The sequence below is a fragment of the Pseudomonas anguilliseptica genome (genome assembly GCF_900105355.1).
Classification (GTDB): domain Bacteria; phylum Pseudomonadota; class Gammaproteobacteria; order Pseudomonadales; family Pseudomonadaceae; genus Aquipseudomonas; species Aquipseudomonas anguilliseptica.
On the sequence record NZ_FNSC01000001.1, the window covers coordinates 1 to 111911 of the forward strand.

Consider the following 111911-nt stretch of genomic DNA (forward strand, 5'->3'; position numbering starts at 1 on the left):
CGCCTTGCGACCGATGGCGATGCGCTCAGCCAGCGGAGTGGTCTTCCAGGCCTGCTGCGTCAACTCGGCCTTGGCCAAAGCCGCCTGAATTTCAGGGTTGGAAGCCAGATGGCGCTCGACATACACCGAGCCATCGATGGGGGAAATGCATTGGCAGTTTGCTCATTGCTTGCACCTTAAAATCCTGTCGCGAACAACAGGTAGGTCTGCTGTATATCTACAGGCCTGGACCTCGTAGGGTGGATGGCGCTTTACCCATCCACCTATACGCTGGTGGATGAAAACAGCGTCATCCACCCTACCCAGCGCCTCTAGCCCCTGTGTCTATTGCACCTGCGGCAAAGCAGGGCATCAGATAATTTCGAAGTAGCGATCCAGTTCCCAGTCGCTGACATGCCGGCGGTATTCGCGCTCTTCCCACTCGCGGCTGGCGGCAAAGTGCTCGACAAACTCGTCGCCAAACAGCTCCCGCGCTGCCGTCGAAGCCTTCAGCCGTTGCGCCGCATCCCACAGGGTACGCGGCAGGGCCAGCTCTTCCGGGTGCTTCATGGCGTAGGCGTTACCCACCACCGGCTCGGTCGGCTCCCACTGCTGCATCACCCCGTACAGGCCAGAGCAAGCGCCACCGAGAGGGCCAGAAACGGATTGCCGTCGGCGGCGCCGAGGCGATATTCCTGACGCTGGGACTTGTCACTGCCGGGAATGACCCGCAGCGCAGCGGTGCGGTTTTCCACGCCCCAGGTGGCATCGGTAGGCGCCCAGAACCCTGGGATCAGCCGCCGATAGCTGTTCAGCGTTGGCGCCACCATGCACAGGAATTCCGGCATCAGGCGCTGCTGACCGGCAAGGAAGTGGCGCTGAATCTTGCTCATATTGTGCGCCTGGCTCGGGTCATAGAACGCCGACTTGCCGCTGGCGAGATCGCGCAGGGACACATGGATATGCCCACTCTGCCCCGGATATTTGCCCGACCACTTGGCCATAAAGGTGGCCATCAGGCCGTTGCGCTGGGCCAATACCTTCATAAAGGTCTTGAACAGCGCGCCCTTGTCGGCGGCGGCTTCGGCGCGGTCATAGGCAATCGCCGCCTCAAGCACGCCGGGGCCGGTTTCGGTGTGCAGGCCTTCGATGGGAAAGTCCATGCGCTCGGCCATTTCGAGGATCTCGTGGTACAGCTCGGCGTGTACCGAGTTGCGAATCATCGAGTAGCCGAACCAATCCGGGGTGAAGGGCTTGAGGTTGCGAAAGCCTTTCTCGCGGGCCGACTCCGGGGTTTCATCGAACATAAAGAATTCGTATTCCAGCGCCGCGAACGCATCAAAGCCCATAGCCTTGCTGCGCTCGACCACCCGGCGCAGGGTGCCGCGCGGGCAGACCTTCTCGGCCGCCTCGGCAAACTCGCAGATAAACAGCAGCATGCCGTTTTCAAAGGGTAAATCGCGGCAGGTATGTGGCAGCACGCGCACCGGGGCATCGGGGTAACCGGTGTGCCAACCGGTGTACTGAGCGTTGTCGTAGAGCTGGTCCTTCACGTCCCAGCCGAGCACCACATCGCAGAAGGCAAAGCCGCTGTCGAGAGCAGAGAAGAACTTGCTGCGGCTGAGGTATTTGCCACGCATCACCCCATCGTTATCGAACACCCCGACCTTGATATGGCTAAGGCCGCGTTCTTCGACAATGCGCTTGGCATCCTGAACGGTTTTCACGTCTCGCGGATTGAGCATAAATGCACCTGTCTCTTGTTGTTATGGCTGACTTCCGGTGTCAATCCTGCAGGCAACAACAGCGTCTCAAGCGCATCCCCACAATCACCACACAACGCGCCCTGACACTACCCACGCCTGTTAGAACACCCGGCAAAAAGCTTCATCAGTGTGGTACAGGTTTGCCAAGTTGGCTGGGCAATTAAGCAAAACAAGCGGCAAGCGTTGCATCACAGGTGACGGCAGGTACTGCTCTGCTGTAAAAGCACAGATCATCACCAGTCGAACACCTGACTGCATGCGCCAAGTGGCCGCCAGAAGCCATACCGGAGACTGTTTGAACCCGATGCCCCGCACCCTGCCAGCGCCCGGCCAGACTCGGCATCGCGCAGTAATTACCGCCGCCTGGCACTGGCACTGACTGCCTGGCTTGCACCTACAACCTGCCTGGCGCGTGACTGGCTGATCTATACCCACAGCCTGGATAGCCAAGCCGTGCTGATCGACGGCCAGTTACGCGGACGCGAACATGCCGGCAAGCGGGCGTTCTTTCTGGAGCTGGTGCGCGAGCTGCTGGCCGATATGGCCGAGCCGCTGCCAATCCAGGAAGTGCCCTTGGCGCGTGGTCTGGCGCAACTGCAACAACGTGACGATGTGGTGCTCTTCAACCTTGGCAAAACTCCGGAGCGCCTGCCGCTGGCGCACTGGGTCGGGCCCATCTGGGAAGAGACCGACTGGTTCTACGAGAACAGCCAACGGCCCACCGGTATCCACAGGCTGGAGGATGCCAAGAACCTGCCGGTGTGCGTGCTCAACGGCAGCTCCCATGATGAACGTCTGACGGCAATGGGGTTCTCGCAGCTAAAGCGCAACAACGCTTACAGCACCTGCTTCGGCATGCTCGCAGCAGGCCGGATCGCGCTGGCTGCCTCGGCGGACTCAGGGCTGGCGCAGAGGCTGCGCGAGGCTGGAGTCGCGGCCGACAAGGTACGCCCAAGCGCCGTGCAGCTGGGCCGCGACGAAGGCTATATTGCCCTGTCACGCAGCATGCCTGAGCAGGACATCGCGCGCTGGCGCGCGGCTTTACAGCGCGTGCAGCAGGATGGCCGCATCCTGGCCCTGCAGAATCGCTACGCGCACTGACAGAGTCGCCTGCCCGCCGCGCAAAAAAACACGCCCGCATCTTGCGCTGCGGGCGTGAGGTGTAGCGACCCCAGGTGCTAGCCGCGATAGGGCGCGCCGGCCTTGGCCATGAGTGCGTTGTACTTCTTGAATATCTCCACCACGCGCGCGCAGCGCGGGCTGGTTTTGGCGATTTCATCCCAGAACTTCAGCGCCTCGGCCTCCACCGTGGCCCACTCCTCGGCCGGGATGGAGGTCAGTTGCAGCTTGCCGCCCTCGACCCGCAACTGCGCTTCACCGCCCCAGTACCAGTGCTGGCGGTAGTAGTTGGAGCTGTCCATGCACAGTTTGAACAGGGTTTTCAGATGCTCGGGCACTTCGGCCCATTTGTCCGAGTTGGCGAAGTAGGAGCCGCACCACGCACCGGAGATATTGTTGGTGAGGAAGTACTTGGTCACGTTGGCCCAGCCAACGGTGTAGTCCTCGGTAATACCGGACCAGGCGATGCCGTCCAGCTCGCCGGTCTGCATGGCCACCTCGACATCTTCCCAGGGCAGGGTCACCGGAATCACGCCGAAACGGGTAAGGAACTTGCCAGCCGTAGGAAAGGTGAAAATGCGCTTGCCCTTGAGCTGCTCAAGCTTGGTGATCGGCTCCACCGTGGCGAAGTGGCACGGGTCCCAGGCGCCAGCGCCGAGCCAGGTCACACCTTTGACTTCGCCATAGGCCTCGGCCCAGATTTCATTGAGCCCGTACTGGTTGAACAGCACCGGAATGTCCAGGCTGTAACGGGTGGCAAAGGGGAAGTAGCCGCCGAACACAGAGATATCCACGGGCGCGGCAATGGAGTCGTCATCGCTCTGCACGGCATCGATGGTGCCCTTCTGCATGGCGCGGAACAGCTCGCCGGTGGGCACCAGCTGGTCGGCGTAATACAGCTGGATTTCCATCTCGCCATTGGCTGCCTTGTTGAAGGCATCGATGGAGGGTTTGATCACATGTTCGCCCAGGGCGGCACCGGCATAGGTCTGCAGGCGCCAGACGATTTTCTTCGGCTCGGCGGCATAGATATGCGCCGAACCCAATGCCGTTGCCCCTGCTGCCCCGGTGGCCACCGCGGCGGTTTTCAGAAAACTGCGTCTCGTACTCATGCTGTTATCTCCAGGCTTGTCGATTCAGATGGCATACAACCGCACTGCCTGGCCCACGGGGCACTGGCAGGGTTTTCAGAGGGGCAACCTGCACCTGATGACTCAAAAGCCCTTGAGGATTGCGTGCGGCATAAGCGGCGCTGCGCCGCGGCAATCCTCACTGGCTTTATCGGTACGACTGCGCTGGCCTACAGCTGAAATTCATGTGCTCACCTGCCGTAATGCCACTGCGGCAGCCACAGGGCGATCTGCGGGAAAACCATGACCAGCACCAGCGCCAGGACCATGATCAGCACGAATGGGGTAACCGACACATAGATGTCGCGCAACGAGACTTCCGGCGGAGCCATGGCGCGCATCAGGAACAGGTTGTAGCCGAAGGGCGGGGTCATATAGGCGATCTGGCAGGTGATGGTGTAGAGCACGCCATACCAGACCAGATCGAAGCCCAGAGCACCGACCAGCGGAATATACAAAGGGGCGACGATCACCAGCATGGCGGAGTCATCGAGAAACATGCCCATGAGGATGAACGACAGCTGCATCAGGATCAGCACCTGCCAGGGCCCAAGACCAAGGCTCTAGAGAAAGAACGCCTCGATTGCCTTGACCGCGCCGAGGCCGTCAAACACCGCGCCGAAGCACAAGGCGGCGAGGATGATCCACATAAACATGCAGCTGATGCCGAGCGTCTTGCGCAGGGTTTCTTCCATCACACTGCGGGTCAAACGCCCCTTGACCAACGCCATCAGGGTGGCCGCCGCTGCACCCACCGCCGAGCTTTCCACCAGGCTGGTGATGCCCATCAGAAACAGGCCGGTCATGCAGAAGAAGATAAACAGCGGCGCAACCCCAGCCTTGAGCAGCAACAGCTTCTCGCGCCGGCTGATCTGCCCGCGCTCCTCTGCAGATAAGGCCGGCCCCAGTTCTGGCTGCAAACGGCAACGCACGGCGATATAGAGGATAAACAGCCCCGCCATCAGCAGACCGGGAAACACCCCTGCCAGCCACAGCTGGCCGACCGGCTGGCGGGCAATCATGCCGTACAGCACCAGCACCACACTGGGTGGAATCAGAATACCGAGGGAGCTGCCGGCCTGGATCACCCCGGTGACCATGATCTTGTCGTAGCCACGACGCAACAGCTCCGGCAAAGCAATGCTCGCACCGATGGCCATGCCGGCCACGCTGAGGCCATTCATCGCCGAGATCGCCACCATCAGGCCGATGGTGCCGATGGCCAGGCCACCATTGAGCGGCCCCATCCAGACGTGGAACATCTTGTAGAGGTCTTCGGCCAGCCCCGACTCGGAGAGCATATAGCCCATAAATACGAACAACGGCAGAGTCAGCAGCGGGTACCACTTCATCAATTTCATGGCCGCGCTGAAGGCCATTTCCGAACCGCCGTCGCCCCACAACAGCAGCGCCGCCACCACCGCGACAAAACCGATCGCGCCAAATACCCGCTTGCCGGTAAGCAGCAGCAACATCATCGAGGAGAACATCAGCACGGCTATCAACTCGTAATCCATTACAGCGGTTCCCCCCGCGCGGCGGCGATGTCCTTAAACAGGGTGGCAATGGCCTGCAGCAGCATCAGGGCGATGCCGATGCACATGATGATCTTGATCGGCGCCATGGGGGGCGACCAGGCCGAGTAGCTGGTTTCACTGTACTCAAGGGCGTACTGGGTTGAAGAAATACCGCCGAAGAGCAGGAACACCAGGTAGAAAATCAGAAAACCGATGGTGATCGCATCGATGATTGCCCGGGTCCGTGGCGACCAGCGGCTGTAGAACAGGTCCATGCGCACATGGGCATCCAGTTGCATGGAATAGGCGCCGCCAAGCAGGAAGTAGGCGACCATCAGAAACTGCGCCGACTCCAGCGTCCAAGCGGCCGGCATAAAGAAGGTCTTGCTGATTGAGGAGTACAGCAGCACGCCGAGAATGGCGAAGATCAGGTACATGGCGAAGCGCCCGACAACGCGGTTGAGCGCCTCCACTGCGTGCACAAACAGCCTGATGGCCTTGGGCATACTGCACCTGCCGAATAATTGTTATTCCGAGAGCCTAGACCAAGATGGCGCAAAGCCAACCAGCGCTGACAGCGTTAGCACAAAGCACGCCAGCTCTTTTGCGCAGGCAATCTCTCTCGAAATATCAGCAGCTTAGTGCGCAGGAAAAAGCTGCGGTAGACCCCTACTAGCCCTCTAGAAAGCCCATCAGCACCGCCACGGTGCGTGCTGGCTCCTCTTTCTTGGGGCACATGGCCGAGGTCGTCGAACAGCACCAGACGGCTGCCCTTGATGTCGCGTTTGAAGCGCTCGGCATTGACCGGTGGAATCAACTCATCGCGACCACCCCAAATAATCAGCGTCGGCACCTTGAGTTCGGCGATACGCGTGTAGCTCTGCCCCGCTTCGGCCTGGATAAAGCGCTGACGCAAGGCTTCACGATTGCCGGCGCGCAGGGTCAGCTCGTAGTAGCGATCAATCAGCTCATCGCTGACCTTGTCCGGATCGCCGTAGATGTTGCGGATGCTTGCCTCGATCATCTGCCGGGGCAGCAGATTGGCCATCAGTGGCGCCAGCGCGGGAATCTGCGCCAGACGAAAACCGATGGGCATGGAAGTGGCGTTGCGCGGATAACCGGCGGCATCCACCAGCACCAGCCGTTCAACACGCTGCGGATAGTTCAGGGCAAATTGCCAGGCCAGTTGCCCGCCACCACCGCACGCGGCACCTGCAACTGATCCAGCACATGGCCGAGAAAGGCGCTGTAGTGGGCCATGCGGTAATCACCATCGGGGAATGGCCCGGTCAAGCCAAAGCCCGGCAGATCGAGGCTGATCACCCGACGCTTGGCCTGCAACGCTGCCACCCAGCCTTCCCAGGTGTGCAGGCTGGCCGAGGTGCCGTGCAGCAACACGATCGGCGCGGGGTCATCGCGTGGGCCCTGATCGCGCAGGTACACCAGCATGCCGTCAACCGCGACAAACTGCGACGGTGGCAAAGCCCAGCGCGGCTTGAGGTCCGCCACGGGGCGATCCGGCGCCCAATTCCAGGCGACCGCAGCGGCCAGGCTGATCAGCACCAACAGGACAACGGATACGGATATCTGCACAGCACGCTTCATGGTCGATACCTGATGACGGGGCACTGGCAATACTAGCCAACGAGGCACAGCTTGCCTGCAGAGCGCCGGATATCAATCGACACAAGCGGCCGATACCGGACGAAAAAACTATGTAGCTATTGCGTGTTGTGAAGCGATAAGCCGTAGGTTGGTGTTGAGCACAGCGAAGCCCAACAGACCGCTGCATGGGTAGGTTGGGCTTCGTCGCGTTGCTCCTCAACCCAACCTACCCATGCACCCTGCGGACGAAAAAAAGCCCCGACGTGCCGGGGCTTGAGGAGTGTTGCGCCGTTTTGCGGCGCACACGATAAAACGGGTATCTAGAATCTGTTTCGGATCTCGCGAGCTAGAGCGATACAAGGCGCTACGTAGTAACAGCCTCCGGCTGATCAAAACGCGGCGAGGAAGCGGAGTGTACGAACTGTACATGAGCATTCCGAGCCTGTTTTTAACGCCGTATCGCCGACGCGCAGCAGATTCGAGATAGGTTCTTAGACCAGGCTGGTCAGCGCATCACGGCTGAACGGCAGAATATCCTGCTCGCGGCCATCGCGTACTTTTACCGCCCAATCCGGGTCGACCAGCAGTGCACGGCCTACGGCAACCAGGTCGAACTCCTGCTTGTTCAGACGCTCCAGCAGGTTTTCCAGACTGGCCGGCTGAGCCACCTTGTCGGTGTTGACCATAAACTGCAGGAACTCGCCGTCCAGGCCGACGCTGCCAACGGTGATGGTTGGCTTGCCGGTCAGCTTGCGCGTCCAGCCGGCCAGGTTCAACTCGGAGCCGTCGAACTCCGGCTCCCAGAAACGGCGGGTCGAGCAGTGGAAGATATCCACGCCGGCATCGGCCAGCGGCTTAAGGAAGGCCTCAAGCGCTTCAGGAGTCTCTACCAGGCGAGCGCTGTAATCCTGCTGCTTCCACTGCGAGAAGCGGAAGATGATTGGGAACTCAGGGCCGACGGCGGCACGCACAGCCTGGATCAGTTCGATGGCAAAGCGCGAACGCTGCGCCAGGTCACCACCGTATTCGTCGGTGCGCTGGTTGCTGCCGGCCCAGAAGAACTGGTCGACCAGATAGCCGTGGGCACCGTGAATTTCCACACCGTCCATGCCGATGGCCTTGGCATCTCTGGCGGCTTGGGCGAAGGCGGCGATCACGTCCTTGATATCGTCCTGGGTCATGCCGTGCACAACCACATTGCCCTCTTTAATCTTTTCGCTCGGGCCGTAGCCTGGGACGCTGGCGTCCGGCTCGGTGCCCAGCTTGCGCACATTGCCCACGTGCCACAGTTGCGGAACGATCTTGCCGCCTTCTGCGTGCACGGCCTCGACCACTTTCTTCCAGCCGGCCAGAGCATCTTCACCGTAGAAACGCGGCACATTCGGGTAACCGTTGGCGGCCTTGTGCCCAACCGTGGTGCCTTCGGTGACGATCAAACCAACGCCGGCAGCCGCGCGGCGACGGTAGTACTCGATGACCTTGCTATTCGGTACGCCGCCTGGGGAGAAGGAACGGGTCATCGGGGCCATGACCACACGGGTCGGCAGCTCCAGGTTGCCCAGGCTAAAGGGTTGGAACAGTGCTTTAACGGGATCGGTCATCATCATTCCTCGGGGCGGCCAGAGCGCCGCAACTGGTTAAAGGGGCTTGTATTCAGACCTGCAACAACAGCTGCAGGCGTTGGATAAAGTCAGTCAGGGCGCGGGTGTTGTTCGCCACCTTGAGTCGGGTCAGCGCGCCTTGCCAGGCATTGGCGATAAAGCTCGCCAGGTTGCGGCAATCTTCATCGGCTGCCAGCTCGCCTGCGGCCTGCGCCTGTTCCAGACAGGCCTGCAGAATGTCCGCCGAGGTTTGCAGAATTGCATCGACCTGGGTGCCAAGGGTCGGCGACAGCTCGGCCATCTCGAAGCTCAGGCTGCCGATAAAGCAGTGGTATTCCAGGCGCTCCTGGCGCGCGAAGTGTTCCACCAGCTCGGCGTAGTAACCGAGGATGCGTTCGCGCGGGCTCAACGCTGGGTCGCTCAGGGCTTCGGCATAACGCGCCAGGCGCGGCTGATAGACCTGCTGCAAGGCCTGCAAGGCAAAGTCTTCCTTGCTGGCGAAGTAGTGATAAAAGGAGCCTTTCGGCACCCCCGCCGCCTGGACGATTTCCTGCACACCGGCGCCGTGATAACCACGACAGGTCATCACCTCGGCGCCTTTGGCGAGGATCAGGTCACGCTTGTCGAGTCGAATGCTGGAGTTCATGCCGACAAGAATATGACCGGTCGTCTCGCTTCGCCCAGCACTATTGATTTGCGTGATTATCCGCAAGAAGCAACGCGGGTTTTAGACACGACAAAGCCGCGAACAGGTCGCGGCTTTGTGGGAGGGGAAGATGCAGAACCTGCTCAACGTCTCGCGAGCTAGGGATCCTCTGAAGTAGCCATGCGTTTCAGGCCGACTTCAGCCTCCGCTGATTTTGAAAGCGGAAAATCGATCAAAAACGATCATATCATCCGCTTATTTTTGTGTTTTTAGCCGCCGCGAGCACCTCGCGGCGGCTATTGCCCATATTACGGGCGCACCTCTCCTGCAGTTGCCAGTAAATGTCTGCGTGCCATCCACAGGTTCGACAGCGCAAACAGCGTGACCAACTGCGCCGTGTTCTTGGCCAGGCCGCGGAAGCGCGTCTTCACATAGCCGAACTGCCGCTTGATCACCCGAAACGGGTGCTCGACCTTGGCGCGCACCTGGGCTTTGGCCTTCTCGATCTTGCGCTTGGCTTTGTATAGCGCGCTGCGCTTATCGAGTTTCTTGTAGGTGCTGCGGCGTGCCGCCACCTGCCAGATAACCTTCCGACCCTCATGCTCCGGACGCTTTTCCACACCGGTGTAACCTGCGTCGGTACAAACCACGTTCTCGTCGCCATGCAGCAGCTTATCCACCTGGGTGACGTCCGCCACGTTGGCCGCCGTGCCCACCACGCTGTGCACCAGTCCAGACTTGTCATCCACACCGATGTGGGCCTTCATGCCGAAGTAGTACTGGTTGCCCTTCTTGGTCTGGTGCATCTCCGGGTCGCGTTTACCGTCTTTGTTTTTGGTCGAGCTGGGCGCATTGATCAACGTCGCATCGACGATGGTGCCCTGGCGCAGGGACAGGCCGCGATCCCCCAGGTAGCCGTTGATCACAGCCAAGATGCCAGCCGCCAGTTCGTTTTTTTCCAGTACGCGACGGAAGTTGAGGATGGTGGTTTCGTCAGGGATACGCTCCAGGCTCAACCCGGCGAACTGCCGCAGAATGGTCGTTTCGTACAGCGCCTCTTCCATCGCAGGATCGCTGTAACCGAGCCAGTTTTGCATCAGATGAACACGCAGCATCGCCATCAACGGGTACGCCGGGCGACCGCCTTCACCCTTGGGGTAATGTGGATCGATCAGGGCAATCAAGCCCTTCCACGGCACCACCCGATCCATCTCGATCAGGAACAACTCTTTGCGGGTCTGCTTGCGCTTGCCGGCGTACTCGGCATCGGCGAAGGTCATCTGCTTCATCGGAAAACTCGGTGGGTGGCGTCCGGGCATTTTGCCAAAATCAGGAAGACTTATTCAGAGTTTCCTTAGAAGCAAGTGACAGAGGCAGACAGCCATTTCAGAACCTGTTTTGGATTTCGCGAGCTAAAGCGAGACAAGGCAGGTTCTCAGTGGGTGTGGGGATGTTCGCGGGTGCAGGACGGCTCGTAATCGCACACATGGTGGTTAAACGGTGAGGTGGTGTGCGAACCCGGCGCGCCCGTCACCTGAAAGCAGCGGCTGGCGATAAACAGCTGCACCAGCTCGGCGTCAAGCAAACCGCTCTGCGCCTCACTCTTGAGAATATCCAGCGCCCGCTCCAGCGGCATTGCCGGTTTGTAGGGGCGATCCGCCGCAGTCAAGGCATCGTAGATGTCGCAGATGGTCATGATCCGCGAAGCGCAGGGAATCGCATCGCCAATCAAGCCTTTGGGGTAACCACTACCATCGAGTTTTTCGTGGTGCGCCCCGGCAATATGCGGCACGCCCTGCAGATCCGGAGTCCAGGGAATCAGGCTGAGAAACTGCTGGGTGTGTACCACGTGCCGCTCGATTTCTTCGCGCTCGGCCGTGGTCAGGCTGCCCTTACGCACGGCCAGGGCGCTGAACTCACCCTCGCTGAGCAGGCTGACCAGACAATTGCCAGGCGCCTTGACCAGCTCGCCTTGCACTTCCTGCAGATGCTGAAAATCCCCTTCACTGAGCATGCTCGGCTCGTTGGCCTGGATGATGTTGTTGAGGTAACGCTCCAGCCGCTCGCACTCATAGGCCAGCTCGGCTTCCATTTGCAGGCGCCGCTCATCACTCAGACCGCCTTTATGACGGTAAGCATGCAGCATCTTGCGCAGGGTCTGGTTGCGCAGATTTTCCTGGGCCAGGGCAACGCGATAGCGCAGGTTTTCCAGCACAGGCTCGGCGAGCTTCTTGGCTTTTACCAGTACATGTTCGCGAACCCCAACCTTGCCGAAGTCATGCAGTAAGGCGGCGTAGCGCAGCTCGCGCAAACCATCGACGCTTAGCGCCTGCTCGCGCAAACGGGCTTCTGGGGCATGGGGTAACTGGTTGGCCAGGGTCAGACACAGCTCAGCAACCCGGAAAGAATGACCACTGGTGGTCGGATCACGCTGCTCGATGGCAAACACCGAGGCCTGCACGAAGCCGTCGAACAACCGGCTGATGTCATCCAGCAACTGGCGATTCTCGATTGCCACTGCCGCCTGGCTGGCCAATGCACGCAAAGACACGGCGGTTTCTTCATCGAAGGCAATCAGCTCAGGCTCAAGCTGCTCGCTGCCCTTGCGCTGACGGTTGATAAACTCCAGCACGCCGACCACTTCATGGCGATGGTTGCGCATGGGAATCGCCAGGATCGACATGGTGCGATAGCCCATCTGCAGGTCAAAGGAGCGGTTGAAGCGATACGGCGCATCCCCGGCAATCGCGTACACGTCCTCGATATTCAGCTCGGTGCTGGTCAGCGCGACGTAGCCGGCAATCGAGGCCTTGCTCAGCGGCATGCGCTGGTCCTGAAAGCTGTTCTGGCTAAGCGTGCCGTTCTGGGTCAGCTTGAAGATCAACTGCGCCAGCGCATCCGGGCGGCGGCTGACCAGAAACAGCGAGGCGGCGTCGCTGTTGGACAAGCGCCGCCCTTCGATAAGAATTTTTTCCAGCAAGCGGTCCAGATCACGCTCGGCCGACAGCGCCAGACCCACGTCCACCAACTTGCTCAGATCATCATGCTTGCCCGCCAGGGCGGCGGCCAGTTGCTCGGTCTGATGGCGTAGGCTGTACTGCTCGCCGGCAAAACGCAGCAGCGCCGACAATTCCTCGGCACTGGCATGCGGCGGCAACGGCAATACGCCAGGTTGATCCATGCAGCCCATCAGAATCGCGCCGCAATCCAGCCAGTCGGTCAACGGCTGCAGCGCCAGTAACCGTTCGTCAAGCAGCACCAGCGCCAGGTCATCCGGCAACTCGTCAGGCACGTCAATCGCCTGCAAAGTCAGCGGGCACTGAGCCAATACGTTGCACAGGGGATGCGCGCCAAGCGCATTACTGTGGCCCAGCACAAGGCGGGAAGTGCCCATGGTGGTTGTCCTCAGTCGCAGTTGCGTGACAGCAGTGCGACAGAGTATTGCACAGGATCCAGCCGTTGCCCGGCCATCCGGCGCATGCCGAACGGCCGGGTAAAACGGCTTAGGTGGCGGGCTGCAACTGCATGCCCTGCTGCATTTTTGCGGCATCGACAACGAAGCAGCGCGAGGCCTGCAGCAGCGCCAGCATGGTCAGCATCAAGGCCACCGGGATCAGATACATGGCGTTATGCAGGCCGACAGCCTTGAAGGTTTCGTTCATTTCACTGGCCCCGGCGGCGAGCATTGCCGCGTGGGAGTAGTGATCCGACAGCATGCCCACCGCCAATGGGCCAAGGCCGCCGCCGAGCAGGTACAGACCAGCGAAGAACAACGCCATGGCGGTAGCACGCAGACGTGGCTCGATCACATCCTGAATCGCGGTATAGACGCAGGTGTAGAAGTTGTAGGCAAACAGCCAGCCGATGCTGAACAGCGCCACGAACACGGCGATTTCAATTCGTCCGGCCAGCAGGGCGTAGCCCGTGGCGACAGAAGCAATCAGCATGCTCAGTGCGGCAAACAGCAGGCGGCCGCTCTGCCAGCGTTGGTGGATCTTGTCCGCCAGCCACCCCCCCAGGGTCAGGCCGACCAGGCCGGTCAGGCCAACGATCACCCCGGTGGCCATAGCCGCCTGCTCCAGCGGCATCAGGAAGTAGCGCTGCAGCATCGGCACCATGAACGAATTGCAGGCATAGGTGGCGAAGTTGAAAGCCAGGCCAGCCATCACCAACCACCAGAAGGTGCGGATCGCCAGCACCTTGCGCAGCGGTTTATCCACTGGCGTGGCGCGCGATTGCACCAGTTCGGCCGCACCGCGCTTGGGCTCGTTGATAAAGAACATAAACAGCGCCAGGATCAGCCCCGGCACCGCGGCAATAAAGAACGGTGCGCGCCAGCTGTCGAACGCCTTGACCATCGCACCGATGGTGAAAAAGGCCAGCAGCAGACCAATCGGCAGGCCAAGCATAAAGATGCCCATGGCACGCGCGCGCTTGTGCGCCGGGAACAGATCACCGATCAGCGAGTTGGCCGCCGGCGCATAGCTGGCCTCGCCAATGCCGACGCCCATGCGAATCAGCAGGAAGCTCCAGAAGTTCCAGGCCAGGCCGTTGACCGCCGTCAGCCCGCTCCAGACTGCCAGCCCCCAGCCCATGATCTTGCGCCGCGCGCCGGTGTCAGCCATGCGCCCCAGTGGAATGCCGGCAATCGCATAGACAATGGTAAAGGCGGTACCGATCAAGCCCAGCTGCAGGTCACTGAGATCCCATTCCATGCGGATCGGCTCGATGATGATCGCCGGAATGGTGCGGTCGAAGAAGTTGAACAGGTTGGCGAGAAAAAGCAGGAACAGAATGCGCCAGGCATTCGCCGCTTGTAGGGACTGCTGCATGGAATCCATCTCTATTTGTTGTTATCGAAGCGGGTCGGAGGCGCATGGCCAACCGCCGTATCCAGCATGTGCAGGCGCAATCTAGAGCCTTGCGTCTATGCTGTCTGTGACTATTTGTTGTGTGTATGCCGGGTAATGGGCGTCCGAGCAAGCACCCAGGTCACAAAGCGCACCGGAAAAACTGCGGATATGCCTCAGTAAAACCGGGTGAAACAGCGAGATTTTCTATTTTTCATGCTACAAACAAGCCTGTTGAGCGAAACATGGCCATTTGCCGCTCCACCCTCGTTAGCAGCCGGAATGTCTCTAAATGAAAACAAAAAAAGACGCTGTGACCTCCCCCGCGACCGAAGCCACACTGGCTGACCTGGCTGATACCCTGCTCGCTCCAATCGAGCGACTGGCCCCTCTACCGCCGCCAATGCGCTTGGATAGCAGCGGCGAGCAGTACATGTATTTCACCGAGCGCGACATCGATCGCATCCTCGATAACCTCGACGGCCTGCGCAGCCTGGTGTTTCCCCCAGCCCCGCAGGATGACGACAACGAACGGCGGGTGCAGCACTTCCCCTCTGTTTGCCTGATCGGCCTTGGCCGATGCGGCTCGAACATCGCATTGGATGTTGCATCGCTGGTCTACAACGCCCGGCAGTTCTACCTGAGCGAATTCAACAACGAAGAAAAAACCGTTGCCGAACAGGATTTTCGCCCCACCCGTTGGATTCGCAGCAACCTGCTGCGTGCTCCGAGCAAAGACAGCAAACCGGTATTTCTGATCGAGCCACTGGTGATGCTCGGCGACCTGGACAAGGACATCGAGGGACGCATCCGCTTCTCGCGCAAGGGCGAAACCAGCGGGTTCCTCAGCGACTACAGCAAGATGAAAATCATGGACCTCTCCGAGGTGCATGCCGGCGGCGCCGGTAACGCGCCGATCCTCGGCCAATACCTGGCCAAGATCATCCTTAACAAGGACACCCAGCGCTTCACCAACGAAGACTGGAAATTCATTCACAGCTACCTGATCGATTCGTGCGGCATCAAGGCCAACCAGTCGCGCCTGTACTTCTACATCTTCAGCGCCGGTGGCGGCACTGGCTCGGGCATGGCTTCAGAGTTCGGCCTGGCGCAGCAGTTCGCCTACATGAGCAAGACCTTCGACACCAAGAACTTCGAGGAAAGCCCGGAGAACCGTGACCACAGCTTCGTCTTCGAGCCAATCTTCACCAGCGGCATCTGCATCCTGCCGAACATCTCCGACCAGCGCAGCGAGATGTCCGAAGCCCTGCATATCAACGCCGGCCGCCTGCTGTGCAAGTACCTCGCCGAGGAGTGGGACTTCTCCTACAACTTCGACAATGAAGAGAACAGCGAAGAAAGCGTGATGCGCCGCATCCGTCCATGGAACGCCATGATGCTGATCTCCAACGACATCATGCGTTACGCCGAAGAAAGCGATGACGGCAATATCCAGAACATCGACGTCAACGCCATGGAGCGTCACGCCAACCAGTACATCTCGCAGCAGATCTTCAACATTCTCACCGCCCAGGCAGTGACCACCGACTACGACCAGAACTACTTCCGCCGCGCCGGCATCGACATTGGTGAAACCATCCGCCTGGACGCCAACGACCTGTTTATGAGCCTGGCCGGTCCGGTGGCCGTGGCGTATGCCGAATCGGTGGTGCCGGAGCAGAGCGCCGCAGCGCTGGACAAGTTCCGCGTGCTGGACAAGGAACCGTCGCGGCTGAACATCGACGACCTGTTCTTCCGCTCCATCGACCTGCCGCACTTCAACAAGGTCACCCAGGCCATCGAAGGCATCAGCCTGCTGCCGATCGAGTCCAAGCGTTATCGCGAAGCGCTGGATGAGTACAAAAAGTCCGATTACAACGCCGCCAAACTCAGCGACCTGCACTTCTTCAAGAACTGCTCCTCGGTGGTATCGATCGTCTCGCTGCCGAAAGACTACAAGCTGTCCTATATGGATCTGAACCGGCTCAAGACCCACCTCAACAGCCTGTTCCCCAACACCACGCTGAAGCGCTATGCACTGGTGATTGGCGCCTCGGCCAACCTGTCACTGACCACCCTGATCGCCAAAAGCCCGTGCCTGTCGGATGACTTCCTGACCCTGATCGTGGCCTTTATCAAGCGCTGCTTTGCCCGCGACCCGCACCGCTTCGACGAAAGCCTGGACAACGCCATTCTCGATTTCATCATGAGCGATGAGTTCGATGAAGTGCGGGTCGACGCCATGCTCAACGAGTTTGAGAACCCGGCGAAGATCCTCGATACCAACTGGTACGCGATCAAGCCGATGTACGAGAAGAAGTACCGCGAGCTGATCCACGATCAGGACAAATTCGTCTCGATCAACGATATCCGTCTATCCCGTGAAAGCGTGAAAAAGGCGATCAAGTACCTGCGCGAGATCTACCGCCACCGTATCGGCAAGACCCGGGTTATCTCGCTCAACAAGTACCACGAAAGCCCGCAAGAATAAGGCCGTAGCGCCTGTTTTCCGCTGCAGTCGTTGCGAAAAACAGGCGCATCCTTTAGGCGAGCATTGCTCACCACTCACTCAACCAACTCAAACTGGCCAAGGTGCCCGCCTCTCCCGGTCGATATTCGGCCGCTACCCAGCCCTGATACCCACAGTCACGCAAAGCCTTGAGCAACGGCGCGAACTGCAATTCGCCACTGCCCGGCGCACCGCGCCCCGGATAATCGGCAAACTGCACATGACCAATACGCCCGGCCAGCAAAGTGATACCCGCCTGTATATCCAGACCCTGCCGCGCCATATGGTAGAGGTCGTACTGCGCAGTCAGATTGGGATGGGCCACCGCCTTGAGCAACTCATTCAGCTGCTCCGGGGTATTGATCATAAACCCTGGCATATCCAGCGGGTTGATCGCCTCCACCACCACACCAATACCCAACAACTGAAAGGCCTCGGCAGTCTTGCGCAGGTTGTCGATCAGACAGGCCAGCGCCTGTTCAGGCTCTACACCCTCGGCCAGGCGACCCGGCAGCACATTGACCAGCGCTGGCCGCACCATGGCGGCGTAGCTCAAGGCCTGCTGCAACGCCGCAGCAAACTCTGACTGACGTGCGGGGACCGCAGCCAAACCAGCACCACCACTCATCAGATCACCGGCTGGCAGGTTGATCAGGCGCAGCGGCATACCCGCAGCCTCCAGTGCCTCTTTCAGGGCAATGGCCGGCAGCTCGTAGGGAAACTGGATTTCCACACCATCAAAGCCGGCAGCGGCGGCAGCGGCGGCAGCGGCGGCAGCCACTATCCGCTCACGCAGCGGTAACTCGGTAAACAACAACGACAGGTTGGCCGCAATCTTCATGGCTGTGATTCTTGAGGCTGCGGCGCCCGATAGAGCTGAACCAGGGTCGCAGGGTCACGCTCCAGATTGCCCTGGCTGCCGTGCTGGCGCATCAGCTGCGCCGCCAGGCCGCTGACCGGCGTGGCCGAGCCGATCTACTGCGACAGCTTGACCGCCGTATCGAGATCCTTGAGCAAGGTGCGCACATGCCATTTGACCGGCTCGAACTGACTCTCGGCCATCTGTGGCGCAAGAATCTGCAGCGGCTTGGAGTCGGCAAAACCGCCGGCCAGCGCGGGTGCAATCAGGCTGGCATCGACCCCGGCCTGCTCGGCCAACGCCACCACCTCAGCGATCACCAACGCGTTACAGGCGACGATCATCTGGTTGCACACCTTGGTCACCTGGCCTGCGCCAACGTCACCCATGCGCGTCAGGCGTTGCCCCAGATGTGCAAGGATCGGCCTAACCCGTTCGATATCCTCAACCCGGCCACCGGCCATGATCGCCAGTGTGCCGTTGGCCGCGCCCGGTGTGCCGCCGGAAACCGGCGCATCTACCCAGCGCATGCCACAGCGAGCATGCAGTTCAGCAGCCATTTCACGGGTGGCGGCCGGCTCCAGGCTGGAGAAATCCACCAGTACCTGCCCCGGCTTGCCCATTTCCACAATGCCGCCGGGACCGAATACCACCTCGCGCACTACATCGGTGTTGGCCAGGCAAAGCATGACGACATCGGCCTGAGCACAGAGCTGCGCCGGGCTGGCCACCGCTTGCGCGCCCAACGCCTGCAATGGCGTGCACTTATCAGGGGAACGATTCCACACGCTCAGCGGATAGCCAGCGGCCAACAGGCGCTGGCTCATGGGCAGGCCCATAAGGCCAATACCAGCAAATGCCAAAGCAGGACGGGAGGTGGACATAGGCAGACTCCGACTCATTGATGGTCGCCATCTTAACCCAGCGGAGCCAGAACCTGTCCCGCCAGTCAACGCCCGTACAACACCTTACAGACCGTCCTTCTCCAGATGATCGAGATTGACCGGCTCGCCGCTGTGCGCACCAAGCTTGGCGCGAATGTCTTCGAACATCAGGTCGTACTCGGCGTGGCTGCGCATGATCAGGCTGCTGTTGGTCGGTAGCCCATGCTTGTGTGCCAGCCGCGTGGCCACACTGGCGAAGTTGTAGGCAGTATCGCGGTGCAGTTCGAAGACTTCTTCAAACGCCTTGCCGTTCACCTGGCCGTGCATGCGCATATGCAACATCGGGCCTTCGGCCGGGTCCTGGCGGACTTCGTAATGAAGGTCGACGCTAAACAGCGGCGTATCGGCGGAGGCCAAGGTATTGGCGCGATGCAAATGTCCGGGTTCAAACATGCTGGCAGCTCCTGCAATCAGTCCATGGTGCTGCCAGCATAGTTGCTCAAGATGACCGAGGTGCACGCGCCAGATCAGTGCAGCGGCGTGCGCGGAGTGCGTTCCTGAGCCAACACCCAGGGGGCTACAACCACCGCCCACAGCTCTGGATTACGGTTTAGCAGGTCTTCGGCGCGGCTGTCGTCAGCCTTGCTCAAGATCCCGGCAGCCAGGCGGCGACTTTTTCCTGGTCGTTCAGCGCCACAGCCTGCGCCACTTCGATCAGATCCTGAGTGCCGTCGACCAGCAGCAAGGCGCCACGGGCGAAGAAAGGTTGCAGCTCCTGCCAGGTAATAGCTGCAGTTTCACCAAGCAGCTTGGCATAGAGGGTGCTAGGTTGTTCTGTCATGGATTGCCCTGTCATTGGTGAGCGCTTTTTTAGTCGGCCGCCATGATAGCGTCGACCTGCCCGCTGGCAAATTCGCAACGCTGTTCGCGACGTTACCAACGGCGATCAAGACACGCCGTTTTTCTATACGTTTATTACGTTAAAGCGACACCCCAGGGTTTTGCCCCCAGCAAGCCGCTTTTCAAGCCGCAAAGCCGCGCTCTACACTGCACCGGTACAGTTGCCGGGGGGATGACCGGGGAAACAACCCGGTTCTGCAGCTTTGGCCGCCAGAACTACAACAATCAAAACCAATAAGAGCGGAGCACTATGAACAAGGCTACTAAGCAGATTTCCAAACTGTTTGCCGCCATGGCCATGGCTGGCGTTGCCAGCTACTCGGTAGCGGCTGACACCATCAAAATTGGCCTGGCAGGCCCAGTCACCGGCGCCGTCGCGCAATACGGTGAAATGCAGTTCATCGGTGCCAAGATGGCCATCGAGCAGATCAACAAGGCCGGCGGGGTGAACGGCGCAATGCTCGAAGGTGTGGTCTATGACGACGCCTGTGATCCGAAGCAAGCCGTTGCCGTAGCCAACAAGATCGTCAACGACGAAGTTAAATTCGTGGTTGGCCACCTCTGCTCCAGCTCCACTCAGCCAGCGTCCGACATCTACGAAGACGAAGGCATCCTGATGGTCACTGCCGCGTCCACCAGCCCGGACATCACCTCGCGCGGCTACGAGCTGGTGTTCCGCACCATCGGCCTGGACAGCCTGCAAGGCCCAACCGCGGGCAACTTCATCGCTGACCACGTCAAGCCAAAAGCCGTTGCAGTAATCCACGACAAGCAGCAGTACGGTGAAGGCATTGCCACCGCGGTCAAGCAGACCCTGGAAAGCAAAGGCACCAAGGTTGTTCTGTTCGAAGGCATCAACGCCGGCGACAAGGACTTCTCCGCAATGGTCGCCAAGCTCAAGCAAGCCGGCGTGGACTTCATCTACTACGGTGGCTACCACCCAGAACTGGGCCTGCTGCTGCGTCAGTCGGCTGAGAAAGGCCTGAGCGCCAAGTTCATGGGCCCAGAAGGCGTAGGCAACAAGGAAATCTCGGCCATCGCCGGCCCAGCTTCCGAAGGCCTGCTGGTTACCCTGCCGAAGTCGTTCGACCAGGACCCACGCAACCAGGCGCTGGTTGATGCGTTCAAAGCCAAAAATGAAGACTCCAGCGGTCCATTCGTGTTCCCGGCTTACGCCGCAGTACAAGTGATCGCCGAAGGCATCACCAAGGCTGGCGATACCGACACCGCTAAAGTGGCCGCAGCCCTGCGTGCCAGCAGCTTCGACACCCCAACTGGCACCCTGGCCTTCGACGAGAAGGGCGATCTGAAAGACTTCAGCTTCGTCGTCTACGAATGGCACCAGGACGGCACCAAGTCCGAAGCCAAGTAAGCTCTTAGCCTGAACCCAAAACCCACTGCTCCGGCAGTGGGTTTTGTTTATTAGAAGAATTCCGGTTGCATGCTGCGCCAAAAGCGCTGCCTTGCGTGACAACCCAGGAGTTAGGCAATGCCTGATCTTTATCACTACCTGCAACAGCTGGTTAACGGTCTGACCGTTGGCAGCACCTATGCCTTGATTGCCATCGGCTACACCATGGTTTACGGCATTATCGGCATGATCAACTTCGCCCATGGCGAGGTTTACATGATTGGCTCGTACGTAGCCTTCATTGTGGTCGCCGGCCTGGCCATGTATGGCCTGGACAGTTTACCCATCGTGATGATTGCGGCCTTCGCCGCCAGCATCATTGTCGCCAGCGCCTATGGCTACAGCATCGAACGGGTCGCCTACCGCCCTCTGCGCGGCGGCAACCGTCTGATTCCGCTGATTTCCGCCATCGGCATGTCGATCTTCCTGCAGAACCAGGTGCTTCTGGCGCAGGACTCCAAGGACAAATCGATCCCCAACCTGCTACCAGGCAACTTCGTCTTCGGCGAGAGCGCCATGAATGGCGTGGTGATTTCCTATATGCAGGTGCTGATTTTCGTCGTCACCTTCTTTGTCATGGTCGGGCTGACGCTGTTTATCTCCCGTTCACGCCTGGGCCGCGCCTGCCGCGCCTGTGCTGAAGACCTGAAGATGGCCAACCTGCTGGGCATCAACACCAACAACATCATCGCCCTGACCTTCGTCATCGGTGCCGCGCTGGCCGCGGTGGCCGCCGTGCTGCTAGGCATGCAATACGGCGTGATCAACCCGCACCTGGGCTTCCTCGCCGGCATCAAGGCCTTCACCGCTGCGGTACTCGGCGGTATCGGCAGCATTCCCGGAGCGGTACTCGGTGGTCTGCTGCTGGGGGTGGCCGAAGCCTTTGGCGCCGATATCTTCGGCGACCAGTACAAGGACGTGGTGGCGTTCAGCCTGCTCGTATTGGTGCTGCTGTTCCGTCCAACCGGTATTCTCGGCCGTCCGGAGGTTGAAAAAGTATGAGTACCTCCATTACCAAGAATCTCAGAACCGCGATCTTCAGTGCCCTGCTGGTGTTGGCCGTGGCCTACCCAGTTATCGGTCTAAAGCTCTCCACCGTCGGCATCAAGCTCGAAGTACAAGGCGCCAGCCCAGCCGTGCTGTGGACCATCTTCGGCTGCTCGATTGCCATGTTCTTCTGGCAGCTGTTCCGCAACCACCTGAGCGCCGCCTGGAGCCACGCGCCCAAGCTGCCCAGCATGCAGGGCAAAGCCAGCGAGTTCCTCACCCTGCCCTCGACCCAGCGCTGGATTGTGCTCGGCCTGATCGTCGTCGCCCTGGCCTGGCCGTTCTTCGGCTCGCGCGGGGCGGTGGATATCGCCACGCTGATCCTGATCTACGTGATGCTCGGCCTGGGCCTGAACATCGTGGTCGGTCTGGCGGGTCTGCTCGACCTCGGCTACGTCGCCTTCTACGCCGTAGGCGCCTACAGCTACGCGCTACTGTCGTTCTACTTCGGCCTGAGCTTCTGGATCTGTCTGCCGATTGCCGGCCTGATGGCGGCATTCTTCGGCTTTATCCTGGGCTTCCCGGTGCTGCGCCTGCGCGGCGACTATCTGGCCATCGTCACCCTGGGTTTTGGCGAGATCATCCGCATCCTGCTGAACAACATGACCTGGCTGACCGGTGGCCCCAACGGCATTGGTTCGATCCCCAAGCCAACGCTGTTCGGCCTGTCGTTCGACCGTAAGGCCGCCGAAGGTATGCAGACCTTCCACGAGTACTTCGGGGTGGCTTACAACTCGATCAACAAGGTGATCTTCCTCTACCTGATCGCCCTGCTGCTGGTGTTGTTGACCCTGTTCGTGATCAACCGCCTGCTGCGCATGCCGATCGGCCGTGCATGGGAAGCCCTGCGCGAAGACGAAATCGCCTGCCGCGCCCTGGGTATGAACCCCACCGCGATCAAGCTCTCGGCCTTCACCATTGGTGCCTGCTTCGCCGGGTTCGCCGGCAGCTTCTTTGCCGCGCGCCAAGGCCTGGTCAGCCCGCAGTCGTTCACCTTTATCGAGTCGGCGATCATCCTCGCCATCGTCGTATTGGGCGGCATGGGCTCGCAGCTCGGCATCATCCTCGCGGCCATCGTGATGATCCTGCTGCCGGAGCTGGCACGTGAATTCAACGAATACCGCATGCTGATGTTCGGCGCCCTGATGGTATTGATGATGATCTGGCGTCCGCAGGGCCTGCTGCCCATGCAACGTCCGCACCTGGAGCTGAAGCAATGAGCCGCCCGATCTTAGAAGTAAGCGGCCTGTCCATGCGCTTCGGCGGCCTGCTGGCCGTCAACGGGGTGAACCTGCAGGTCAAGGAAAAACAGGTTGTGTCGATGATCGGCCCGAACGGTGCCGGCAAGACCACCGTGTTCAACTGCCTAACTGGCTTCTATCAGCCTACCAGCGGCAGTATCCGCCTCAATGGCGAGCAGATCGAAGGCCTGCCTGGCCACAAAATTGCGCGCAAAGGCGTGGTGCGCACGTTCCAGAACGTGCGTCTGTTCAAGGACATGACGGCGGTGGAAAACCTGCTGATCGCTCAGCACCGCCACCTCAACACCAACTACCTGGCGGGCCTGCTGAAGACCCCGGCGTTTCGCAAGAGCGAACGCGAAGCCATGGAGTTCGCCGCGCACTGGCTGGAGCAGGTCAACCTGACCGAGTTTGCCAACCGCACGGCCGGCACCCTGGCCTACGGTCAGCAACGCCGCCTGGAAATCGCCCGCTGCATGATGACCCGCCCGAGCATCCTGATGCTCGACGAGCCAGCCGCCGGCCTCAACCCGCGCGAAACCGATGACCTCAAGGCGCTGATCCGCGTGCTCAGCGACCAGCACAATGTCACCGTGCTGCTGATTGAGCACGACATGAAGCTGGTCATGAGCATTTCCGACCATATCTATGTGATCAACCAGGGCACGCCCCTGGCGGACGGCACGCCGGAGCAGATCCGCGCCAACCCGGACGTGATCAAAGCCTACCTGGGGGAAGCGTGATGCTGTATTTCGAGAACGTTTCCACCTTCTACGGCAAGATCCAGGCGCTGCATGACGTCAACGTCGAAGTCCGTCAGGGTGAGATCGTCACCCTGATCGGTGCCAACGGTGCCGGCAAGTCGACGCTGCTGATGACCCTCTGCGGTTCGCCCCAGGCGAGCAGCGGCAGTATCCGCTACCAGGGTGAAGAGCTGATCGGCCAGGACACCCCGAGCATCATGCGCAAGAGCATTGCCGTGGTGCCGGAAGGTCGCCGGGTGTTCTCCCGCCTGACCGTAGAAGAAAACCTGGTGATGGGCGGTTTCTTCGGCAGCAAGGCTGACAATCAGGAGCAGCTGGACAAGGTCTTGCACCTGTTCCCGCGCCTGAAGGAACGCTTTGCCCAGCGCGCCGGTACCATGTCCGGCGGTGAGCAGCAGATGCTCGCCATCGGCCGTGCGCTGATGAGCAAGCCCAAGCTGCTGCTGCTCGACGAGCCGTCGCTGGGCCTGGCGCCGATCATCATCCAGCAGATCTTCGACATCATCGAACAACTGCGCAAGGACGGTGTAACGGTGTTCCTGGTCGAGCAGAACGCCAACCAGGCGCTCAAGCTGGCTGACCGCGGTTATGTACTGGAGAACGGTCGGATCGTCATGCAAGGCAGCGGCCACGACTTGCTGAACGATCCGAAGGTGCGCGACGCCTACCTGGGCGGCTAAGCACTCAAGGTAAGAAAAACCGCTCTTCGGAGCGGTTTTTTATTGCCGAAGAAAAAGACTCACCTGGCCCGTCTTCTGCGCACCGCTGCTGATAACAGCCTTTACCGCCGCCGTTCGCCCGATGTTCCGTGCACAGAGGGCCTGTCCGGTTACAATGGCGGCCCTTTTTTTGCCGATGACCGTTTTTATGACCGATCCCATTCGCCTGTCCAAACGCCTGATCGAAGTGATTGGCTGTTCGCGCCGCGAGGCCGAACTCTATATCGAGGGCGGCTGGGTCACGGTGGATGGTGTGGTCGTAGAAGAGCCCCAGCTCAAAGTCGCCGAACAGCGCGTGGAGCTGCTGCCCAATGCCGTCCTGGCGCCGATCGAGCCGGTCACGTTGCTCCTGAATGTGCCCAATGGGCATAACCAGGAACGCGCAGTGGAAGGTATCGGCGCAGCCAGCCACTGGACCGATGACGCTGCTGGCATCCGCCCGCTGAAAAGCCATTTCGCCCGCTTGGTCAGCTGTGCACCGCTGCAAGCCGGCGCCGACGGCCTGCATGTACTGACCCAGGACTGGCGCATCGAGCGCAAGCTCAAGGAAGACCTGAGCAAACTGGAGCAGGAATATGTGGTCGAAGTCGTCGGCACCTTGAGCGCCAGCCAACTCAAACGCCTGGCGCACGGCCTGACCTTCAACGGCGTGGCATTGCCACCCTGCAAGGTCAGCTGGCAGAACGAAACCCGCCTGCGCTTCGCCCTGAAGAACCCGCTGCCCGGACAGATCGTCTTTATGTGCAACAGCGTCGACCTCAAGGTGCTAGGCATGAAGCGCATCCGCATCGGCGGCGTGCCCATGGCCAAAGTACCCGCAGGCCAGTGGCGCTATCTGGCCGGCAAAGAACGCTTCTGATTTTTTCGCCGATGCAAAGAGGCATCGGCCCTTCCCAGGCCCCCCTCATGCTTAATAACGATGTACTGCGCAGCCTGCGCTACAGCCTCGACGTGACTGATACGCAGCTAGCCGAAATCATCCAACTCAGCGGCAAACAGGCCGCCCTCAACGACCTCGCAGCCATGCTCAAAAAGGACGACGAAGAAGGCTTCATGCCCTGCGACGATGAGCTGATGGCGCATTTTCTCGACGGCCTGGTGCACTTCAAACGCGGCAAGGACGACAGCCGCCCGGCTCAGCCGTTCGAGCTGCCGATCACCAACAACATGGTGCTGAAGAAACTGCGTGTGGCCTTCGAGCTGAAGGAAGACGATATGCACGCCATCATGCAGAGCGTCGATTGCCCGGTGTCCAAACCGGAGATGAGTGCGTTGTTTCGCAAGTTCGGCCACAGCAACTACCGCACCTGCGGCGATCAGTTTCTGCGCAACTTCCTCAAGGGCCTGACCCTGCGCGTACGCAGCTAACCCCCCAGCGCCGCGCTGCCATGCCTGCCCGCATGGCAGCGTATTTCCACGGGCAATGATGACTGCCATGGCGCAGCCAGATGATTAGGGTAGTGGCACTCATCCGTTAAAAGGATCCGCCATGCACCCTTACTTCTCCCTTCAAGGCCGCACCGCCCTGGTTACCGGCGGCACCCGCGGTATCGGCAAGATGATCGCCAAAGCCTTTGTCGAAGCTGGCGCCACGGTCTACGTTTGCGCCCGTGATGGCGAAGCCTGCGCGCAAACTGCGGCCGAGCTGTCAGCCTTCGGCACCTGCCACGGAATTGCCGCCAACCTGGCCAGCGAAGAAGGTGTGCAAGTACTGGTCGAACAGCTGACCGGGCAGATCGCCAGCCTGGATATTCTGGTGAACAACGCCGGCACCACCTGGGGTGCACCACTGGAAAGCTACCCGGCCAAGGGCTGGGAGAAGGTCATGCAGCTCAATGTGACCTCGGTGTTCAGCTGCATCCAGCAATTGCTACCGCTGCTGCGCAAGGCCGGCAGTACGGCGAATCCGGCGCGGGTGATCAATATCGGCTCGGTCGCCGGCATCACCTCGCATGGTGAAGACGCCTATGCCTATGGCCCGAGTAAAGCGGCGCTGCATCAGCTGTCGCGCATGCTTGCCCGCGAACTTGTCGGCCAACATATCAACGTCAACGTGATCGCCCCAGGGCGCTTCCCGAGCAAGATGACCCAGTTTATTGCCCAGGATGAGGCGGCCATGGCCGAGGACTGCGCGCTGATCCCAATGCAGCGCTGGGGCCGCGAGGAAGAAATGGCCGCCCTGGCCATCAGTCTGGCGAGCACCGCCGGGACCTATATGACCGGCGCGATCATCCCGATCGACGGCGGTTTTCACCTCTAGTCAGGTACTATGGCGGCGTTTTCACTCGATCATGTCGCCATGTCCTACTCGGTTTCTCCCATCGGCTTTGTCCGCTCCTGCTTCAAGGAGAAGTTCGCCATTCCCCGTCAGCCGCAACTGGCCCCAGCGGCCCGTGGCGTACTGGAGCTGGTTGCCCCGTTCGATAACGGCGATGCCGTGCAGGGGCTGGAGCAGGTCAGCCATGTCTGGCTGCTGTTTCTGTTTCACCAGGCACTGGAAGACAAGCCGCGCCTCAAGGTGCGCCCGCCGCGCCTGGGCGGTAATCAGTCGGTCGGCGTCTTCAGCACCCGCGCCACCCACCGGCCCAATGGCATCGGCCAATCGGTGGTCAAGCTGGACAAGGTTGAGCCCGGCAAACTGTGGCTGTCTGGCATCGACCTACTCGACGGCACCCCGGTGCTGGACATCAAACCCTACGTGCCCTATGCCGACAGCGTCGCCGGAGCCTACAACCGCATCGCCGAAAGCGCGCCGGCGCTGATCGACGTCAGCTGGCAAGACAGCGCGCTGATCCAGGCAAACCAACACGGGCAACGCCTGAATGAACCGCTGGTCGAGTTGATTGAGCAATGCCTGGCCCAGGACCCGCGCCCGGCCTACCAGCAACCCAGCCCGGAGCGCCGCTATGGCACGTGCTTCTGGGATGTCGATGTGCATTGGCACTACCCGCAGCCTGGCAGCATCTGCGTACTGGAAGTCGTGCCCGCCGGCGAACCAAGTTAGCGCCCCACATACGCACACATAGGCTGAGCAGTCATTTTGTCTTATATTTACCATGTAAATGTATACAAAACAGGATCCTCACCATGCTCCAACGCCCCGGTCGCCTCAATGGCTTGCGCCATATCGCCCTGCTGGTCCCTGACTTAGAAGCCTGCGAACGCTTCTACGTGGATATTCTCGGCATGCAGGTGCTGCACCGCGCCAATCCAGACCTGGTCTACCTGACCTGCGGTAACGACAATCTGTCCCTGGGTCGCGCCTCTGTGCCCAGCAGCGGCGAACAGGCGGTGGATCACTACGGCTTTATCGTCGACAGCATTGACGAGCTGCACGCCTGGTACGCCTACTTCAAGGCACAAGGCGTGACCCTGCTCGACCGCCCCTTTGCCCATGGCGACGGCGCGCATAGCTTCCACTTGCTCGACCCCGCCGGTAACAAGGTGCAGCCGATCTACCATCCGGCCGTCTCCGGGCAGCGCTTCAGCCACGTGCAATAGCCTGCGCAGCGCCCGACCGACACTGGGCATCTACACTGAGCAGATGCCGGGCGCAGCGACAACCGCATCAGCACTTGGCAAAACCCGCCGGCGGCAAACAGGCGTTCACTGTTCGGCGCCTTGCGGGTATGGTGAACACAAGGGTCATACTGCCAATTGGCCAGTAACCGACCCGATAAACCGTCAATCACCTATCGACATAATGTGAGCGCATGAAAGCCAGCACCTACATGCCGACCGAAAACCTTGTCGATCTGCTGCTCGACGCCATCTGCGTGGTCGACAGACGCGGTCGCTTCGTTTTTGTCAGCGCCGCCTGCCAGCGGATTTTCGGCTACAGCGCAGACGAGATGATCGGCCAGGTGATGATCGATATGGTGCATCCCGAAGACCGCGCAAAAACCCTGCAGGCCGCCAAGGAAATAATGGCCGGCGCGCATAAACCGAACTTCGAGAACCGTTACCTGCGCAAGGATGGCAGCACCGTCTACATCCTCTGGTCTGCACGCTGGTCAGAAGACGATCAGGTACGCATCGCTGTCGCCCATGACATCACCGAACGTAAGCGCAGCGAAGCCCTGCAGACCGCGCTGTACGGCATATCCGAAGCGGCCCATTCCGCCAAGGACCTACTCGGGCTGTTTCAGCAGGTGCACCAGATCGTTGGCGAACTGCTGCCAACCATCAGTTTTTCCGTGGCGCTGTACGATGAACAGAACGACGAGCTGAGCTTCCCCTACCCTGCCGAACAACCGCCAGCAACGGCCGCCGATACGCCGCTGAATGCTGCCACGCTGAGCGCCCAGGTGATTCGCAGCGGCAACACCCTGCTGCTGCCCAACGCCTGTCAAACACTGACCGATGTTTCACACAGCTGGCTCGGCGTTCCGCTGCGCTCACACCGTGGGATTATCGGCGCACTGCTGGTGCAGAGCAGTGCTTCTACGCGCTACAGCGAACGTGATCAGGAACTGCTGCAATTTGTCTCGACCCAGGTGGCCACGGCCATCGAGCGCCAGCAGATGCTCAGCCATCTGCAGTTTATGGCGCAGTACGACCAGCTCACCCAACTGCCCAACCGCGCACTACTGCGCGACCGTTTGCATACGGCCCTGGCCCGCGCGCGCCGCGAGCAGTCGCAAGTGGCGCTGCTGTTTCTCGATCTGGACAAGTTCAAGCTGGTCAACGACAGCCTCGGCCATGCTGCTGGCGATCAGTTGCTGCAAGGCGTCGCACAGCGTATCCAGCTGTGTCTACGTGAGGTCGATACCGTGGCGCGCTTTGCCGGAGATGAATTCGTCGTGCTGCTGGAAGACTTCCACTCAGCCGATCACGCCAATGTGGTGGCGGAGAAAATCCGCCAGAGTCTTAATCAGCCCTTTGAGCTGTGCGGACGCAGCCAGACCATTCTGCCGAGCATTGGCATCGCCCTGTATCCGCAACACGCCCAGGATGAACAGCAACTGCTGCAACACGCTGACAACGCCATGTATCGGGCCAAGCAGAAAGGCGGTAACCGTGCGCACAGCGCCCTTGAGCTGAAATAGGCGCGCATAAAAAAGCCCGCCAATTGGCGGGCTTATAATGACGGCAGGCTTACTTCTCGACGAAGGCGCGCTCGATCAGGTAATCACCCGGCTCGCGCATGCGCGGCGAGACCTGCAGGCCGAACTCGTTGAGCACCTCGCTGGTTTCATCAAGCATGCTCGGGCTACCGCAGATCATTGCACGGTCGTCCTGCGGATTGATCGGCGGCAGGCCGATGTCCTTGAACAACTTGCCGCTGCGCATCAGGTCAGTCAGGCGACCCTGATTCTCGAATGGCTCGCGGGTCACGGTCGGGTAGTAGATCAGTTTGTCCTTCAGCGCATCGCCAAAGAACTCGTTCTGCGGCAGGTGCTCGGTGATGAATTCGCGGTAGGCCACTTCGTTCACATAACGCACGCCGTGAACCAGAATCACCTTCTCAAAGCGCTCGTAGGTTTCCGGGTCCTGAATCACGCTCATAAACGGCGCCAGCCCAGTACCGGTGCTAAGCAGGTACAGGTGCTTGCCGGGTTTGAGGTCATCGAGCACCAGGGTGCCGGTGGGCTTCTTGCTGATGATCACCTCATCGCCTTCCTTGAGGTGCTGCAACTGCGAGGTCAGCGGACCATCCGGCACCTTGATGCTGAAGAACTCCAGATGCTCTTCCCAGTTCGGGCTGGCGATCGAGTAGGCACGCATCAGTGGACGGCCGTTGTCCTGCTGCAAGCCGATCATCACAAACTGGCCATTCTCGAAGCGCAAACCTGGATCACGGGTGCACTTGAAGCTGAACAGCGTGTCGTTCCAGTGATGAACGCTGAGAATGCGCTCGGAGTTAAGGTTGCTCATGTGCCGGGGCTCCGAAGAATAGATGATGCCTGCGCGCCTGTGCGCAATTGCACGGCATTGTAATGAGCGGCAGAATATCTGTTAACTTGATTATCAAGATATAGGTTATCGGTTATATAGATATGCGATTTACTCTCAGACAGCTGCAAGTCTTCGTCGCCGTGGCCCAGCATGAAAGCGTGTCGCGCGCGGCCGATTCCCTGGCCCTGTCGCAATCGGCCACCAGTACTTCGCTCAGCGAACTGGAGCGGCAGTCCGACTGCCAGCTGTTCGACCGCGCCGGTAAACGCCTGTGCCTTAACGCCCTCGGCCTGCAGCTGTTGCCGCAAGCGGTGGCGCTGCTCGACCAGGCGAAGGAAATCGAGCGCCTGCTGGGCGGCAAGAGTGGCTACGGCTCGCTAAATGTCGGCGCCACCCTGACGGTCGGCAACTACCTGACGACCCTGCTGATCGGCAGTTTTATGCAGCGCCACCCGGAATGCCGGGTCAAATTGCAGGTGCACAACACCGCCTACGTGGTACAGCAGATCGCCCATTACGAGCTGGACATGGGCATGATCGAAGGTGACTGCCAGCACCCGGATATCGAGGTGCAGCCCTGGGTTGAAGATGAGCTGGTGGTGTTCTGCGCGCCGCAGCATGCCCTGGCGCAGCGTGGTGAGGCGAGCCTGGAAGAGCTGACGCGCGAGGCCTGGATTCTGCGTGAACAAGGCTCCGGCACACGCCTGACCTTCGACCAGGCCATGCGCCATCACCCCAGCAGCCTGAATATCCGCCTGGAGCTGGAACACACCGAGGCGATCAAACGTGCCGTGGAATCAGGCCTGGGGATAGGCTGTATTTCCCGCCTGGCATTGCGCGATGCGTTTCGCCGCGGCAGCCTGGTGGCGGTGGAAACTCCCGAGCTGGATCTACGCCGGCAGTTCTACTTTATCTGGCACAAACAGAAGTACCAGACCGCCGCCATGCGTGAATTTATCGAACTGTGCCGCGCACTGACCGCCGGCGTGACGCGCAGCGATCAGATTGTGCTGCCTACTATCGCCTGAGGACGGCGGAGTTAGCCAAGCAGGATAATCGCCCACACCAGGGCAATCAGGCTGAGAGCAGTGAACTGGGCGGCGCTGCCCATGTCCTTGGCATTCTTTGACAGCGGGTGCAGCTCCAGCGAGATGCGGTCAATGGCCGCCTCCACCGCCGAGTTGAGCAGCTCGACGATCAGCGCCAGCAGACACACCGCAACCATCAAGGCGCGCTCGACGCGGCTGACATCCAGATAGAACGCCAAAGGCACCAGAATCAGGTTGATCAGCAGCAGCTGTCGAAAGGCGGCTTCACCGGTAAAGGCGGCGCGCAGGCCGGCCAGGGAATAACCGGTGGCATTGAGAACACGTTTAAGGCCGGTCTGGCCTTTGAATGGCGACATCATCACAACCATCTCGAGAAAGCCCGGCAGGCTACGCCAAGCCCGGGAGAAAAGCACTTCAGTCAGATGGAATCGATTCCAGCTGCTGCAACAGCAACGCCGCCTGTGTGCGAGTACGAACCCCGAGCTTGCGGAAAATCGCCGTGACATGGGCCTTAACTGTGGCCTCGGAGACGCTCAGCTCATAGGCAATCTGCTTGTTCAGCAAGCCGTCACAGACCATGGTCAGCACACGGAATTGCTGCGGCGTCAGGCTGGCCAGGCCGGCGCTGGCGGCCTTGGCCTCAGCCGACAGGGCAATCGCCTCCTGAGTCTGCTGTGGCCACCAGACTTCGCCATCAAGCACCAGACGCACGGCCTGCTGGATGGTTTCCAATGGGCTGGATTTGGGGATAAAGCCGCTGGCACCAAACTCTCGCGAGCGCGCGACGATGGACGGCTCTTCCTGAGCGGAGATCATCACCACCGGAATATGCGGGTATTGCCCGCGCAGCAGCACCAGGCCAGAGAAGCCGTAGACACCGGGCATATTGAGGTCAAGCAGCACCAGATCCCAATCGGTCTTCTGCGCCAGGCAGGCTTCCAGCTCAGCAATACTGGCCGCTTCAACCAGCCGCACATCCGGCCCTAGACCCAGTGTCAGCGCCTGTTGCAAGGCACTGCGAAACAAGGGGTGATCATCGGCAATAAGGATTTCAAAAGCGGCCATGGTGAATCCTGTTTTTGTTATGTGGATACCCGCCAGGGGTACTGCCCAGGGCACGGTGAACAATGCGTGCAGGCCGCAGGGTTGCAGTGCAACCAGACCTGAAAACGCAGAAAAGCGACCAAGCATGCCCAGCGCTGACGGGGTGGTCAAGCACGACGCTTTGCGGCACAGTTCGCAACTTTGCCGACGAGAGCCTGAAATGCGAAGCCACGCCCTGCGCGCCGACCTGTTAATGCTGCTTACCGCGATGATCTGGGGCTCCTCATTTGTCGCCCAGCGCCTGGGCATGGATTCCATCGGCCCATTCCTCTACAGCGGCCTGCGCTTTGCCTTGGCGGCGCTGATTCTGCTACCCGTGCTGCGTCTACTGGAAGGTCGCAGCAGCAGCAGCGCGGCGGTAGCGCCACTGAACAGCCAACTGCTGCGTGGCGGTGTGCTGATGGGCCTGGCGCTGGCCCTGGGGATCAACCTGCAGCAAGTTGGCCTGCTGTTTACCAGCGTCACCAACTCCGGCTTTATCACCGGGCTGTACGTGATCATCGTGCCGCTGCTGGGGCTGTTTATCGGCCATAAGACCGGCCTGGGCATCTGGTTGGGGGCCTGCCTGGCGGTGGTCGGCATGTTCCTGCTCAGCGTTGGCGAGGGCTTTACCGTGGCCTCTGGTGACTGGCTGCAACTGGCCGGGGCCTTCGTCTGGGGCGTGCATGTGCTGCTGGTAGGTTTCTTTGCCGGCCGCCATGACCCGCTGCGCCTGGCCCTGGTGCAGTTCATCACCTGCGCGGTAATCAGCCTGGTGCTGGCGGTGATCTTCGAGGAAATCCAGCTGCAATCGATCATCGCCGCCGGCCCGGCGATTCTCTTTGGCGGCATCTTCGGTGTGGCCGTCGGTTTTACCCTGCAGGTGGTGGCGCAGAAAGACGCTATCGCTTCCCACGCTGCGATCATCCTCTCGCTAGAAGCGGTTTTCGCTGCCATCGCCGGGGCCTGGCTACTGGGTGAATCGCTGGAGCTGCGCGGCTACTTTGGCTGTGCGCTGATGTTTGCCGGCATGCTGCTGGCGCAGTTGTGGCCAAAGAAATTGGCCCCAAACCAGGTCGTTTAAAAACGTAGGCGAGGCAGCCGAGACAAGGCGAAAACAGGCGAGGAAGCGGAGTTTGCGAGCTGTAAATGAGCATTCCGAGCCTGCTTTCAACGCCGTATCGGCAACGCAGGTAGTTTTTCAACGACCTGCTAAAGAAACTCGCGCAGACGATCATGCATTGGATCATCCAACGGCACCGTGCGCGGCGCCTTGGCTGCCAGGTAGTGCTGACTGAAGACATCCAGATAGGCATTCAAACCATCTGCAGCACGCTGGTCGCCGGCCAGTTCCAGGCACAGGGCGGCGACCTCAGCGGTGCAGAAATGATCGTCGCGCTTGGAGCGGCGCAGTTTGTAGCGCGACAGCTGCTCGGCCTGCAGGCTGAGCACCGGCAGGCTGTCGAGGTAGGGGCTTTTGCGAAACATTTTGCGCGCCTCGCTCCAGGTAGCATCCAGCAGCACGAACAACGGCCGCTTGCCAGGCGCTGGCTGCACTTCGCTGACCACCCGCTCGGCGGCGACATATTCGCCCGGAAACACCAGATAAGGTTGCCACTGCGGATCGCGCAGCAACGCCGGCAACTCGGCATCCACGGCAACCCGCGACCAGCCAAACGCCGAGGTATCGGCCAGCACATCGGCAATCAGCCAGCCAGTATTGCTCGGCTTGAGCGCCTCGACATCGTGCATCAGCAGACACACCGCAGACGTTGCGGCAATACGCGGGCGCCAGGCACACAGGCAGTGAGTCATCGCCAGACGGCAAGCATCACAACGCACCGAGCGGCTGCCACGGGCAAGAAATGGTTTGGCACTGCGGGCAATCCGCGCAGCCCGCAAACGCGCGACGGCGTGGCTCATCAGGCGAGTACCTGACAGAAGAGAAGAAACGGCATGAGTCATCCAGGGGTCAGCAAGCGCGGCAGTCTAGCAAAGCCCGCTACAGCTTATTCAACCGTGCGTCTTGCTCCACCTGCCGTAGCAACTGCGCAAGTGTCGGCAGGCGAGTAAGATAACCGGCACTGAACCTCTACCCGGCACTGCCGGTCAGAAGGTGCGACTCGACTTTGGAGAACCCCATGCTGCGTTTGACCAGCCTGACCCTGGCCTTGAGCCTGCCCCTGCTTGCCCATGCCGCCACCCTGAAAGACTTTGAACTGAGCAAGACCCTGGAAAAAGTTGCGCGCGAAAGCAGCGTGGGCACGCCACGAGCGATCAATGAAGACATTCTTGATCAGGGCTACACCGTTGACGGCAGCGAGCTGGTCAATCACCTCAGCGTACGCAGCGAGCATGCAGCGCAGATGCGCGGCAACCCGGACGTGGTCCGCGCACAACTGGCCAACAGCGTGTGCCGCAATGCCGGTTATCGCCAGTTGCTGGCACGCGGCGCGGCGCTGCGTTATGAATTCAGCGAATACAAGAGCAACCGCCCGGTGACCAGCGAGCGTTTCAGCAAAGCAGATTGCGGCCTGTAAGGCTCAACCACCACCCTGTTGCGCACGCCGTTGCTCATCATCGGCGCGCAGATCTGCGAGCAACGCGTGCATGTAACGCGAACGCCTCGCCGCACCTTCAAGCCGCTGCAAACACTCTTCTTCCAGGCTTATCTGGTTATTGCGCGCGGCCTGCTGCAACAGGCGGTACAAATCCACATAAAGGTCCAAGGTCAACTTAGGCATACCTGCCCCTCCATTTCCCGCACCCACTGGCCTCGCTAACGCAGACAGCGTGGTTCTCCCCGCCCTTGCACGGCAGCCTGCTCCTCGGCACTGAGCAAATCGCCAAGCGGTTTTTCCAGCAATTCGGCAGCGGCCTCCAGTACATGCGCCCAGCTCGCCTGATTGGCGAACAGCATGCCGGCTTCATCCAGGGTGCCACCTCGATTACGGTAGCCCAGCACCCGACTGTGTCGAGCATCACCGAGCAGCGGCCACAGATGCCCACGGGCAACTTCCGGACGCATATGGGTCAGCAGCACACGCTTTATGCTGGCAGCCGGGAATAACCGTTCAACCCGCTCGGCATCGACAATCACCGCCTGTTCCCAGGTATCGCGGGCCGCACGAAAACGCCCCGGCTCTTGCAAGTAAACCAGACGCCAGGCACATCCGGCCGCGCTCAGACGAACGGCCGCGCGCTGCATTTCTACCAACTGATAACTGCCGGTGGCGATCAGCAGCAAAGGCTGCTGGCCTTGCTGTTCGGCCACTACAACGGCGCCATCCTGCGCCAGCTGCTCGGCCTGTCTGCGGGTGAATACGCAAGGCCGCTCGCGTTTGGCAATCACCATGCAAGCGATCTGGCCGCGCGCCTGATAAATACCCGGCAACAACGCCAATACCGAATTGTGATCGGCTGGAAACACCACCCGCACCATGTCGCTCATCTCACCGAGCAAAGCCTCACAGAAGGTGGTGTCCTGGTGCGATTGCTGATTCTTGCCGTTTTCCCAGGTGTGCGATGTAACCACCAGCGGCCAGCCAAGCCAGCCTGCCGGGCGTCCAGACTCTTTCTGCTGACGGGCAAAGATGACCCGCTGGCGCACTGCACCGAGCATCTTCACGCAGAAGGCCTCGTAGCTGGCCACCAGATTCAGGCCGCCCTGGTTGGCCAGGCAGGCAGACACCACGGCCTCTTCATTGAGCGCGGTGATGATGGCGCCATCCAGCGCTTCCAGCTCGCTCTCCGGCGCGGTCACCCGGTGCTTGAGCGCCTTGAGCACGCCGCCCAGACGATTGCTGGCCAGCTCATCGGGGTTACCGACACGCGGACGCAACTGCGGATTAACCTGCACCAGATCGACAAAGAACCGATCCAGAGCCAGCATCGGTGAGCACGCGCCGTCCTGGTACTGCAACTCGGGCAGTTTAGGCAGCGCTGGATGGCGCTGCGCTAGCGGGTTATCACGCTCCAGTGCACGAGAACCTCGAGCCGCAAATAACGCGCAGGCTTCACTCAGCTCATCCGGTGCAACCCAGAGCTGCGCCGCATGCTGATTGAACAGTTCACGGGCGCCGCTATCGGTATGCGGATTGGCCGGTAATGGCAGGTTGTGCGCCGCATTGCTGCCAGCGCCATAGAAGCCGAAGCCCTTGAGCGTTTCAGCAATGCCATAGGGCATCGGCAGCGGATAGTTCAACACGCCACCGTGCAACTCCTGCACGCGCCGACCCAGGCGCTGCTCCATGTCCCACAGCGCGCAGACAAAAGCAGCCGGGTCGCGGCCATCGAAACTCACCGATTCAAAGCCACAATGGCGTAGGTGCTCGCGGAAGTTGTCCTGTCCGGCGGACGTCGCCAGTTCGGTACGCTGCTCGATGCGCCGGCCGTTGGCGATCATCAGCGGCAACGCCACGCCGCAGTCCTCGGCGCGCCACCAACGCGGCATCCAGTCACTGCCGCGCTGCTCTTCGGCCGCGCCATCGGAGAGAAACGCCACCAGCTTCTCACCGGGTAACGGCAGATGGGCGTACTGCAGCTCGGCAAAGCCTAGGTATCCGCCCTCGGCAATCCCGCCAGCCGTGTGCGGATTAATATGGCTGCCCAGCGGCGCGCTGACCTGGCCGGCCGCGTTCTGCACATAGCTGTAGAAGTCCGCCACCAGCTGGCTCATCCCCGTCTCATTACAGGGGTAACGCTCGGCCTGCTCCGGATGCTGATTGGCTGTCAGCAGGTTGAGCGCCTCGATGGCCGCCACACAGTGACCCTGGCCCATCAACCAACCGCGGGTTTCTCTGCTCAGGTTATTCAGCGCCAGGTAGCCGGCATAGGCCGGCACCATATTCAGGGCGCCGCCGATGTGCCCTTCGGGCGAGACCTTGAAGTCTTCTGCGGCCAACGCCACACCATCGAGGCGCACCCGCTGGGCATAGGTCATATGCACCACCAGCCACATCCCGGCAGCTGTCAGCCGATCCAGCGCGCGGAAGTGGCGGTAGACACTCGGCAGATCCGTCTGCACTCCCGCCTGCACCAGCTGGTGGGCCATACGGTAGACCGCAGCGCAGGTCTGCGGACTATGCTGCAAAGGTCCATAACCACGCTGCCAAGCGGCAAAGGCTGGCTCAAGGCGGGCATGCTCGGCCAACTCGCTGGCGCTGGGAAATAGCTGGGTCATATGCGGCTCCGATAGTTTTAGTCAGCTTAGAACGCGAGATACAGGCAGATGCTGACCTGTATCAAAACCCCCGGTTACCTGATGGGACAGCCTTAAGCGCCACCCACTCAACGTGTTCAAGGATTAGCCATGGCCCTGCTCAACTTCCTCGGCGCAATTCAACAAGTCACCGGCTCCTGTTACTTGATCGAAAGCCGTGACGGCGCACGGGTGCTGCTCGACTGCGGCATGCGCCAGGGCCGCCGCGAAGAGGAAGACGGCAACCGCGCACCGTTTGCCTTTGACCCGCAGAGCCTGGATGCCGTGGTGATTTCCCACGCGCACATCGACCACACAGGCCTGCTACCGAAACTCACAGCCGCCGGCTATCGCGGGCCAATATTCGCCACCGACGCGACCTGTGAACTGATGGAATTGATGCTGCTCGACGCCGCGTTTATTCAGGAGAAAGACGCCGAGTGGGAAAACAAATGGCGTGCACGGATAGGCAAAGCGCCAATCAGCCCGCTGTACACCACCGCCGATGCCGAGCAGGCGCTGAGCCAGCGCCGGCCGCTGCTGTATGGCGAAAGCCGCGAAGTGGCCGAGGGCGTGCAAGTCACCTTTCACGACGCCGGGCATATCCTCGGCTCGGCGATTGTCGAACTCGAAGTGCAAGACCATCACCTGACCCGCCGCCTGGTGTTCTCCGGCGACCTGGGCAATACCTGTTCACCCTTGATGCAAGACCCCAGCACGCTGAGCAAAGCCGATGTGGTGCTGCTGGAGTCGACCTATGGCGACCGCGACCACCGCTGCAGTGAGGACACCCTGGAGGAACTGGTGGAGATTCTGCAGCAGGCTCATCGCGACGGCGGCAACGTGCTGATCCCTGCCTTCGCCGTCGGCCGCACCCAGGACCTGATCTACTACCTCGGGCGCTTCTATCAGCAAGGCCGCTTGCCGCAACAGGCGGTGTTTCTCGACAGTCCGATGGCCATAAGGGCCAACGCCATCTATTCACGTTTTCAGGACCAGTTCGCCGCCGAAGACCGTGCGGCGCTGGCGGCCAAAAAGGTCAAGCGCATTGAAGACTGGCTACCCATCCTGCATTGCACACCCAGCGTGGAAGAGTCGATGGCCATCAACCGGATCAAGAGCGGTGCGATCATCATCGCCGGCAGCGGTATGTGTACCGGCGGACGTATCGTCCATCACTTCAAGCACAACCTCTGGCGCGACGACTGCCATCTGATCTTCCCCGGCTTTCAGGCCAAGGGTACCCTCGGTCGCGCGCTGGTGGATGGTGCGGTAAACGTAAAAATCCTCCACCAGCGCATCGCGGTTAAAGCCAAGGTACATACCCTCGGCGGCTTCTCCGCGCATGCCGGGCAATCACAGCTGCTCGACTGGGTCAGCCACTTCGAGCACCACCCCGAGCTGTACCTGGTACATGGTGAGCTGGAGAAGATGCAGACCCTGCAACTGGCTTTGCGCGAACGCCTGAACTGGATCGCCAACATCCCTGATCCTGGCGAGCAAATCGCCCTCTGATGCAGTCCTGGCATGGGCTGTCGGTTGTCACGCATAGGCATGCGCCGCACAATTCATCAGCCAGCAGCCATACTCAGGACAAGGCCGGCGCGGCAATAGCCTGCTCGGCCAGTCAGCAGAAGGAGAAGTTGTATGCCCGATGAATCGGACGATTTTCTGTCTCGGCATTTTCAAACCAGCGGAGTCGACCTGACCACCAGGGTGGAAGAACTGGGCATCCTTGCCGCGCCGCCCGATAGTCCCAATACCAAGCTCTACCAGGCCATGCTCGGCACAGTTGTGCGCATGGCACAGGCCGACCGCAACCGCTGGGACGCGAAGATCATGCTGCAGACCCTGCGCGAAATGGAGCATGCCTTCAGTGCGCTGGAACAGTTCAAACGGCGGCGCAAGGTCACCGTCTTCGGCTCGGCACGCACCCCGCCCGACCATCCGGTTTACCACCTGGCCCGCGATCTCGGCGCGACCCTGGCCAAACACAACCTGATGGTCATTACCGGCGCCGGTGGCGGCATCATGGCGGCTGCCCACGAAGGGGCCGGCCTGGAAAACAGCCTGGGGTTCAATATCACCCTGCCCTTCGAGCAGGGTGCCAATGCCACCGTACAAGGCAGCAACAACCTGCTGTCATTTCACTTCTTCTTTCTGCGCAAGCTGTTCTTCGTCAAGGAAGCCGACGGCCTGGTGCTCTGCCCAGGTGGTTTTGGCACCCTGGACGAAGCGCTGGAAGTACTGACCCTGATCCAGACCGGCAAAAGCCCACTGGTACCCGTAGTGCTGCTCGACCAGCCGGGCGGCACCTTCTGGACCAGCGCCCTGAGCTTTCTGCAGGAACAACTGCAGGACAACGGCTATATCCTGCCCAGCGATATGCGCCTGATGCGCCTGGTGCACAGCGCTGAAGAAGCAACCGAGGAAATCGCTCAGTTCTACCGCAACTACCACTCAAGTCGCTGGCTCAAGGAGCGCTACGTGATCCGCCTCAACCATGCGCTGAACCAGGCAGCCATGCAGCAGCTGAACAATGAGTTCCGCGACCTGTGCACGCACAGCGACTTCCAGCAACAAGCTCACTGGGACTCCGAGCAGGATGAACCGGAGCTGTGCCATATGACGCGCTTGGCTTTCGCCTTTAACGGCCGCAACCACGGCCGCTTGCGCGAACTACTCGACCTGGTCAATCAGCCGCACAACTGGGCAGAAAACGCCTGACCTGCCGCCCAGCCGATAGCCTGCCTGCGGGCTATCGGCAATCGCACTTCAGCTAGCCAAGCAAGACAAGAAAAACCACACGCATTTCAGTCCAGAAAGCTTTTGCCTCCAGTACTGCGACATCATCGGCGTGTAGGAGTAGGTAAGAGGGAAACAGAGAGCGTTGATGCAAGCTGGTCGGCGAACAGCGGGCTTCGGCTTAATCGTCCAGCGCGCCGCGTAGCAAGCGCCCGATTAGCTCAGGCGGATAACCCCGATAACTGAGAAAACGCGCCTGCTGGGCACGCTCGCGCGCATCAAGGGGCAGCTCACCGGCAAACTTGCGTTGCCAGGTTTCCTGCAGATGCTCACGCCAGTCAATACCACTGTCGCGCAGGGCCTGCTCGACATCACTGCGGGCCAGGCCGCGCTGGGTAAGCTCTTCACGAATGCGCAACGGACCATAGCCGGCACGCGCGCGGTAGCTGACAAAGGCCTCCAAATAACGCGTTTCAGACAGCAAACCTTCTTCAGCCAAGCGATCGAGAGCGGCTTCGATCAACTCATCAGCCGCCCCGCGACTGCGTAGCTTGCGGGTCAACTCGACCCGGCCATGCTCACGCCGTGCCAGCAAATCCATGGCCGCCCGCCGCACCGCGACGGGGTTATCCAGAGCAATGGACATAGACAGGCAGATCAGGCGTCGGCGTCAGCCAGGTCATCGGCCGTGGAGTTGGCCTTGACCGTCGGGCTTACCACCAGCAGTTTTTCGCGAATCAGCCCTTCGACGGTGCGTGCCACTTCCGGGTTGTCTTCTAGGTACTTGGCCGAGTTGGCCTTACCCTGACCGATCTTGTTGCCCTGGTAGCTGTACCAGGCGCCGGACTTCTCCAGCAGACCGAGCTGTACGCCGAGGTCAATGATCTCACCGTTGCGGTAGATACCCTTGCCGTAAAGAATCTGGAATTCAGCCTGACGGAACGGCGGAGCCACCTTGTTCTTCACTACCTTGACGCGGGTTTCGCTACCCACCACTTCGTCACCTTCCTTCACTGCGCCGGTGCGGCGGATATCCAGACGTACCGAGGCGTAGAACTTCAGCGCGTTACCACCAGTGGTGGTTTCCGGACTGCCGAACATCACGCCGATCTTCATGCGGATCTGGTTGATAAAGATCACCAGACAGTTGGCGTTCTTGATATTGCCGGTAATCTTGCGCAGCGCCTGGCTCATCAGGCGGGCCTGGAGCGGAAGCAGTACGGGCAGGGGTTCACATAGGCTGGTGCCTGAGAAACCAACGCGCTGCAAAGCCATACTGTTCATACCTTTCACCCTTACGGAAGCACTATCCCTGTCTACACTGTCTATCTGAACCAATTTCAGGTAGGAAAGCGATGAGCAGGATGCGGGAAAATTTTGTCGATAGTATCAGGACCTGCTGCCCTGAGGACATCCTAACCTGGGTAGAGAAGCATCCTCCCAAGCGCAGCCCCCCCTCATCCGCGTTTTTTTCATGATCGCTCACGAGCTTAATCCAGAGTGGTATCGGAAGCCTGTGGCAATCACCAATGCCTGCCGTCAATTTCTCTCTCATCGACGCAGTGCAATATCCAAAATTACAGGCAAGCCAGTCAAAGAAGTCACCGTCATCTCTGACTACACCGTCGTTCGTTATTACTTGAACAGGCTTCAAAAAGCCAAAAAGCTGCCTAGCAATGCGCTGATCCTACCAGTCCCGAATTCGACAGGGATCCTCTGAAGTAGCCATGCATTTCTGGCTGACGTCAGCCTCTGCTGATTTCGAAAGTGATAAATCGATCAAAAACGATCAGATTACCGGCTCATTTCTGTGTTTTTAGCCGCCGCGAGCACCTCGCGGCAGCCATTTCCAGCATTACGGGCGCACCTCTCCTGCATTCGTCAGTAAATGTCGGCGCGCCATCCACAGATTTGACAGCGCGAATAAAGTCACCAGTTGCGCCGTGTTTTTGACCAGGCCACGGAAGCGCGTCTTCACATAACCGAACTGACGCTTGATCACCCGAAACGGATGCTCGACCTTGGCTCGCACTTGGGCCTTGGCCTTCTCGATTTTGCGCTTGGCTTTGTACAGCGCGCTGCGCTTACCGAGTTTCTTGTAAGTGCTACGCCGTGCTGCAACCTGCCAGATCACTTGACGGCCCTCATGCTCGGGGCGCTTCTCGACACCGGTATATCCGGCATCGCCCCCCACCATGTTTTCCTCGCCGTGCAGCAGCTTATCGACCTGGGTGACATCCGCCACGTTGGCGGCAGTACCCACCACGCTGTGCACCAAGCCAGACTCGTCATCCACCCCGATGTGCGCCTTCATGCCGAAGTAATACTGATTGCCTTTCTTGGTTGAGTGCATCTCAGGGTCACGCTTACCGTTCTTGTTCTTGGTTGAACTCGGCGCGTTGATCAGCGTGGCATCGACGATGGTGCCTTGGCGCAGCGACAAACCACGGTCACCCAGGTAGCCATTGATCACGGCCAGGATGCCGGCAGCCAGTTCGTGTTTTTCCAGCAAGCGGCGGAAGTTGAGGATGGTGGTTTCGTCAGGAATGCGCTCCAGAGTCAGCCCGGCAAACTGGCGTAGGATGGTGGTCTCGTACAGCGCCTCTTCCATCGCCGGATCGCTGTAACCGAACCAGTTTTGCATCAGATGCACTCGCAGCATCGCCATCAGCGGATAGGACGGTCGGCCGCCTTCACCCTTTGGATAATGCGGCTCGATCAAAGCGATCAACCCTTTCCATGGCACTACCCGATCCATCTCGATCAGGAACAATTCTTTGCGGGTCTGCTTGCGCTTGCCGGCGTACTCGGCGTCGGCGAAGGTCATCTGCTTCATCGGAAAACTCGGCGGGTGGAGTGCGGATATTTTGCCAAAATCAGGAAGTCTTTTTCAGACCATCCACAGACGTATTCTCAGAAAAAGAATGCAACATTCTTGGCTATCTGACCTTGGAACATGCCGTTCAAGCGACTTCAATGGAAGACGCTCTAAACGAGATTGCGCAACAAATCAAAAAACATAGGGCTGTCATTCTCTCCAAATGCAAACGCATTGTGGCAGAGGGTTATGCCAGGTTTTTGAAAGCTCCAGACATGATTCACAGAAGCGATGTGGCTGCCATCCGACTCACAAAGGATAACCTAGGGATGGTCTGAAGTAGCCCTGTATTTCCGGTCAACTTCAGCCTCCGCTGATTTTGAAAGCGGAAAACTGATCAAAAACGATCAAGTCATCCGCTCATTTCGGTGTTTCTGGCCGCCGCGAGCACCTCGCAGCGGTCATTTCCCACATTACAGGCGCACCTCTCCTGCATTCGTCAGCAAATGTCGACGGGCCATCCACAGGTTCGACAGGGCGAACAGCGTTACCAGTTGTGCGGTGTTTTTGGCCAGGCCACGGAAGCGCGTCTTCACATAACCGAACTGGCGCTTGATCACGCGAAACGGATGCTCGACCTTGGCGCGCACTTGGGCTTTGGCCTTCTCGATCTTGCGCTTGGCTTTGTATAACCCGCTGCGCTTATCGAGCTTCCTGTAAGTGCTGCGGCGGGCAGCAACCTGCCAGATCACCTCGCGCCCATCATGTTCGGGGCGCTTTTCGACACCGGTATAACCCGCATCGGCGCACACCACGTTTTCCTCGCCGTGCAGCAACTTGTCGACCTGAGTGACATCCGCCACGTTGGCCGCCGTGCCTACCACGCTGTGTACCAGCCCCGACTCGTCATCCACGCCAATGTGCGCCTTCATGCCGAAGTAGTATTGGTTGCCCTTCTTGGCCTGGTGCATCTCTGGGTCGCGTTTGCCGTCCTTGTTCTTGGTCGAACTCGGCGCATTGATCAGCGTGGCATCGACGATGGTGCCTTGGCGCAACGACAGGCCACGGTCGCCAAGATAGCCATTGATGACGGCCAGGATGCCGGCAGCCAACTCATGTTTCTCCAGCAGACGACGGAAGTTGAGGATGGTGGTTTCGTCGGGGATACGTTCCAGACTCAGCCCGGCGAACTGCCGCAGGATAGTGGTCTCGTACAGCGCTTCTTCCATCGCCGGGTCGCTGTAGCCGAACCAGTTCTGCATCAGGTGCACACGTAGCATCGCCATCAGCGGATAGGCCGGCCGACCGCCTTCACCCTTGGGGTAATACGGTTCGATCAGTGCGATCAAACCCTTCCACGGCACCACCCGATCCATCTCGATCAGGAACAACTCTTTGCGGGTCTGCTTGCGTTTGCCGGCGTACTCGGCATCGGCGAAGGTCATTTGCTTCATCGGAAAACTCGGCGGGTGGCGTCCGGGCATTTTGCCAAAATCAGGAAGTCTTATTCAGGATTTCCTTAGACGTAGATACTGACGCCGCCTCTGGCCTGCAACCAGTCGCGGTAGGTGGTCAGCGAGTCGGTCTGCTGGTCGCCGTTGTAGCCAACAAAGCTGTCGGTCTTGTCCAGGCCTGCATCGACCAACTTATTGATCTGCGCCAGCAGCTTGGCGGCGTCCTCGCGATCCAGTTCGGCGACATCCGGCAGGGCAATTTTCGAGGTATCGCTCTCAGGCTCGGCCACCGGGCGAAAGCGATCACTGGCAATCGCGTTGCTCGCGCCGCTGCTCTCGGCGTGCATCGCGCGCAGCAGGCCACCACGGCTGTTGGCCACCATACCGCTGGCAAAGCGGCGAATCTCCGCAAGCGGGTCTGGCGCGCTGGTACTCGGTTTATCCGTACTGTTGCCACTGCCGGCAGCAGCGGTGCTGGGTTTGACGGTGTTGGCAAAGTAGCTCGCCAGCGGCGAATTGTTGGAAATACTGGTCATGGCGAATCCCTGCATAGGTCAGCTGGCAGGCATTTCTGCAGAATATGGGCCAACCACCTGCAGGCCAGTAAATATGCGGCTTACCACCCATTCCGTCATACGCGAGGAGGCAGCGCGTTGCCGCTCCAGGCCGGCTATTGCCGCCGCAGGCATACAGCCTGGCCCCTGAAACGACAGCGCCCCCGCAGAAAACTGCGGGGGCGCGTGTAGTGGGTCGATGAGCAGCCAGTCTGGCCGGCTGCCCTTGGCGTTTATTTAGACGGCGCGCAGACGTTCCTCGGCGAGGAAGTCCTCTTGCAACAGAGCGTCCCGACCAGGGATATCGTTCGCCTCGTCGGCGTGCAGTGGCGTGACGCGCTTGCTGCGCAGCTTGCCGAATTGATGCTCAAGGGCGTGGTGCAGTTTTTCGATGGAGCCGTCGATGGCCTGTTCCAGTGACTCGGCCTTGTGGGTGACGGAAATAGGTTGCAGGCCCTTTGGCCGCGCTTCGATCTGGCAGCGCTTGTCGTGCGCGCCGGCTTTGGCGCCGTTGTCGTCATGCAGATGGACAACGATGCGGGTCAACTCGTCATCGAAGCGCTCCAGCTTGCTGGCAACACTGGCACTCACCCACTCAACCAGACGAGCACTGCCTTCGATGTGGTTATCGCTGTGAACTTGGATTTGCATAAAGCTTTCCTTCTTCAACTGTTCGCGAAAGCGTCGCCTACCAAGGCGACAACTCCAGCCTACGCCACTACGCCCCCCTTTAGGCAAGCACTAAGACGTTGGTCGTAGCCACAAATCTGCAACGCGCCCTCCTGCAATTCGCTACACCCCTTGTGCCCCGTGAGTTGCAAGGCTAGGGCTGCAAATCAAACAAAACTTTTCCGCTTTCCATATCGCACGGCATGGAGAAATGCTCGTGGGCGATCAGCCATTGCCCGCCCTGCAGGCGGAAACACTGGCTGACGCGCATCCAGCTGCTGTGCATTTCGCCCTTGTCATCACTGCCGCCACAGTGGAACAGGTAGTGCACCACGGCCAACTCATCACTAAGCAGAAAGCTCGGCTGATGGATCTCGAACAAGCCCGGGCCGGGACACATTTCCATGCAGGCCTGCCAATGCGCCTGATAGGCGGCGCGGCCCTGAAACCGCAGCGGGCCGATGGCGTCGTAGGCCACCACATCTTCGGCGTAGTGGCTCATGATACTGCTGACATCCTTGCTGCGGCAGGCGGCGGACCAGGAGTCCAGTTGCTGTTGAATCTGCGCTTGGGCGTTGCTCATGGTCGTGCTCCTTGTGCTTATTTCTGGGTCGAGGCGCAGCAGGCATGCGCCGCTGCCGGTTGCTGGTATTCGTCGTGCAGGCGGGTCCAGTGCATGCCCTTGCCCTCCAGATCGGGCATACCGTCCCAGCCTTCACCGCGACCGAAGGGCGTGAGGTCGAGGTAGTGAAAGCTGCTCATCAGTATTTCCAGACCACGGCCGTAACTGGAGTAGCAGTGATAGACCTGCGCGCCATCACGCAGAAATACGCTGACGCCAGGCTGCTCGCCCTGCACGTGGTAGTTCAGGCCCAGGCGCTCCAACTCAGCCTTGTCACGGTAGTTGTACTCGACCGGAGCGACCTGCTCGTCAGTCGTGGCGTGGTAGTCGTAGTTGAACGCGCTACCCAGCGAGGAATACCAGGGCAGGCTCCAGCCCATGCGCCGCTGAAACGCCTGCAGATCGGCCAATGGCGCGCGGGAAACCAGCACCAGGGTGGTATCGCGGGCATGCAGGTGAGCTTGATGGCCGATATTGTCGACCAGGCAGGAACAACCGTCACAGCCCTCACCGCGCTCCATGTGGTACATGAAGTGGTAGACGATCAGCTGACTGCGCCCGGCGAACAGCTCGACCAGGCCCACTTCACCCTCGGCCCCCTGAAAACGGTAATCGGCCTCGACCTTGACCATCGGCAGCTGGCGGCGCTCGACGTTGAGCGCATCACGCTGCTGGGTCAACGCCTTCTCTTTGGCCAGCAAGGCCTTGCGGGCAAGCAGCCACTGCTCACGGCTGGCAATCTTGGGGTATTCAGGACGACTCATGGGCAGTGCTCCTTTACCGTTGCTTGATCAACGCGGGCAGCGTGCGCTCTAGACCTGCAGCTCGCGTACCGGGCGGACTTCCACACAACCGACGCGCGCCGCCGGAATATGCCCGGCCAGCTGGATGGCTTCATTCAGGTCGCGGGCTTCCACCAGATAGAAACCCGCCAACTGCTCCTTGGTTTCGGCAAACGGGCCGTCGATGATCGACAGCTTGCCGCCGCGCATGCGCTGCGCCAGGGTGGCGGGCGTGGTGAGAAAGGCGCGGGCAATGTCCTCGGTACCCAGATCGCAGACTTCGCGCAGGGTCAGGGCCACCTGGGCATCGCTGGCCAGCGCCGGGTGACAACAGGTGAAGATCAGGCGCAGGCGGTCGTCTTCAAGCAACTCGCCTTCGTCCAGCGGCGCGTCATCGGCCAACTCAAGGTGGTCATCCAGCGGCTGGAAACGCCGCTGCCGGCGCAGGTTGTCGATGGTCTTGAAGCGCCCCGCCGATACCAGCCAGGCACGCGGATTGGCCGGCACACCGCTCTGCGGCCACTGCTCCATGGCCGCGCGAAAGGCTTCGTGCAACGCCTCCTCGGCCAAGTCGAAATCGCCCAACAAGCGAATCAGGGTGGCCAGCACACGGCGCGACTCATCGCGGTAAAGTTGCGCGAGCTGGGCCTGCAATGCAGTTGGAAACTCCATTCCAGTGTTCTCCGTAAAGCGCCTGACGACGACGCGACCCACCACCGCGCCGCCTAGACCGTTCCCACACTAGCGCATCACGAACGCTTCAGCTTTTCAGCCGATAACCGGTTTTGAAGATAAAGCCCACAGCCAGGATGCACAGCAGCAGAAAGCCGAGAATCATCGCCAGACTCAGACCGACATTAACGTCAGAAACGCCGTAGAAGCTCCAGCGGAACGCGCTGATCAGGTACACCACCGGGTTGAACAGGGTCACCGTCTGCCAGGCCGGTGGCAGCATGCTGATTGAGTAGAACGCGCCGCCCAAAAAGGTCAGCGGCGTGACGATCAGCGCCGGCACCACCTGCAGCTTCTCCCAGCCGTCGGCCCAGACGCCGATGATGAAGCCAAACAGGCTGAAGGTCAGCGCGGTCAGCACCAGAAACGCCAACATCCACAACGGGTGAAGAATCTCGAAGTCGACAAACAGCCGCGCGGTAATCAGGATCACCAGGCCGAGAATGATCGATTTGGTGGCCGCCGCGCCGACATAGCCGATGAGGATTTCCAGGTAGGACACTGGCGCCGACAACAGCTCATAGATGCTCCCCGAATACTTGGGCATGTAGATGCCAAACGAGGCGTTGGAAATGCTCTCGGTGAGCAGCGCCAGCATGATCAGCCCCGGCACGATAAAGGCGCCGTAGCTCACCCCCTGCACCTGGGTCATGCTCGAACCGATGGCCGAACCGAACACCACGAAGTACAGCGAAGTGCTGATTACCGGGGTGGCGATACTCTGCAGCAGGGTGCGCCAGGTGCGCGCCAGCTCAAACAGGTAAATGGCACGGATTGCATAGAAATTCATGCGCGCGACTCCTTGACCAAAGACACAAAGATTTCTTCCAGCGAACTCTGACTGGACTGCAGATCCTTGAAGTCGATGCCGTGCTGGGCCAGGTCCTTAAGCAGTTCGGCAATGCCGGTGTGTTCGCTCTGGGTGTCGAAGGTGAACACCAGGGCGTGGCCCTCATCAATCAGCTCAAGCCGGTAGCGCGCCAGCTCGGCGGGAATGCTCGCCAGTGGCTGTTGCAACTGCAGCGTCAGCTGTTTCTTGCCGAGTTTGTGCATCAGCGCCTGCTTGTCTTCCACCAGAATGATCCGGCCCTTGCTGATCACGCCGATGCGATCGGCCATCTCCTCGGCTTCTTCGATGTAGTGGGTGGTGAGGATAATGGTCACGCCGCGCTCACGCAGACGCCGCACCATGTTCCACATGTCGCGGCGCAGCTCGACATCGACGCCGGCGGTAGGCTCGTCGAGAAACATAATCTGCGGCTCGTGGGAGAGCGCCTTGGCGATCATCACCCGGCGCTTCATGCCGCCGGACAGCTCGAAAATCTTCGCGTCGCGTTTTTCCCACAGCGACAGGTCCTTGAGCAGTTGCTCCAGATAGGCCGGATCGGGCTTCTTGCCGAACAGGCCACGGCTGAATTTCACCGTCGCCCAGACGGTTTCGAACACATCGCTGACCAGCTCCTGCGGCACCAGGCCGATCTGCGAGCGCGACGCGCGGTAGTCCTTGATGATGTCCTTGCCGCCCACCAGCACCCGCCCGCCGCCTGGGTTGACGATGCCGCAGATAATGCTGATCAGGGTGGTCTTGCCCGCGCCGTTCGGGCCGAGCAAGGCAAAGATTTCTCCGGGGCGAATGTCCAGATTGATGTCTTGCAGCGCCGGATGGCCGCTGGCGTAGGTCTTGCTCAGCTGTTGAATCGAGATCACCGCTTGCACAGAACCTCCTGCTCTGGGAAAAGCGCAATTGTAGGGAAGTTGGCCGGGCTTGCGGAAATGCTGATACACGAACCTGGACTGATTGAGCCGCCCAACGTTGAGCTACAACGGATGCGGCTGCTAGGCTGACCCGAGATTTACCCAGACAAGGAAATAGACCATGGCTCTTCGTCACGCCCTCGCCAGCCTTAGCCTCCTCACCCTGTTGGCCGGTTGCAGCTCACAGCAACCAGCCCAGCAAGCTGCCGAAATCAGCGGCGACTGCAATGTCGAGCAGGTGCACGGCGTACTCGGCCAGACCGCCAGCAGCGAGCTGATCGAGCAGGTGCAACAGCAGGCCAACGCCAAAACCCTGCGTGTGCTCGCCCCCGGCGACGCCGCGACCATGGATTACAACCCGCAGCGCCTGAACATCGATATTGATGAAAGCGAAGTGATCATCCGCCTGACCTGCGGTTAAACGCCCCTGACACGCGAAAGCGCGTGCCAGGGTATTGAGCCTCAGTATCGATAGTTACCGGCGGCGATGGCCATCTGTAACCCGCGGGTCAGCGGTACGTAGCGATCAGTACCTGGCATCCAGGCATACAGCGGATCGCTGCAGCGGTCGAGGTCGTAGGCCTGCTCCTTTAGCGGCGCTTTCTTGTGCTTGAAGGTGCCAGTGGTTTCCATTTCGGCACTCAAACGCAAGAACAGCGGCACGGCGTAGGCCGGCAGTTCCTGGCGCAAGTGCGTAAGCAGGGCCTGAAAGTCAAAATCCGCCGGCGCACAGGCCAGACGGATGCAGGCCATGCCGGCGCGGCCGTTGGTGTTGGCCACCTCGACACCATAGACCACGGTTTCACTGACCTCAGCCACGCCATCGAGCACCGCCTCGACCTGGGTGGTGGAGACGTTCTCGCCCTTCCAGCGGAAGGTATCTCCTAGGCGGTCGACAAACTGCGCGTGGCGAAAGCCCATGTCGCGCATCAGGTCGCCAGTATTGAACCAGGCGTCGCCCGGCTCGAACACATCGCGCAGGATGCAACGCTCGGTGTCACGGGTATTGGTGTACCCATGGAACGGCGACTTGTCGGTGATCTTGCCCAGCAGCAGGCCCGCCTCGCCCTTGGCCACCCGCTGCAGGTGGCCGTTCTCGCGCAGCGGCGCCTCGCGCTCCTGATCGTAGCGAACGATGGCGTAGGGATAGGGTGAGAAGCCCACGGTGTTGTCGAGATTGAGCAGATTGGTAAAACCGATATTGCCCTCGCTGGAGGCATACAGCTCGACCACCCGCTCGACCGCGAAGCGCTGCTTGAACGCCTGCCAGATGCTCGGGCGCAGGCCATTGCCGACCATCACGCGGATCGGGCTGGCAGCGTCGCCGGGACGTACCGGCTGGTCGAGCAGGTAGCGGCACAGCTCACCGACATAACCGAAGGCGGTCGCCCGATGCCGCTGCACCTCATCCCAGAAACGGCTGGCGCTGAACTTGCGCACCATAATCAGCGCCGCCTGGCCGGCCAGTACCGAGCCCCAGCACACCACCATGGCGGTGCCGTGATAGAACGGCAGGCTGACGTACATGCGGTCCTCGCGGCCCAGGCGCACGGCTGCGAAACCGAAGGCCCCATAGCCCTTCATAAAACGCCCATGGTTGAACACCACGGCTTTCGGCAGGCCGGTGGTGCCGGAGGTGTAGATATAGAAACAGGGATCGTCGGCACGCACCGGGCGCTCCAGCAGCGGCGCATCGACGGGATAGTCCTGCAGCACGGCCGCCGGGTGCTGCCAGCCTGCGGGCGCCTCGCCCGGGTCGCGCCAGGTTGGCCGGTCGGCGAAGTAGTGCCAGGCATCGGCGGGCAGCGCCACCTCGGCGGCGATTTCCGTGAAGGCGTCTTGCAGCTCCTCACCCACCAGCACCATACGCGGCGTTGCCAGGCTGATGCTGTGGGCCAGCACGCGGCCGCGCTGGCTACTGTTGATCAACGCGCTGACCGCGCCGAGCTTGGCGCAGGCGACCACCCCGGCGAGCAGCTCGAAGCGGTTCTCGAACATCAGCGCCACGCTGTCGCCCTGGCGCAGGCCGTGAGCACGCAGGTAGTGCGCCAGCTGGTTGGCCCAGCGGTCGAACTCGGCGTAACTGAGCTGTTCGTCACCCTGAATCAAAGCCACACCCTGTGGATTGTCACGGGCCGCCGACTCGATACAACTGGCCAGGCTGACGGGGTAATCGCCACGGCTGCGGTTGCCAATATGCAGCCCCTTGACGATAGCGGGCAGGTCGACCAGCAGACGGGGCAAGCGTGACAGCAGGCGTGGCAAGGTGATCAGGTCAGCATGACTCATGGTGCAGGACTCCAGGCGGTGCGAAGCACTCGATGTTGTTTGCCGGTCAATCTAGCCGCTCGCCGCTGTGCGTTTAATAGCCAGAGGTTGCATCGCAGTGGCAATTTGTCTCACCGGCGGCGCACAATCGAGCGACCCTGGTTGGAAAAGGACGCCCCATGCCACTGGCCCATACACCTAGCGCAACCGCTTCACAGTTGCTTGATCTGTACCTGTCACTGCAGGGCTTCGGCCTGGCCGGCCCGGATGATCTGGACGAATTGGGCGTCGAGCTGGAGCAGTTGAAAAAACTGGAGATACGCGTGCCGGTGCGCTGGGCCTTGCACCTCTGGCAACGCGCGGCCAGCCGTGGCGCGCGTGCGGAAATCGGCCTGCTGGTCGGCCAGCAGCATGGCCTGCACACCCGCGGGCCGGTTGCCCATCTGGCCGCGCAGAGCGCCACCCTGGGTGAGGCCATCGAACTGTTTCGCCGCTATATCCCGGTGATGAGCGAGGGCGAAAGCCTACGAGTTGAATCCTTTGCCGGGCGGGTGCGTATCCACTTTCTGTTCAATGCGCCGCTGCTCGGCCACCCCGTCGTCAGCGAGCACAGCCTCAGTTCCGCACTGTGCTGGGCCCGTCAGCTCACGGGGGTGCGATTGATGCCGCAGGCTGTGGGGTTTCGTCATGCGCCACTGGCGCCCCCAGCGATCTATCGCCAGGTGTTCGGGGTGTCGCCACGTTTTGCCGAGGCCTTCGATTACCTCGACCTGCTGGAGGCTGATCTACAGCTCGCGGTGCTGGGGGCCAATGCCTATCTCAAGGACCTGATGCAGCAACGCGTGAGTGCCATGCGGGCCCAGCTGCCAACGCAGCGCAGCACCCGCTTGCAGGTGCTGCAGCTGATCGAGCAGAACCTGCTCAGCGGCGATCTGTCGGCAGACGGTGTAGCGCGGCACCTGGCCATCAGCCGGCAAACCCTGCACCGCCACCTGCGTGAAGAGGGCTGCTGCTTCTCTGAACTGTTGGCCCTGGTGCGCCGCCAACACGCGCTGCAACGCCTGCAGCAGCCCGGTTGCCGGGTCGAGGCGCTGAGCCGCGAACTGGGTTTCAGCGAACCCAGTGCCTTCTACAAAGCCTTCAAAAGCTGGTTTGGCCTGTCGCCGAAAGCCTACCGACAACAGGCTACTGGCGACTCGACAGATTTAACTAAGGCAGACAGACCGGGCATACTGGCGCACCTGTAAACCAGTCGGCCGCCCGTTTCCATGCGTATTCACGTCACCTTTATCGACCGCGTTGGCATCACCCAGGAAGTGCTGGCCCTGCTCGGTGGGCGCAATCTCAACCTGGATGCGGTGGAGATGGTGCCGCCGAACGTGTATATCGACGCGCCGACCCTGAGCCCTGCAGTGCTCGACGAACTGCGCGAGGCGCTGTTCAAGGTGCACGGTGTGCAAGCTGTGACCATTGTCGACATCCTCCCTGGCCAGCGCCGCCATCTGCAGCTCGACGCCCTGCTTGCAGCGATGACCGATCCGGTACTGGCGGTCGACAGCCAGGGCCGCGTACTGCTGGCCAACCCGGCGCTGATTGAACTGTGTGGCCAACAGCCCGAGGGTCTGGGCATTGGCGAGCTGTTCGCCGACAGCCAGCTGGAAGTGGAACTGCTCGACCAGGGCTTTCGTCTGCCGATGCGTGAAGTCACCCTCAAGGGCCAGGCATTGCTGCTGGATGCGCAGCCCATTACCGAGGGCGTCGACGGTAGCGCCCGGCACCTGGCCGGCGGTCTGCTCAGCCTCTACGCACCGAGCCGCATCGGCGAACGCCTGGCGGCGCTGCACCACGATCACGCCGAGGGCTTTGATTCGTTGCTCGGTGACTCGGCGCCGATCCGCAGCCTGAAAACCCGTGCCCAGCGCGTCGCCACCCTGGATGCGCCGCTGCTGATCCAGGGCGAAACCGGCACCGGCAAAGAGCTGGTGGCGCGCGCCTGCCACGCCATCAGCACGCGGCGCACCGCGCCGTTTCTTGCGCTCAACTGTGCGGCATTGCCGGAGAACCTCGCCGAAAGCGAGCTGTTCGGCTACGCCCCTGGCGCCTTTACCGGCGCCCAGCGCGGCGGCAAGCCGGGGCTGCTGGAGCTGGCCAACCAGGGCACAGTGTTTCTCGATGAAATCGGCGAGATGTCGCCCTACCTGCAGGCCAAGCTGCTGCGCTTTCTCAGCGACGGCAGCTTTCGCCGGGTCGGCGGGCAGAGCGAGGTCAGGGTCAATGTGCGCATCCTCAGCGCCACCCACCGCAACCTGGAAAAGATGGTCAGCGAAGGTGCGTTCCGCGAAGACCTGTTCTATCGCCTCAACGTACTCAACCTCGAAGTACCGCCGTTACGCGAGCGCGGCCAGGACATTCTGTTGCTGGCGCGACACTTTATGCAGCAGGCCTGCGCGCAGATCCAGCGCCTGCCCTGCCGCCTGACACCGGACACCTACCCGGCGCTGCTGGGCAACCGCTGGCCGGGTAATGTACGTCAGTTGCAGAACGTGATCTTTCGCGCGGCGGCCATCTGCGAAAGCAATCTGGTGCAGATCGATGATCTGGATATCGCCGGCACCGCCGTAGCCGCGCAACAGGCCGACGGCGAAGTCAGCAGCCTGGAAGCCGCCGTGGCCGAGTTCGAAAAAGCCCTACTGGAAAAGCTCTACCCTAGCCACCCCTCGACCCGGCAACTGGCGACCCGCCTACACACCTCACACAGCGCCATCGCCACACGCCTGCGCAAGTACGGTATTCCGAGCAAGAACTGATACGCGGTTTATTGGCGGGCCGTAAGTCAGCCCTTTGCGAACGGCTGCTTTCATTCCAAAGCGAAACCAACACCGGTGATAGCTCGCGGGCATGGACTTATTGTGAGAGCCAACTTAGAGCACGATGAGAAGCGAACCTGTTAGCCACATCATGGATTTACAGGCGAGGTTGCCGGGCAGTATGAAGGGGCACTAGTAATTCGGTTGTTTTAAGCGGCCCACTGGATATTTGATGTTGAGAAGCATTACCATTGCCGTCCTCTGTTGGAAGATGCCAGTGAGTTTTCGCAATGTCGGTGGTGGAGTTAGCTTCCCAGCAGTCAATACAACGTCTCTACAGCGATCATCATGGTTGGCTGAACGGCTGGCTGAGACAGCGTCTAGGGTGTGCCGATCACGCTGCAGACCTGGCCCAAGATACTTTTTTGCGGCTACTCAAAACACCGGGAATTCTGGCGGATATTCGCCAACCGCGTGCCTACTTATCAACCGTTGCCCACGGTTTGGTTGTCAATTTTTGGCGGCGCCAGTCAGTTGAGAGGGCCTATCTCGAAGCGCTCGCTGTTCAGCCTGAGGCGCTAGCGCCATCGCCAGAAGAACGCGAACTCATTCTCGAGACACTGCTGGCGATTGACGCCATGCTCCTGCGTTTACCGGGCAAGGTCCGCCAGGCGTTCCTGTTGTCACAACTGGAAGGACTGACCTACAGCGTTATTGCCGAACGTTTAGGGGTGTCTGAGCGCATGGTTAAAAAGTACATGGCGCAGGCCATGCTGCACTGCTTGATGCTAAAGGAGCAGTGATATGGCCGCTCAACTTGATTATCAGGTGCTTGAGCAGGCGGCTGAGTGGTTTGCGGTGCTTGCGAGTGAGCAGGTCAGCGATAAGCAGCGTCATGCGTGGCAATTGTGGCTAGCAAGCAATCCGGCGCATGAAGCCGCCTGGCAGAACGTGCAGCGTATCAGTGGTCAATTTCACGCGTTGCCAGTTGCTCAACGCCCGCTTGCGCGCAAGGCTTTGCAGGGCGTTGGGAGCACGCGGCGACAGGTTCTGGCCAGCCTACTGCTACTGGGCAGTGGTGCAGTATTAGGGCTGGCGGTTTCGCGTAAACCGATGCAGGCCTGGGTGGCGGACCAGACCAGTGCGACCGGTGAGATCAAAGAGTTGACACTCGCAGATGGCGGGCAATTGTGGCTCAACAGTAATAGCTCAGTTGATATTACCTACGGCCCACAGCATCGCCTGATGCACTTATGGCAGGGTGAGTTATTGCTCGACAGCGCCCCAGACACACAATCACCTGCCCGGCCGTTGTACGTTGAAACGGCCGATGGGCGCCTGCATGCTTTGGATGCGCGCTGCAGTGTGCGCAAACAGGCGCAAGGCACGCTGCTCAATGTGTTTGCAGGTGCCGTGCGTGTCACCTGTAAAAGTGGCGTCAGTAACGTCGTGCAGGGCGGCCAGCAGGTGTTGTTTGATCATCAGCAAATCAGCGTGACAAGCATGGCATCTAGCGGGCGTGATAGTTGGCGACGTGGGATTTTGCTAGCTGATAATCGCTCTCTCGGCTCGTTCATCAACGAACTCTCTGAGCATGTACCCGGGCATTTGGCGGTGGATCCACGGATTGCTGATTTGCTGATTGTTGGCGCATTTCCGCTACAAGACCCAGAGCGCATTTACGCGGCGCTCGAGTCGAGCCTGCCGATCCGGGTTAACCGGCGCTGGTCGTGGTGGGTGACCCTGGAGCCGATAGCGAGCTAAAACGCGGCTTTTGGGTTTTTAGCGCGAATGACAATTATTTCTGAGTTCCCCTTTTCACGACTCGCTTGGCCTATTCGTTATAACCATCTGCCAAAGGGTCACCCGATGTGCTCTACCGATTGTTTGCCATCTCGTCCATCCAGCCTGCGTCAGGCTATTCGTTGCGCTGCCTTGCTGCTGCCCTTGGCATTAGTCCCGCAGATGTCGTTCGCTGCAGAGGCGCAAACCAGCAGCCAGCAAGTGCGTCAATACAGCATCGCGCCCGGTAACTTGTCATCTGCCTTAAGCCGCTTTGCCGGTGAGGCAGGAGTGATGCTAGCGATCGACGCGCGGCTTACAGAAGGAAAGCAGACATCAGGGCTCAATGGGACGTACGGGGTTACGGAGGGCTTTTCGCGCTTGCTAGAAGGCAGCGGTTTGAGCGTGAGCCAGACTGAGCAAGGTGCTTACACCTTGCTCAGGCAAGACAATGCCGGGGTCACGCAGTTACCGGCTACCATGGTTAAAGGTTTTGCCCTGGGCAACGCGCTCGGCAGCATGCAAGGCTACAACGCCACGCATAGCAGCATTGCCACTAAGACCAGCCAGCCACTGCTAGAAACCTCACAATCAGTATCGGTTGTAACCCGCGAGCAGATGGATGATCAAGGTTCGCAAACCGTGGCCGAAGCCATGCGCTATACGCCCGGTGTCATGACCAGCCCTTATGGCGCAACTCACCGCTATGACTATGTGGCGATGCGCGGCTTTAATGATGGCTCGGTGGACAATCTGTTCCTCGATGGCCTGAAAATGATGGGCGACAGCGGCACCTACAGCACACTACAAATTGACCCCTACTTTCTCGAGCGTATCGATATTCTCAAAGGGCCGTCATCCGTGCTTTATGGCCGTAGCCTGCCGGGTGGTTTGGCAGCAATGACCACCAAAAAGCCTGAGTTTCAGTCATCCGGTCAGATTCAAGCGAGCGTAGGCAGCAACAACAAGAAGGGCGTCGGGTTTGATTTTACTGGGCCGCTGGACGATCAGCAGCGCATTGCTTATCGCTTGACCGGGCTGGTCGACAGTGCCGACACCCAGTTCGACTATGCCGATGAAGAGCGCTACGCGCTGGCGCCAAGCGTGTCCATCGACTTCAGCGAAGACACCAGCTTGACCTTGCAGGCTTATCTGCAGAAAGACCCAAACAGTGGCTATCACGGTGGTTTACCAGCTGATGGCACGATCAATCGCCATGCTGGACGTTATATCTCTGAGCATTTCTTCGAAGGCGAGCCCGATCAAGACAGCTTTGAGCGTGAACAACAGATGATTGGCTATCAATTTGAGCATCGCTTTAACGATACCTGGTCTGGGCGCCAGAATTTCCGCTATCAGACTTCAGATGTCAGTTCTGAACAGCTCTATGCAGCGGGTTGGGCGAGCGATACCGAACTGTTCCGGGCTTACACTGGTGCAGATGAAAAGCTCCACGCGTGGACTGTCGACAACATGCTTCAAGCCGAATTTGACACCGGCGCTGCGCAGCACACATTGGTTGGTGGTTTTGATTATCAGCGGCGCAAAACCCGTGTGGATTACACCGCTGGTACCGCCAGTAATATTGATGCGTTCAATCCGGTGTACGGCGGCACTGTCACCCTGAATCCCGCCTGGGCCAGCAGTGCCACTCGGCGCCTTGAGCAAACCGGCGTTTACCTGCAAGACCTGATCGCACTGGATAAATGGCGCTTCTCGCTAGGGGCTCGTCAGGACTGGGTCGAGGTTGAGTCAGAAGATGAAATCTACGGTGGCACTAGCGAAGATGATCCAAGCCAGTTCACCGGGCGCGCAGGTGTGTTGTACCTGTTTGATAGCGGCGTGGCGCCGTACATGAGTTACTCCGAGTCGTTCAACCCTAACGCCTATGCTGACCAAGACGGCAACCCGCTGGCACCGACTGAAGGCAAACAGTGGGAGTTCGGCTTGAAGTTCCAGCCTACTGGCAGGGATGACCTGTACACCGCATCACTGTTTCATATCGAACAAGAAAACTTGGCGTCTAAAGCAGCGGATGAACACTTCTATCGTCCAGTTGGTGCCGTACGCTCACAAGGCCTCGAACTTGAGGCGCGTATGCAACTGACAGAGGCTGTGCGCCTGCTGAGTAGCTATACCTTCACCGATATTGAATATTCAAAATCGATCACCAGTACGGTTGATCCTGCATTGGACAACGAGGGCAACTCTCCGACGCAGGCGGCTGAGCATATGGCATCGCTTTGGCTCGATTACAGCTTCCTCGGTGGCAGCCTGGACGGTTTGAAAGCGGGCGCCGGTGTGCGCTATGTCGGCGCAAGCTGGGCGGATGCGGAGAACACCCTTGAAGTCCCGTCCTACACCCTGATTGATGCATCTATGAGCTATGACCTCGGCCAGTTGGGTTTGACCGGGTTAGACGTGCGCCTGAATGCCAACAACCTAACCAACGAGCGTTATGTAGCCTCGTGCGGCAGCCTCAATTACTGCTACTTCGGTGAAGAGCGCAACGTCACCGCGACGGTTAGCTACAACTTCTGATTTTGTCTCTTCAACGCCGGGATTTAACGTCCCCGGCGTTCGTTTGCCTGGATAAACGTCATGCGTTCATTGCTGGTTTATTTTCATCGCTACGTCGGCCTGGCGACTGCATTGTTTCTTGCTTTGGCCGGCATAACCGGAAGCATTTTGGCTTTTCATCACGAGCTTGATGAGTGGCTGAATCCGGGTTTCTACAACACTCATGGCAGCGGCAAACCGATGTTGCCCGGAGACCTGGTTGACCGCCTGCAAACAGCACACCCGCAGTTGCAGGTTTGGTACATGGAGTACCCGGATGAGGCTGAGCACCCCGCCTTAATGGCCATGGTGCCGCGAACTGACCCCACCACTCAGAAACCCTATGCGAATGCGCGTGCGGTGGTTTATTACGTTGATGCGAGTAATGGTCAAACCCTCGGTCAGCGGTATTGGGGCGACTGCTGTTTTTCCCGAGAGAACTTCGTGCCGTTCATTCTCGAGTTCCACTACAACCTGACATTACCGGGTAACTGGGGAATTTTGTTGATGGGGTTGGTTGCGATTTTTTGGAGCTTGGATTGTTTGATCGCGCTGCTATTAACCCTGCCAAGAAAACTGCCGTTTTGGTCCAAGTGGTCAATCGCGTGGAAAATCAAACCCAAGCGCTTAAATTACGATGTGCACCGTGCCGGCGGACTGTGGCTTTGGTTATTGCTGACGCCGGTCGCGGTCAGCAGTATTGCCATGAACCTGCCCGCAGAAGTCTTTAAACCAGTGGTATCAATTTTTTCACCAGTGCCTCTGAGCGTGCACGAGGCCCGCGGGCGCATGCCAGCGGAGCAGCTCGGCACAACCCATCTGGATTACCACCAGCTTTATCAGCGAGCGCTTGAGGAAGGGGCGCGATTAGGCTTAAACGAACCCGTGGGCGAGTTGTATTACAGCTTTGAGTACAACTTTTTTGGGGCGGGCTTTGGCGCCCACGGCAGTGATGAAGGCAATGCATGGCTGTATTTTCATGGCAGCGATGGTCACTTCCTGGGCCAGGATATTCCGGGGCAAGGCAGCTTGGACGAGCGTTTTTACCAACTGCAGTTACCTATTCACGGCGGGCGAATTTTAGGCTTGCCTGGACGCATATTGATTGCCGTACTCGGACTGGCCATTGCCGTCTTGAGTGTTACCGGCGTGGTGATCTGGTGGCGTAAGTTGCTTGCGCGGCGCCGCACTGCTTAGGTGTTCAGACTGAGTTGACCCAGCTTTTCTAGGCACTCAATAAATGCCGCTGACCGACTGGCGGCCCGTCACACCATCACTGCGAACGAGCCATTTACCCCGTTCGCTAAAAAGCCAAAGGCCGGCAATTTAGCCGGCCTTTGCGTTGCAGAGCGATACGCGAGGCATCAGCCTAGTGACTGAGCGCCCGGCGATTGTCGAGATCAGAGGGCGAACTTCTGCAGGTTGGCCATCATCTCTTTCATCGCTTCGATATTGTCCTTCGGATGGGCCGCGCCCTCGAAGTCGCAGATCTGCGCGAAATTGGCAGCCACGTCTTCCGGGCTGTAGCCAACCCGCGGATCGAAGCCGGCACCCAAGCTGCGCTCCCAACGGACCTTGCCCATCCAGCCACCGCCGACTTCGAACAGGCCGGAGGTTTCTTCGCAGGCATTGCTCGCCAGGTACACCACCAACGGGCTGACCAGCTCAGGCTTGAGCTGCTCGAACACCTGCGGCGGGATCAGGCCTTCGGTCATACGCGTGCCGCCGGTAGGGGCAATGGCGTTGACCAGGATGTTGTTCTTGCGTCCTTCGAGAGCCAGGGTACGGGTCAGGCCGTACAGGCCGAGCTTGGCCATGCCGTAGTTGGACTGGCCGAAGTTGCCGTAGATGCCCGAGGTGGACGCAGTGAAGATAACCCGACCATAGCCCTGCTCACGCATATGCGGCCAGGCGGCGCGGGTGACCTTGTAGGCGCCCTCGACGTGGACTTTGTAAACCAGGTCCCAGTCGGCGTCTTCCATCTTGTGGAAGGTCTTGTCGCGCAGGATGCCGGCGTTATTCACCACCACATCGATGCGACCGAAGGTGTCCAGGGCGCACTGCACGATCTTCTCGCCGTCGGTCACCGAGTCGTGGTTAGCCACGGCCGTGCCACCCGCTGCACGGATTTCCTCGACCACCTTGTCCGCCGCCGAGGCGTTGGCACCTTCACCGTGGGTGCTGCCGCCCAGATCGTTGACCACCACCTTGGCGCCGTGCTTTGCGAACAGCAGCGCATGGGCGCGGCCCAGGCCGCCGCCAGCCCCGGTGACGATTACAACCTGATCTTGAAAACGGATGTCGTCGCTCATGCAGCATTCCTCGGCAGATTAACAATGCGCCGAGTGTCCAGCAGGCGCACTCCGGTCACAATAGATACAAGTCGCGCTGAATGGTGCGCAATAAAGCAGCGGGATAGTTAGGCCGGGTGGATCAGGCTCAAGTGGTTATACAGATGCAACACATGAGCCTGGGCGTAATCGGCATAGCTAAGCGCGCCATAGGCAAAATGCGGCTGCAACTCGCCCTGATACGCGGCGAAGTCGGCAAACGCCTGCTGCAAACGCTGCAGCGCCTGAGCCTGGGTCGCGGGTGTATTCAGCGCAGCCGCACCGGGAATGGCTTCATCCAGCGGATGGCGCATGGCCCCGCTCGCGGCAAAGACGCTGAACGCCAGCGGGCCGACTCTGCTGCGAAACCAGGCGGGCTTGAGCTCGGGATACCCACTGATGGAGTACTCGATGCTCTGCGCGCAATGGTTGAACACTTCGGCCGGGCTCCAGCCTTTAAGGCTCAACAGCGGTTGATCGACCAAGCCGGCCAGCACCTGCTGCGCGCCCTCCAGGCTCAAGGCAGCGGGAGCCTCGCCGCTGGGCAATGCCCAGAAACCGGCACCCAGAGCCACCACACCACCGAGGGCGGCACCTTTCAGGACTGTGCGTCGTTGCATCGTTTGGCCTCCAGCCGTTGACGAAATTGCAGGTAATGCGTCAGCACCTGATCCGGTGCCTCGGTCTGCGGATAATGGCCAATGCCCTCCAGCAGCACAGTGTCTGGCTTGGCAATCAGCTCACGGTAACGCGCCACCATATGCGCCCCGGAAATTGGGTCGACTGCACCGTCGATCACTCGCATCGGCACCGCCGTAGCCTGCATCGCCGCCACCCAACGGTCACGGTTGACCCGGCGCTCGGGCATATAGCGGATCAAGCGATGCATCACCGCCGGACCGTTATTCGCGGCAATCAGGCTCCAGAAGTCATCCAGCTCACCGGCGCTCGGTTGAGTGTGCGGGCCAAACACCTTGGCAAAACTCTGCGCCAGCTTCTGCCGGCTGAACAACCGGCCAACCAGCGGGCCGATGGGGCTGAGCAGCAGCTTCTGCACCAATACCGGATGGTGCGTTTCCGGAAACAGCCCGCCATTGAGAAACACGCAACTGGCGAGCTGCACGCGTCCGTCCTGATGCCGCGCCAGCAGCTCTTGCGCCACGCTGTCGCCATAGTCATGGGCCAGTACATGCAGCGGTTTATCCACGCCCAGGTGCGCCAGCAGCGCCTGTTGCAGATCGGCCTGCTCCAGCAGGCTGTAGGCATGCCCACGCGGTTTGGCCGAGTCGCCAAAGCCGAGCATGTCACAGGCTATCACCTGATAGCGCTCCGCCAGCGCGGCCCACAGGTAGTGCCAATCCCAACTGGCGGTGGGAAAACCATGAATCAGCAACAGCGGCTCGCCCTGCCCGGCCGTCCAGTAGCGGATGGCATGGCCGTTAAAGCTGAAGGTCTGCCCCGCGCTGCGCCAATCCGCCAGGGCAACCCCTGGCAGCGCCGTCATGCTGCGTAACCTGGCATCTGTTGATCCAGTTTGCGCAGCAGTGCCGGCCACGGCAGTGCGCCGCCCATGCCCTGCGGGCTTTTCATCACGCCGGCGATCATCGCCCGGGCGCCATCAAGAATCTGTTGCGGGATATGGATCAGCTCTGCCCCGCCGCTCTGCGCCATCACCTGAATCTCGCAGGCGCGCTGCAGGGTGAACATGCCGAGGAAGGCATCGGCGATGCTGCCGAAGGCGGTGAGCAGGCCGTGGTTAGGCAGGATCATGAAATTCTTGTCGCCCAGATCCGCCTGCAGGCGCGACTTCTCGTCATGGTTCAGCGCCACGCCTTCATAGCCGTGGTAGGCCAGGCTGGCGAGAACGAACAGCGACTGCTGCGACAGCGGCAACAAACCCTGCTTCTGCGCCGATACAGCGATCCCCGCTGGGGTGTGGATATGCAACACGCAACCAACGTCGTGACGCACTTCGTGCACGGCACTGTGGATGGTGTAGCCGGCCGGGTTGATATCGAACGGGCTGTCCATCAGCTTTTTACCGGAGAGGTCGATCTTCACCAGGCTGGAGGCGGTGATCTCATGGAACATCAGGCCATAGGGGTTGATCAGGAAATCTTCAGTGCCGGGAATCTTCGCCGAGATATGGGTGAAGATCAGATCATCCCAGCCATACAGGGCAATCAGTCGGTAGCAGGCGGCCAGGTCCACCCGCGTCTGCCATTCGGCAGCGGAAACCTGATCCTTGAGGCTGACAACAGGCAGTGCGTGGGCAACGGTCATGGTGGACTCCTCGGCTTTTGTTATTAAAGTGCCCAGGAGTCTAGCGAGGGATGCCGCAAAGGTGAGTCGCTCTGGCGGCCAGCGTGGTGGCCTTGCAGGTCAAACCAGCTCGGGATGCAGCTGCGCCAGCAGGGGCCAGTCGCGCTGGGCCTCAAGTTCATCACTGAGCAGCGGGAAGCCGGCAAAGTCGAAACCCGGCGTAACCGTGCAACCCACCAGGGTAAACGCCCCGGTGCTGCGTGCCGCCTGCCAGGCATGCGCCGGCGCCAGGCGCTGCGGTAGCTGCCCAATCGCCACCGGCCCCAGGCGCGCGCAACGCACCGCATCGGGCTGCTCGGCGATCAGCAGCTCCAGCGGCGCGCCCTCATAGAAGTGCCAAAGCTCGTCGGCATCCACCCGGTGCCAGCGGCTGACCGCGCCAGCTGGGAGCAGAAAGATAATCGCCGTACCGCACAGGCGGCCGCCGTCCAGCTGCGCTGACGACTCATACAGACGACGGTAATAACCACCTTCCGGATGCGTCTGCAGTTGCAGCGCCGTGATCAGCTCCTGCGCGCGCGGGTGCATCAGCCTTGCAACGCCACGATAAAGTCCGCCAGCCAGGGCTCGGCGTCGGTTTCCGGGGTCACGCTTTCGCTGCTGTCCAGGCGCAGCATCGGCTGCACTTCACGAATGCCCAGCTCGGCATACAGCTCGCGCACCAGCTCGCCGCCGCCGCAGAAGGTATCGCCGTAGCTGGAGTCGCCGAGGGCAATCACCCCACCCGGCAAGCCGTTCCAGGCCGGCAGATGATCACGGATGGCGTAGTACAGTGGCTGCAGGTTATCCGGCAATTCGCCCATGCCGGTGGTCGAGGTCACCGCCAGAAAGGCTTCGGGCGCAAAGGCCTGAATATCTGCCAGGCTGGCGCGCGGGTTGTGCCAGGCCTCATGGCCGGCGGCCTTGAGCAGACGCTCGGCGTGGCGGGCAACTTCCTCGGCGGTGCCGTACACCGAGCCGGAAAGAATGGCGATTTTCATGCAGAACTCCGAAACAGTCAGAACCAAATCGATAAGCCCGGCATTATGCCGCAAGTAGACAGCCCGCCCGGATGTTTTAGAATGCAGCCGACATAGCCTGGGAAATCGCCTCATGATCAACGCCAAACTGCTGCAACTGGTGATCAACGCCTCCAACGACGGCATCGTGGTGGCCGAACAGGAAGGCGACGACAACATCCTGATCTATGCCAATCCCGCCTTCGAAAAGCTCACCGGCTACACCAGTGAAGACATCCTCTATCAGGATTGCCGCTTCCTCCAGGCCGACGACCGCGACCAGCCGGGCCTGGCCGCCATCCGCGAAGCGGTGAAGAACCATCGCCCGTGCCGGCAGATCATCCGCAACTACCGCAAGGACGGCAGCCCGTTCTGGAACGAGCTGTCGATCACCCCGGTGGTCAATGACGCCGACCAGCTGACCTACTACATCGGCATCCAGAAGAACGTCACCGAGCAAGTCGAAGCGCAGGAGCGGGTCAAGCAACTGGAAGCCGAACTGGCCACCCTCAAGGCTGAACTCGCACGCTTGCAGGCGACGACCGGCAGTAACTAATCCTCAAAGCAGCGGTCACAACAGCTCCAGAGCCCGATGTAGACCGCTTCCATGCAAGAACAGGCACTTCTGACCCAGGCAGAACTGGCGTTTATCCGCCAGCTGCATCAGCCCGGCCCAACCGAACAGCGCAGCCAACCGCACCTGTCGATGGACATTGCCAAGCAGCTCAGCGAACTGCTCTCGCACTACACCGCCAATGAGCCGCTGAGCCTGCACGCGCATATCGCCAATCAGCACCTGACCTTCGACCTGCACCTCAGCCAGGATGAGCAGAACACGCCCTATTTGCAGCTCAGCGCCCCGCAGATTTTCGATGAAGGCGAGATCAACCGCGCCTGGCGCTCGCCCCTGCCTGAGCCGTTACCGCTGCACACGCCAAGTGCGCAGCCGAGCGATCTGTGGATTCATCAGCTGTCGATGAATGGTGCGTTGATCGAACATCGGGCACGGCGCAAAGCCCCCAAGGATGGTCTGAAAAAGACTTCCTGATTTTGGCAAAATATCCGCACTCCACCCGCCGAGTTTTCCGATGAAGCAGATGACCTTCGCCGACGCCGAGTATGCCGGCAAGCGCAAGCAGACCCGCAAAGAATTGTTCCTGATCGAGATGGATCGGGTAGTGCCATGGAAAGGGTTGATCGCTTTGATCGAGCCGCATTATCCAAAGGGTGAAGGCGGCCGACCGTCCTATCCGCTGATGGCGATGCTGCGAGTGCATCTGATGCAAAACTGGTTCGGTTACAGCGATCCGGCGATGGAAGAGGCGCTGTACGAGACCACCATCCTACGCCAGTTTGCCGGGCTGACTCTGGAGCGCATTCCTGACGAAACCACCATCCTCAACTTCCGCCGCTTGCTGGAAAAACACGAACTGGCTGCCGGCATCCTGGCCGTGATCAATGGCTACCTGGGTGACCGTGGTTTGTCGCTGCGCCAAGGCACCATCGTCGATGCCACGCTGATCAACGCGCCGAGTTCAACCAAGAACAAGAACGGTAAGCGTGACCCTGAGATGCACTCAACCAAGAAAGGCAATCAGTATTACTTCGGCATGAAGGCGCACATCGGGGTGGATGACGAGTCTGGCTTGGTGCACAGCGTGGTGGGTACTGCCGCCAACGTGGCGGATGTCACCCAGGTCGATAAGCTGCTGCACGGCGAGGAAAACATGGTGGGGGCCGATGCCGGATATACCGGTGTCGAGAAGCGCCCCGAGCATGAGGGCCGTCAAGTGATCTGGCAGGTTGCAGCACGGCGTAGCACTTACAAGAAACTCGGTAAGCGCAGCGCGCTGTACAAAGCCAAGCGCAAAATCGAGAAGGCCAAGGCCCAAGTGCGAGCCAAGGTCGAGCATCCGTTTCGGGTGATCAAGCGTCAGTTCGGTTATGTGAAGACGCGCTTCCGTGGCCTGGTCAAAAACACGGCGCAACTGGTGACTTTATTCGCGCTGTCAAATCTGTGGATGGCGCGCCGACATTTACTGACGAATGCAGGAGAGGTGCGCCCGTAATGCTGGAAATGGCTGCCGCGAGGTGCTCGCGGCGGCTAAAAACACAGAAATGAGCCGGTAATCTGATCGTTTTTGATCGATTTATCACTTTCGAAATCAGCAGAGGCTGACGTCAGCCAGAAATGCATGGCTACTTCAGAGGATCCCCAAGCGCTTTCATCTGGTATTGCCAGTAGACGAGCACACGCCGATTGCCTTGACCGGGGTTTTCGTCCGTAAAACCGAAGGCGGCCTGCTGGCCTACCAGCTGCACACCCTCGACCGGCGTAGCGACGAGCAGTAGCGCCAGTTCATCTACCAGCAACACCTGCAGCAGGAACAACGACTGCATGCTGGACGCCGCTAAGGCCAGCGACAGACGCCTAGTAAATCCCGGTCAAAAAAAGACCCGCATTCAGGCGGGCCTAAAGTGCAGGCAAAACGCCTGCAGCAGGGATAAAAAATCCGATAACCGAAAATGGGCGAAACTTGTGGCTATCGGATTGCGCAGTCGTTTTAGGCAGCAAATTCCTCATCACTGAAAGCCATCAGGGTGGCTTTGCCGGCCTTGACCTCAGCCAGCAGGCTGTCGGTTTCAGTCAGAATGCGCGCCATAAAGAAGTCGGCAGACTTCAGCTTGGCGCCGTAGAACAGGGTTTCCGTGCTGCCGGCCGCCAACTTGGCCTTGGCTACCGCAGCCATGCGCGCCCACATCCAGGCCAGACTGGCCAGGGCAAACAGGCGCAGATACGGCGTTGCAGCCGCACCGGCCTGCTCGGGGTCTTTCATCCCCTCGCTAGCGATCCACAGCGTGGCCTGCTGCAACTGCTTGAGCGCAGCAGCTACTGCAGCCACATGCTCAGCCTCGGCGCTGGCCTTGAGCCAATCTTCAATCAGGGCAAAGTAACTACGCACTGCACGTCCGCCACCCAGACCCAGCTTGCGGCCGACTAGGTCAAGCGCCTGAATACCATTAGTGCCTTCGTAGATACGGGTAATCCGTGAATCACGTACCAGCTGCTCAATGCCCCAGTCTTCGGTGAAGCCGGAACCGCCGAGCACCTGCAAACCTTCATTGGCGCAGTTGAAGCCTTAGTCAGTGAGGAACGACTTCACCACTGGCGTCAGCAACTGCACCAGATCATCCGCTTGCTCGCGTACCGCAGGGTCTTCGTGATCATGGGCAACGTCCTCATGCAGACCGGTGAAATAGGCCAGCGCGCGGCAACCTTCGATCATCACCTTCTGCCGTAGCAACATGCGCCGTACATCCGGGTGCACGATGATCGGATCAGCCGGCTTGTCCGCCGCTTTCGGGCCGGACAGCGAGCGGCTTTGCAGCCGCTCTTTGGCGAATCCCAGGCTGACCTGATAAGCGCTTTCGGCAATACCGAGGCCCTGCATGCCAACCATCAGGCGCGCCGAGTTCATCATGGTGAACATGCACTTGAGGCCTTTGTTCGGCTCACCAATCAGCCAGCCCTGGGCGCCTTCGAAATTCATCACACAGGTGGCCGACCCCTTGATGCCCATCTTGTGCTCCAGGCCGCCGCAGAACGCAGGGTTACGACTGCCGCCTGCAAGGAACTTGGGCACCAGGAACAGCGAAATACCTTTTACGCTGTCCGGTGCATCGGGCAGCTTGGCCAGTACCAGATGCAGGATGTTGTCAGCCAGGTCATGCTCACCACCGGTAATCCAGATTTTGGTACCGCTGATGGCATAACTACCGTCAGCCTGCGCTACGGCACGGGTGCGGATCAGGCCCAGGTCGGTGCCACACTGCGGCTCGGTCAGGCACATGGTGCCTGTCCATTCACCACCGATCAGTTTCGGCAGATAGCGCTCTTGCAACTCACGAGCACCGTGAGCGGTCAACGCGTTGATCGCGCCGTGGGTCAGCCCCGGATACATGCCCAGCGACAGGTTCGCCGAGCAAACCATCTCCTCAACCATCATGTTCAGCACATGAGGCAAGCCCTGACCGCCGAACTCAGGCGAGCACGCCAGTGCGGTCCAGCCGCCTTCGGCGAATTGCTGATAGGCAGCACGAAACCCATCAGGGGTTTTTACCGACTTGCTCTGCGGGTCATACGCGCAGCCTTGCTTGTCGCCTGACCCATTCAACGGGGCTAGCACGTTTTCCGCCAGCTTGGCGGCTTCTTCCAGAATGGCGCCACCGAGGTCGTCTCCGAACTCGCGCTGACTAGGCAGCGACTGCAGGGTGGCATAAGCGTCGAGCACCTCGTCAAAAACGAAACGCATGTCACGAAGGGGTGCGCGGTATTGGGTCATATTGCTCAGTCCTCAAGCTGTACAAGCGAATTAAAGCTATACACAAACAATCAATATATAGGTTTTGTATAGCCTAAACATCCAGATAGCAAGCAATTTTCTGTACAAGCTGTACAACTAATCGGAATCAGCAACAAATTGCAGGCAGGCGAAAGCGCAGTTGCCATGACGGCGACTGCGCTTATTCAGGCGTGCTTAATAGAAGAAATCAGGTATCCAGGTGACCCGCCAGAAACTGCTGCAGACGGCGCTGCATCAGGCGACCTTCGTTGCCCAGGCAGGCAATCGGCGAACCGCTGAGGCTTTCCTCGGCCAGATCGGCACCATCGCCAGCCATCACCAGCGGGCAATCCAGCGCTAGCGCCAGACGCGAGAGCACCTTGGGCAAGTCATCGCTGGGCGGCTGATTGGAGAACAGCACCAGTGCCTGGGGCTGCATTTTTTCACAGATCAGGGTCAGCTCTTCCAGTGGCTGGCCTAGCCCGAGCACGCTGACAGCGGTGTCGGCACTGCTCAGCAGCAATCCGGCAACCAGCAGTTCCAGTTCGCGGCAATGACCCGGCAAGGCCGCCAGTAGTACACGTTCCTCAACCTGGGCGCGCAGCACCTGCAGGCGCTGCAAGGTACGAGCACGCAGAAAGGTATCGAGAAACAGCCACTCGCTAGCCTGGCCGTATTCGTCCTGACGCAGCAGCAGTTCCTGCCACAGCGGCATGAGGATGTCCTGGAACACCACCGGCAGCGGGTAGCTGGAGAAAATCTGGCCGTACAGACGATCCAGGCGCAACTCGTCGAAGGCACCGATGGCGCGGCGCAGCTGGGCTTGCCACTCGCCCCACTCGCTGGCGCTGACCTCTTCATAAACCGGTGAACTGGCAGATTTGATCGAGCTGCTTTTGGCCAGAATCTTGCCAACCTTGCTCACGGCCACACCACGCTCGATCCACGCCAGAATGCTGCGCACCGACTCGATATCCACCTGCGAATACAGGCGATGACCGCTGTCAGTGCGGGTTGGCTGGATCAGCCCATAGCGCCGTTCCCAGGCCCGCAGGGTGACTGGATTGACGCCGGTCAGGCGCGCCACTTCACGAATAGGAAAGAGCTCTTCCTGCTTGAGGGCACTCGAAACGAGGGACGCAGTACCAACGTGATCGGACATGGGCGCAGGTATCACAGAAAAAATGTTGCCCGCATTGTAACTCAGCTATTTTTGGCATACTTTGTACAAAACCTATACAAAGAGTTAGACCATGAACAAGCAACCGCACTGGCTTACCCTCTACTACGATGGCGATTGCCCACTGTGTGCGCGCGAAATCCAACTGCTGCGCCAGCGTGCCGATGTGCAGCGTCTGTGCCTGGTCGATATCGGCCTCGATGACTTTCATCCCGAATCCGTCGGCCACAGCCGAGAAACCCTGCAGAACCGCCTGCATGCACGCTTCGCCGATGGCCAATGGGTGACCGGCCTGGATGCCACGCTATGGAGCTGGCGCGCAGCCGGCCTTGAGCGCTGGGCCACACCACTGACCTGGCCGGCACTACGACCGCTGCTGGAACTGGGTTACCGACTGTTCTGCCGGCTCCGCCCGCACCTCGACTGGCTACCTCATCCGGACGCCAGCCGGCGCTGCAGAAACGCCGCCTGCACTGCCAGCAGAAAGTCTGCGATAAGCCATCAGTACAGCTTGATCCACAGCCCCGGATCAGGCTCAAGCAACGCGGGGCGAGCAATAATTTCATCGTGGCTTTCCGGCTGCAGCACCAACATCTGCCGCACTCCGCAACGGCGCAGGCGCGCCTTGAGTAATGCCAATCCAGGCCACAGCGCACGCCCCGACGCATGCTCCAGCGTGCGCACGTCGCCAGCCTTGCTGACCACCTGCACCTTGTAGCCACTGCAGCGCAGGGTGAGCACCTCAACATGGCGCACCTGCCCACACAGCACTGCAATGCTCAACTGCCAAGGCTTCATAACGGCACACTTGTACAATAAAACCAATTTCGTACATGATAAAAACAATTTTATTAAGCCCGCCTGTAGAAAAAATACCGATACAGCTCAATGAAATAGGCTAAATGACATGAAACAGACCAGTACCCTCACGGGGCGCATGGTTGTACAAAAATTGTTGCTGGTATAACTTTACCCCTGATTCAGTCGAGGTCACGCCCTACTGGTCACGTAACCCGGCGCAGCGTCGCTGAACCCACCCTTTTCTTTCTGCCGAGTCGAGTATGAGCGCTAGCGCCGCCCCCATCCTGATAACCGGAGCCAGCCAGCGCATTGGCCTGTACTGCGCCGAACGCCTGCTAGATGACGGTCATGCAGTGATCATCACCTACCGCAGCGAGCGCGATGGCATCGAGGCACTCAGGCAACGCGGCGCGCTGGCCCTACAGGCGGACTTTGCCAGCGAAGCCGGCATTCTGGCGTTTATCGAGCAACTCAAAGCACACACCGACTGCCTGCGCGCCATCGTGCACAACGCCTCCGACTGGCTGGTGGAAACACCTGGCGAGGAAGCCGCAGCCTTTCAACAGCTGTTCAGCGTGCACATGCTCGCGCCTTACCTGATCAACCTGCATTGCCAGCCGCTGCTGGCGCGCTCAATCCCAGCCGATATCGTGCATATCAGCGATGACGTGGCGCGTAAAGGCAGTGCCAACCGGCCGGCCTACTGTGCCAGCAAGGCCGGGCTGGACAGTTTGACGCTGTCGTTTGCCGCGCGTTTCGCCCCACAGATCAAGGTCAACGGTATCGCCCCGGCGCTGATCCTGTTCAACCCGGACGACGACGCCGACTACCGTAATAAAACCCTGAATAAATCGGCACTGGGCATTGAGCCCGGGCCCCAAGTGATCTACCAGAGCTTGCGCTATCTGCTCGACAACCCTTACGTCACCGGTACCACACTGACCGTCAACGGCGGCCGCCACCTCAAATGAGCCTGGCCGCGAGGACCTTGCAATGACTCCAGAACTGCCCAACCACTACCGCGAGATCCTGCTCGGCGTTGGTGAAAACCCCGAACGCGAAGGCCTGCTGGACACACCAAAGCGTGCTGCCAAGGCCATGCAGTACCTGTGCAACGGCTACCACAAGAGCCTGGAAGACGTGGTCAACGGCGCGCTGTTCGAGTCGGATAACGACGAGATGGTGATCGTCCGTGATATCGAGCTGTACTCACTGTGCGAACACCACATGCTGCCGTTTATCGGCAAGGCTCATGTGGCCTATATCCCCACCGGCAAGGTACTCGGCCTGTCGAAGGTCGCGCGCATCGTCGACATGTTCGCCCGGCGCCTGCAGATCCAGGAAAACCTCACCAAGCAGATCGCCGACGCGATCCAGCAGGTTACCAACGCCGCTGGCGTGGCCGTGGTGATCGAAGCCAAGCATATGTGCATGATGATGCGCGGCGTGGAGAAGCAGAACTCGGTAATGACCTCTTCGGTGATGCTTGGAGCCTTCCGTGAATCCTGCAACACTCGCCACGAATTCCTGCAACTGATCGGACGGAGCAAGTAATGCCGCGACTGGAACCTGGGATGGCGCGCATCCGCGTCAAAGACCTGCGCCTGCGCACCTACATCGGCATCAAGGAAGAGGAGATCAACAACAAGCAGGATGTGTTGATCAACCTGACCATCCTCTATCCCGCAGTGGAAGCGGTGCGTGATAACGATATCGACCACGCCCTCAACTACCGCACCATCACCAAGGCAGTGATTCGCCACGTCGAAGAAAACCGCTTCGCCCTGCTGGAACGCATGACCCAGGAGATTCTCGACCTGGTAATGGCCAACCCGGACGTGCGCTACGCCGAAGTTGAAGTCGACAAACTGCACGCCCTGCGCTTTGCCGAGTCGGTCTCGATCACCCTCGCCGGGCACCGTTAGTCGATTCCCGGTGTGCCCTGCGCCGGGTCGTTGCCGCCAGACGGGCATGCTCTTATCATCGCCGCCACGCACTCCCGCCTGCCTTTAGAGAGCATTGCCATGACCGAGCAAGAACGCCTCGAACTTGAAGCCGCCGCCTTTCGCAGCCTGGTGCAACACCTGCGTTCGCGCCCCGATGTGCAGAACATCGACATGATGAATCTCGCCGGTTTCTGCCATAACTGCCTGTCCAAATGGTTCAAAGCCGCCGCCGACGATATCGGTGTGGCCATCACCCCGGATGAGGCCCGCGAAGAGGTCTACGGCATGCCGTATGCCGAGTGGAAAGCCAAATACCAGAAGGAAGCCAGCGCCGAGCAGCAGGCAGCCTTCAGCAAAGGGAAAAAGTAATGAGCGACCTCAACGACTTTCGCGCCAAGCTGCGCAGCGAACACTTCACCTTCGCCGAAACCCTGGCGTTTATCGCCGAGCACTACCAGTACCAGCCCAGCGCCTTCAGCAATGGCACCGTGCACAACCCTACTGGGCAGAACGAAGGCTCATGCAAAACCCTCGGCCTGGCCCTGCTCGAAGGTCTAAGCCTGGAAGAAACCCTGCTGTGCTTTGGCGAGCACTATCGCAGCGTATTGGCCACCCCGAGCGGCAGTGATCACGGCAATATCCGCGCACTGATGGACACCGGCCTGGCTGGCGTACGTTTCGAGCAGCCGTCGCTGCAGCGCAACAACCTGTAATCACACGCTTGAGCTAACGAGCAAGAACTTGCGCAACTGTCGGCAAAAGCTGACAGACATCACATTTAAATCCCCCTATGCTGCGCGCCATTACTTGAACGAGAACACTAGGGAAGGTGCTCCGTGCTGCGTCATAGCCGCGCTTCCCCGGTTTCTCCAACCTTACCTGGCTTGGAGTCGCTTAGATGCAGCAGACCTTGGTCTGGAAACCATGGCACAACCCCGGCGTGGAAAACCTGCGCCTGAACATCGATGAACACGGCATCAACGCCACCAGTCATCTGATGCAGAGTCTGCAGGGCCACAGCATCGCCGCCACCTACGTGCTCAACTGCGACCCACGCTGGCGCTTTCGCCGCCTATGGCTGAAGGTCGACAACCATGGCCAACGCAGCCTCAACCTCAAGCGCGATATCCGTGGCAACTGGTTCCACAACGGCGAACCACGCCCGGACCTCAGCGAATGCCAGCAGGTGATGCTCTCCGAATCGCCCTTCACCCACACTCCTGCTCTGCAGCGTTGCGCCCTGGAAACCGGGCAGAGCGAACTGCTGCAAGTCGCCTATGTCGACCTGCTGACGCTCAAGGTGGAAGCACGCAGCCAGCGCTACCAGCGCCTGCGCGAAGAAGGCGGCAGAACCCTGTACCGCAGCGAAGCGCAAGGCAAAAAGAGCAGCGAACTGACCGTCGATGAACACGCTCTGCTGGTCAAAGCCAGCGATCAGTTTCTGCGCATGAGTTCGCGGGATTTGAAGTTGAATACCTGGGTCTAAGCAGACCGCAGAATGCAAAAAGCCTCGATTCAATCGAGGCTTTTTGCATTCTCAGGCTTATTGACCGTCGAGATAACGCTCAATATCCAGCGCCGCCATGCACCCGGCACCGGCCGAGGTGATCGCCTGGCGGTAAACGTGGTCGGCTACATCGCCGGCAGCAAACACGCCGGGAATACTGGTGGCCATAGCATTGCCCTCGCGGCCACCGTTGACCACCAGATAGCCATCTTTGAGCGCCAGCTGCCCCTCGAACAACGAGGTGTTCGGCGTATGGCCGATGGCGACGAACAGACCGTCAACGCTCAGCTCGTCAAAGCTGCCATCGTTGTTCTTCACCCGCACGCCGGTCACGCCCATATTGTCTCCGAGCACCTCATCCACCTCGGCGTGCAGCTTGAGCACGATCTTGCCTTCGGCCACGCGCGCCTGCAGTTTGTTCTGCAAAATCTTCTCCGCACGGAAGCTGCCACGGCGGTGCACCAGGGTCACCTTGCTGGCGATATTGGCCAGGTACAGCGCCTCTTCCACCGCCGTATTGCCGCCACCGACCACCGCGACCTCGCGGTTGCGGTAGAAGAAGCCATCGCAGGTGGCACACGCGGAAACACCCTTGCCCATAAAACTTTCTTCGCTGGGCAAACCCAGGTAACGGGCGCTGGCACCGGTGGCGATGATCAATGCATCACAGCTGTAAGTGCCGCTGTCACCGACCAGGGTGAACGGTTTGCCGGCCAGGTCCACAGCATTGATATGGTCGTAGACGATTTCCGTCTCGAAGCGCTCGGCATGTTCCTGCATGCGCTGCATCAGCGCCGGCCCCGTCAAACCATGTACATCGCCTGGCCAGTTATCCACCTCGGTGGTGGTGGTCAGTTGGCCACCAGCCTGCAGGCCGGTGATAAGCAGTGGCTTGAGATTGGCCCGCGCGGCGTAGACCGCAGCGCTATAGCCGGCAGGGCCGGAGCCCAGAATGATCACACGAGCATGACGATTGGCAGACATCAGCAACTCCACCCGGCAGCGCCGGCAGCAATAAAAAGGGACTTCCGGGAGTACCTAGGGGAAGGCAGTAAGGTCAGAAGCCCCGCAAAGGGATGACGCGCAGCCTATGCCCGCCCCGTGCATGGCGGAAATATGCTTTGCCAATGCCTTGGGATGGTCTGAAAAAGACTTCCTGATTTTGGCAAAATATCCGCACTCCACCCGCCGAGTTTTCCGATGAAGCAGATGACCTTCGCCGACGCCGAGTATGCCGGCAAGCGCAAGCAGACCCGCAAAGAATTGTTCCTGATCGAGATGGATCGGGTAGTGCCATGGAAAGGGTTGATCGCTTTGATCGAGCCGCATTATCCAAAGGGTGAAGGCGGCCGACCGTCCTATCCGCTGATGGCGATGCTGCGAGTGCATCTGATGCAAAACTGGTTCGGTTACAGCGATCCGGCGATGGAAGAGGCGCTGTACGAGACCACCATCCTACGCCAGTTTGCCGGGCTGACTCTGGAGCGCATTCCTGACGAAACCACCATCCTCAACTTCCGCCGCTTGCTGGAAACACACGAACTGGCTGCCGGCATCCTGGCCGTGATCAATGGCTACCTGGGTGACCGTGGTTTGTCGCTGCGCCAAGGCACCATCGTCGATGCCACGCTGATCAACGCGCCGAGTTCAACCAAGAACAAGAACGGTAAGCGTGACCCTGAGATGCACTCAACCAAGAAAGGCAATCAGTATTACTTCGGCATGAAGGCGCACATCGGGGTGGATGACGAGTCTGGCTTGGTGCACAGCGTGGTGGGTACTGCCGCCAACGTGGCGGATGTCACCCAGGTCGATAAGCTGCTGCACGGCGAGGAAAACATGGTGGGGGCCGATGCCGGATATACCGGTGTCGAGAAGCGCCCCGAGCATGAGGGCCGTCAAGTGATCTGGCAGGTTGCAGCACGGCGTAGCACTTACAAGAAACTCGGTAAGCGCAGCGCGCTGTACAAAGCCAAGCGCAAAATCGAGAAGGCCAAGGCCCAAGTGCGAGCCAAGGTCGAGCATCCGTTTCGGGTGATCAAGCGTCAGTTCGGTTATGTGAAGACGCGCTTCCGTGGCCTGGTCAAAAACACGGCGCAACTGGTGACTTTATTCGCGCTGTCAAATCTGTGGATGGCGCGCCGACATTTACTGACGAATGCAGGAGAGGTGCGCCCGTAATGCTGGAAATGGCTGCCGCGAGGTGCTCGCGGCGGCTAAAAACACAGAAATGAGCCGGTAATCTGATCGTTTTTGATCGATTTATCACTTTCGAAATCAGCAGAGGCTGACGTCAGCCAGAAATGCATGGCTACTTCAGAGGATCCCTTGCATAGGCAAGCGCTATAACACCGACCGACAATCGTTAGCGCCCGTTGCAGAGGCTTTCACCTGCCACACAAAGCCGGTAAGGTCGGCGCGACTTCAACCTCGCGGAGACTCCCACCCATGCCTGCTCCCGTACTGACCGGCCCGCAATACCTCAGCGAAGGCCTGAAACTGGTCCTGAGCCCCGGCCTGCGGCTGTTTGTGCTGCTGCCCCTGACGATCAATTTGATCCTTTTCATTGGCCTGATTTACCTGGCCATGCAGCAGTTCGGCGGCTGGGTCGACACCTTTATGCCCAGCCTGCCGAGCTGGCTGGGCTTTCTTGAATACGTACTGTGGCCACTGTTTGTAGTGCTGGTACTGCTGATGGTGTTCTTCACCTTCACCCTGCTGGCCAATATCATCGCGGCGCCGTTTAACGGCTTTCTCGCGGAGAAGGTCGAAGTGGTGGTACGCGGGCAGGATGATTTTCCGCCGTTCAGCTGGGCCAAGCTGATGGCCATGGTGCCGCGCACCATGGGCCGCGAGCTGCGCAAGCTGGGCTACTTTCTGCCGCGCGCCATTGGCCTGCTGATCCTCAGTTTTATCCCGGTAGTCAATCTGATCGCCGCACCGCTGTGGTTGCTGTTTGGCGTGTGGATGATGGCGATTCAGTACATCGACTACCCGGCGGACAACAACAAGATGAGCTGGCAGGACATGCTCGCCTGGCTGCGTGAAAAGCGCTGGCAGAGCCTGGGCTTTGGCGGTATCACCTACGCGGCCTTGCTGGTGCCGGGGCTGAATATCCTGATGATGCCGGCAGCCGTGGCCGGCGCCACGGTGTTCTGGGTGCGTGAACGCCAGGAGCAGGTGCTCACGTCCACGTCCTAAGTCATCACCCCGCAGGCTGGCTGCACTCAAGCACCGCGCGCAGCGCCTGCATCGAGGCCAGGGATTCGCGCTCGATGCGCCGGCTTAGCAGCAGGCGGTTGGCCAGACGCATCAGCACACCGTCGAAACCGTATTCCAGGGTGCGGACAAACTCGCAACCGCCCTCCACTTCCAGGCACTCGTAGGCCAGCAGCAGCCCCAGGCCGTGATCGCCACGGGCGCTGGCTTGCCAGCGGCGTGCCGGTTGATAGTCGAGCACATCCCAGCGCAGATGGCCGGCGCGGCCACCAGCGTGGATATCTTCCTCAAACACGTCACCCGCAAGCAGTACACCATCGCGGCCGTAGATATGTAACGACGACGGATGCCACTCGGGCCAATGCGCCGGGGCGGCGGCATAACTCAGCACCTCGTCCGCAGGGCGGGCGATATGCACGCGATGCTGCTGGCGGTTCTGCTGACAGGTCGGCTCAGGTTCCCAGTGCAGGGTGCCGTACAGCCAGTCCATCAGCGGATGAACGATGCCGAAGTTGCGCGAATGCATCAGCTCACGGCGATGGTGCAGCGCATGCAAACGGCGCATCTGACGAATCCACGGCAGGCGCGAAACCGGGTGTTTATCTGGCAGATGCTCGCACGCGTGCACCACCTCGTAACTCATATACCCCAGCAGCATGCTGCCGGCGAATAGCGCGGCGAGGTTGCCGTCGAGGTGTGCCAGCACCCACCAGATGCCCAGCAGCGGCACGCTGTAGAGCACGATCAGCCAGGCCGGAAAGAGGATCACCCGCCAGTCACGCGGCGTCTCGTAACGCATCTGACCTTCGACGAAAAAGCTGTGGTGATCACCTGTGTGGCGCTTGTAGAACAGCTGGCCAAAGCGCGTCTTGTTGTGCCCCAGGCGCTTGTGCACCTGGTACTCGCCCCAGCTGAAGAACACCAGAGTCAGCGGTACCAGCAACCACTGCCAGAGTGCCACCGCATCCAGGGTGCGCCACAGCAGGCTGATGCAGGTCAGGCCGTAGGCCAGCACAAAGCCGGCATGCAGCCAGGGGTTGTACAGCGGGTGGATGGCATCCCGATAACGTGTGCGGAAAGCCTGGGCATTGTCGTTTTTATAGGCCACGGCATGACTCCTGTGCGGATTGACAGCAGTCTAGGCGCGGCCAGATCATTCGAATAATGGATATTTGAAAAGAGCATTATTCTTGATTACGAATTTGCGCCAACTCGACCTCAACCTGCTGCTGGTCTTCGATGCGCTGATGCAGGAGGGCAACCTGACCCGCGCCGCCGAGCGCCTGCACCTGAGCCAGTCGACGGTGAGCAACGCCCTGGCCCGCCTGCGCCAGCAACTGGGCGAAGAGCTGTTCCTGCGTACCGCCCGCGGCATGACGCCCACCGCCCGCGCCCAGGCCCTGTATGTGCCAGTACGTCAGGCGCTGCGCCTGCTGCAGACCGGCCTGGGCCCGGCCGAGCCGTTTGATCCGCAAACCCCGTACGCCTTCAGCCTGTCGCTTAACGACTACGCGCAAGCCGCGCTGCTGCCCATGTTGCAGGCGCATCTGGCGCGCAGCGCCGCGCAGGTCGAGTTGCTGGTGCAAGCCGATGATGCCGACAGCCTGGTGCAGCGCCTGGAAAGCGGTGCGCTGGATCTGGCCATCGATTACCTGCACTTCGACTCACCCGACCTGCATTACGCGCCGCTGCGCGAAGAGCCGCTGGTGGCCATCGGCCGCGCCGGACACCCGGCCTTCGCCGGCGGGCTGAGCCTGGAGGGTTACCAACAGGCGCGGCATATCACGGTAACGCCGCGCGCCGGGCGTGGTTCGCCACTGGAAATCGTCCTCGGCTCGGCCAGGGTGCGCCGGCAGGCAGCGCTGCATCTGCCCAACTACCTGCCGATCCCGGCCATCGTTGCTCAGACCGACCTGCTCGGCACCGTGCCCGCGCGCCTGGCCGAAGCCTTCGCTCCGGTGCATGCGCTGGAAATCGCGCCGCTGCCCTTCGACATGCCGCCGGTGCAGGTCAGCCTGATCTGGCATCAGCAGCAGCACCTCGACCCGGCGCATGCCTGGCTGCGTCAGCAGTTGATCGAACTGCTCGACTGAAATACACACGCAATCAAAGCGTCACAGTCATTACATAGCGGCAGCGGACACTGCTGCCATGAGCACAGCTTCCCTGCATATCGCGCTGATCAGCGAAACCTTCGCGCCGGAAATCAACGGCGTGGCCAATACCCTCGGGCGCATGGTCGACGGCTTGCGCGGCCGTGGCCATCGCGTGCAACTGGTGCGCCCGCGACAAAACGTCGACCCGCGCGGCGCGGTCGATCAGGATTTATTGCTGACCCGCGGCTGGCCGCTGCCCGGTTACCCCGGTTTGCAGTGGGGTCAGTCGTCGATGCACAAACTGCTGCGCAACTGGCAACGGCAGCGCCCGGATGTGTTGTATATCGCCACCGAAGGCCCGCTGGGCCTGTCCGCCCTGCGCGCCGCGCGCCGTTTGCAGATCCCGGTGGTCAGCGGTTTTCACACCAACTTCCAGCAATACACCGGGCATTACGGCTTTGGCCTGCTAACCCGCCTGCTGACCAATTACCTGCGCTGGTTCCATAACCGCTCGCAGATGACCCTGGTGCCCAGCGTCAGCCAGCAGATCGAACTGCAACGCCGTGGCTTCGACAATCTGGAACTGCTCTCGCGGGGCGTCGACAGCCAGCTGTTCCACCCAGCCAAACGCAGCGCGGCTTTGCGCGAGCGCTGGGGCCTGGCGGAACAGGACATCGCCATCCTGCATGTCGGCCGCCTGGCCGCAGAAAAGAACCTGGCCCTACTTAGCAAGAGCTTTCAGGCGCTGCAACAGGCGCACCCGCAACGGCGGCTGAAACTGATTCTGGTCGGCGATGGCCCGCAGCGCGCCAACCTCCAGCAGCAACTGCCGGAGGCGGTGTTCTGCGGCCTGCAGCGCGGTGAAGAACTGGCCGCGCATTACGCTTCGGGCGACCTGTTTGTGTTTCCCAGCCTGTCGGAAACCTTCGGCAATGTGGTGCTCGAAGCCCTGGCCTCAGGGCTTGGCGTGGTGGCGTTTGATCAAGCGGCAGCGGCGCAGCATATCCGCCACGGGCATAACGGCGCGTTGGCGGTGGCTGAGGACGAACAAGGCTTTATCGACGCCGCCAGTTGGCTGCTCACCGACCACGAGGGCCTGCGCCGGGTGCGCCTGAATGCCCGGTTGCATGCTTCACGCCAAGGCTGGCCGGCGATTGTCGAGCTGTTTGAGCAGCACCTGCGCAACGCCATGCAGCCCGCAGCGGAGTTACCGGCCGGCAGAACCCAGCATTGAGCGAACCGTTGCGGGAGGCGTTTTAGCGGCGAGCTTTACCGCTAGTGTCGCGACTGCGACTGCATGGAGGCCAGAGCGTAGGTTGGGTCGGGCGGCGCTCCGTTGAGGAGCAACGCGACAAAGCCCAACGCAGCCTGCCTGCACCTGTTGGGCTTCGCTACGCTCAACACCAACCTACCTAACATGCACTTGGTCATCTGGAACAATCGCGGGATTACTCTCCGCCCCTGCAACACATTATTGAAGCAAAGCCTACAGCAGCACCTCCAAACGCTTGACCAGCTGTACGCCCTGCGCGCTGATGGCTGCGCCATAGGCCAACACTTCAACACCCGCGCTCACCGCCTCACGCAACGCAGCGGCGTAGGCCGGGTCGATTTCTTCGGCCGGGCGCACGGCATCAATGTCCGTCAGGTTCACGCAGTAAAGCTGCACCGCGCGAATGCCCTCACGGGCCAGTGCCGCCAGTTCACGCAGGTGTTTGCTGCCACGCTCGGTGCGCGCATCGGGAAAGGCAGCGACACGGCTATCGGCAAACCCCAGGGTTACGCTCTTGACCTCGACAAACGCCACGCCTGTGAGGTAGTCCAGACGGAAATCGATCCGGCTGCGCTCCTGGCCGTACGGCACTTCGCGCTTGAGGCTGGTAAAACCGTTCAGCTCACTGATCAGCCCGGCGCGCAACGCTTCCTCCACCAGGACATTGGCGCGCCCTGTGTTGATCACCGCCAGACGGCCGTGTGGCGTTTCGCCGATCTCCCAGCTGCCCGGCAGCTTGCGCTTGGGGTCGTTACTGCGACTGAACCAGATGCGCGCACCCTCGCTCATGCAGTTGAGCATCGAGCCGGTATTGGCGCAGTGGATGGTCAGCCGCTCGCCGCTGGCCGTCTCGATATCGGCGAGAAAGCGCTTGTAGCGACGCAGCAGACGCCCTTCTTCCAGCGGCGGCTCAAACTGCATGGAACTGCCAGCTGATCAGGCCACGCTTGATCCGCTCCACCGCCTGCTGCAAACGCGGCAAGTCCTGGGTGTAGGCAAAGCGCACATGCTGCGCGGCCTGGTAGCGGCCGAAATCCAGGCCGGGAGTAAAGGCCACATGCTCGGTTTCCAGAAAGTGCTGGCAAAAGGCAAAGGCATCACCGCCGAAGGCGCTGATATCGGCATATAAATAGAAGGCGCCTTCCGGCTCCACAGCGATCTTGAAGCCCAGCTCACGCAGCGCCGGCAGGAGGAAGTCGCGGCGGCGCTGAAACGCGTGGCGGCGCTGTTCGAGAACCTCCAGGGTCTGCGGCTGAAAACAGGCCAGCGCGGCATGCTGAGCCATGCTCGGCGCGCTGATATAGAGATTCTGCGCCAGCTTCTCCAACTCCGGCACCGCAGCCGGTGGCGCCACCAGCCAGCCCAGACGCCAGCCAGTCATGCCGAAATACTTGGAAAAACTGTTGAGCACGAAAGCCTCGTCGTCCACTTCCAGCACGCTGGCAGCGTCCACGCCATAGGTCAGGCCGTGGTAGATCTCATCCACCACCAGATGCCCGCCGCGCGCTTTCAGCGCCTGGGACAGCCCGCCCAGCTCGTCGCGGCTGAGCAAGGTGCCGGTCGGGTTGGCCGGGGATGCCACCAACGCACCAACGCTATCCTGGTCCCAATAGCGCTCTATCAGCTCGGGCGTCAGCTGATAACGCACATCCGGGCCAACCGGAACCAGCTGCGCCGCGCCTTCGACCAGGCGCAAAAAGTGGCGATTGCAAGGGTAGCCGGGGTCGGCCAGCAGCCAGTGTTTGCCGGGGTCGACCAACAGGCTGGTGGCCAGCAGCAAGGCGCCCGAGCCGCCCGGGGTGATCAGAATGCGCTGCGGGTCGATATCAAGACCGTAACGCTGGCCATAAAAGCTGGAAATCGCCTCACGCAGGGCCGGCAGGCCGCGTGCGGCGGTGTAGCGGGTGTGACCATCGGCCAGGGCCGCCTGCCCGGCGGCGACAATCGGCGCGGCAGTGGTGAAGTCCGGCTCGCCGATTTCCAGGTGGATCACATCATGGCCGTCAGCCTGCAGCTGATTGGCGCGGGCCAGCAGAGCCATCACGTGAAAAGGTTCTATGGCGCGGCTGCGCGCACTGTAGGACTGGGCCATGGGACTGCCTTGGTCTGGATTAAGCCGCGGATTCTAAAGCATACCCGGCGCAGCTTCGACAACCGGGAGTGGCGCAGGCCGAGTTGTTCTGGTAAGTTCGCCCGCTTGCAGCCGCAGGGCCGCTTCTACCCAAGGTAGGATCGGCAAGGGACACCGTCCTGCGCAGTGGATTAGAGAGAGTGAGAGGCGGTCATCCATGCCCACCAAAGCAAAAGCAAAAAGCAGCCAACTGACTCGTGGTTTTGAGCCCTATAAAGAAACAAAGGGCGAGGAATACATGGGTGAGCCGATGCGCGCCCACTTCACCGGCATCCTCAACAAGTGGAAGCTGGAATTGATGCAGGAAGTTGATCGTACTGTGCACCACATGCAGGACGAAGCAGCCAACTTCCCCGATCCAGCGGACCGCGCCAGCCAGGAAGAAGAGTTCAGCCTGGAACTGCGTGCCCGTGATCGCGAGCGCAAGCTGATCAAGAAGATCGACAAAACCCTGCAACTGATCGAAGACAACGACTACGGCTGGTGCGATTCCTGTGGCGTCGAAATCGGCATCCGCCGACTGGAAGCCCGCCCAACCGCCACCCTGTGCATCGATTGCAAGACGCTGGCGGAAATCAAGGAAAAGCAGATCGGTTCCTGATCTGACCCAGAGGGTGCTTCGGCACCCTCTGTTGTTTCTGTCTCTGCATATGTATCCGCAACAGGTTTTGAAAACGTAGGCGAGGCAGGCGAGACAAGGCAGAAATGACCGAGAAAGCGGAGTTTACTGGTGTAAATGAGCATTACTCGTTTCACTCGCCCTTCGGGCCGCGCTTAAGCGCGTTAGCCGCAAGCGGCTTGTTGAGGTCATTTCTAACGCAGTATCGACCACGCAGGTAGTTTTCAAAGCCTGTTGACCCGCACGTATGAACACACCCGCCTACATCGGCCGCTTCGCCCCCACCCCTAGCGGTTATCTGCACTTCGGCTCACTGGTCGCCGCCCTGGCGTCGTATCTGGACGCGCGCGCGGTAAACGGCCGCTGGCTGCTGCGTATGGAAGACCTCGACCCACCACGCGAAGTCGCCGGCGCCCAGGCCGGGATTCTCAGCACCCTGGAAAGCTATGGCTTCGAATGGGATGGCGAGCTGGTACGCCAGAGTGAGCGTCACGGCGAGTACGCCGCCCTGGTCGAACGCCTGCTCAGCCAGGGCCTGGCCTACGCCTGCACCTGCTCACGCAAGCAGCTGGAAGGCACTCAAGGCATCTACCCCGGCACCTGCCGCAATGCCGGCCACGGCTTTACAGATGCCGCCATTCGCCTGCGCGTGCCGGAGCTGAGCTACCACTTTGTCGACCGCGTGCAGGGTGATTACCGCCAGCACCTGGGCCGCGAGGTCGGCGACTTTGTGATTCGCCGCCGCGATGGCCTGTATGCCTACCAACTGACGGTGGTGCTCGACGATGCCTGGCAGGGCGTGACCGATGTGGTACGTGGCGCCGACCTGCTCGACTCCACCCCGCGCCAGCTGTATCTGCAGGAGCTGCTCGGCCTCTCGCAACCGCGCTACCTGCATGTGCCGCTGATCATCCAGCCGGATGGTCACAAGCTGGGCAAATCCTACCGCTCGCCACCGCTACCAGCCGACCAGGCCACTCCACTGCTGATTCGCGCCCTGCGTGCGCTTGGCCAGCAGTTGCCGGACGGCGCCAGCCATGGCCAGCCTGCTGAACTGCTGCGCTGGGCCAGTCAGCACTGGGACGCTACACGTATTCCGCACAGCCTGACCCTGGCCGAAGCGCAATTGCGCTGATCAGCCAGTACTCGATAATCACCGTGATCGGGTTCAGCTGTCAGTTGGCGGGGCATCAGCCAAAAAATCGGCCAACTCATCGCAACCACCCTGCACCGCCGCCAGCGCCTGCGCGCAGAGCGCCCGATAGCGCTGCAGAACCTGTTCACCGGTTTCAGTCAATTGCGTGCCGCCACCGTGTTTGCCGCCGGCCAGTGTGCTGACCAGCGGCTGACGGAAACTGCGGTTCATGGTTTCCACCAAGAGCCATGCGCGCCGATAGGACATGCCCATGGCGCGCGCAGCGCCGCTAATCGAGCCGTGCAGAGCAATCGCCTCAAGCAGATCCGCCTTGCCAGGCCCAAGCGCGATGTCAGTGCCGTTATGCAGCCGAATTTTCAGATCGAGGCGATACATAGGCATGCTCACGGGGTTATGGCGCAACCAAGGCCGCATCGACGATCTGCTGCGCCTCACTGAAGATGCGCTGCAGATGTACCTCATCACGGTAGCTCTCGGCGTAGATCTTGTAGATATCCTCGGTGCCGGATGGCCGCGCGGCGAACCAGCCGCCTTCGCTGATCACCTTGATGCCGCCAATCGCCGAGCCATTGCCAGGGGCCTTGTCGAGCACCTGAGTGATGGCGTCGCCAGCCAGTTCACGGTTACTGATCTGTGCAGGAGACAGTTTGCCTAAGGCCTTCTTCTGCGCCGCTGTAGCCGGCGCATCGACGCGGTCGGCATAGATGGCGCCGAACTCGTTGCTCAGGCCCTGATACAGCTCGCCGGGATCACGCCCGCTTACGGCGGTCATCTCTGCGGCCAGGAGGGCCAGGGCGACACCGTCCTTATCGGTGGTCCAAACTCGGCCATCACGGCGCAGAAAGGTCGCCCCAGCGCTCTCCTCGCCGCCGAAACCCAGAGAGCCGTCGAACAGGCCGCCAGCAAACCATTTGAAGCCCACCGGCACTTCCTGCAACGGCCGGCCCAGGCGCGCGGCGACGCGATCAATCATTGCGCTGCTGACCAGGGTTTTGCCCACCGCTGCTGTGGCGCTCCACTGCGGGCGATGCTGGAACAGGTAATCGATGGCCACACTGAGGAAGTGGTTGGCCGGCAGCAGGCCGACGCTTGGCGCGACGACGCCGTGGCGGTCGTAGTCGGTGTCGCAGGCAAAGGCGATGTCGTAGCCGTTCTTCAGGCCGATCAGGCGCTGCATGGCATGACTGGAGGACGGATCCATGCGGATCTGCCCGTCCCAGTCCAGGCTCATAAAGGCGAACTGCGGGTCGATGACCTGGCTCACCACGTCCAGATTGAGGCCGTACTGCTCGGCGATGCGCCCCCAGTAATGCACCCCGGCTCCGCCCAACGGATCGACGCCCAGGCGCAGTCCAGCGGCGCGGATCGGCGCGAAGTCGATGACATTGTCCAGGTCATTCACATAGCTGACGAGGTAATCGTATGCCTGCACATTGGCCGCCTGCCGCGCCTGCGCCAGAGGCATGCGCTTGACCTCACGCAGGCCGCCTTCGAGCAGCGCATTGGCGCGGTTCTGCACCCAGGTGGTGATATCGCTGTCGGCCGGGCCGCCGTTGCTGGGGTTGTACTTGAAGCCGCCGCAGTCCGGCGGGTTGTGCGACGGGGTGATGACGATGCCGTCGGCCAGACCCGAACTGCGGCCCTGGTTGTGCACCAGAATGGCCTGACTGACCGCCGGCGTCGGGGTGAATTCGCCGCCCGCGGAGATCAGAGTCTGCACGCCATTGGCCGCCAGCACATCAATCGCGCTGTCCAGCGCCGGCGCCGACAACGCATGGGTATCGGCACCGATAAACAGTGGGCCGCTGATGCCTTGACTGCTGCGGTAATCACAGATCGCCTGGCTGATCGCCAGCACATGAGCCTGGTTGAAGCTGTGCGCCAGGGAACTGCCACGGTGCCCGGAGGTGCCGAACGCCACCCGCTGGCTGGCTACGCGGGGATCCGGCTGCAGGTCGTAATAGGCCGCCAGCAGCGCGGCGATGTCGGTCAACTGGGAAACAGGAGCCGACTGACCGGCCAGGGGGTGGACATGTGCGCTCACAAAAACTCCTGGAAGATGGAACCCAGTAAAAGTGCGCAAGCTTAACAGGCCATGCCGCGTAAACGCAGCGCGACACGGCCATTTCCGGCTATCCTTGCCGGCCTCTTTTATGCCGCAGGATGACCCCAATGAAAGCCCAGCTCGAAGAATTGATCAGCAAAATAAGCTCGGGCTGCATGCTGCCGGAAGAGGTCGCGCGCATCGCCGATGAGGCCGCCCAGGCCTACGCCGACCCGCAGGCGTTTCTCGTAGCCAACCCGGACATCAATTTCGACGACAGTTTCCCGATTCCGCTGGGCGAATGGGTGGTGATCGGCAGCCTGCCGGAAACCGTGCTGTTCCAGGCAGACAGCTATGACGAACTGTTCCAGCAGATCACCGAGTCGTTTGGCCCTGAGGTGAGCTTTGTGCTCAAACCCAAGCAACTGGTGAAAGTCGAGCCACTGAAAGCGCTGAACCGCATACAGGTGCAACTGTCCAGCCTGTCACCGGAAACCAAGGGTTATGTCTTGCTGGATTTCAGCGAGCCGCTGGATGACGAGCTGCAAGCCGTGCTGGTGTACAGCACTGACCTGCCACGCGTGATGGAGTTGGCAGTGGAAGTCGGCATCTACGCGGCCCCAGCTTATGAAACCCTGAAAGCCGCGCAAAGCGAATAGAGGTAATCAGACAGCAGTAGATTCAGTGCTGCTGCCGTCGCAATTCGGCAAGTTTGCTCGCCAGCTCATCAAGCTCTGGGCTCTGCCCTCGCGGTAGCCGTCGCAGCACTGCCTGACTCAAGCGCATTTGTTTGATAAAGCGCCGGCAATTCACGCACATGGCCAAGTGCATGCGCACGGACAGGCGTTTGCGCAGGCCCAGGTGGCCATCAAGAAATTCACTGGAGTGGGCCACCAACTCCTTACAGCTCAACATTGGCCGGTCTCCTCAAAATGCTCCAAGGTAGCAAAGACCTTGAGACGCGCGCGGTGCAGTAGCACCCGCACATTGGAGAGCGAGACCTGCAAAAGATTACAGATCTCCTCCAACTCCAGCCCTTCGCGCTCACGCAGGTGCAGCACGCTGCCCTGCAGCTCGGACAGACTGGCCAGGGTTTTCTCCAGGCATTCGCGCAATTCGTCCTCGGTCAGCAAGGCTTCCGGGGAGTCGTGATGCCAGGCATGTGGCGCCAGCAGCCAATGGCCATCGCCACTGAAACGCTCATCACCGATGCTGCCGTGAGGCGAGGGAATGTCGTCGAGCAGCACTTCACGGCGATTGCTCTTGAGGCGGGTTTTCGCGGTATTGGCGGTGATAGTCAGCAGCCAGGTCTTCAGGCTGGATCGCGCCTGAAAGCCATCGAGGCTGCGCACCACAGCCAGCCAGGCGTCCTGCACCACTTCATCGGCATTACGGCTGCCGACAATAGCAAAGGCCACCGCACGCATTGCCCCCTGATAGGTGGCAACCAGTTCGCGGTAGGCCTTCTGTTCACCTGCACGCAGACGCGTCAGCAGCGCCTGATCAGCTGGGTAATCCATCAATGCTTCCGCAGGATCACGCTACCAATCGAGTAGCCCGCACCGAACGAGCTGAGCACACCCAGGGCGCCGCTCGGCAGGTCTTCCTGGTATTTGTGCAGGGCGATGACCGAACCGGCCGAGCTGGTGTTGGCGTAGGTATCGAGAATCACCGGCGCTTCGCCTGGCTCGGCATCACGGCCGAGCAGCTTGCGCGCGATCAGCAGGTTCATGTTGAGGTTGGCCTGGTGCAGCCAGAAGCGCTTCACATCGCCGACGTTCAGTTTGTTTTCGGCTAGGTGTGCGGCAATCAGCTCGGCAACCATCGGGCAGACATCCTTGAACACCTTGCGGCCTTCCTGGACGAACAGCTTGTCACGTGCATCAACACCCTCTTCCGCACAGCGGTTGAGGAAGCCGAAGTTGTTGCGGATGTTGTTGCTGAACTGGGTGATCAGCTTGGTGCCGACGATATCGAACTGGCAGTTCGAAGTCGCCTGGTCGGCACGCTCGATGATCACCGCCGTGGCGGCGTCACCGAAGATAAAGTGGCTGTCGCGGTCACGGAAGTTCAGGTGGCCGGTGCAGATTTCCGGGTTGACCATCAGAATCGCGCGGGCCTGGCCCAGCTGCACGCTGTTTGCTGCAGCCTGGATGCCGAAGGTGGCCGAGGAACAGGCGACGTTCATGTCGTAACCGAAACCCTGGATGCCCAGCGCGGCCTGCACTTCAATCGCCACAGCCGGGTAGGCGCGCTGCAGGTTGGAGCAGGCCACGATCACCCCGTCGATATCGGCGGCGGTCTTGCCGGCGCGGGCCATAGCGTCCTTGGCGGCGCCGACGGCCATTTCGCAGAGGATGCCCCAGTCTTCATTGCTGCGTTCCGGCAGACGCGGCGCCATGCGCTTGGGATCGAGGATGCCGGCCTTGTCCATGACAAAACGGCTCTTGATGCCCGAGGCTTTTTCGATAAAGCCGCTGCTCGACTCGCTCAGCGCTTCGACTTCACCGCTGGCGATGGCCGCGGCGTTGTCGGCATTGAATTGCTGAACGAAAGCGTTGAACGACTCGACCAACTCATCGTTGGAAATACTGTTTGCCGGGGTATAGAGGCCGGTACCACTGATCACGACGTTATGCACAGTCATTCCTCTTTGTTCTTCGCCGCAGGCAGCGGCCAATTAGGCAATACGCCCAGGGCAGGCTAGGCCATGGGCAAAAAAACGGCTGACAGGCTCAGCAAACTCGATCCATGAAACGTCCTGTTACGAGCCACGGAGTTTGCCACAGCCTGGGGTGTTTCGTCCGCTCAGCACGTCAGGCCATGCACAACAAAGCTGCCGGCTATTGAGGCAAAGATGCTCATAACGTGGAGCAAGACACATCGCGCAAGCACCCGTGAACAGGCGACTGGGTGGCCTCACCCGTCCGGGTGATGGATGATTGTCGGACAATCTATATGCTCGCCTTTCCCTAATAACAAGAAAGGTTTCGCCATGCGCAAGCTGCTGCTATTGCCGGTGCTAAGTTTTACCTCCCTGAGCCAGGCTGCCGTGGGCGTGTTCCCCGATAGCACCTTCCAGAATCTCGACCACGGCCTGTATTGGTTCGGTTACGGCGACAGCTGGCAGAAAGCTGTGCCCGGCCAGAGCAATGCCTACTACGTGGCCAGCAGACCGACACTGATCTATATCCACGGCTGGCAGAATGGCTCGACGCAAAAGAAGAACCGCGAAACCTTCAACCGCAAGGATGCCGGCGGCCCGGATCTGGATCTGGCCCACGCTTGGCTGGCCGCCGGTTACAACGTCGGAGTGCTGTACTGGAACCAGTTCGCCGATGAAGGTGAAGTAAAGGATGCCGAGGCCAAGATCTGGACCTCCAGTGGTCCACGCACCATGCGCTGGCGCAACAGCAGCGGCGTCTACAGCAATGGCCCAACTCAATCGGCCAGCGACCTGCTGTTCAACAGCTACAAAGCCAACCTCGCCGGCTACAGCGGCAGCAATATCCGCATCGCCGGGCACTCCCTGGGCAACCAGATGGCCATCGTGCTGACCAAGAAGATCAGCGATGCGGTCAGCGCCGGGACAGTGAACAGCAAGCTGCTGCCCAAACGCGTCGCTCTGCTCGACCCCTTCTACTCCAACAACGCGAAAAGCTACCTGGGCAACAAGTGGGTCGGCGAAGTCTGTCGCAGCTATGTCAGCGCGCTGAAAACCAAAGGGGTGATCTTCGAGACCTACCGCACCTCCGGGGCCAGCAGCACCGGCTTTATCGGTGATAGCAACAGCGGGCTGATGAACATGACCGCCTTCAGCGAACTCAAGCCCTGGTACTTCAACGCCACGCAACTGACCGAGAAGCACAATGCGGCGGTCTGGCACTACCTGTGGTCGTTCAGTAGCAACCCGCCACTGATCAGCGGCACCAGCAACCAGGCCGCTTCGGCGAAAACCAGTGATAGCCGCATCACTGCCCTGATGAATGGCAGCAAGAAACTGGTCCACGACCAAGGCGCCTACACCAAGGAACCGTCCGACGATAACTTCAAAGAAGCCAACCGCTGATAACGACGGCCCTGCCTTCACCGGCAGGGTCGTTACTTAGGCATATCCGTAGCTGCGACCTAAGGCGGCTTGACTATCCAGTCACAGCATGAAAAAACAGAGGCACGCAGGCTCTGCTCTGCACTCTCCCGCTTCTGGATACCTGTCTTATGGCTCTGCACACCTGGCTGATCTTTCTTACGGCAGTATTGGGTCTGTCGCTGACGCCTGGCCCCAATGGCCTGCTCGCGCTCAGCCATGGCGCCTTGTACGGCCATCGCAAAACCCTGTTTACCGTCAGTGGCGGGGTGCTGGGTTTTACCCTGCTGATGGCCTTGTCGATGCTCGGTATCGGCACCCTACTGCAATCCTCGGCGCAGGCTCTGACCATCCTCAAATGGCTCGGTGGCGTCTACCTGATCTGGCTCGGCATTCAACTCTGGCGCGCCCCGCCACTGCACCTTGCAATGCCCGAGAAAGCCAGCGAGACCAGCCCTTTCAAGCTGTTTCGCCAAGGCCTGCTGTCAGCCATTTCCAACCCAAAAGTGATCCTGTTTTTCGGCGCGTTTCTGCCGCAGTTTCTCGACCCGCGCGGTGACCTCTGGCTGCAGTTCGCCATCATGGCGCTGACCTTCGCGGTGGTCGAAGGCAGCGTCGAATACCTGCTGGCACGCATGGCCCACCGCGTTCGCCCCTGGCTACAGCGCACTGGCAAAGGCTTCAACCGCTGCTGCGGCGGAATGTTTGCACTGATGGGCGCCGCCCTGCCAATGACCCGCTGAAGCGTCTACAACGCAAAGGATCTGCCCTGGTGTCCAAGCTGTTGCCTGCCCTGCTGTTGCTCACCCTGAGCAGCGCATCACTTGCCACCGAGCGGGCGCTGCGCTTCTCGATCAATGACAGCTGGGCCATGCCCATGGTGCGTATCGAAGACGGCAAGGCAGTGGAAGGCATTCTGCTCGACCTGCAACAGCGTATGGCCGCCAAGGTTGGGCGCAAGGCCGAACTGCTGGTGATGCCGCGCATGCGCGTGCAACAGGCGCTGGATACCGGAGAGATCGATGTGCGTTGCTACGTCAGCCCGAACTGGGTCAACAGTGGCCACTATCGCTATATCTGGAGCCTGCCCTTTATGACCCAACGTGATGTGCTGGCAGTTGTCACTCCCGAAAAACTGGAGCCTGAGCAACTGCTCAATGAGCGCCTGGGCACCGTTCTCGGCTTCACCTATCCGCGCCTGGAGCCGCTGTTCACCAGCGGCCAGATCCAGCGTGAAGACGCCCGTACACAGGATCAAGTCCTGCTCAAACTCAGCGCCCGGCGCTACCGCTACGCCATCAGCAACGAACTCTCGCTGCACTGGTTCAACCGCCACCAAGCGCCCGGGGAGAAACTGCACCACCTGAGCGAAGTGGCTGCCGATCCCATCGCCTGCATCGTCCGCGACGCACCGGATGTACCGACCATGGTCCTGCTGCGCGCCATGGTGCAGATGAAACAGGCTGGCGAATTCGACTACATACTCGCCCGCTACCGCTGACCTCAAGCCCATGCGCGCCAACGCCGATTGGCACCGAGCTTGCCACGCTCTAAATAGTTAGTTAGCCTAACGAAATATAACGGAGAGCCAGCATGCCGATCACCGACAGTCTGAAGCGCCTTGAGTGGCACATGTGGCACCACTGGCGGCAGTACGCCCAGCACAGCGGCAGTATGGAGCTGAGCAACAGCGAGCTGGACTACCTGTATGCCCTGATGTCCGCCGAAAACGGCCTGCGCCTGACCGAACTGGCCGAGCGCATGAACGTCAGCAAGGCCAGCGCCAGTGCCATGGCCAGCAAACTGGAAGCCCGCGGTTACCTGCAACGCTTGCCCTGCAGTGAAGACGGCCGCGCCATGCGTCTACTGGCCACGGCCAAATCCAACGCACTGGAGCAGGAAGAGCGCGATGTCTACGTGCAAACCGCCGCCAGCCTTGAACAAAACCTCAGCCGTGAAGAAATGCAGCAGCTGAGCCAGTTGCTGGCCAAAGCCTGCCAGCCCCTCGAAATCGGCTGAGCCAAACGCGCAGCCTTTCCCCTGTGAATTTTTTATGAACAGTCAAAGCATCACCCGCACCTTCTGGCGCTACAGCATTCCGGCCATCGCCGCCTTGATGATCAGCGGCCTGTACATGGTCGTCGACGGCATCTTAATCGGTCACGCAATGGGGGCCACCGGTTTGTCGGCGATCAACATGGCCTGGCCGCTGTCCGGGCCGATGCTGGCCATCGGCATGATGATCGGCATGGGCGGCGGCGCTCAATGTTCACTGGCCCAGGGCGCCGCGCAGTGGCCAGAAACACGCAGCTACCTGGCCCAGGCCCTCTGGCTGCTGGTTCTTTTAGGCATACCTACAGGCGTGTTGGTGGTACTGAGTGGCCCGGCGTTTATGGCCATGCAAGGCGCCGAGGGCAACCTGGCGCAACTGGGTAACGACTACCTGCAGGTGATCGGCTGGGCCGCGCCTTTGGTATTCGGTTCCATCGCCCTGCCCCTGCTGGTACGCAACCTCGGCGCACCGCGCCTGGCGACCTTGGCCATGCTGGTGGGCGCGCTGACCAACGTGGCACTCGACTACCTGTTTATCATCGTCTGGCAATGGGGCCTGCACGGCGCGGCCCTGGCCACGGTGATCGGCGAGAGCCTGTCGGTACTCATCTGCCTGGGCTTTATCTGCAGCCGTCACAACCCGCTGCAGATGCCCCTGGCCGCCTGCACGCTGAACCTGCGCAAGAGCCTGGACATCCTCACCACCGGTTTCTCCAGCATGCTGATGTACCTCTACATGAGCCTGGTGGTGGTGCTGCACAACCTGCTGTTTATGCACTACGGCAGCCCGCTGCAGGTGGCCGCCTATGCCATCGCCGGTTACCTGATGGCGTTCTACTACATGTTTGCCGAAGGCGTCTGCGGCGGCATGCAGCCCTTGGTCAGCTACTTCTACGGGGCCCGCGAGCCGGACAAAGTGCGCCGCGTGCTGCGCCTGGGCGTGCTCACGGCGGTCGGCAGTGGCCTGCTGATGACGGCAGCCCTGCTGCTGTTGCCCAAAGCCTTTGCCAGCATATTCAGTGGCAGCGATGCGGCCCTGCTCGACGCCAGCGCCAGCGGTATTCGCCTGCACCTGTTCGCCATGTTTCTGGATGGTTTTATCGTCCTGGCCGCCAGCTTTTTCCAAGCCATGGACCAGGCGCGTTACGCCACACTGGTGACGGTGGGCAACATGCTGATCCAACTGCCGTTCCTGGCCATCCTACCGCTGATATGGGGCCTCAACGGCGTCTGGCTGGCGCTGCCACTGTCCAACGTCTGCCTGAGTGTGGTGGTGATCTGGATGCTCTGGCGTCAGTTGCAGCAGCTAAGGATGGTCTGAAAAAGACTTCCTGATTTTGGCAAAATATCCGCACTCCACCCGCCGAGTTTTCCGATGAAGCAGATGACCTTCGCCGACGCCGAGTACGCCGGCAAGCGCAAGCAGACCCGCAAAGAATTGTTCCTGATCGAGATGGATCGGGTAGTGCCATGGAAAGGGTTGATCGCTTTGATCGAGCCGCATTATCCAAAGGGTGAAGGCGGCCGACCGTCCTATCCGCTGATGGCGATGCTGCGAGTGCATCTGATGCAAAACTGGTTCGGTTACAGCGATCCGGCGATGGAAGAGGCGCTGTACGAGACCACCATCCTACGCCAGTTTGCCGGGCTGACTCTGGAGCGCATTCCTGACGAAACCACCATCCTCAACTTCCGCCGCTTGCTGGAAAAACACGAACTGGCTGCCGGCATCCTGGCCGTGATCAATGGCTACCTGGGTGACCGTGGTTTGTCGCTGCGCCAAGGCACCATCGTCGATGCCACGCTGATCAACGCGCCGAGTTCAACCAAGAACAAGAACGGTAAGCGTGACCCTGAGATGCACTCAACCAAGAAAGGCAATCAGTATTACTTCGGCATGAAGGCGCACATCGGGGTGGATGACGAGTCTGGCTTGGTGCACAGCGTGGTGGGTACTGCCGCCAACGTGGCGGATGTCACCCAGGTCGATAAGCTGCTGCACGGCGAGGAAAACATGGTGGGGGCCGATGCCGGATATACCGGTGTCGAGAAGCGCCCCGAGCATGAGGGCCGTCAAGTGATCTGGCAGGTTGCAGCACGGCGTAGCACTTACAAGAAACTCGGTAAGCGCAGCGCGCTGTACAAAGCCAAGCGCAAAATCGAGAAGGCCAAGGCCCAAGTGCGAGCCAAGGTCGAGCATCCGTTTCGGGTGATCAAGCGTCAGTTCGGTTATGTGAAGACGCGCTTCCGTGGCCTGGTCAAAAACACGGCGCAACTGGTGACTTTATTCGCGCTGTCAAATCTGTGGATGGCGCGCCGACATTTACTGACGAATGCAGGAGAGGTGCGCCCGTAATGCTGGAAATGGCTGCCGCGAGGTGCTCGCGGCGGCTAAAAACACAGAAATGAGCCGGTAATCTGATCGTTTTTGATCGATTTATCACTTTCGAAATCAGCAGAGGCTGACGTCAGCCAGAAATGCATAGCTACTTCAGAGGATCCCTAACAACACTCGACAGCACACCTATCAATCCTATCCAGGAACAACCGTTAAGACCGCAGCACAACAAGTAACTCTTGGCGGATATCAATAACGCACTGCACCTGCACTACTTCGCACAGTTGCACCAAGGCGAGGCAGAGGTGGCCAGACGCGTCGCGAACAACCAGAACGCCCTGGCCCGAAACTGTAAAAGGCGATGCTCACGACACACCTCGGCTACGCTGATAGCACTCCAATCGCCGTCAGCAGCATGGGAGGTCTTACATGCGTATTAGCCTGGCACTGCTTGCCCTTAGCGTCGCCATCAACGCCCACGCCACACAACCACCGGTGCAAATCTGCCTGGGCGACAGCTACGAGTGGCCGCCCTACAGCTTCTGGGAGCGGGTCAACGGCGAACCTGAGCAAAGCCGGCTGACCGGCTACTCGGCCACCCTGGTGCTCAAGGCGCTGGAAAGCCTCGGACTGGATTACCGCATCCACTACATGCCATGGGCTCGCGCGCAACAGGAGCTGGCTGACTTCGCCAGCAAAGGCCGCTGCGAAATGACCTGGGACGCCAGCTTCAACAGCACCCGCGCGGGCCTTCTCTATTACCGCGTGCCGCTCTACAAAACCCGCCTGGGACTGTTCTACTCACGCAAACGCTTTGCCGAGCCGCCGCAACTGACGCTGCCCGATGACTTGCGCCAACTCAAGGTCTGCGGCGTGATCGGTTTCAATTACCAGCCCTACGGCATCGACTGGCCCCTGGAACGACTGCCAACCATTCAGCAGAACCTCGAAATGCTCGACCGCCAGCGCTGCGACTTCTTCCCCAGCGAGATCGAACCCCTGCTCGGCGGCATTACCATCGGCACCTACAGCGACCCGGGGCAGCTCACGCCTCTGCCGCTACCGCAACAGAAGACCTTCTACCTGATGATCAGCAAAGGCTCACCCCGCGCCCACGAGCTGATCAACCGACTTAACCAGATCATCATCGAGCAACAGGAAAATGGTGAGGCGCAGCGTCTGCTGGAGCGTTTTTTGCCGGGGATGCAGTAAACACTCAACTAGCCTGGACTTAACGTTGCGCAGCCAAATACTCCAACACTTGCTTGACGCGCTGCGAAAGCGAGCCACTTAGCCGCGTGTAGGCCCAACCTCGGCGTTGCAGCTCGTCCTCGTACCAGCAGTTCTGTCGATGGCGGAATGACTCGCCCTGGCGCGTACCGTCCTGGACGAAGGGAAAATCGTCGGCGCAAAGAAATAGATGCGTGTAGCGGCGCTCTGCCAAGCTCTCCAACTCGGCCTCAGCCCCCCCAAACAGTTCGCGAGAATAAAAAAGAGTAGTCAACGGCGTGGTATCACAGACCAAATAATGTCGACACTGTGCAGCCAACGCATGCTCACGCGCAACCTGGCTACGACCGATATGCAGCAGGTCGTCGTAGGCCAAATCGCCACCGCGAATCTCCCACAGTTCACGGCCAAATTCAGCGGCATAAAGGGTCTGCAGAGACTCAGCCAGGGCCTGGGCGAGACTGCTTTTGCCGGTTGACTCGCCGCCTAATAGGCCAATGTGCTCGACAAAGTCGCCGTACACCTCAGGCGCCAGATAATGGCGTAAGCCGTGCACATCGGCGCGCAGACGCGAGGCCGAGATCGGCACCCGCTGGCGCGCTCGGTCCAGTTCCACATGCCGGACTGGGCGACCAAAACAACTTGTCAGGTGCGCGGCAAAACCATCGCCATAAGCCTCGCTGGTAAATACCGCCTCAACCGGCTCGCGCAGCACCTGCAAACAAAAATCAGCCACGAACTGACGCTGATGTGTCTCAGGCTCATTGTTGTACGGCAAAGACGGCAGCTGCAGCCCCTCGCTCTGCCAGTCAGCTACCCGCTCAGGCGTCAACACCCAACAGGACAATTCAGGAAAACGCACATGCAACCAGCGCTCGCGGCGAGCGGCTGCACAACCGTCGAACTCCGGCAGTGACCAACTGAGCAGATAAAGGCGCTCGCACTGCGCCTGAGCCTGCTGAATCAGCCACTCATGCCTAAGATGCAGAGGGGCGAACTTGCCCACCACCAAGCCACTGGCAAACGTCTTGGCCATACTCAGGCTCGCTGCCCGGCAGTAGCTGTTGAAGAATCCAGCGCGGACAACTCGCGCTGCCAGCGGTACAAGCCATACCAGGCGTTACACCAGAACAGGCCATAGATAAAGGCCGTCAGATAGAGTTCACGAGAGGCGAACAACGGCACAGCAAGGCTGTTGACCAATAGCCAGCAGTACCAGTTTTCTAGTTTGCGGCGCATTAACAACAACTGCGCTAGCACGCTGAACGTCAGCACCAGAGAGTCGATAAAGGGCGCATAGGCATTGGTGAAGTAATGCAGAAGCGCTCCGTAGCCCATCGCGACCAGTAGCGCGATCAACATGGTCAGCAGCAGCCCGAACCAAGGCGTACGACTGATTGATAAAGCAGCACCGTTCTGCCCATGCAGCCAGCCCCACCAGCCAAGCAGACTGGTCGCGATGAAAAAAATCTGCAGGGTTACATCTGCATATAACTGCACGTCGAAGAACAACCAACCGAACAGCAAACAACCGACCAATCCGACCATGTGTGGACTGAGTTGCGCGCCGCAAGCAGCACGGCAACTAGGTAAAACAAATTGGCAAATATCTCCAACGATGACGGCATGTACGCATCCTTATGAACATGGATTCAGCCAGCACAGCCTACCAGCCGGGCCAGCTGTGATCCACGCCACAGCTGCCATGGCCGCGCCTGGCAACCGGCCATCATCCGTGATCTGATACACGCGTTTGCGCGACTTACCTCTATTCCAAAGGACTGGATCATTGCCATGCCCGTACTCGCCCTGCTCGTTATCGCCTGCCAAGTAACCTGTGGTCTGCACGTAGTGCGCAGTGGGCAGGAGCGCTACTGGATCTACCTGATCATCGCCCTACCTGGCCTCGGCTGCCTGATCTACTTCCTCGGCATCATGCTGCCCGACATGCTCGGCAGCCACCGTGGACGTCGAGCCATTAACCGCTTGCACGACAGCATCGACCCCGATCGCCATCTGCGTGCCCTTCGTGATGAGTTGGAGATTCGTGACACCCGTGACACCCGTGACACCCGCGTCAACCTGGCCGATGAACTGTTGCGTATGGACCAGGCCGAAGAAGCGGCCAAGCACTATCAGATAGCCTTGCGGGGGATTCACAACGACGCGCCGGATATTCTTCTCGGCTTGGCCAGGGCCCGCTTTGCACACAGCGATTTCTCAGGCTGCCGCGAAAGCCTAGAGCAGTTGATCAACAAGAACCCCGACTTCCGCTCCTCCGACGGTCACTTGCTCTATGCCCGCACGCTCGAAGCCTTGGGCGAAACCCTCAAGGCTGAAGAGGAATACAAAGCGCTGAGTAGCTACTACGCCGGCCCCGAAGCCGCCTATCGCTACGCTGTACTGCTGCGCATCCTGGGCCGCCAACGTGAAGCGCGTGAAATGCAGCAACAGATCCAGACCTACGCCCGCCGCGCTGCCAAGCACTACCGCATATTGCACAAGAAATGGCTGGAGCTCAGCCAGCAGGAGCTACGCAGCCTGCAACAGGACTGACAACTCAAACCGCTAAACCTTGTGCAGAGCGAGCTCACGCTTTTCGTACCTTGCTGGTACTCCCTCGCCCTGCGCCTGTTCCCCGCTCCACGCATGCAGTGCGCACTTTTCAGCGTTTGACCACAACCAACCACTGCGCCCACCCACCAGAGTGCTGACCGCATGCGCACGGCCAAATGGATTGTGCCGCGCCAGCAACAGCACGCTGTCACGCAGCCAGGCCAGGCTGCGGCTGTGGGATTGGAACAGCGGGGTAAGCAGGCGACTGGCTTGGCGGTAATAACGCAGGTGATCACGCCGGCTGCTGGCATAGGCAGCGAATACCGCAGACCAGTCGCAGTCCGTTGGTGTGCTCTGTGCGGTAACAGCTGCGGATAAAGCAGCCGCATCCACCAGGGCCATATTCGCGCCCTGGCCCAGTTGCGGGCTCATGGCATGAGCGCAGTCGCCGATGGCGATCACCCGGCCGTCGTGCCACTGCTGCATGCGCACATCGGCATACACCGCCTGGCTCAGTTGTTCGGGGCGTTCGATCAGTTCAACAAAGGGCTCAGCAGCGCTGCCGGCCAGTTGCAGCACCTGGGTTTTCCAGGCAGCCAAGCCGGCTTCACGCCAGGCGTCAAACTGCGCCACCGGCAGGCTCCAGAACAGGCTGCTCAGGGCTTGCTCGCGGTTCAAGTGGGTACGCCCGGTGGGCATGATGCCGAACATCTGCGCACAGTCGCGGTACCACTGACGCAGGTCCGTGGCCTCCGGCGCGTTTGGCGATGAAGCCGGGGTCGGCACAATGCTCCACAGCGCGCCCCAGGGGTAAGGCTGCAGCCACTGTTTGACCTGCATCTGCCCACGCAAGGCCGAACGCACACCATCGGCAAGCACCAGCGCGGCGAACTCGCCGAATGGCTGCTCGACGCCCTGTTCGTCCTGGCGATACAACTGCACATGGCTGCCGTACTGGCTGAAACGGCTGATATGCACGCCGGTTTCGATCTGTACCCCAGCTTGCCGTGCCGCGTTGAGCAGAGCCGTGAGCAACACGCTGCGATGAATGCCCATGCCGAAACTGCCGGGTTGCCAATGCACATAACGGGTATCGAGGATCACCCAGCCATTGGCCGAGGTGCCGAACAGGCGGCTGACCGCCGCCCCCAGGCCACTGCATTCGGCAAACAGTCCCAGTTGCTGCAACACCGCCAGCCCCGAAGGTTGCAACAACACCCCGGCACCCACTGGCTGCAGTTCCGGCACTCGCTCCAGCAGGCGCACGCTGAAACCTTGGCGAGCGAGGAACAGCGCCGTGGCCAAACCCGCCGTACCGGCCCCGACAATGGCAATCGGCAATCCCTTCACGATCCGTCTCCGTTGTTAAAACGAGCGGATTCTACGCCTCTGCCAGATAAACGCAGCCAGCCCCATCACAGGATGAACAGCGTCAAAGGAACATGCCGCCCGAGGCTTCAATCCGCTGCCCGGTAATCCAGCGGCTACCGTCGCTTAGCAGCATGGCAATCGCGCCGTCAATATCGTCCGGCAGGCCCACCCGGCCCAGAGCCGTGTTAGCGGCGATAAAAGCGTTGACCTGGCTGTTGTCGCGCACCACGCCGCCCCCAAAGTCGGTCTCGATAGCGCCAGGGGCCAGCACGTTGACACTGATACCACGCAGTCCCAGCTCCTTGGCCAGGTAGCGCGTCCACACCTCGATGCCACCCTTCATCGCCGCATAGGCGGCATAACCCGGCAGGCTGAAACGCGCCAGACCGGTGGAAATATTGACGATGCGGCCCTGCTCGGCGATCAGCGGCAGCAGCTGCTGAGTAAGGAAAACGGCCCCTTGAGCTGGATATTCACCAGTTGATCAAACTGCGCCTCAGTGGTTTCGGCAAAGCTGGCGTGGATGCCGATACCGGCGTTGTTGATCAGAAAGTCGAAATCATAGCGACCGAAGGTGCCCTGCAACCCGGCCGCCACTGCGTCGGCAAACGCGGCAAAGCTGCTGCTCTGGCTGACATCCAGCTGCAGCATCAACGCACGTGCGCCGAGTTGTTCGATCTCAGCTGCCAGACTCTGCGCATCAGCCGCCTGGCTGTGATAAGTGCCGATGATGTCGATACCCTGGGCCGCCAGATGCAGAGCGGTGTTGCGCCCCAGGCCGCGGCTTGCGCCAGTGATCAATGCGATTTTACGAGTCATGTGCGTGCTCCTTCAGTTGACTAACAGTGCAGTGCTTGCAATCAGTGAGCACAGGTTATTGCTCGTATTGAGCTGGATAAACGCAGCGAAATTGAAAACACTGATCATCAATCACGAACAATTCAATGGAGCGCCCGCCCATGAACACCCTGGAACTGCTGCGCACCTTTGTCCGCGTCAGCGAGCTGGCCAGCTTTACCCAGGCCGCCGACAGCCTTGGCCTGCCCAGGTCGAGCGTGTCGCAGCAGGTGCAGAGCCTGGAAGCCTTGCTCGGCACACGTTTGCTGCACCGCACCACGCGCAAGGTGCAGCCAACCCAGGATGGCCTGGCGCTGTATGAACGCAGCAAGGACATGCTGGCCAATATGGAAGAGTTGGAAAGCCTGTTCCGCCAGGACGGCGCGCAGCTTAGCGGTCGCCTGCGCATCGACATGCCCACTGGCCTGGCGCGGCGCTTGGTGGCACCGCGGCTGGGAGAATTTACCGCGCAGCATCCCGGCATCGAACTGGAGATCAGCAGCAGTGATCGACGCGTAGACCTGGTGCGTGAAGGCTTCGACTGCGTGCTGCGTATCGGTGTGGTCAACGAACCCAATCTGATCGTCCGCCCGCTCGGCCAGTTGTCCATGGTCAACTGCGCCAGCAGCGCCTACCTGGCGCGCTACGGCACCCCGCAGAGCCTCGATGACTTGGCTGAACATCGACTGATCCACTACGTGCCGGTACTCGGCAGCCGCTCAAGCGGTTTTGAATACCTGGCCGACGGCGCGCTGCAACAGCTGCCGATGGCGGGGAATGTCACGGTAAATAACGTCGATGCCTATGAAGGCGCGTGCCTGGGCGGGCTGGGAATTATCCAGGCTCCACTGCTCGGCGTTAGCGAGTTGCTGGCCAGCGGGCAGCTGCACAGCCTGTTGCCGGATTACCTGCCGCCGCCCATGCCGATCAGCCTGCTCTACGCCCAGCGCCGTCATCAGCCGCAGCGGGTGCGGGTATTTATGCAGTGGCTGGAAGCGTTGCTGAGCGAGCACACCGGCGCCTGACGAGCAGGCACCGGTTTCTTGCGCGTTACTGAGTCACCGGGAGGATGTCGAAACCTTTGCGGTTATCGCTGACGATACGGAAGTTCTGCTGCGAGCCCGGCTCAACCTTCACCGCCAGCTCACGGCGCAGGCGGCCCATGCCGCACAGGGTGTCGTCCATCTCGTCGATACCGATGCTCAGCACCCGCGTGCCAACCGGCACCTGAAAACGCACCTGCTCACCCACGCCGATGCGCGCGGCCACCTTGCGGTCGACCAGCACAGCCACATAGCAGCCGCCGCCCATGCCGCCGAAGTCGCGATTGACCTGCAACTCTCCACCCTGCCCCAGCGGCGCCTGATAGCCCAGCAAACGGTCCGCCGGCACAGGTTTGACATCCTCTGGCGCGGGCTTCCAGGACGAACAGCCGGCCAACAGCAACAGCGGTAAAACGGCACAAGTCAATCGCATATGACGCATGGAAGCCCTCCATGGGCGCAGAAAACAGCAAAGGGAAACAGCCAAAACGGCTTGAGTATTGCCCCTGGCGCGGCCGGCCTCAAGTACAGACTGATGCGCCGCCGCAACCTGGCATTGATCAACCGGCGATACGTTTGAGCAAACGCGTCTGCAACGCCGCCAGCTCTTCCGGGGTCGCCTTGCCACCGGCATGTACGCTGAGCGCTTCGCCGGCGTAGCGCGGCACGATATGCATATGAATGTGGAACACCGTCTGCCCGGCTGGTGCGCCATTGAACTGCGCCACCTGCACCCCGGCAGGCTCCAGCTCGTCGACGATCACCCCAGTCAGCTTCTGCACCACGGCCATCACCTTGCTCAGGCTGTCGCTGTCGATTTCCAGAATATTGCGCGCCGCCGAGCGCTTGGGGATCACCAGGGTATGGCCAAAGGACTGCGGAAACACATCGAGGAAGGCCAGCACATCCTCATCCTCGTAGAGCTTGTAGCAAGGGGCTTCGCCGCGGATGATCTGGGCAAAGATATTCTGGTTGTCGTATTCGCCGTGCAGGCTCATCAATGTTCTCCAGTGAGCTGGGGTTGAGATGGCCCCAACCATACCGATTTCTGCGCGCGGGGAAAAACCTGCAACCTGACCAAATGGCCAATCACCGTTACCCTGCGCCTTTCGCCACCTTAATCCGGAGCGCTCATGTCAGATCTTTCCGTTTACCCAATTACGCAAAAATGGCCTGCCCAGCACCCAGAGCGCCTGCAGCTCTATTCGCTGCCCACGCCCAACGGCGTGAAAGCCTCGATCATGCTGGAAGAGATTGGCCTGGCCTATGAGCCGCACCTGGTCAGCTTCGACACCAACGATCAGCTCAGCGAAGAATTCCTCTCGCTCAACCCGAACAACAAAATCCCGGCGATCCTCGACCCCAACGGCCCGGGCGGTAAACCGCTGGCGTTGTTCGAGTCCGGGGCGATACTGATCTACCTGGCAGAAAAGACCGGCCAGCTCTTGGCCGAAGACGCCGCCACGCGTTACGAAACCCTGCAGTGGCTGATGTGGCAGATGGGCGGCATCGGCCCGATGTTCGGCCAGCTGGGCTTCTTCCATAAATTCGCCGGCAAGGACTACCCGGACAAACGCCCGCGCGACCGTTACGTCGCCGAATCCCAGCGCCTGCTCGGCGTTATCGAACAACGCCTGCAAGGCCGCAGCTGGATCATGGGCGAGGACTACAGCATCGCCGATATCGCCGTGTTCCCCTGGGTGCGAAACCTGGTGGGTTTCTACGAAGCCGGTGAACTGGTGGAATTCGAGCGTTTCAGCAATGTGCAGCGGGTGCTGCAAGCCTTTGTCGCTCGCCCGGCGGTGATCAAGGGCTTGGCCACCCCGGCACGCGGCTAAAATAGACGCCAGCAACCTGTTCAACGCGTACACAACAGCGCCACGAGAACTGATATGAACAATGCTCTTCAACAGCCAGCGGTGACAGCATGATCGAGGTAACCGAGCTTTCCATTGCCGAACTGCGCGCCGCGCTCGAAGCCGGCCAGACCACGGCGGTCGAACTGGTACAGGCCTACCTCGCCCGCATCGATGCCTACGACGCTGCCAGCACGCCGACCCGACTCAATGCCGTGGTGGTGCGCAACCCCGACGCGCTCAAGGAAGCTCAGGCTGCCGATGAACGCCGCGCCCGTGGTGCAACACTTGGTCCGCTGGACGGCATTCCCTACACCGCCAAGGACAGCTACCTGGTCAAGGGCCTGACCGCCGCCTCCGGCAGCCCGGCCTTCAAGGACCTGGTCGCCTATCGCGATGCCTTTACCGTCGAGCGTCTGCGCGGCGCCGGAGCCATCTGCCTGGGTAAAACCAATATGCCGCCCATGGCCAACGGCGGCATGCAGCGCGGCGTCTATGGCCGCGCGGAAAGCCCGTACAACGCGGCCTACCTTACTGCGCCCTTCGCCTCGGGCTCATCCAACGGCGCCGGCACGGCCACTGCCGCCAGCTTTGCCGCTTTTGGCCTGGCCGAAGAAACCTGGTCCAGCGGTCGCGGCCCGGCCTCGAACAATGGCCTGTGCGCCTACACGCCGTCACGCGGGGTGATCTCGGTGCGCGGCAACTGGCCGCTGACACCGACCATGGACGTGGTCGTGCCCTATGCCCGGACCATGGCCGACCTACTCGAAATACTCGACATCGTGGTCGCCGACGACCCGGACAACCGTGGCGACCTCTGGCGCCTGCAGCCCTGGGTAGCGATCCCGAAAGCCTCCGATATACGTCCAGCCGCCTATGCCGACCTGGCCGCCAAGGCCGATGCCCTGGCCGGCAAACGCTTTGGCGTGCCGCGTATGTTTATCAACCAGGATGACGCCGCCGGCACCAGCGAAAACCCAGGCATCGACGGCCCGACCGGCCAGCGTATCCACACCCGCGCCTCGGTGATCGACCTGTGGGAAGCCGCACGCAAGGCGCTGGAAGCCGCTGGCGCCGAAGTCATCGAAGTCGACTTCCCGCTGGTGTCCAACTGCGAAGGCGACCGCCCAGGCGCGCCGACCGTTTACAACCGTGGCATCGTCACCCCAGAGTTTTTGCATGACGAGCTGTGGGAGCTGAGCGGCTGGGCCTTTGACGACTTCCTGCGCGCCAACGGCGATCCGAAGCTGAACACACTGGCCGACGTCGACGGCCCGCAGATTTTCCCCCACGACCCCGGCACCCTGCCCAATCGCGAAGGCGACCTGGCCGCCGGCATGGACGAATACGTCAATATGGCCAAGCGCGGCCTGAAGAACTGGGACCAGATCGAAACCCTGCCCGATGGCCTGCGTGGCCTGGAACACACCCGCAAGCTCGACCTGGAAGACTGGATGGACAACCTCGGCCTCGACGCCGTGCTGTTCCCCACCGTCGCCGACGTCGGCCCGGCGGATGCCGACGTCAATCCCGCGTCTGCGGATATCGCCTGGAGCAACGGCGTGTGGGTGGCCAACGGCAACCTGGCGATCCGTCATCTGGGCGTGCCCACCGTCACCGTGCCGATGGGCGTGATGGCCGATATCGGCATGCCCGCCGGTCTGACCTTCGCCGGCCGCGCCTATGACGACTCCGCCCTGCTGCGCTTTGCCGCCGCCTTCGAGTCCACCGGTTCGAAGCGCCTGGTGCCGCCGCGTACGCCGCCGCTGTCGCGCGGTTAACAGCACGACGGGATTGGCGCGCAAGGCGTCAATCCCGTTTTCGTTGTTTAGATAACAGCATGGCAATCGCTGCGCTCAACCCATCCTACCTAGCCAGCCCCCACAACAGCAGGAAATGGCCAGGCCCTGCCTGTCTGCCCGATAAATAAATCTGCCCCCATCTCTCCTGCCCGCAGCGCCGCCGGCTTACGCCAGCAGCTCAGTAATCCACTGCGTCTGTTGCGCGACCTTCTGCACCTTCTTCTCTGGCACCTCTTGCCGCGCCTGAGCGAAGTAGGCCAGGGTCTGCTGCTTCAGGCGCAGCAGGCGTTGCCACTTGGCCAGGAACGCCGGGCTGCGCGCCTGCATCTGCAGCGGGCCAAAGTACAACTCCTCGGCGCTATAGGTCACAGGTCCAGAACGTTCGGCCACGATAATTTCGTAGGCAAAGCGATTCTCCCGCAGCACTTCCTCACAGAGGATGCGGTAGCCACTTTCCATCAGCCATTGCCGCAGCGGCTGCTCGCCGCCGTTGGGCTGCAGAATCAAACGCTCCTGACCACTCAGGCGCGCCTTACCGCTGTCGAGGATGTCGCGAATCCGCTCGCCGCCCATCCCGCAGATGCTGATCGCCGTGATGGCATCGCCCGCCTCAATCGCCGCCAAACCATCGGCCAGACGCACACTGATGCGTTGGCCCAGGTCGCTTTCACGCACGCTACGTTCAGCCGCGTGGAACGGCGTCAACGCCACCTCCCCCGCCACTGCAGCCTCGATAGCACCACGGCGCATCAACGCCACCGGCAGATAGGCGTGATCCGAGCCAATATCAGCCAGGCGCGCCCCTGCCGGCACATGCGCCGCCACACGCTCCAGGCGCATAGACAATGTCTGCTCGTTCAACCCCAGCCCCTTCTCAGCCTTGACGTCCGGCCATTAAGCCGAATCGGGGCGCGATTCTGTCGAGCAATGCCGTATATGGCAAATCGCGGCGACCAGCGCTCAGTGCCCGATCCGAGCCATTGAAGCAGGGAAGCATAAATAACGAAACTTACGTTATGGGCTGTTCACGACCCGTAGCGGCCACTGGCGAATGGCAAATACCGGCCAGAAGCGGACGGTCAGGCCCGCAGTGTGTCGCGATAGCCGGTCGCAGCGGCCTTGGCACTGGCTTTAGCGGACACCACGACGCACTTGGCTTCATCCGGAAATACTTGCTAAGCCCATGTCACCGAGTGCGGCGAAGTTTGCGCATATAACGCCAGCTGGCCTTTATTGCTGACGCTGTACCAGTTCGCCGATAACTCGTTCGAGCGGAGTTGTTCCTACCCATTCGACCGCGCGGGGATCGCTCTTGATGTCGATATGCGAGCAATTGAGGCCACGGGTCATTTCGGTGAATCCAGCAAGGGCGGCCTTTGAGAAATGGGCATCCGCCAGCGCTTCTGGCCACTCAGTTTCCGGCAGAACTGCAACGTCGACAGGCTTCTCGAGCGTGGCTGAAACAATGGCAGCGACATCGTTCGGGGCATAGTCTTTGGGCCCCGCGAGAGTGACGGCGCAGGTCCCCGTCCTTTTTTCTTGCAGCAAAGCAGCTGCAGCACTACCGACATCCACAGTCGCCACCATCGGGAGAAGACGCTGCGGTGGTGCCAGAAACGTCGGCAGAGTGCCGCTGCGCATGGCCTGCCCGACCATCGGCATCCAGTTCTCCATGAAATAGGCCGCGCGCAGGAAGACGGTGGACACTCCGGCATCGGTCAAACGCTGCTCGAACATGCGGTTCATCCTGATCCACCCTGTTCCGCTTTCACGGTCGGCACCCACCGAGGAAAGGGCCACAAGTCTGGGCACGTCCGCCGCAATTGCGGCGCGCGCCGTGATCTCGGCAATCAACTCTGCTCTCTCGAACAGGTCTTCACGGCTGTAGTGTTGCGGGCTGACGACATAGGCGCCTTGGACCTGACTGAGTGCCTGGGTCATTGCGGCCAGATCAGTCAGGTCGGCCACGGCAACTTCTGCGCCACGTTCGGCCCAAGTCGCGCACCACGACGCGCACAGGCTGGCCGGAGCGCAAGAGAGCATCAGCGGTTGCGGCGCCGGTACGGCCGGACACGCCGAATACAGCATAAGGAAGGGGGGAATAAGCAGTCATACAACATCTCCTGTTTAGATGAACCAGGATGGTGGATGATTGCGCGACGTACATAAATGATATGGAAGTTATAGCTAACATGCGTCAAGTGGATTTATCTAGGGTCGACCTCAATCTGTTAAAGCTGTTCGAAGCACTCGTTCGGGAGCGAAGTGTTACGCAGGCGGGCCTCCGCCTGGGCTTGAGCCAACCGGCCGCCAGCCGCGCTCTGGGGCGATTGCGCACGATGCTGGGTGATCGCCTGGTGGTTCGCGGCAAGCTCGGGCTGGAACTGACGCCACGCGGCGAAATGCTGGCAGCTCCAGTGGCTAAACTGCTGGACGATGCCAGAGGCATCGTCTCGCCTGCCGTCTTCGACCCTGCCTCTGCAACGGGTCGAATCACGATTGCCGCGCACGACCATCTGAGCCTGACGGTCCTTGCTGGTTTAATCGCCCGTTTCGAGCGCCATGCGCCGGCGCTAAGTCTCCATATCGCGCAACCTGTTGGGGATAACGTGCGGCTTGTCGAACAGGGGGACGTAGATCTAGCACTGGGTATTTTCGAGACACTACCCGGCAGTCTCCATCGACGCCGCCTTTACGCTGATAGCTTGGTGTGCGTAGTGAGGTCCGATCACCCCTATGTAACAGACGGACTCAGCCTGGAGCGTTATGTGACCTTGCGCCACATCACCGTGACCATTTCCGGAGTGGGAGAGAGCGCGGTCGAAGTCGCGCTCTCGACGCTGGGGCTCACTCGCCAAGTCGCGCTGCGAGTTCCCCACTTTCTTGCTGGTGCGATGCTGGTGGCGGACAGCGACATGATTCTCACGTTGCCCAGCCGTTTGGCGCGCCTGCTTGCGAAAAGGCTCCCACTTGCGCTCCTAGATCTGCCGCTAAAGGTTGCGCCCCTGTCACCAGCCATGATCTGGAATGAACGCTTTCACGGCGACCCCGCCCATGTTTGGGTCAGGCAACAGCTTGTCGACGTCGTCGCATCGTTCAATACGGCCGGATAAATGCCGCCGCCCTCGATCTATAAAATGGTGATTCCCCAAATTATTATTAGTCTCGGATCCTTAATATTCTCAGCGGCTGTCTCAGGATGTCCGCTTCTGGCCGCGAGTTGCCCGTCGCAACAGGCTGGAGTCGGCCCAGGCTGTGTAAAAACGTTGGCATCGACCTTGCTGTGATTTGATGGATTCAAATCAGCGGGGGATGCCGATGAAGCGTTTTATCCAAGGAGAGCATCGAGGCCAAAGCGCGCTGCTTCCCGAGAGCCTGGATGACTACGTGGCGGACACCAACCCGGTGCGGGTGGTCGATGTTTTCGTCGATGAACTCGACCTTGTCCAGCTGGGTTTCGACGGTGTCGTCCCGGCGGAAACAGGTCGGCCCGCCTACCATCCTGCCGATCTCCTGAAGATCTATATCTACGGTTACCTCAACCGCATCCAGTCCAGTCGCCGTCTCGAACGCGAGGCTCAGCGCAACGTTGAGTTGATGTGGCTGACCGGACGGTTGATGCCGGACTTCAAGACCATCGCCAACTTTCGCAAGGATAACGGCAAGGCAATCCGCGGTGTCTGTCGGCAGTTCGTGGTGCTGTGCCAGCAGCTTGGCCTGTTCTCTGAAGCGCTTGTGGCCATCGATGGCAGCAAGTTCAAGGCGGTCAACAACCGCGACCGCAACTTCACCAGTGCCAAGCTTCAGCGGCGAATGGAGGAAATCGAGTCCAGCATCAACCGTTACCTGACTGCACTGGATACCGCTGATCGCCAGGAACCTGCCGTGGCGCAGGTCAAAGCAGAACGCCTCCACGAAAAGATCGCGACCTTGAAAACTAAGCTGAAGGAACTCAAGGAAATCGAAGTACAGCTCAACGAAACATCGGACAAACAGATCTCCCTGACCGATCCCGATGCCCGCTCAATGAAGACTCGTGGCACCGGCATGGTCGGCTACAACGTGCAGGCGGCGGTCGACGCGAAGCACCACCTGATCGTGACGCATGAGGTCACGAACGACGGAGTCGATCGAGACCAACTGAGCGCCATGGCCAAACAGGCGCGAGAGGCCATGGGTGTTGAGAAGCTATCGGCGGTCGCAGACAGAGGGTATTTCAAAGGCGAAGAAATCCTTGCGTGCCATGAGGCTGGCATCACCGTTTTCGTACCCAAGACGCTGACCTCGGGAGCGACAGCGGCTGGCCGCTTCGGCAAAGGTGATTTCATCTATGACGCAGCCAAGAACGAGTACCGATGCCCGGCAGGGGAAAACCTGATCTGGCGGTACTCAAGCGTCGAGAAAGGACTGAAGTTGCACCGCTACTGGAGTTCGCACTGCCAGGGTTGTGCGCTGAAAGAGCACTGTACGCCGAGTCCACAGCGCCGGGTGAGCCGCTGGGAGCATGAGGCTGTACTTGAGGCGATGCAGACCCGCCTGGATCAAGCGCCCGAGATGATGCGGATCCGTCGCCAAACGGTCGAGCACCCATTTCCTCACCAGAACGCTCGACCGGGTGAGCACAGAGATGAGCCTGCATGTGCTCGCCTACAACCTCAAGCGCGTGTTGAGCTTGCTGGGCAGCGGTGCCCTAATGGCCGCGATGAAGGCCTGAGACCTGTTTTACGAGTCCTGCCGTCCTCCAGCAGGCGCACCGAAGCCTAAAGTGCCACACAACCAGGAATCACCGAATACGCCTGATTGGTGCCTCCGGCGGCCTTCTGGACACTTAGAAAATCCCCCGGCAGTTGATTGCCATTGCTTGCTGCGTTTTTACACGGTCTGGGCCAATAGCGGCCATTCGGGTGTGTCTAGAAAATCGGGGGCGATTCAGACTGCGAGTGGCACCTGGTCTTGAGCTTGTGTGGTGCTCAATGGCAGCAGCAACCCCTACTTTTCGTCTTGATCGGCGTGGAGAAAGCTTCCTCGGCCGTTTTTGCGATAGGGGAGTATCCCGCTTTCACAATTGCATGGCTGAGTTCAGCTTCGGCGCTTACCGACTCAATCTGGACTCGGTGAGAAGATAGGTCTATTTGCACCTTGGCGGTTGGGTCCACGGTCAGTACAGCCTGGGTAATGGTTTTTATACAGTGTCCACAGGTCATGTCTTTTACTTCGAAGGTCGTCATCGCTCGCTCCTACTAGGGGTGGTGTTTGATGATTCGACTTTCCTCCTTACCATCGTGGCAAGGTCAAGCAAAAAACGCAGCGCCGTAATCTTTCTCATGAAAAGCAAAGCCAAGACCTGTTTCCGGCAGGTCAGTTGCACGATGGAACGGAACCCGGGAAGAAGAGGAATATGCTGATTGTCACGTACAAGTAACGGCTCCTTACACGTGACAACACAGCGC

Annotated in this window: 106 protein-coding genes and 11 pseudogenes; 56 read left to right on the top strand and 61 right to left on the bottom strand. The window is 60.3% G+C overall.

Translation table 11 applies throughout. The annotated features are described in order from the left end of the window. Both BLW24_RS25445 and BLW24_RS00005 read right to left on the bottom strand, forming a co-directional pair. A pseudogene (locus BLW24_RS25445) lies at positions 1–147 on the bottom strand (aldehyde dehydrogenase family protein); the annotation flags it as partial. Positions 148–351: 204 nt separating this feature from the next. Then, a pseudogene (locus tag BLW24_RS00005) lies at positions 352–1724 on the bottom strand (glutamine synthetase family protein). A 474-nt stretch (positions 1725–2198) separates the two neighbouring features. On the opposite strand from BLW24_RS00005, the gene BLW24_RS00010 reads away from it, so the two are divergent. Then, complete coding sequence (locus tag BLW24_RS00010) at positions 2199–2846, top strand: substrate-binding periplasmic protein (RefSeq protein WP_090375213.1); 648 nt, start codon at positions 2199–2201, stop codon at positions 2844–2846. Positions 2847–2923: 77 nt separating this feature from the next. Here the strand turns inward: BLW24_RS00010 and BLW24_RS00015 are convergent, their stop codons facing one another. From BLW24_RS00015 to BLW24_RS00055, 9 genes and pseudogenes are all read right to left on the bottom strand, one after another. Next, the gene (locus tag BLW24_RS00015; protein ID WP_090375215.1) at positions 2924–3976 is read right to left on the bottom strand and encodes a TRAP transporter substrate-binding protein; all 1053 of its coding nucleotides are present in this window, start codon (positions 3974–3976) and stop codon (positions 2924–2926) included. A 209-nt stretch (positions 3977–4185) separates the two neighbouring features. After that, positions 4186–5511 (bottom strand): annotated as a pseudogene (locus BLW24_RS00020) (TRAP transporter large permease). Further along, positions 5511–6017 (bottom strand): TRAP transporter small permease subunit, encoded by a 507-nt coding sequence (locus BLW24_RS00025; protein ID WP_090375217.1) that lies wholly within the window; start codon positions 6015–6017, stop codon positions 5511–5513. Before BLW24_RS00025 ends, BLW24_RS00020 begins: the two are co-directional and overlap by 1 nt. 74 nt (positions 6018–6091) lie before the next feature. Beyond that, positions 6092–7116: pseudogene (locus BLW24_RS00030) on the bottom strand (alpha/beta fold hydrolase). Positions 7117–7607: 491 nt separating this feature from the next. Further along, on the bottom strand, positions 7608–8717 hold the full coding sequence (locus BLW24_RS00035; RefSeq protein WP_090375219.1) for an NADH:flavin oxidoreductase: 1110 nt from the start codon (positions 8715–8717) through the stop codon (positions 7608–7610). 52 nt (positions 8718–8769) lie between these two features. After that, a complete protein-coding gene (locus tag BLW24_RS00040) occupies positions 8770–9363 on the bottom strand; it encodes a TetR/AcrR family transcriptional regulator (RefSeq protein WP_090375220.1) in 594 nt (197 codons plus the stop codon). Positions 9364–9671: 308 nt separating this feature from the next. Continuing rightward, positions 9672–10652, bottom strand: a complete 981-nt coding sequence (locus tag BLW24_RS00045; RefSeq protein WP_090375222.1) for an IS5 family transposase — start codon at positions 10650–10652, stop codon at positions 9672–9674. Positions 10653–10798: 146 nt separating this feature from the next. Continuing rightward, the gene (locus tag BLW24_RS00050; RefSeq protein WP_167360305.1) at positions 10799–12757 is read right to left on the bottom strand and encodes an HD domain-containing phosphohydrolase; all 1959 of its coding nucleotides are present in this window, start codon (positions 12755–12757) and stop codon (positions 10799–10801) included. Positions 12758–12866: 109 nt separating this feature from the next. Further along, complete coding sequence (locus BLW24_RS00055; RefSeq protein ID WP_090387578.1) at positions 12867–14195, bottom strand: spinster family MFS transporter; 1329 nt, start codon at positions 14193–14195, stop codon at positions 12867–12869. Between the two features lie 331 nt (positions 14196–14526). Here BLW24_RS00055 and BLW24_RS00060 point away from each other — a divergent pair, with 331 nt between their 5' ends. Continuing rightward, on the top strand, positions 14527–16704 hold the full coding sequence (locus BLW24_RS00060) for a hypothetical protein (RefSeq protein WP_420875017.1): 2178 nt from the start codon (positions 14527–14529) through the stop codon (positions 16702–16704). A gap of 67 nt (positions 16705–16771) precedes the next feature. Here BLW24_RS00060 and BLW24_RS00065 read toward each other — a convergent pair whose 3' ends face one another. The 4 genes and pseudogenes from BLW24_RS00065 to BLW24_RS00080 form a co-directional block, all read right to left on the bottom strand. Next, entirely contained in the window at positions 16772–17563 is a 792-nt protein-coding gene (locus BLW24_RS00065) for a hydroxypyruvate isomerase family protein (RefSeq protein ID WP_090375227.1), read from the bottom strand. After that, a pseudogene (locus BLW24_RS00070) lies at positions 17560–18465 on the bottom strand (NAD(P)-dependent oxidoreductase). The gene BLW24_RS00065 and the pseudogene BLW24_RS00070 overlap by 4 nt, the downstream one beginning before the upstream one ends. A gap of 84 nt (positions 18466–18549) precedes the next feature. Beyond that, complete coding sequence (locus BLW24_RS00075; RefSeq protein ID WP_090375229.1) at positions 18550–18918, bottom strand: DUF5064 family protein; 369 nt, start codon at positions 18916–18918, stop codon at positions 18550–18552. A gap of 74 nt (positions 18919–18992) precedes the next feature. After that, a pseudogene (locus BLW24_RS00080) lies at positions 18993–19306 on the bottom strand (DUF2288 domain-containing protein). Between the two features lie 309 nt (positions 19307–19615). Here BLW24_RS00080 and BLW24_RS00085 point away from each other — a divergent pair. The 11 genes from BLW24_RS00085 (at position 19616) to BLW24_RS00135 (ending at position 29595) form a co-directional block, all read left to right on the top strand. Further along, complete coding sequence (locus tag BLW24_RS00085) at positions 19616–20737, top strand: branched-chain amino acid ABC transporter substrate-binding protein (RefSeq protein WP_090375231.1); 1122 nt, start codon at positions 19616–19618, stop codon at positions 20735–20737. Between the two features lie 117 nt (positions 20738–20854). Then, positions 20855–21778 (top strand): high-affinity branched-chain amino acid ABC transporter permease LivH, encoded by a 924-nt coding sequence (livH, locus tag BLW24_RS00090; RefSeq protein ID WP_090375233.1) that lies wholly within the window; start codon positions 20855–20857, stop codon positions 21776–21778. Then, complete coding sequence (locus BLW24_RS00095; RefSeq protein WP_420874973.1) at positions 21775–23043, top strand: high-affinity branched-chain amino acid ABC transporter permease LivM; 1269 nt, start codon at positions 21775–21777, stop codon at positions 23041–23043. The genes livH and BLW24_RS00095 overlap by 4 nt, the downstream gene beginning before the upstream one ends. Next, positions 23040–23807 (top strand): high-affinity branched-chain amino acid ABC transporter ATP-binding protein LivG, encoded by a 768-nt coding sequence (gene livG, locus BLW24_RS00100; RefSeq protein ID WP_090375235.1) that lies wholly within the window; start codon positions 23040–23042, stop codon positions 23805–23807. The genes BLW24_RS00095 and livG overlap by 4 nt, the downstream gene beginning before the upstream one ends. Then, positions 23807–24508 carry an ABC transporter ATP-binding protein gene (locus BLW24_RS00105; protein ID WP_090375237.1) on the top strand — a complete coding sequence of 234 codons (702 nt, stop codon included), beginning with the start codon at positions 23807–23809 and terminating at the stop codon, positions 24506–24508. Before livG ends, BLW24_RS00105 begins: the two co-directional genes overlap by 1 nt. Positions 24509–24695: 187 nt before the next feature. Then, positions 24696–25406, top strand: coding sequence for an rRNA pseudouridine synthase (locus BLW24_RS00110; RefSeq protein ID WP_090387580.1), 711 nt, complete (start codon positions 24696–24698; stop codon positions 25404–25406). A gap of 47 nt (positions 25407–25453) precedes the next feature. Then, on the top strand, positions 25454–25915 hold the full coding sequence (locus BLW24_RS00115) for a YehS family protein (RefSeq protein ID WP_090375239.1): 462 nt from the start codon (positions 25454–25456) through the stop codon (positions 25913–25915). A gap of 121 nt (positions 25916–26036) precedes the next feature. Continuing rightward, complete coding sequence (locus tag BLW24_RS00120) at positions 26037–26807, top strand: SDR family oxidoreductase (RefSeq protein WP_090375241.1); 771 nt, start codon at positions 26037–26039, stop codon at positions 26805–26807. Between the two features lie 39 nt (positions 26808–26846). Next, positions 26847–27551, top strand: coding sequence for a tRNA (N6-threonylcarbamoyladenosine(37)-N6)-methyltransferase TrmO (gene tsaA / locus BLW24_RS00125; RefSeq protein WP_090375243.1), 705 nt, complete (start codon positions 26847–26849; stop codon positions 27549–27551). A gap of 83 nt (positions 27552–27634) precedes the next feature. Then, positions 27635–28048, top strand: coding sequence for a VOC family protein (locus tag BLW24_RS00130; RefSeq protein ID WP_090375245.1), 414 nt, complete (start codon positions 27635–27637; stop codon positions 28046–28048). A gap of 212 nt (positions 28049–28260) precedes the next feature. Further along, positions 28261–29595, top strand: coding sequence for a GGDEF domain-containing protein (locus BLW24_RS00135; protein WP_090375247.1), 1335 nt, complete (start codon positions 28261–28263; stop codon positions 29593–29595). A 49-nt stretch (positions 29596–29644) separates the two neighbouring features. Here BLW24_RS00135 and fpr read toward each other — a convergent pair whose 3' ends face one another. Continuing rightward, positions 29645–30424, bottom strand: a complete 780-nt coding sequence (gene fpr, locus BLW24_RS00140) for a ferredoxin-NADP reductase (RefSeq protein WP_090375249.1) — start codon at positions 30422–30424, stop codon at positions 29645–29647. Between the two features lie 122 nt (positions 30425–30546). On the opposite strand from fpr, the gene BLW24_RS00145 reads away from it, so the two are divergent. Next, a complete protein-coding gene (locus BLW24_RS00145) occupies positions 30547–31473 on the top strand; it encodes a LysR family transcriptional regulator (protein WP_090375251.1) in 927 nt (308 codons plus the stop codon). A gap of 11 nt (positions 31474–31484) precedes the next feature. Here BLW24_RS00145 and BLW24_RS00150 read toward each other — a convergent pair whose 3' ends face one another. Continuing rightward, a complete protein-coding gene (locus BLW24_RS00150; RefSeq protein ID WP_178124372.1) occupies positions 31485–31856 on the bottom strand; it encodes a diacylglycerol kinase in 372 nt (123 codons plus the stop codon). 52 nt (positions 31857–31908) lie between these two features. Then, positions 31909–32559, bottom strand: a complete 651-nt coding sequence (erdR, locus tag BLW24_RS00155) for a response regulator transcription factor ErdR (protein WP_090375253.1) — start codon at positions 32557–32559, stop codon at positions 31909–31911. A 199-nt stretch (positions 32560–32758) separates the two neighbouring features. Between erdR and BLW24_RS00160 the strand changes: the two genes are divergently transcribed. Then, positions 32759–33661, top strand: coding sequence for a DMT family transporter (locus tag BLW24_RS00160; protein ID WP_090375256.1), 903 nt, complete (start codon positions 32759–32761; stop codon positions 33659–33661). 128 nt (positions 33662–33789) lie between these two features. Here BLW24_RS00160 and BLW24_RS00165 read toward each other — a convergent pair whose 3' ends face one another. After that, positions 33790–34500 (bottom strand): tRNA-uridine aminocarboxypropyltransferase, encoded by a 711-nt coding sequence (locus tag BLW24_RS00165; protein WP_090375258.1) that lies wholly within the window; start codon positions 34498–34500, stop codon positions 33790–33792. A gap of 218 nt (positions 34501–34718) precedes the next feature. Between BLW24_RS00165 and BLW24_RS00170 the strand changes: the two genes are divergently transcribed. Beyond that, positions 34719–35117: a quorum-sensing-regulated virulence factor family protein gene (locus tag BLW24_RS00170; RefSeq protein WP_090375260.1), complete on the top strand. Its 399-nt coding sequence runs from the start codon at positions 34719–34721 to the stop codon at positions 35115–35117. A 3-nt stretch (positions 35118–35120) separates the two neighbouring features. On the opposite strand, the gene BLW24_RS00175 is transcribed toward BLW24_RS00170, so the two are convergent. Both BLW24_RS00175 and BLW24_RS00180 read right to left on the bottom strand, forming a co-directional pair. After that, positions 35121–35321: a hypothetical protein gene (locus BLW24_RS00175; RefSeq protein WP_090375263.1), complete on the bottom strand. Its 201-nt coding sequence runs from the start codon at positions 35319–35321 to the stop codon at positions 35121–35123. 35 nt (positions 35322–35356) lie between these two features. After that, positions 35357–37759, bottom strand: coding sequence for a phosphoketolase family protein (locus tag BLW24_RS00180; RefSeq protein WP_090375264.1), 2403 nt, complete (start codon positions 37757–37759; stop codon positions 35357–35359). A 129-nt stretch (positions 37760–37888) separates the two neighbouring features. Between BLW24_RS00180 and BLW24_RS00185 the strand changes: the two genes are divergently transcribed. Further along, positions 37889–39292: an MBL fold metallo-hydrolase RNA specificity domain-containing protein gene (locus BLW24_RS00185; RefSeq protein WP_090375266.1), complete on the top strand. Its 1404-nt coding sequence runs from the start codon at positions 37889–37891 to the stop codon at positions 39290–39292. A 132-nt stretch (positions 39293–39424) separates the two neighbouring features. After that, positions 39425–40504, top strand: a complete 1080-nt coding sequence (locus BLW24_RS00190) for an LOG family protein (RefSeq protein WP_090375268.1) — start codon at positions 39425–39427, stop codon at positions 40502–40504. Between the two features lie 199 nt (positions 40505–40703). Here the strand turns inward: BLW24_RS00190 and recX are convergent, their stop codons facing one another. Next, a complete protein-coding gene (gene recX, locus BLW24_RS00195; protein ID WP_090375271.1) occupies positions 40704–41168 on the bottom strand; it encodes a recombination regulator RecX in 465 nt (154 codons plus the stop codon). Between the two features lie 11 nt (positions 41169–41179). Next, positions 41180–41731 (bottom strand): annotated as a pseudogene (locus BLW24_RS00200) (recombinase RecA family protein); the annotation flags it as partial. Positions 41732–41996: 265 nt separating this feature from the next. On the opposite strand from BLW24_RS00200, the gene BLW24_RS00205 reads away from it, so the two are divergent. Continuing rightward, positions 41997–42242, top strand: a complete 246-nt coding sequence (locus BLW24_RS00205; protein ID WP_208600118.1) for a hypothetical protein — start codon at positions 41997–41999, stop codon at positions 42240–42242. Between the two features lie 135 nt (positions 42243–42377). On the opposite strand, the gene BLW24_RS00210 is transcribed toward BLW24_RS00205, so the two are convergent. The 9 genes from BLW24_RS00210 to BLW24_RS00255 all read right to left on the bottom strand — a co-directional run bounded on the left by BLW24_RS00210 (position 42378) and on the right by BLW24_RS00255 (position 49869). After that, positions 42378–43358 carry an IS5 family transposase gene (locus BLW24_RS00210; RefSeq protein WP_090375275.1) on the bottom strand — a complete coding sequence of 327 codons (981 nt, stop codon included), beginning with the start codon at positions 43356–43358 and terminating at the stop codon, positions 42378–42380. Positions 43359–43813: 455 nt separating this feature from the next. Then, the gene (locus BLW24_RS00220; RefSeq protein WP_090375277.1) at positions 43814–44794 is read right to left on the bottom strand and encodes an IS5 family transposase; all 981 of its coding nucleotides are present in this window, start codon (positions 44792–44794) and stop codon (positions 43814–43816) included. A 65-nt stretch (positions 44795–44859) separates the two neighbouring features. Further along, a complete protein-coding gene (locus BLW24_RS00225) occupies positions 44860–45330 on the bottom strand; it encodes a hypothetical protein (RefSeq protein WP_090387582.1) in 471 nt (156 codons plus the stop codon). Between the two features lie 255 nt (positions 45331–45585). After that, positions 45586–45999: an HPF/RaiA family ribosome-associated protein gene (locus BLW24_RS00230; protein WP_090375279.1), complete on the bottom strand. Its 414-nt coding sequence runs from the start codon at positions 45997–45999 to the stop codon at positions 45586–45588. 172 nt (positions 46000–46171) lie between these two features. Then, positions 46172–46600 carry a YybH family protein gene (locus BLW24_RS00235; protein WP_090375281.1) on the bottom strand — a complete coding sequence of 143 codons (429 nt, stop codon included), beginning with the start codon at positions 46598–46600 and terminating at the stop codon, positions 46172–46174. A gap of 17 nt (positions 46601–46617) precedes the next feature. Further along, positions 46618–47403, bottom strand: coding sequence for a DUF899 domain-containing protein (locus BLW24_RS00240; protein ID WP_090375283.1), 786 nt, complete (start codon positions 47401–47403; stop codon positions 46618–46620). Between the two features lie 48 nt (positions 47404–47451). Then, positions 47452–48093 (bottom strand): YciI family protein, encoded by a 642-nt coding sequence (locus BLW24_RS00245; RefSeq protein WP_090375286.1) that lies wholly within the window; start codon positions 48091–48093, stop codon positions 47452–47454. 88 nt (positions 48094–48181) lie between these two features. Further along, entirely contained in the window at positions 48182–48943 is a 762-nt protein-coding gene (locus tag BLW24_RS00250) for an ABC transporter permease (protein WP_090375288.1), read from the bottom strand. Next, positions 48940–49869 carry an ABC transporter ATP-binding protein gene (locus BLW24_RS00255; protein ID WP_090375290.1) on the bottom strand — a complete coding sequence of 310 codons (930 nt, stop codon included), beginning with the start codon at positions 49867–49869 and terminating at the stop codon, positions 48940–48942. The genes BLW24_RS00250 and BLW24_RS00255 overlap by 4 nt, the downstream gene beginning before the upstream one ends. 160 nt (positions 49870–50029) lie before the next feature. On the opposite strand from BLW24_RS00255, the gene BLW24_RS00260 reads away from it, so the two are divergent. Continuing rightward, complete coding sequence (locus tag BLW24_RS00260; protein WP_090375292.1) at positions 50030–50329, top strand: I78 family peptidase inhibitor; 300 nt, start codon at positions 50030–50032, stop codon at positions 50327–50329. 41 nt (positions 50330–50370) lie between these two features. Here the strand turns inward: BLW24_RS00260 and BLW24_RS00265 are convergent, their stop codons facing one another. Next, positions 50371–52197, bottom strand: coding sequence for a long-chain-acyl-CoA synthetase (locus BLW24_RS00265; RefSeq protein WP_090375294.1), 1827 nt, complete (start codon positions 52195–52197; stop codon positions 50371–50373). A gap of 158 nt (positions 52198–52355) precedes the next feature. Here BLW24_RS00265 and BLW24_RS00270 point away from each other — a divergent pair, with 158 nt between their 5' ends. The 6 genes from BLW24_RS00270 (at position 52356) to BLW24_RS00295 (ending at position 60521) form a co-directional block, all read left to right on the top strand. Further along, the gene (locus BLW24_RS00270) at positions 52356–53423 is read left to right on the top strand and encodes an AraC family transcriptional regulator (protein WP_090375296.1); all 1068 of its coding nucleotides are present in this window, start codon (positions 52356–52358) and stop codon (positions 53421–53423) included. A gap of 21 nt (positions 53424–53444) precedes the next feature. Then, the gene (locus tag BLW24_RS00275) at positions 53445–54983 is read left to right on the top strand and encodes a sigma-54-dependent transcriptional regulator (protein ID WP_090375298.1); all 1539 of its coding nucleotides are present in this window, start codon (positions 53445–53447) and stop codon (positions 54981–54983) included. A 290-nt stretch (positions 54984–55273) separates the two neighbouring features. Further along, the gene (locus BLW24_RS00280) at positions 55274–55786 is read left to right on the top strand and encodes a sigma-70 family RNA polymerase sigma factor (protein WP_090375300.1); all 513 of its coding nucleotides are present in this window, start codon (positions 55274–55276) and stop codon (positions 55784–55786) included. Between the two features lies 1 nt (position 55787). Next, positions 55788–56747, top strand: a complete 960-nt coding sequence (locus BLW24_RS00285; RefSeq protein ID WP_090375302.1) for a DUF4880 domain-containing protein — start codon at positions 55788–55790, stop codon at positions 56745–56747. 105 nt (positions 56748–56852) lie between these two features. After that, positions 56853–59306: a TonB-dependent siderophore receptor gene (locus BLW24_RS00290; RefSeq protein WP_090375304.1), complete on the top strand. Its 2454-nt coding sequence runs from the start codon at positions 56853–56855 to the stop codon at positions 59304–59306. 60 nt (positions 59307–59366) lie between these two features. Beyond that, on the top strand, positions 59367–60521 hold the full coding sequence (locus tag BLW24_RS00295; protein ID WP_090375305.1) for a PepSY-associated TM helix domain-containing protein: 1155 nt from the start codon (positions 59367–59369) through the stop codon (positions 60519–60521). Positions 60522–60724: 203 nt separating this feature from the next. Here BLW24_RS00295 and BLW24_RS00300 read toward each other — a convergent pair whose 3' ends face one another. The 6 genes from BLW24_RS00300 to BLW24_RS00325 form a co-directional block, all read right to left on the bottom strand. Next, positions 60725–61636 (bottom strand): SDR family oxidoreductase, encoded by a 912-nt coding sequence (locus BLW24_RS00300; RefSeq protein WP_090375307.1) that lies wholly within the window; start codon positions 61634–61636, stop codon positions 60725–60727. Between the two features lie 107 nt (positions 61637–61743). After that, positions 61744–62274 (bottom strand): DUF1569 domain-containing protein, encoded by a 531-nt coding sequence (locus tag BLW24_RS00305; RefSeq protein ID WP_090375309.1) that lies wholly within the window; start codon positions 62272–62274, stop codon positions 61744–61746. After that, positions 62253–63158, bottom strand: a complete 906-nt coding sequence (locus tag BLW24_RS00310; RefSeq protein ID WP_090375312.1) for an alpha/beta fold hydrolase — start codon at positions 63156–63158, stop codon at positions 62253–62255. The genes BLW24_RS00305 and BLW24_RS00310 overlap by 22 nt, the downstream gene beginning before the upstream one ends. After that, a complete protein-coding gene (locus BLW24_RS00315) occupies positions 63155–63937 on the bottom strand; it encodes a class II aldolase/adducin family protein (protein ID WP_090375314.1) in 783 nt (260 codons plus the stop codon). The genes BLW24_RS00310 and BLW24_RS00315 overlap by 4 nt, the downstream gene beginning before the upstream one ends. 99 nt (positions 63938–64036) lie before the next feature. Then, on the bottom strand, positions 64037–64504 hold the full coding sequence (locus tag BLW24_RS00320) for a cupin domain-containing protein (protein WP_090375316.1): 468 nt from the start codon (positions 64502–64504) through the stop codon (positions 64037–64039). Further along, positions 64504–64956 (bottom strand): flavodoxin, encoded by a 453-nt coding sequence (locus BLW24_RS00325; protein WP_090375318.1) that lies wholly within the window; start codon positions 64954–64956, stop codon positions 64504–64506. Before BLW24_RS00325 ends, BLW24_RS00320 begins: the two co-directional genes overlap by 1 nt. A gap of 112 nt (positions 64957–65068) precedes the next feature. On the opposite strand from BLW24_RS00325, the gene BLW24_RS00330 reads away from it, so the two are divergent. The 3 genes from BLW24_RS00330 to BLW24_RS00340 are packed head-to-tail and all read left to right on the top strand — an operon-like array spanning position 65069 to position 67043. Next, complete coding sequence (locus BLW24_RS00330) at positions 65069–65530, top strand: PAS domain-containing protein (protein ID WP_090375320.1); 462 nt, start codon at positions 65069–65071, stop codon at positions 65528–65530. A gap of 51 nt (positions 65531–65581) precedes the next feature. Continuing rightward, positions 65582–66022 (top strand): hypothetical protein, encoded by a 441-nt coding sequence (locus BLW24_RS00335; RefSeq protein ID WP_090375322.1) that lies wholly within the window; start codon positions 65582–65584, stop codon positions 66020–66022. 40 nt (positions 66023–66062) lie between these two features. Next, positions 66063–67043 carry an IS5 family transposase gene (locus BLW24_RS00340; protein WP_090375326.1) on the top strand — a complete coding sequence of 327 codons (981 nt, stop codon included), beginning with the start codon at positions 66063–66065 and terminating at the stop codon, positions 67041–67043. A gap of 130 nt (positions 67044–67173) precedes the next feature. On the opposite strand, the gene BLW24_RS00345 is transcribed toward BLW24_RS00340, so the two are convergent. The 3 genes and pseudogenes from BLW24_RS00345 to BLW24_RS00355 all read right to left on the bottom strand — a co-directional run bounded on the left by BLW24_RS00345 (position 67174) and on the right by BLW24_RS00355 (position 70479). Beyond that, entirely contained in the window at positions 67174–67374 is a 201-nt protein-coding gene (locus BLW24_RS00345; RefSeq protein ID WP_090375328.1) for a hypothetical protein, read from the bottom strand. Positions 67375–67538: 164 nt separating this feature from the next. Next, positions 67539–69317 (bottom strand): annotated as a pseudogene (locus tag BLW24_RS00350) (acyl-CoA dehydrogenase C-terminal domain-containing protein). Between the two features lie 208 nt (positions 69318–69525). Next, complete coding sequence (locus tag BLW24_RS00355; RefSeq protein WP_090375329.1) at positions 69526–70479, bottom strand: MerR family transcriptional regulator; 954 nt, start codon at positions 70477–70479, stop codon at positions 69526–69528. Positions 70480–70570: 91 nt separating this feature from the next. Between BLW24_RS00355 and BLW24_RS26280 the strand changes: the two are divergent. After that, a pseudogene (locus BLW24_RS26280) lies at positions 70571–70858 on the top strand (thiol-disulfide oxidoreductase DCC family protein); the annotation flags it as partial. Positions 70859–70998: 140 nt separating this feature from the next. On the opposite strand, the gene BLW24_RS26285 reads toward BLW24_RS26280, so the two are convergent. Then, positions 70999–71295: a hypothetical protein gene (locus BLW24_RS26285; protein WP_244161293.1), complete on the bottom strand. Its 297-nt coding sequence runs from the start codon at positions 71293–71295 to the stop codon at positions 70999–71001. A gap of 263 nt (positions 71296–71558) precedes the next feature. On the opposite strand from BLW24_RS26285, the gene folM reads away from it, so the two are divergent. The 6 genes from folM (at position 71559) to BLW24_RS00390 (ending at position 74730) form a co-directional block, all read left to right on the top strand. Then, positions 71559–72269, top strand: coding sequence for a dihydromonapterin reductase (gene folM / locus BLW24_RS00365; RefSeq protein ID WP_090375332.1), 711 nt, complete (start codon positions 71559–71561; stop codon positions 72267–72269). A 22-nt stretch (positions 72270–72291) separates the two neighbouring features. Beyond that, positions 72292–72852, top strand: a complete 561-nt coding sequence (folE, locus tag BLW24_RS00370; RefSeq protein ID WP_090375334.1) for a GTP cyclohydrolase I FolE — start codon at positions 72292–72294, stop codon at positions 72850–72852. Next, a complete protein-coding gene (folX, locus tag BLW24_RS00375) occupies positions 72852–73223 on the top strand; it encodes a dihydroneopterin triphosphate 2'-epimerase (protein ID WP_090375336.1) in 372 nt (123 codons plus the stop codon). Before folE ends, folX begins: the two co-directional genes overlap by 1 nt. A 99-nt stretch (positions 73224–73322) precedes the next feature. Then, complete coding sequence (locus BLW24_RS00380; protein ID WP_090375339.1) at positions 73323–73613, top strand: DUF1244 domain-containing protein; 291 nt, start codon at positions 73323–73325, stop codon at positions 73611–73613. Next, positions 73613–73957: a HopJ type III effector protein gene (locus BLW24_RS00385; RefSeq protein ID WP_090375341.1), complete on the top strand. Its 345-nt coding sequence runs from the start codon at positions 73613–73615 to the stop codon at positions 73955–73957. The genes BLW24_RS00380 and BLW24_RS00385 overlap by 1 nt, the downstream gene beginning before the upstream one ends. Before the next feature lie 185 nt (positions 73958–74142). After that, entirely contained in the window at positions 74143–74730 is a 588-nt protein-coding gene (locus BLW24_RS00390) for a putative glycolipid-binding domain-containing protein (RefSeq protein ID WP_090375343.1), read from the top strand. A gap of 57 nt (positions 74731–74787) precedes the next feature. Here the strand turns inward: BLW24_RS00390 and trxB are convergent, their stop codons facing one another. After that, a complete protein-coding gene (trxB, locus tag BLW24_RS00395) occupies positions 74788–75735 on the bottom strand; it encodes a thioredoxin-disulfide reductase (RefSeq protein WP_090375345.1) in 948 nt (315 codons plus the stop codon). Positions 75736–75951: 216 nt separating this feature from the next. On the opposite strand from trxB, the gene BLW24_RS00400 reads away from it, so the two are divergent. Then, entirely contained in the window at positions 75952–76932 is a 981-nt protein-coding gene (locus tag BLW24_RS00400; protein ID WP_090375347.1) for an IS5 family transposase, read from the top strand. Between the two features lie 267 nt (positions 76933–77199). After that, positions 77200–77952, top strand: a complete 753-nt coding sequence (gene cysZ, locus BLW24_RS00405; RefSeq protein ID WP_090375349.1) for a sulfate transporter CysZ — start codon at positions 77200–77202, stop codon at positions 77950–77952. 4 nt (positions 77953–77956) lie between these two features. Here the strand turns inward: cysZ and BLW24_RS00410 are convergent, their stop codons facing one another. Beyond that, complete coding sequence (locus BLW24_RS00410) at positions 77957–79078, bottom strand: sterol desaturase/SRPBCC family protein (protein WP_090375351.1); 1122 nt, start codon at positions 79076–79078, stop codon at positions 77957–77959. A gap of 82 nt (positions 79079–79160) precedes the next feature. Here BLW24_RS00410 and bsrA point away from each other — a divergent pair, with 82 nt between their 5' ends. Both bsrA and BLW24_RS00420 read left to right on the top strand, forming a co-directional pair. Next, positions 79161–80063, top strand: coding sequence for a LysR family transcriptional regulator BsrA (bsrA, locus tag BLW24_RS00415; protein WP_090375353.1), 903 nt, complete (start codon positions 79161–79163; stop codon positions 80061–80063). A gap of 58 nt (positions 80064–80121) precedes the next feature. Further along, complete coding sequence (locus tag BLW24_RS00420; RefSeq protein ID WP_208600119.1) at positions 80122–81300, top strand: glycosyltransferase family 4 protein; 1179 nt, start codon at positions 80122–80124, stop codon at positions 81298–81300. Positions 81301–81552: 252 nt separating this feature from the next. Here the strand turns inward: BLW24_RS00420 and sfsA are convergent, their stop codons facing one another. Both sfsA and BLW24_RS00430 read right to left on the bottom strand, forming a co-directional pair. Further along, positions 81553–82260 (bottom strand): DNA/RNA nuclease SfsA, encoded by a 708-nt coding sequence (sfsA, locus tag BLW24_RS00425; protein ID WP_090375357.1) that lies wholly within the window; start codon positions 82258–82260, stop codon positions 81553–81555. Continuing rightward, positions 82250–83431, bottom strand: coding sequence for a pyridoxal phosphate-dependent aminotransferase (locus BLW24_RS00430; RefSeq protein WP_090375360.1), 1182 nt, complete (start codon positions 83429–83431; stop codon positions 82250–82252). Before BLW24_RS00430 ends, sfsA begins: the two co-directional genes overlap by 11 nt. 196 nt (positions 83432–83627) lie before the next feature. Between BLW24_RS00430 and dksA the strand changes: the two genes are divergently transcribed. After that, positions 83628–84071 (top strand): RNA polymerase-binding protein DksA, encoded by a 444-nt coding sequence (gene dksA / locus BLW24_RS00435; protein ID WP_090375362.1) that lies wholly within the window; start codon positions 83628–83630, stop codon positions 84069–84071. 265 nt (positions 84072–84336) lie between these two features. Continuing rightward, positions 84337–85224: a tRNA glutamyl-Q(34) synthetase GluQRS gene (gene gluQRS / locus BLW24_RS00440; protein WP_090375364.1), complete on the top strand. Its 888-nt coding sequence runs from the start codon at positions 84337–84339 to the stop codon at positions 85222–85224. 33 nt (positions 85225–85257) lie between these two features. Here gluQRS and BLW24_RS00445 read toward each other — a convergent pair whose 3' ends face one another. Beyond that, complete coding sequence (locus tag BLW24_RS00445; RefSeq protein ID WP_090375366.1) at positions 85258–85620, bottom strand: winged helix-turn-helix domain-containing protein; 363 nt, start codon at positions 85618–85620, stop codon at positions 85258–85260. 16 nt (positions 85621–85636) lie between these two features. After that, on the bottom strand, positions 85637–87289 hold the full coding sequence (pgm, locus tag BLW24_RS00450) for a phosphoglucomutase (alpha-D-glucose-1,6-bisphosphate-dependent) (protein ID WP_090375368.1): 1653 nt from the start codon (positions 87287–87289) through the stop codon (positions 85637–85639). Between the two features lie 128 nt (positions 87290–87417). On the opposite strand from pgm, the gene BLW24_RS00455 reads away from it, so the two are divergent. After that, positions 87418–87948: a hypothetical protein gene (locus BLW24_RS00455; protein ID WP_090375370.1), complete on the top strand. Its 531-nt coding sequence runs from the start codon at positions 87418–87420 to the stop codon at positions 87946–87948. A 22-nt stretch (positions 87949–87970) separates the two neighbouring features. Here the strand turns inward: BLW24_RS00455 and BLW24_RS00460 are convergent, their stop codons facing one another. The 3 genes from BLW24_RS00460 to BLW24_RS00470 are packed head-to-tail and all read right to left on the bottom strand — an operon-like array spanning position 87971 to position 89930. Beyond that, complete coding sequence (locus tag BLW24_RS00460) at positions 87971–88204, bottom strand: anti-sigma factor family protein (protein WP_090375372.1); 234 nt, start codon at positions 88202–88204, stop codon at positions 87971–87973. After that, positions 88198–88809, bottom strand: coding sequence for an RNA polymerase sigma factor (locus BLW24_RS00465; protein ID WP_090375374.1), 612 nt, complete (start codon positions 88807–88809; stop codon positions 88198–88200). Before BLW24_RS00465 ends, BLW24_RS00460 begins: the two co-directional genes overlap by 7 nt. After that, positions 88809–89930, bottom strand: coding sequence for a beta-ketoacyl-ACP synthase III (locus BLW24_RS00470; protein ID WP_090387583.1), 1122 nt, complete (start codon positions 89928–89930; stop codon positions 88809–88811). Before BLW24_RS00470 ends, BLW24_RS00465 begins: the two co-directional genes overlap by 1 nt. 354 nt (positions 89931–90284) lie before the next feature. On the opposite strand from BLW24_RS00470, the gene BLW24_RS00475 reads away from it, so the two are divergent. The 7 genes from BLW24_RS00475 to BLW24_RS00505 all read left to right on the top strand — a co-directional run bounded on the left by BLW24_RS00475 (position 90285) and on the right by BLW24_RS00505 (position 96978). After that, a complete protein-coding gene (locus BLW24_RS00475; protein WP_090375376.1) occupies positions 90285–91358 on the top strand; it encodes a hypothetical protein in 1074 nt (357 codons plus the stop codon). Between the two features lie 149 nt (positions 91359–91507). Then, entirely contained in the window at positions 91508–92119 is a 612-nt protein-coding gene (locus BLW24_RS00480; RefSeq protein WP_090375378.1) for a LysE family translocator, read from the top strand. A 29-nt stretch (positions 92120–92148) separates the two neighbouring features. After that, complete coding sequence (locus tag BLW24_RS00485; protein WP_244161050.1) at positions 92149–92877, top strand: substrate-binding periplasmic protein; 729 nt, start codon at positions 92149–92151, stop codon at positions 92875–92877. A 92-nt stretch (positions 92878–92969) separates the two neighbouring features. Next, the gene (locus BLW24_RS00490; RefSeq protein WP_208600120.1) at positions 92970–93395 is read left to right on the top strand and encodes a MarR family winged helix-turn-helix transcriptional regulator; all 426 of its coding nucleotides are present in this window, start codon (positions 92970–92972) and stop codon (positions 93393–93395) included. A gap of 34 nt (positions 93396–93429) precedes the next feature. Beyond that, the gene (locus BLW24_RS00495; protein ID WP_090375380.1) at positions 93430–94749 is read left to right on the top strand and encodes an MATE family efflux transporter; all 1320 of its coding nucleotides are present in this window, start codon (positions 93430–93432) and stop codon (positions 94747–94749) included. Between the two features lie 54 nt (positions 94750–94803). Continuing rightward, positions 94804–95784: an IS5 family transposase gene (locus tag BLW24_RS00500; protein ID WP_090375326.1), complete on the top strand. Its 981-nt coding sequence runs from the start codon at positions 94804–94806 to the stop codon at positions 95782–95784. Positions 95785–96195: 411 nt separating this feature from the next. Continuing rightward, positions 96196–96978 (top strand): substrate-binding periplasmic protein, encoded by a 783-nt coding sequence (locus BLW24_RS00505; protein WP_090375382.1) that lies wholly within the window; start codon positions 96196–96198, stop codon positions 96976–96978. Positions 96979–96997: 19 nt separating this feature from the next. On the opposite strand, the gene BLW24_RS00510 is transcribed toward BLW24_RS00505, so the two are convergent. Both BLW24_RS00510 and pnuC read right to left on the bottom strand, forming a co-directional pair. Beyond that, complete coding sequence (locus BLW24_RS00510; RefSeq protein ID WP_090375385.1) at positions 96998–98032, bottom strand: AAA family ATPase; 1035 nt, start codon at positions 98030–98032, stop codon at positions 96998–97000. Positions 98033–98034: 2 nt separating this feature from the next. After that, positions 98035–98544 (bottom strand): nicotinamide riboside transporter PnuC, encoded by a 510-nt coding sequence (gene pnuC, locus BLW24_RS00515; protein WP_244161051.1) that lies wholly within the window; start codon positions 98542–98544, stop codon positions 98035–98037. A 246-nt stretch (positions 98545–98790) separates the two neighbouring features. Between pnuC and BLW24_RS00520 the strand changes: the two genes are divergently transcribed. Further along, a complete protein-coding gene (locus tag BLW24_RS00520) occupies positions 98791–99552 on the top strand; it encodes a hypothetical protein (RefSeq protein WP_090375387.1) in 762 nt (253 codons plus the stop codon). A 12-nt stretch (positions 99553–99564) separates the two neighbouring features. On the opposite strand, the gene BLW24_RS00525 is transcribed toward BLW24_RS00520, so the two are convergent. After that, the gene (locus BLW24_RS00525; RefSeq protein WP_090375389.1) at positions 99565–100902 is read right to left on the bottom strand and encodes an FAD-dependent oxidoreductase; all 1338 of its coding nucleotides are present in this window, start codon (positions 100900–100902) and stop codon (positions 99565–99567) included. 82 nt (positions 100903–100984) lie between these two features. Beyond that, positions 100985–101742, bottom strand: a pseudogene (locus tag BLW24_RS00530) (SDR family NAD(P)-dependent oxidoreductase). 140 nt (positions 101743–101882) lie between these two features. Between BLW24_RS00530 and BLW24_RS00535 the strand changes: the two are divergent. Continuing rightward, entirely contained in the window at positions 101883–102785 is a 903-nt protein-coding gene (locus BLW24_RS00535; RefSeq protein ID WP_090375391.1) for a LysR family transcriptional regulator, read from the top strand. Positions 102786–102810: 25 nt separating this feature from the next. Here BLW24_RS00535 and BLW24_RS00540 read toward each other — a convergent pair whose 3' ends face one another. Together BLW24_RS00540 and BLW24_RS00545 are read right to left on the bottom strand one after the other, a co-directional pair. Next, entirely contained in the window at positions 102811–103236 is a 426-nt protein-coding gene (locus tag BLW24_RS00540) for a 3-isopropylmalate dehydratase (RefSeq protein ID WP_090387586.1), read from the bottom strand. Positions 103237–103363: 127 nt separating this feature from the next. Further along, positions 103364–103801, bottom strand: coding sequence for an HIT family protein (locus BLW24_RS00545; protein ID WP_090375393.1), 438 nt, complete (start codon positions 103799–103801; stop codon positions 103364–103366). A 135-nt stretch (positions 103802–103936) separates the two neighbouring features. On the opposite strand from BLW24_RS00545, the gene BLW24_RS00550 reads away from it, so the two are divergent. Together BLW24_RS00550 and BLW24_RS00555 are read left to right on the top strand one after the other, a co-directional pair. After that, positions 103937–104641 (top strand): glutathione binding-like protein, encoded by a 705-nt coding sequence (locus BLW24_RS00550; RefSeq protein ID WP_090375395.1) that lies wholly within the window; start codon positions 103937–103939, stop codon positions 104639–104641. A gap of 89 nt (positions 104642–104730) precedes the next feature. Further along, positions 104731–106440 carry an amidase gene (locus BLW24_RS00555; protein ID WP_090375398.1) on the top strand — a complete coding sequence of 570 codons (1710 nt, stop codon included), beginning with the start codon at positions 104731–104733 and terminating at the stop codon, positions 106438–106440. Positions 106441–106626: 186 nt separating this feature from the next. Here the strand turns inward: BLW24_RS00555 and BLW24_RS00560 are convergent, their stop codons facing one another. Both BLW24_RS00560 and BLW24_RS00565 read right to left on the bottom strand, forming a co-directional pair. Continuing rightward, positions 106627–107322 carry a tRNA (adenine(22)-N(1))-methyltransferase gene (locus tag BLW24_RS00560; protein ID WP_338062039.1) on the bottom strand — a complete coding sequence of 232 codons (696 nt, stop codon included), beginning with the start codon at positions 107320–107322 and terminating at the stop codon, positions 106627–106629. Positions 107323–107691: 369 nt separating this feature from the next. Continuing rightward, entirely contained in the window at positions 107692–108549 is an 858-nt protein-coding gene (locus BLW24_RS00565) for an NmrA family NAD(P)-binding protein (protein ID WP_338062040.1), read from the bottom strand. Between the two features lie 104 nt (positions 108550–108653). Here BLW24_RS00565 and BLW24_RS00570 point away from each other — a divergent pair, with 104 nt between their 5' ends. After that, positions 108654–109574: a LysR family transcriptional regulator gene (locus tag BLW24_RS00570; protein ID WP_208600122.1), complete on the top strand. Its 921-nt coding sequence runs from the start codon at positions 108654–108656 to the stop codon at positions 109572–109574. A gap of 205 nt (positions 109575–109779) precedes the next feature. Further along, positions 109780–111175 (top strand): annotated as a pseudogene (locus BLW24_RS00575) (IS1182 family transposase). A 256-nt stretch (positions 111176–111431) separates the two neighbouring features. Here the strand turns inward: BLW24_RS00575 and BLW24_RS00580 are convergent. Continuing rightward, positions 111432–111689, bottom strand: a complete 258-nt coding sequence (locus tag BLW24_RS00580; RefSeq protein ID WP_090375405.1) for a heavy-metal-associated domain-containing protein — start codon at positions 111687–111689, stop codon at positions 111432–111434. Positions 111690–111911 lie beyond the last annotated feature (222 nt).

Excerpts from the sequence above, each read along its gene's own strand:
- BLW24_RS00120 (WP_090375241.1), top strand. The coding sequence starts at position 26,037 with ATGCACCCTTACTTCTCCCTTCAAGGCCGCACCGCCCTGGTTACCGGC.
- BLW24_RS00570 (WP_208600122.1), top strand. The coding sequence starts at position 108,654 with ATGCGTCAAGTGGATTTATCTAGGGTCGACCTCAATCTGTTAAAGCTG.
- BLW24_RS00220 (WP_090375277.1), bottom strand. The coding sequence starts at position 44,794 with ATGAAGCAAATGACCTTCGCCGATGCCGAGTACGCCGGCAAACGCAAG.
- BLW24_RS00475 (WP_090375376.1), top strand. The coding sequence starts at position 90,285 with ATGCGCAAGCTGCTGCTATTGCCGGTGCTAAGTTTTACCTCCCTGAGC.
- BLW24_RS00035 (WP_090375219.1), bottom strand. The coding sequence starts at position 8,717 with ATGACCGATCCCGTTAAAGCACTGTTCCAACCCTTTAGCCTGGGCAAC.
- BLW24_RS00540 (WP_090387586.1), bottom strand. The coding sequence starts at position 103,236 with ATGCGATTGACTTGTGCCGTTTTACCGCTGTTGCTGTTGGCCGGCTGT.
- BLW24_RS00465 (WP_090375374.1), bottom strand. The coding sequence starts at position 88,809 with ATGGATTACCCAGCTGATCAGGCGCTGCTGACGCGTCTGCGTGCAGGT.
- BLW24_RS00015 (WP_090375215.1), bottom strand. The coding sequence starts at position 3,976 with ATGAGTACGAGACGCAGTTTTCTGAAAACCGCCGCGGTGGCCACCGGG.
- recX (WP_090375271.1), bottom strand. The coding sequence starts at position 41,168 with ATGTCCATTGCTCTGGATAACCCCGTCGCGGTGCGGCGGGCGGCCATG.
- BLW24_RS00580 (WP_090375405.1), bottom strand. The coding sequence starts at position 111,689 with ATGACGACCTTCGAAGTAAAAGACATGACCTGTGGACACTGTATAAAA.
- BLW24_RS00225 (WP_090387582.1), bottom strand. The coding sequence starts at position 45,330 with ATGACCAGTATTTCCAACAATTCGCCGCTGGCGAGCTACTTTGCCAAC.
- tsaA (WP_090375243.1), top strand. The coding sequence starts at position 26,847 with ATGTCCTACTCGGTTTCTCCCATCGGCTTTGTCCGCTCCTGCTTCAAG.
- BLW24_RS00325 (WP_090375318.1), bottom strand. The coding sequence starts at position 64,956 with ATGAAAATCGCCATTCTTTCCGGCTCGGTGTACGGCACCGCCGAGGAA.
- BLW24_RS00520 (WP_090375387.1), top strand. The coding sequence starts at position 98,791 with ATGCCCGTACTCGCCCTGCTCGTTATCGCCTGCCAAGTAACCTGTGGT.
- BLW24_RS00275 (WP_090375298.1), top strand. The coding sequence starts at position 53,445 with ATGCGTATTCACGTCACCTTTATCGACCGCGTTGGCATCACCCAGGAA.
- BLW24_RS00210 (WP_090375275.1), bottom strand. The coding sequence starts at position 43,358 with ATGAAGCAGATGACCTTCGCCGACGCCGAGTACGCCGGCAAGCGCAAG.
- BLW24_RS00110 (WP_090387580.1), top strand. The coding sequence starts at position 24,696 with ATGACCGATCCCATTCGCCTGTCCAAACGCCTGATCGAAGTGATTGGC.
- folM (WP_090375332.1), top strand. The coding sequence starts at position 71,559 with ATGAGCGCTAGCGCCGCCCCCATCCTGATAACCGGAGCCAGCCAGCGC.
- trxB (WP_090375345.1), bottom strand. The coding sequence starts at position 75,735 with ATGTCTGCCAATCGTCATGCTCGTGTGATCATTCTGGGCTCCGGCCCT.
- BLW24_RS00335 (WP_090375322.1), top strand. The coding sequence starts at position 65,582 with ATGCAAGAACAGGCACTTCTGACCCAGGCAGAACTGGCGTTTATCCGC.
- BLW24_RS00185 (WP_090375266.1), top strand. The coding sequence starts at position 37,889 with ATGGCCCTGCTCAACTTCCTCGGCGCAATTCAACAAGTCACCGGCTCC.
- BLW24_RS00300 (WP_090375307.1), bottom strand. The coding sequence starts at position 61,636 with ATGAGCGACGACATCCGTTTTCAAGATCAGGTTGTAATCGTCACCGGG.
- BLW24_RS00040 (WP_090375220.1), bottom strand. The coding sequence starts at position 9,363 with ATGAACTCCAGCATTCGACTCGACAAGCGTGACCTGATCCTCGCCAAA.
- BLW24_RS00190 (WP_090375268.1), top strand. The coding sequence starts at position 39,425 with ATGCCCGATGAATCGGACGATTTTCTGTCTCGGCATTTTCAAACCAGC.
- BLW24_RS00390 (WP_090375343.1), top strand. The coding sequence starts at position 74,143 with ATGCAGCAGACCTTGGTCTGGAAACCATGGCACAACCCCGGCGTGGAA.
- folE (WP_090375334.1), top strand. The coding sequence starts at position 72,292 with ATGACTCCAGAACTGCCCAACCACTACCGCGAGATCCTGCTCGGCGTT.
- BLW24_RS00420 (WP_208600119.1), top strand. The coding sequence starts at position 80,122 with ATGAGCACAGCTTCCCTGCATATCGCGCTGATCAGCGAAACCTTCGCG.
- BLW24_RS00165 (WP_090375258.1), bottom strand. The coding sequence starts at position 34,500 with ATGAGCCACGCCGTCGCGCGTTTGCGGGCTGCGCGGATTGCCCGCAGT.
- BLW24_RS00500 (WP_090375326.1), top strand. The coding sequence starts at position 94,804 with ATGAAGCAGATGACCTTCGCCGACGCCGAGTACGCCGGCAAGCGCAAG.
- BLW24_RS00050 (WP_167360305.1), bottom strand. The coding sequence starts at position 12,757 with ATGGGCACTTCCCGCCTTGTGCTGGGCCACAGTAATGCGCTTGGCGCG.
- BLW24_RS00055 (WP_090387578.1), bottom strand. The coding sequence starts at position 14,195 with ATGCAGCAGTCCCTACAAGCGGCGAATGCCTGGCGCATTCTGTTCCTG.
- sfsA (WP_090375357.1), bottom strand. The coding sequence starts at position 82,260 with ATGCAGTTTGAGCCGCCGCTGGAAGAAGGGCGTCTGCTGCGTCGCTAC.
- BLW24_RS00385 (WP_090375341.1), top strand. The coding sequence starts at position 73,613 with ATGAGCGACCTCAACGACTTTCGCGCCAAGCTGCGCAGCGAACACTTC.
- BLW24_RS00290 (WP_090375304.1), top strand. The coding sequence starts at position 56,853 with ATGTGCTCTACCGATTGTTTGCCATCTCGTCCATCCAGCCTGCGTCAG.
- BLW24_RS00535 (WP_090375391.1), top strand. The coding sequence starts at position 101,883 with ATGAACACCCTGGAACTGCTGCGCACCTTTGTCCGCGTCAGCGAGCTG.
- BLW24_RS00265 (WP_090375294.1), bottom strand. The coding sequence starts at position 52,197 with ATGAGTCATGCTGACCTGATCACCTTGCCACGCCTGCTGTCACGCTTG.
- BLW24_RS26285 (WP_244161293.1), bottom strand. The coding sequence starts at position 71,295 with ATGAAGCCTTGGCAGTTGAGCATTGCAGTGCTGTGTGGGCAGGTGCGC.
- BLW24_RS00115 (WP_090375239.1), top strand. The coding sequence starts at position 25,454 with ATGCTTAATAACGATGTACTGCGCAGCCTGCGCTACAGCCTCGACGTG.
- BLW24_RS00075 (WP_090375229.1), bottom strand. The coding sequence starts at position 18,918 with ATGTTTGAACCCGGACATTTGCATCGCGCCAATACCTTGGCCTCCGCC.
- BLW24_RS00495 (WP_090375380.1), top strand. The coding sequence starts at position 93,430 with ATGAACAGTCAAAGCATCACCCGCACCTTCTGGCGCTACAGCATTCCG.
- BLW24_RS00240 (WP_090375283.1), bottom strand. The coding sequence starts at position 47,403 with ATGAGTCGTCCTGAATACCCCAAGATTGCCAGCCGTGAGCAGTGGCTG.
- BLW24_RS00235 (WP_090375281.1), bottom strand. The coding sequence starts at position 46,600 with ATGAGCAACGCCCAAGCGCAGATTCAACAGCAACTGGACTCCTGGTCC.
- BLW24_RS00320 (WP_090375316.1), bottom strand. The coding sequence starts at position 64,504 with ATGCACCCGCGCGCGCAGGAGCTGATCACGGCGCTGCAACTGCAGACG.
- BLW24_RS00355 (WP_090375329.1), bottom strand. The coding sequence starts at position 70,479 with ATGTCCGATCACGTTGGTACTGCGTCCCTCGTTTCGAGTGCCCTCAAG.
- BLW24_RS00505 (WP_090375382.1), top strand. The coding sequence starts at position 96,196 with ATGCGTATTAGCCTGGCACTGCTTGCCCTTAGCGTCGCCATCAACGCC.
- BLW24_RS00315 (WP_090375314.1), bottom strand. The coding sequence starts at position 63,937 with ATGACCGTTGCCCACGCACTGCCTGTTGTCAGCCTCAAGGATCAGGTT.
- BLW24_RS00555 (WP_090375398.1), top strand. The coding sequence starts at position 104,731 with ATGATCGAGGTAACCGAGCTTTCCATTGCCGAACTGCGCGCCGCGCTC.
- BLW24_RS00175 (WP_090375263.1), bottom strand. The coding sequence starts at position 35,321 with ATGCCTAAGTTGACCTTGGACCTTTATGTGGATTTGTACCGCCTGTTG.
- BLW24_RS00285 (WP_090375302.1), top strand. The coding sequence starts at position 55,788 with ATGGCCGCTCAACTTGATTATCAGGTGCTTGAGCAGGCGGCTGAGTGG.
- BLW24_RS00310 (WP_090375312.1), bottom strand. The coding sequence starts at position 63,158 with ATGACGGCGCTGCCAGGGGTTGCCCTGGCGGATTGGCGCAGCGCGGGG.
- BLW24_RS00490 (WP_208600120.1), top strand. The coding sequence starts at position 92,970 with ATGCCGATCACCGACAGTCTGAAGCGCCTTGAGTGGCACATGTGGCAC.
- BLW24_RS00550 (WP_090375395.1), top strand. The coding sequence starts at position 103,937 with ATGTCAGATCTTTCCGTTTACCCAATTACGCAAAAATGGCCTGCCCAG.
- BLW24_RS00340 (WP_090375326.1), top strand. The coding sequence starts at position 66,063 with ATGAAGCAGATGACCTTCGCCGACGCCGAGTATGCCGGCAAGCGCAAG.
- BLW24_RS00260 (WP_090375292.1), top strand. The coding sequence starts at position 50,030 with ATGGCTCTTCGTCACGCCCTCGCCAGCCTTAGCCTCCTCACCCTGTTG.
- BLW24_RS00380 (WP_090375339.1), top strand. The coding sequence starts at position 73,323 with ATGACCGAGCAAGAACGCCTCGAACTTGAAGCCGCCGCCTTTCGCAGC.
- BLW24_RS00245 (WP_090375286.1), bottom strand. The coding sequence starts at position 48,093 with ATGGAGTTTCCAACTGCATTGCAGGCCCAGCTCGCGCAACTTTACCGC.
- BLW24_RS00345 (WP_090375328.1), bottom strand. The coding sequence starts at position 67,374 with ATGCAGTCGTTGTTCCTGCTGCAGGTGTTGCTGGTAGATGAACTGGCG.
- BLW24_RS00045 (WP_090375222.1), bottom strand. The coding sequence starts at position 10,652 with ATGAAGCAGATGACCTTCGCCGATGCCGAGTACGCCGGCAAGCGCAAG.
- BLW24_RS00295 (WP_090375305.1), top strand. The coding sequence starts at position 59,367 with ATGCGTTCATTGCTGGTTTATTTTCATCGCTACGTCGGCCTGGCGACT.
- BLW24_RS00250 (WP_090375288.1), bottom strand. The coding sequence starts at position 48,943 with ATGAATTTCTATGCAATCCGTGCCATTTACCTGTTTGAGCTGGCGCGC.
- BLW24_RS00180 (WP_090375264.1), bottom strand. The coding sequence starts at position 37,759 with ATGACCCAGCTATTTCCCAGCGCCAGCGAGTTGGCCGAGCATGCCCGC.
- BLW24_RS00025 (WP_090375217.1), bottom strand. The coding sequence starts at position 6,017 with ATGCCCAAGGCCATCAGGCTGTTTGTGCACGCAGTGGAGGCGCTCAAC.
- BLW24_RS00270 (WP_090375296.1), top strand. The coding sequence starts at position 52,356 with ATGCCACTGGCCCATACACCTAGCGCAACCGCTTCACAGTTGCTTGAT.
- BLW24_RS00330 (WP_090375320.1), top strand. The coding sequence starts at position 65,069 with ATGATCAACGCCAAACTGCTGCAACTGGTGATCAACGCCTCCAACGAC.
- BLW24_RS00400 (WP_090375347.1), top strand. The coding sequence starts at position 75,952 with ATGAAGCAGATGACCTTCGCCGACGCCGAGTATGCCGGCAAGCGCAAG.
- fpr (WP_090375249.1), bottom strand. The coding sequence starts at position 30,424 with ATGAGCAACCTTAACTCCGAGCGCATTCTCAGCGTTCATCACTGGAAC.
- erdR (WP_090375253.1), bottom strand. The coding sequence starts at position 32,559 with ATGGCCGCTTTTGAAATCCTTATTGCCGATGATCACCCCTTGTTTCGC.
- BLW24_RS00230 (WP_090375279.1), bottom strand. The coding sequence starts at position 45,999 with ATGCAAATCCAAGTTCACAGCGATAACCACATCGAAGGCAGTGCTCGT.
- cysZ (WP_090375349.1), top strand. The coding sequence starts at position 77,200 with ATGCCTGCTCCCGTACTGACCGGCCCGCAATACCTCAGCGAAGGCCTG.
- BLW24_RS00095 (WP_420874973.1), top strand. The coding sequence starts at position 21,775 with ATGAGTACCTCCATTACCAAGAATCTCAGAACCGCGATCTTCAGTGCC.
- BLW24_RS00480 (WP_090375378.1), top strand. The coding sequence starts at position 91,508 with ATGGCTCTGCACACCTGGCTGATCTTTCTTACGGCAGTATTGGGTCTG.
- BLW24_RS00105 (WP_090375237.1), top strand. The coding sequence starts at position 23,807 with ATGCTGTATTTCGAGAACGTTTCCACCTTCTACGGCAAGATCCAGGCG.
- BLW24_RS00565 (WP_338062040.1), bottom strand. The coding sequence starts at position 108,549 with ATGCTGTATTCGGCGTGTCCGGCCGTACCGGCGCCGCAACCGCTGATG.
- livH (WP_090375233.1), top strand. The coding sequence starts at position 20,855 with ATGCCTGATCTTTATCACTACCTGCAACAGCTGGTTAACGGTCTGACC.
- BLW24_RS00305 (WP_090375309.1), bottom strand. The coding sequence starts at position 62,274 with ATGCAACGACGCACAGTCCTGAAAGGTGCCGCCCTCGGTGGTGTGGTG.
- livG (WP_090375235.1), top strand. The coding sequence starts at position 23,040 with ATGAGCCGCCCGATCTTAGAAGTAAGCGGCCTGTCCATGCGCTTCGGC.
- BLW24_RS00445 (WP_090375366.1), bottom strand. The coding sequence starts at position 85,620 with ATGTATCGCCTCGATCTGAAAATTCGGCTGCATAACGGCACTGACATC.
- BLW24_RS00135 (WP_090375247.1), top strand. The coding sequence starts at position 28,261 with ATGAAAGCCAGCACCTACATGCCGACCGAAAACCTTGTCGATCTGCTG.
- BLW24_RS00455 (WP_090375370.1), top strand. The coding sequence starts at position 87,418 with ATGAAAGCCCAGCTCGAAGAATTGATCAGCAAAATAAGCTCGGGCTGC.
- pnuC (WP_244161051.1), bottom strand. The coding sequence starts at position 98,544 with ATGGTCGGATTGGTCGGTTGTTTGCTGTTCGGTTGGTTGTTCTTCGAC.
- BLW24_RS00170 (WP_090375260.1), top strand. The coding sequence starts at position 34,719 with ATGCTGCGTTTGACCAGCCTGACCCTGGCCTTGAGCCTGCCCCTGCTT.
- dksA (WP_090375362.1), top strand. The coding sequence starts at position 83,628 with ATGCCCACCAAAGCAAAAGCAAAAAGCAGCCAACTGACTCGTGGTTTT.
- gluQRS (WP_090375364.1), top strand. The coding sequence starts at position 84,337 with ATGAACACACCCGCCTACATCGGCCGCTTCGCCCCCACCCCTAGCGGT.
- BLW24_RS00085 (WP_090375231.1), top strand. The coding sequence starts at position 19,616 with ATGAACAAGGCTACTAAGCAGATTTCCAAACTGTTTGCCGCCATGGCC.
- BLW24_RS00145 (WP_090375251.1), top strand. The coding sequence starts at position 30,547 with ATGCGATTTACTCTCAGACAGCTGCAAGTCTTCGTCGCCGTGGCCCAG.
- BLW24_RS00430 (WP_090375360.1), bottom strand. The coding sequence starts at position 83,431 with ATGGCCCAGTCCTACAGTGCGCGCAGCCGCGCCATAGAACCTTTTCAC.
- BLW24_RS00160 (WP_090375256.1), top strand. The coding sequence starts at position 32,759 with ATGCGAAGCCACGCCCTGCGCGCCGACCTGTTAATGCTGCTTACCGCG.
- BLW24_RS00510 (WP_090375385.1), bottom strand. The coding sequence starts at position 98,032 with ATGGCCAAGACGTTTGCCAGTGGCTTGGTGGTGGGCAAGTTCGCCCCT.
- folX (WP_090375336.1), top strand. The coding sequence starts at position 72,852 with ATGCCGCGACTGGAACCTGGGATGGCGCGCATCCGCGTCAAAGACCTG.
- BLW24_RS00545 (WP_090375393.1), bottom strand. The coding sequence starts at position 103,801 with ATGAGCCTGCACGGCGAATACGACAACCAGAATATCTTTGCCCAGATC.
- BLW24_RS00280 (WP_090375300.1), top strand. The coding sequence starts at position 55,274 with ATGTCGGTGGTGGAGTTAGCTTCCCAGCAGTCAATACAACGTCTCTAC.
- BLW24_RS00205 (WP_208600118.1), top strand. The coding sequence starts at position 41,997 with ATGATCGCTCACGAGCTTAATCCAGAGTGGTATCGGAAGCCTGTGGCA.
- BLW24_RS00130 (WP_090375245.1), top strand. The coding sequence starts at position 27,635 with ATGCTCCAACGCCCCGGTCGCCTCAATGGCTTGCGCCATATCGCCCTG.
- BLW24_RS00460 (WP_090375372.1), bottom strand. The coding sequence starts at position 88,204 with ATGTTGAGCTGTAAGGAGTTGGTGGCCCACTCCAGTGAATTTCTTGAT.
- BLW24_RS00065 (WP_090375227.1), bottom strand. The coding sequence starts at position 17,563 with ATGAAGATTGCGGCCAACCTGTCGTTGTTGTTTACCGAGTTACCGCTG.